The sequence below is a fragment of the Pseudomonas sp. GL93 genome (assembly GCF_003408955.1).
GTDB classification, from domain to species: domain Bacteria; phylum Pseudomonadota; class Gammaproteobacteria; order Pseudomonadales; family Pseudomonadaceae; genus Aquipseudomonas; species Aquipseudomonas paracarnis.
In genome coordinates this window covers 1-114,241 of the sequence record NZ_NKRF01000078.1, presented here as the reverse complement: position 1 = coordinate 114,241, position 114,241 = coordinate 1, and the positions used below count along the sequence as shown (strand labels likewise).

Here is a 114,241-nt window from a genome sequence, read left to right as displayed (position 1 = left end):
GCGGGGCGAAGGGTTCGTCGGTGGCCTGCACGCGGCTGATCGCATGGTCGACGGCAATCAACCCGCGCTCCAGATTGCTGGCGCTGGGTTGCAGGAACAGCCGCACCAGCGAGCGCCCCATCACGCGGATCGCCTGGCGCCACGGCTGGGATTCGGCATACGCCGGGTGCACCGGCAGGATCGCCTGCTCCTTGCGCAACTCGATGATTGCGTGGCCGACCTCCAGCACCACGAACATCCAGCGCAGCAAATCGCGTTGCACCTGCGGCTGGCCGGCCGCGAGGCCATACGCCTGGTGCAGCAGGTCGCGGGTGCGGCTTTCAAAGCTCGACGCCAGGCCCTTGAGCTTGCCGCTAATGGCATACACCACTTGCTCACGCAGGTCTTGCTCCAGGCGGCGCCACAACCAGCGGCTGTTGGGCGGCAGAATGATCGCCCCCGCCGCCGCGCACACCAGCATGCCGATGACCATGGCAATGTAGTCGTTGATAAAGGTGTAAGGGTTGTAGACCGTGAGATTATCCGGCACCGAGCCGGTGCTGAAGAAGATCAGCAGGCCCACACCCACACCGGCATATCGCGGGCGTGAAGACAGAAAGGCCCCGAAGATGATCACCGGTGCGAGCATCACGCACAGCAGCGGGAAACCGTCGATCCAGGGGAACACGAAGAACATTTCGACAAAGCCGACCAAGGCGCCGATCAAGGTGCCGCAGGCCATCTGGAACGCCATGCGCTTGGGGTTGGGTGTGGCGGCAGACAGGCCCACCGTGGCCGCCGCGATCAGGGTCATGGTGGCGCCGCTGGGCCAGGCTGTGGCCACCCAGTAACTGCCCAGCACAACCAGGATAAACGAGGCGCGCACACCGGCAGCGGCACAGGCCAACCAGTTGGTCTTTGGCGTGTAGGCTTCGTGCCAGTCTTCCCGCGCATGGCGGTGGTCGGCCAGGGATGCGTGGGTTTGCGCGTAGTTGTGCAGGTCGTCGACGAAGCGGTACAGCAGCTCGTAGGCGGTGTGGAAATCCAACTGCTCGGCGTCCGTCGGGTTGTCTTCCTGGAAGCTCGCCCGCAGGCTGCGCACCTTGGCGGGCAGGCCGTCCTTGTAGGCGCTCAGTTGGTTGACCAGGCGCGCGGCATCCGGGCTGGTGAGGGCGCGACCAGAGAAGCTGTCGAGCACTTCGGCCAGGTCTTGCAGGCCGGGCTTGATCGCTGCCACTACATGGTCGGCCTCATCGGCGCGCAAGCGTTCAAGCAATTGGTGCAAGGCGTTGAAGCGTGTGGTGATGCTCATGAATTCACTGTTGAGACGACTGAGCCGCCCGTTGCGCCGACGCATGTGCGGGTCTTCGAACACGGTGACGCTGCGCAAGCCTTCCAGGCCCACGGCTTCGGCAATAAAGCGCACGTTGCTGGCCTCGAAACCTTCCCGTTGGCTACGCCCGCGCAGACCATCGGTCACAAACAGCGCGAACACACCAAAGCGCTGGTACAGCGCGTTGCGCATGGCGGCGCTGGAGGTCTGCGGCAGGATGGCGGCGCTGACCAGTGTCGAGCACAGTCTCCCCAGGGAAATTCCCAGCCCTCGCCATACCGCCGCCATAAAGGCGCCGTCCGGGTGGGCCAGGGCCGGCAGGCCGACCATCGCCGCGGTGTAGCCGGCGAGCACGAACCCATAGGCGCGAAAGTTACGATTGCGCGTGGCGCCAGCGGTGCAAATGCCCACCCAGATCGCCAGCGCCCCCAGGAACAGTTCGGTGTTCTGCGCAAACAAAGCGATCAACAGCACCATCACCGCCGACCCTGCCAAGGTCCCGAGGAAGCGATAGAAACTCTTGGCGAACACCTGGCCGCTCTGGGGCTGCATCACGATAAATACGGTGATCATCGCCGTGCGCGGTTGCGGCAGTTCCAGGCGCATGGCCAGCCACAGCGTCAGGAATGCGGCGACCAGCACTTTGAAGATATACACCCAGGTCACGCCATCGCTGCGTGCCCAGTCGAAGAAGCCACGGCGCCACTCAAGGGAATGCAACCAGCGCAGCGGTGCAGGCAAGGGAGTCATGAAGGCCTACTCAGTGATCAAACACGGCGAGCACCGCCGCAGTCTTGCTTGGGAGTGTCTTGGCATCCGTGGGCACATCGTCGCCAGCGCCGAGGCCGCCGCCCAAGGCGGTCACCAGTTCGGCATGGGCGCTCAGGCGTGCCGCCTGCACCTGTTGTTCGATCTGCTGCTGACGAAACAACAAGGTTTGGGCGTTGAGCACGTTGAGGTAATCAGTGAGGCCACGTTGATAGGCGATCATGGCGATGTCGTAGGTTTTCTGCGCCGAGGCCACCGACTGCGCGGCGAAGGCCGATTGCTTGTCCATGGACTCGCGGCGGATCAACTGGTCGCTGATGCCCTTGAGCGCATTGATCAGGGTCTGGTTGTACTGGGCCACCGCGATGTCGTAGCCGGCACTGGCTTCACCCAGTTGCGCACGTAGACGGCCGCCGTCGAAGATCGGCAAGGTGATCGCCGGGCCGACGTTGTAGTTGAATTTCTTGCCGGCCAGAAACTCCAGCATGCCGCCGCCGGTGGCCATGTAGCCGAGGCTGCCGACCAGGTCGACGTTGGGGTAGAACCCGGCATGGGCTACATCGATGCCCCGTGCCTGGGCCGCAACCTGCCAGCGGCTGGCAACCACGTCCGGGCGTTGGCCGAGCAACTGCGCGGGCAGGCTGGAAGGCAACTTCAACGGCGCGGCAAGGGCCAGGGTCGGGCGCTGCAATTGCGCGCCCTCCCCCGGGCCCTTGCCGGCCAACGCCGCCAGTTGGTTACGGCTCAGGGCGATTTCCTCGTCCAGGGCATCCAGTTGGCGATGGGTCTCCGGCAGCGGGGTTTCGGCTTGGCTGACGTCAAAGTGAGTGCCGATCCCGGCGCTCAGGCGTTTGTTGGCCAGGTCCAGGATCTGCTGTTGCTGGGCCAGGGTGGCGGCCGCGATGTCGCGGTTGGCGTACTGCAACGACAGCTGGATATAGGCGCGCACCACGTTGTTTTGCAGTTCGAGCTGGGCCAGGCGCGCTTCGGCGGCACTCATGTGCGCCAGGTCGACCGCGCGTTCGGTCGTGTTGCTTTCCCGGCCCCACAGGTCGAGGGCGTAGCTCAGGCCCAGGGACGAATTGTTGTCCCAGGTGTTGGCGCCGCTCAATTGGCCGGGGCCGTAGAACTGATCCTTGGGCCAGTTGTGACGCTTGAGAGTGGTGTCGCTGTTGATCTGCAGCGACTCGGCCGACTCGGCCACCCCGGCCAGCGCCCGGGCTTGGCGTACGCGGGCGGCGGCCACGGCCAGGCTGGGGCTGTTGCGGGTGGCGAATTCGACCCAACGGTTGAGCTGCGGGTCGCCGTAGGCCTGCCACCATTGGGCGGTGGGCCAGTGGGCGTCGCGGGCGGCGCTCTGGATCGCGGCGTCGGTGGCCAGGGTATTGGCGTTGATCGCCTGGCCTTGCGGGGCGATTCCTCCGGTTCCGATGCAACCGCTGATGACTGACGTTAAAGCCCAAACACTGAGAGTCTTCAGCTCTCTGCTGATGCGACGCGGCACGGCAAGCGAATTCCTGAGAGGGTGTTGCGGGAGAGGTGGCGCAATTCTAGGCGGCGCCATGGAGGACGATAAGCTGGCATTCCTGTGAATCTTTGTTACCGTTCAGGCGATAATCCGTTGGTAGGGATCACTGAAAGCGTAACTTTCTGTCACAATTTGCTATCTCCCTTGAGAACACTCCATGGACACTTTGCAAAACATGCGCGCCTTCAGTTGTGTGGCCGAAGCCGGCAGCTTCACCGCCGCCGCCGTGCAACTGGACACCACCACGGCCAACGTCTCGCGCGCGGTCTCCAACCTTGAGGCCCACCTGCAAACCCGCTTGCTCAACCGCACCACCCGACGCATCGCGCTGACCGAAGCCGGCAAACGCTATTTGCTGCGCTGCGAGCAGATCCTCGCCTACGTCGAAGAGGCCGAGGCCGAGGCCAGCGACGCTCACGCGCGCCCCGCCGGGCAGTTGAAAGTGCACACCATGACCGGCATCGGTCAGCATTTCGTCATTGACGCCATTGCCCGCTACCGCCGCACCCATCCCGACGTGACCTTCGACCTGACCCTGGCCAACCGCGTACCGGACCTGCTCGACGAGGGCTACGACGTGTCCATCGTGCTGGCCAGCGAACTGCCGGACTCAGGTTTTGTGTCCCAGCGACTGGGCATCACCTACAGCATCGCCTGCGCCTCGCCGGACTACGTCAAGGCCAAGGGCTGCGCACAGCGGCCCCAGGACTTGCTCAACCATGCGTGCCTGCGCCTGGTCAGCCCGGTGGTCCAGCTGGACAAATGGACCTTCAACGGCCCTGAAGGCCAGGAAAGCGTGGCGATCAACAGCTCACCGTTCCTGGTGAACTCGGCCGACGCGATGAAAACCGCGATCACCAGCGGCATGGGCGTCGGCCTGCTGCCGGTGTACGCCGCCATCGAAGGGCTGCGCAACGGCACTCTGGTGCGGGTGATGCCGACCTACCGCTCCCAGGAGCTGAACCTGTACGCCATCTACCCCTCGCGCCAATACCTGGATGCAAAGATCAAGACCTGGGTGGAATACCTGCGCGGCTCGTTGCCGGAAATTCTGGCGGCGCACCAGGCGGAGTTGGTGGCGTATGAGTTGAGCGGTGGTGTGGGTGGCGTGCGGATGGCGAACTGATTTTGAAATGCTGCTTCCCAACCCCTATAAATTCATTGTGGGAGCTGGCTTGCCTGCGATGACGGTGGATCAGCCAACACAATAGTGGCTGACACACCGCCATCGCAGGCAAGCCAGCTCCCACATGTTGAGTGGAGTTCTGCCATGAAAAAGACTGTCCTGGCCTTCAGCCGTATCACCCCACCGATGATCGAACGCCTGCAACAGGATTTCGAGGTGATCGCGCCCAACCCCAAGCTGGGTGACATCAATGCTCAGTTCAATGAAGCCCTGCCCCATGCCCATGGCTTGATCGGCGTGGGCCGCAAGCTGGGCCGCGAGCAGCTTGAAAGCGCGAGCAAGCTGGAGGTGGTGTCCAGCGTGTCGGTGGGCTACGACAACTACGACGTGCCGTACTTCAACGAGCGCGGGATCCTGCTCACCAACACCCCCGATGTGCTCACCGAGAGCACTGCCGACCTGGCCTTTGCGTTGCTGATGAGCAGCGCCCGCCGCGTGGCCGAACTGGATGCCTGGACCAAGGCCGGCCAATGGAAAGCCAGCGTGGGCGCGCCTTTGTTTGGTTGCGATGTGCACGGCAAGACCCTGGGCATCGTCGGCATGGGCAATATCGGCGCAGCCGTGGCCCGGCGTGGGCGCCTGGGCTTCAATATGCCGATCCTTTACAGCGGCAATAGCCGCAAGACCGCGCTGGAGCAGGAACTGGGCGCGCAGTTTCGCAGCCTGGAGCAGTTGCTGGCCGAGGCGGATTTCGTCTGCCTGGTGGTGCCGTTGAGCGACAAGACCCGTCACCTGATCAGCATCCGGGAGCTGGGGTTGATGAAGTCCAGCGCGATCCTGATCAATATCTCCCGAGGGCCAGTGGTGGATGAGCCGGCGCTGGTCGAAGCCCTGCAAACCCAGCGCATTCGTGGTGCAGGGCTGGATGTGTATGAAAAGGAACCGCTGGCTGAATCGCCGTTGTTCCAGCTGAGCAATGCGGTGACCCTGCCGCATATTGGTTCGGCCACCGGTGAAACCCGCGAAGCCATGGCCAACCGCGCCGTGGACAACCTGCGCAGCGCCCTGCTGGGCCAACGCCCGCAGGATCTGGTGAACCCACAGGCCTGGAAGAGCTGATACCCCGCCCCACTGTAGGAGCGAGCTTGCTCGCGAAAAACGTCAACGATAACGCGCAGCATCTGTTTTAACGCGGCGCTTTCAAGTTCTTCGCGAGCAAGCTCGCTCCTACAGTTTTCGAGGCCAGGGTCGATAACGGTGTATAGATCGTCATCCCTGATCCACAGAAGGTTTTTATGTCCACCACCAAAGCCCGCGCAGACTCACTCTCGCTTCTGCTCTTTACCTTGCGCAGCGGCAAGCTGATGGCCATCAACCTGTTGAAAGTCAGTGAGATCACCCCCTGCCCGCCGTTGACCAAACTGCCGGAGTCCCACCCGCACGTCAAAGGCATCGCCACCTTGCGCGGCGCTTCGTTGTCGGTGATCGACTTGAGCCGCGCCCTGGGTGAAATGCCCTTGCAAGACCCGGACGGCGGCTGCCTGATCGTCACCGATGTCAGCCGTTCCAAGCAGGGCCTGCACGTGCAGGCGGTGAGCAAGATCGTGCACTGCCTGACCACCGATATCCGCCCGCCGCCCTACGGCTCCGGCGGCAATCGGGCGTTTATCACCGGGGTTACTCAAGTGGAAGGTGGCCTGGTGCAGGTGCTGGATATCGAGAAAGTCATCCACGGCATCGCCCCGGCACCGATTGAAGCGGCGCCGACCGACCTGACCATGGAAGAAGCCGAAGTGCTGGGCAACGCCCGCATCCTGGTGGTGGACGACAGCCAGGTGGCTTTGCAGCAATCGGTACACACCCTGCGCAACCTCGGCCTGACCTGCCACACCGCCCGCAGCGCCAAGGAAGCCATCGACGTGTTGCTGGAGCTGCAAGGCACGGTTGAACAGATCAACGTGGTGGTGTCGGACATCGAGATGTCTGAGATGGACGGCTACGCCCTCACCCGCACGCTGCGCGAAACCCCGGATTTCAAGGACCTCTACGTGCTGTTGCACACCTCCCTGGACAGCGCGATGAACAGCGAAAAAGCGCGCCTGGCCGGTGCCGACTCGGTACTCACCAAGTTCTCATCCCCAGAACTGACGAAATGCCTGGTGGTCGCCGCGCAAACCGTGGCGCAAAAGAGCCTGTAAGCCTTGGCCGAGTATTACCAGTTGCTGCGTCGCGACCTCACCGGTAGCCTGCCCGCCCCGCAGTGGCCAGCGGATACCCGGCTGGATCATTATCGCGATGAGCTGGCCCCGGCGATCCATGCCGTGCTGCGCATGACCCAGGACCAGGGCGGCGGCCGTGTCGGCCACCTGGAGGAGTGGCGCCAGCAGTTCGTCACCGATGCCGAGTACGACCCGACGCTGTGCCTGGTGGCCAGCAACCACGACGGTGTTCTCGCAGTGGCCCAATGCTGGACCAGCGCCTTTATCAAAAACCTGGCCGTACACCCCTGTGCCCAAGGCCAAGGGCTGGGCCGCGCCTTGCTGCTGCACAGCTTCCAGGTGTTCAAGCAGCGCGGCGAACCCTATGTGGACCTCAAGGTGCTGGAGAGCAACCTACGCGCCCGGCACCTGTATGAAAGTGCGGGCATGCGGTTTGTGCTTCGCGACATCGTACCCAAGGGCTGACCCTCACTGGCGCATAACTTGCTTCCAGAGCCCCTGAGCGGTAGATAGAGGTAAAAACCCGTCACCCCTCAAGCGTGCCCTCTGACCTTGCCTGGTGACAGATCCGCCATGAACACACACTTTTCCTGCGTCGGTTGCGGCAAATGCTGCAGCGACCATCACGTGCCCCTGACCCTCGAAGAAGCCCGCAGCTGGGCGGCGGACGGCGGCAACGTCATCGTTCTGGTCGAGGGCTTTCTCAGCAATGGCCTGGGCCTGCCCCTGCAACAACGGGAACACGCCGAGCGCCGCTCAGTGGTCGTGCCCAGCGGCAATACCGAGGCGTTTGTGGCAATTACCTTTGCCGCCTACAACGCCGGACGCTGCCGGAATCTTGACGAAGACAACCGCTGCCGCATCTACGAACGGCGCCCGCTGGTGTGCCGCATCTACCCGATGGAGATCAACCCGCATATCCCGCTGAACCCGAGCGCCAAGGACTGCCCGCCGGAATCCTGGGAGCAAGGCCCTGCGCTGATCGTCGGTGGCGAGTTGATGGATGCGCAACTGGCCGAACTGATTCGCCGTTCACGCCAGGCCGACCGTGATGACGTGCAGACCAAAGAAGCGGTGTGCGCGTTGCTCGGCATCCGCACGACCGCGCTCAAGGGCGACGGGTTTACCGCGTACTTGCCGGATATGCAGGCGTTTGCCCAGGCCATTGAACAGGCGGTTGAACAGCCGGCGGTGACCAATGAGTGGGTGTTTCATGTGTCCGGGATGGACATCGCCGAACAGGTGCTGGATGCCGGAGCGCAAATTGCCACTGAGGTGCCAGCCAATTATGCGTTTATCTCGTTGAGGGCGGCTTAGGCCGCTGCGGCCTCATGACGGTTTGGGTATCGACTCAACTTCAGCGCGACGCTGGACCTGTGGCGAGGGAGCTTGCTCCCGTGACGGCCTACCATTCGACGCCAATTTCCCCGACGCCCCTTGATGCCACATATGGATTGCGGGGTGTCAGGTAAACGTTCGTGGCTGTCATGCCGTCATCGCAGGCAAGCCAGCTCCCACATTTTGAGCTCTGCGCGTCAGGTAGATAGGCGCCGGCAGTCAGGCCATCACGGGAGCAGAGTTGCATTCCCACATTAGCGATCATGGACGGGCAGGCAATACATCGAGGCGATAGGGCTGGAGGATGCGTTGGTATTCGCCATTCTGCATCAGTTGCTCAAGCGCGTGATTTAGCTCATTACGCAACGCGGTATCGGTTTTTCGCACCGCAATCGCCACGCTATTACCCAACAGGCCAGACGACACAGGCGGCCCCATGAAACTGAAGTCCAGGCCTTGGGGCGTGTCTAGCAGGGCTTCACGGATCTCCACGGCACCTTGAAGGGACGCGTCAATATCGCCCGAAACCAGGCTCTGCACCAGTTGGTCGTTGAGCCAGAAACTCCTGATGATTACCCCTGCCGGCGCCCACTGCGACAGGGCAAAGGCTTCCCGATTACTGCGCACCAGCACCCCGACACGCTTGCCCCTGAGCGACCGTCGCTCAGGGCGCAGGCCCGAGGTTTTACGCGCCACCAGCCGAGTGGTGATCGGGTAGAGATCATGAGTAAAACTCACCCGTCGCCGCCGACTGCAGGTGGGCGCCATGCCCATGATCGCGTCGAACTGCCGGGCTTCAAGGGCCGGGAAATTTTCCATGACGACCTGGTCAACCCAGGTACAGCGCACGTTGAGTTGCTCGCACAGGGCATTGCCCAGTTCGATATTCAGACCCACCAATTGCCCTTGGGAATTGCGGCTTTGAAAAGGCGGAAAATGCGCAGCGACGGCGAAACGGATTTCACGCTGCGGTTGAGCGTCGGCGGCAACGACACTTGTCGAGAGCAAGAGGGCAAGCACCGCACAGAGGTGTATCAGGGCCACGGGAATGTCCTTTTCCGGAAAGCTGACTCACTACGCCCCGATGAGCGTCATCGGGACGAAGCAAACGCTGTGCAAGCTTTCAAGAATCGGTCGCGGACCTACAAGCAGAAATTTCTACGGGCAATGTAGGCAACAGCCTATAACGCACACACGGTTTTAATCTCAGCGTTTACCCATGGACCGGCGAGTGCCCGGAGGCGCCATGCCTGGCGTCTTGGTATGGCCGTTCTTGGCGCCGCCTTTGTACCAGGGCTGGCTGGCATGCTTGGCGCCAGCCAGCTCACCCGGTTTGAAGGGGAACTTGAACGCCGGAATCTCGGTTTTTTCAACGCCGTCGGCGGGGGCCGAATCGACGAGGTCAGCCGCGTCAACAGGGGGTTGGGTTGGGGAAGTCATAGGGGCTCCGGCGCAGCTATAGGTGTAAAAGCGCGAGTATACGGGGGCAAAGCGGCAAGCGGTAAGCCTCAAGCCACAAGTAAGAAGCGCTAGCTGTCGCGGCTGTCAGTTTGGCGTCACCGTGCTGACCGTATTACCGGGCTATAAAGCAGCTACCCAACCTTCAACTGGCAGCTTGCAGCTTAAAACGTGCAACTACGCCCCGGCCCCTCCCATGCAGATAAAACGAAACACGGCCCTGGTGGTGGGCGTCCTCTTGATACTGGCGGTGGCCGCCTGGGCCGTAACACGGCCTGCCAAGCCCCGGCTGGCTGCGCCCACGGCGATCCCGGTACGGGTGGTGAGCGTCGCGCAACAGGACGTTCCCAGGTTTGTCAGCGGCATCGGCTCAGTGCTGTCGTTGCATAGCGTGGTGATTCGCCCGCAGATCGACGGCATCCTCACCCAGCTGCTGGTCAAGGAAGGCCAATCGGTGAAGGCCGGCGACTTGCTGGCGACCATCGATGACCGTTCGATCCGCGCCAGCCTCGACCAGGCCAGGGCGCAATTGGGCGAAAGCCAGGCGCAGTTGCAAGTGGCGTTGGTCAATCTCAAGCGCTACAAAGCGCTGAGCATCGACGACGGCGTGTCCAAACAGACCTATGACCAGCAACAGGCGCTGGTCAACCAGCTCAAGGCCACCGCGCAGGGCAACCAGGCGGCCATTGATGCGGCTCAAGTACAACTTTCCTATACCCAGATTCGCTCACCTGTCAGCGGTCGCGTGGGCATCCGCAATGTGGACGAAGGCAACTTCCTGCGCATGAGCGATACCCAGGGGCTGTTCTCAGTCACCCAGCTCGACCCGATTGCCGTTGAGTTTTCCTTGCCGCAGCAGATGCTGCCGACCTTGCAGGGCCTGATCGCTGCCCCAACGCGGGCCACCGTCGACGCCTACCTGGGCGCCGACACCGACAGCCAGACCGGCGACCTGCTCGGCGAAGGCCACCTGAGCCTGATCGACAACCAGATCAGCTCCACCACCGGCACCCTGCGAGCCAAGGCCGAGTTCAGCAACCCGGCGCATAAGCTATGGCCGGGGCAACTGGTGACCATCAAGATCCAGACGGCCCTCGACAAGAACGCCCTGGTGGTACCGCCGACCGTGGTGCAGCGTGGGCTGGACTCACATTTCGTGTACCGCGTAAGCGCTGACAAAGTCGAGGTGGTGCCGGTGCAGGTCGCCTACCAGAACAGCGACATCAATATCATCAAAGGCGTGCAGGCCGGCGATGTGCTGGTCAGCGATGGGCAATCGCGGCTCAAGGCCGGTGCGCAGGTGGAGGTGCTCAAGGAGCCGCCGCAAGTGATCCACACCGCCAACGCCCAGGTGCAGCCATGAGCGCCAGCCGGTCGCCCTCGGCCTGGTGCGTTGATCACCCGGTCGCCACCCTGCTGTTGACCTTCGCATTGGTGTTGCTGGGGATTATTGCCTTCCCGAACCTGGCCGTCGCGCCGCTGCCGGAAGCGGAATTCCCGACCATCCAGGTCACCGCGCAACTACCCGGCGCCAGCCCGGACACTATGGCCTCATCGGTGGCCACGCCTCTTGAGGTGCAGTTCAGTGCCATCCCCGGCATGACCCAGATGACCTCCAGCAGCGCCTTGGGCTCCAGCCTCTTGACCCTGCAGTTCACCCTGGAAAAAAGCATCGACACCGCCGCCCAGGAGGTCCAGGCCGCGATCAACACTGCGTCCGGCAAGTTGCCCAGCGACATGCCGAGCTTGCCCACCTGGAGGAAGGTCAACCCGGCGGACAGCCCGGTGTTGATCCTCAGCGTCAGTTCCAGCAGCATGCCCAGCACCGAGCTGAGCGACTACGTGGAAACCCTGCTGGCGCGCCAGATCAGCCAGATCGACGGCGTCGGCCAGATCAACATCACCGGCCAGCAACGCCCGGCGATTCGCGTGCAGGCGTCCCCTGATAAGCTCGCGGCCATCGGCCTGACGCTCGCCGATATACGCCTGGCCATCCAGCAGTCGAGCCTCAACCTGGCCAAGGGCGCGATCTATGGCGAAAACAGCGTGTCCACCCTGTCGACCAACGACCAGCTGTTTCACCCGGAGGAATACGGCCAACTGACCGTTTCCTACAAGAACGGTGCGCCGGTTCAACTGCGCGATATCGCCAACGTCGTCAACGGCTCGGAAAACGCCTACGTACAAGCCTGGTCCGGCGATACCCCAGGGGTGAACCTGGTGATTTCGCGCCAGCCTGGCGCCAACATCGTCGACACCGTCGACCGCATCCAGGCCGAGTTGCCGCGCCTGCAAGGCATGTTGCCGGCCTCGGTGCAGGTCAGCGTGTTGACCGACCGTACCAAGACCATCCGCGCCTCGCTGCATGAAGTGGAAATGACCCTGCTGATCGCCATCCTGCTGGTGGTGGCGGTGATGGCGTTGTTCCTGCGTCAACTGTCGGCGACGCTGATTGTGTCTGCGGTGCTGGGTGTCTCGCTGGTGGCCAGTTTCGCCCTGATGTATGTGATGGGGTTCAGCCTGAACAGCCTGACCCTGGTGGCCATCGTGATCGCCGTGGGCTTTGTGGTGGACGATGCGATTGTGGTGGTGGAGAACATCCATCGGCACCTGGAGGCTGGCCTGGGCAAGCGCGAAGCGGCGATCAAGGGCTCCGGCGAAATTGGCTTTACCGTGGTGTCCATCAGCTTCTCGCTGGTAGCAGCGTTTATTCCGCTGTTGTTCATGGGCGGTGTGGTCGGGCGGTTGTTCAAGGAGTTTGCGTTGACGGCCACCGCGACCATTCTGATTTCAGTGGTGGTTTCGCTGACATTGGCACCGACGCTGGCCGCCTTGTTCATGCGTGCCCCTACCCACCCTGCCCACGCCAAACCCAGCTTCAGCGAACGCCTGCTGGCCGGCTATGCGCGCAACCTGCGCCGTGCCCTGGCGCACCAACGCAGCATGGTCGCGATCTTCGTGGTAACCCTGGCCCTGGCGGTGGTCGGCTATGTGTTTATCCCCAAGGGGTTCTTCCCGGTGCAGGACACCGGTTTTGTGCTCGGCACCAGCGAAGCAGCGGCCGACGTGTCGTACAAGGACATGGTCGCCAAACACAAGGCCCTGGCCGAGATCGTCAAGGCCGACCCGGCGGTGCAGGCGTTTTCCCATTCGGTCGGCGTCACCGGCAGCAACCAGACCATCGCCAACGGCCGCTTCTGGATCGCCTTGAAAGACCGCAGGGAGCGCGATGTGTCCGCCAGCCAGTTCATCGACCGCATCCGCCCCCAACTGGCGAAGGTGCCGGGCATCGTGCTGTACCTGCGCGCCGGCCAGGACATCAACTTGAGCTCCGGCCCCAGCCGCGCCCAGTATCAATATGTGCTCAAGAGCAACGACGGCCCGACGCTGAACACCTGGACCCAACGCCTCACCGAAAAACTGCGCGCCGACCCGGCGTTTCGCGACCTGTCCAACGACCTGCAACTGGGCGGCAGCATCACCCACATAAGCATCGACCGCCAGGCCGCCGCACGTTTCGGGCTGACCGCCACCGATGTCGACCAGGCGTTGTACGACGCCTTCGGCCAGCGCCAGATCAACGAGTTCCAGACCGAGATCAACCAGTACCAAGTGATACTTGAACTGGACAGCCAACAGCGCGGCAAGGCCGAAAGCCTCAACTATTTTTACCTGCGCTCGCCATTGACCAATGAAATGGTGCCGCTGTCGGCACTGGCCAAGGTCGACCCGCCCACGGTCGGGCCGTTGTCCATCAGCCATGACGGCATGTTCCCCGCCGCCAACCTGTCGTTCAACCTGGCGCCCGGCGTGGCCCTGGGCGACGCGGTGATTATGCTCGACCAGGCCAAGAACGAAATCGGGATGCCGAGCACAATCATCGGCAACTTCCAGGGTGCGGCCCAGGCGTTCCAGAGCTCGCTGGCCAGCCAACCCTGGCTGATCCTCGCGGCGCTGGTAGCGGTCTACATTATTCTGGGTGTGCTGTATGAGAGTTTTGTGCACCCGCTGACGATCATTTCCACCCTGCCCTCGGCGGGCCTCGGTGCGCTGATCATGCTGTGGCTGCTGGGCCAGGACTTTTCGATCATGGCCTTGATCGGCCTGGTACTGCTAATCGGCATCGTGAAGAAAAACGGTATCTTGATGATCGACTTCGCCCTGGAGGCGCAGCGGGTACGCGGGCTGCCGCCCGAAGATGCGATTTATGAAGCCTGCGTGACACGGTTCCGGCCGATCATCATGACCACCCTTGCCGCGTTGCTCGGCGCAGTGCCGTTGATGCTCGGCGCTGGCCCGGGGGCGGAGTTGCGCCAGCCGCTGGGCATCGCGGTGGTCGGTGGCTTGCTGGTGAGCCAGGCGCTGACGCTGTTCACCACGCCGGTCATATACTTGTACCTTGAACGTTTTTTCCACAGGCCCAAACCAGCGCTGACGCTGGCGACCACACACTGAGGCGGTCATGCGCGTCCTGATTATTGAAGATGAAGAAAAAACCGCGGACTACCTGCACCGCGGCCTGACAGAGCAAGGCTATACCGTCGATGTGGCCCGTGAAGGCATTGAGGGCCTGCACCTGGCGCTGGAAAACGATTACGCCGTGATCGTGCTCGACGTGATGCTGCCCGGCCTGGATGGCTTCGGTGTATTGCGCGCCTTACGCGCCCGCAAGCAGACGCCGGTGATCATGCTCACCGCGCGCGAACGCGTGGAAGACCGCATCCGCGGCCTGCGCGAAGGCGCCGACGATTATCTGGGCAAGCCGTTTTCGTTCCTGGAACTGGTGCCCCGCCTGCAAGCCCGGACCCGCCGCAGCGGCGGCCATGAACCGGTGCAGGTCACCGTCGCAGACCTGTGGATCGACCTGATCAGCCGCAAGGCCAGCCGCAACGGTGTACGCCTGGACCTGACCGCCAAGGAGTTCTCGCTGCTCAGCGTATTGGCGCGGCGCCAGGGCGAGATCCTGTCCAAGACGGCGATTGCCGAGATGGTCTGGGACATCAATTTCGACAGCGATGCCAACGTGGTGGAAGTGGCGATCAAGCGCCTGCGCGCCAAGCTCGACGGGCCGTTCGAACACAAGCTGCTGCACACCATTCGCGGCATGGGCTATGTGCTGGAGAACCGCATGCAGGAAAACCACAGTGGTCGCTAATTCCATCGCCCTGCGCCTGAGTGGCATGTTCACCCTGGTGGCGCTGCTGATCTTTCTGTTGATCGGCGGCGCGCTGTACCAGCAGGTCGACCGTGGCCTGGGGTTGTTGCCAGGTGCCGAGTTGGATGCGCGCTACAGCGTGCTGGAATCGTCGATCAATCGCTTCGGCACGCCGGAGCATTGGGTCAAGATCAGGTCCAAGCTCAAGCTGTTGGGGGAAGAAGACAAGCGCATCCGTTTCTGGGTGGTCAGCAGCGACCCGAGCTATGAATACGGTGAGCCGGACGCACAGGTTCGCGCCTTTGCCGAGGGCGCCACGGGTAAGCGCGACCTGCGCCTGCCGGGTCACGATTATCCCTTCAAGGTGCTGGTCAGCCAGTTTGCAGCCAAGGACCAACGCCCGGCGTTGCGCTTCATGATCGCTATCGACACGGAAAACTTCCGCGCCACCCAGCACCACTTGCTGGTGGCATTGGTCAGCCTCGCGCTGGTGGGTGTAATACTGGCGGCGCTGTTGGGGTTCTGGGTCGCGCGTATCGGCCTCAAGCCCCTGGGCAAACTCTCGGATGAGGCGCAAAAGCTTGCGCCGCCGAAACTCTCCGGGCGCCTGCATCTGTCGCCGCTGCCGCCGGAATTGAGCCAATTCGTCAACTCGTTCAACGCCACCCTCGACCGGGTTGAACAGGCGTATTCACGCCTGGAATCGTTCAACGCCGACGTTGCCCACGAACTGCGTTCGCCGCTCACCAACCTGATCGGCCAGACCCAGGTTGCCCTCACTCGCGGTCGGTCGGCAGAGCAATATTTCGAGGTACTGCAATCGAACCTGGAAGAGCTGGAACGCCTGCGCTCGATCATCAATGACATGCTGTTCCTCGCCAGCGCTGACCAAGGCAGCAAGGCCACCAAGCTGATCGAAAGCGCCCTGGCCGATGAAGTGGCAACCACCCTCGACTACCTGGACTTCATCCTCGAAGACGCCCAAGTCGAAGTGCGCGTGCACGGCGATGCCGTGGTGCAGATCGAAAAAGCCCACCTGCGTCGCGCACTGATCAATCTACTGAGCAATGCCGTGCAACACACCGCGCCGGGGCAAGTCATCGACGTGCACATTGAAGTGCAGGCACACCAGGTGACGATTGGCGTGACCAACCCCGGCGAGGCCATTGCCAGCGAACACTTGCCACGCCTGTTCGAACGCTTCTATCGGGTGGATGCCTCGCGCAGCAACAGCGGGGCCAATCACGGGCTGGGGCTGGCGATCGTCAAGGCGATTGCGTTGATGCATGGGGGGGATGTGTTTGTGCGCAGCGAGGGGGGTGGCAATACCTTTGGTATTACCCTTCCGGTCTAAACAACTCGGCCAAAAAAATGTGGGAGCTGGCTTGCCTGCGATAGCATCACCTCGGTGCACCTGGCATACCGAGCTGTCTGCATCGCAGGCAAGCCAGCTCCCACAGAAGATCCCATCGTCCTCACTGTTGCGATTTGGGCAATAGTTATTATCTTGTTACACTCTGTATTGCAGCGCTCGCCTGCGTTACTTTGACGCACCGATGAGCGCGACGGCAAAGACAGCTGACCCGCTTACCCGAATTTCCCTCGACTTATTTCCAGGGCTCTACACTGGGAATCTGTCTTAAAGCCGCTGACTTCAGCGGCTTTTTTTTGCCGTAAAAAAAGGCCGGGCACACCCTCACGACACTGGCCGTTATGGATTGACCAAAGGAGCTTTACCGGTGAAGAACTCGCTGACGTTCACCCCGTTATTCCTCGCGATTGCAGCAACGATCGCACCTCTCGCCCAGGCGGCAGACACTTCCTCCACAGACGGTTTCGTCGAAGGCTCCCACCTCACGATCAACACTCGCAACTACTACATGAACCGCGACCGTCGCGACATCCATCAAGATGACAGCAAGGAATGGGGCCAGGGCTTTATCGGCACCTTCGAATCCGGCTACACCCAGGGCACCGTCGGCTTCGGCCTGGACGTCAATGCCATGCTCGGCCTGAAGCTCGACGGCGGTGGCGGTACGGATGGTTCCAGCATCCTTCCGTATGGCAGCGGCAACGGCAAAGCGCCGGGTTCGTTCTCGACGGCCGGCGGCACCTTGAAAATGCGTGCCTTCGACACGGAACTGAAAGCCGGCGACCTGTTCCTCAACAACCCGGTGATCGCCGGCGGCATGACGCGCATGTTGCCGCAGACTTTCCGTGGCGTGAGCCTGACCAACCACAGCTTCGACGGCTGGATGATCGAAGGCGGCCAGGCCAGTTTCACCAAGCTCTACAACCAGAGCGGCCATCGGCGCATCGGCACCAGCTACGGCACGCTGCCCGCCAACACCGACAGCCAGCACCTGGACTGGGCTGGCGTGTCGTTCAGCGGGATTGATGGGTTGACCAGCAACCTGTACGCCTCCGAACTCAAGGACATCTGGCACCAGTATTATTACGACCTGGAATACACCTACGCCCTCAATGATCTGGTCAGCCTGACCCCCGGCCTGCACTACTACCATACCCAGGACACCGGCCAATCGCTGCTGGGGGATATCGACAACAACACCTACAGCCTGCATTTCACCGTGGGCGTGGGCAACCACAGCGTCACGGCGACTTATCAGCGGGTCAATGGCAATACGCCGTTCGACTACATCACCCAGGGCGACAGCGTGTACCTGGACAACTCCCAGCAGTACTCGGATTTCAACGGGCCCAACGAGCGCTCCTGGAAACTCAAGTACGCCTACGACTTCGCCGGCCTCGGCGTGCCCGGCCTGACGTCCGCCGTGTCGTACATCAGCGGCAAGACCGACCTGACCAAGGTCGACCCCAACAGTCGCGGCTACAGCAACTGGTACAGCGCCGATGGCAAGGATGCCAAGCACTGGGAGCGCGATATCGACCTCAAATATGTGGTGCAGGGCGGCAAGGCCAAGGACTTGGCCGTGCGCCTGCAATGGGCGACCAATCGCGGCAGCAATGGCTACTCGGCGGTGGACCGCGATGTGGATGAGTATCGCGTGATCGTGGATTACCCGATCAACGTGTTCTGAATACAGGTAGGAGCGAGCTTGCTCGCGAAAAACGTTAACGATAACGCGTGCTTCCTGAATAAGCGCGGCGTCTGTGAGTTTTTCGCGAGCAAGCTCGCTCCTACAGCCATATTCAAGAGTTGCTACTACGCTAAGGGCATTCTCAACGCAGAAGTATGCCCGATGAGTTCAAGCCCTACCCGCCCCAACCGCCGCCCGGAGCGCCTGCTGATCCTGGGCAGCACGCTCACGGTGTTGCTGATCTTGGGGGTCGTCACTGCGCTGCTGATTCGTGAACATGCCAACACCCTGCAGACGGCCAAGCGCACCGCCAACACCATCACTCAATTGATCGACGCTGACGTACTGCGCAATGTCGAACTTTACGACATGGCCCTCAAAGGCTTGATCAGCGCCACCGAGCGCACTGACCTGCAGGACGTCTCAGAGAGTATTCGCCACCTGGTGCTGTTTGATCGTTCCGCAGCGGCGCCCTACAAGGGCGATATCCTGCTGTTGGACCCGACCGGCGAGGTGATTGCCGATTCGTCCCTGCTCACGCCGAAGCTGGGTAACTTTGCCGACCGGGATTATTTTCAGGTACACCGCGCCAACCCCGACCTGGGCTTGTATATCAGTCGCCCGTTCATGGCGCGCTGCCAGTGTGCCGATCCTTGGCGCATCGCGTTCAGCCGTCGCGTTTCGTCACCGGATGGGCGCTTCCTGGGAGTGGCGGTCGCGTCCATGCGCCTGTCGTACTTTCATCAGTTGTTCAGCAGCTTGAACATCGGCAGCAACAGCACCATCAACCTGCTCAACCACCAAGGCATCCTGCTGGCGCAAGAGCCTCTGCTGGAAGTAGATATCATCGACAAGGACCTGAGCCAGCGCCCGAATGTGGCGCGCATGCTGCGCGAGCGGGACGGCAGCTTCCAAAGTATCTCCAGTGTCGATCGCCAGGCACGGCTCTACAGTTTTTCTAATGTGGGCAACTTGCCGCTGATCGTGGCAGTGGCCTTGTCCAGCAATGAAATGTTCGCACCCTGGCGGCGTGCGGCGTGGCTGGTCAGCATTGCCACGGGGGTGTTGTGCGTGGGCCTGTTGTGGCTGACCTGGGCACTGTGCATGGAGCTGCGCCGTCGCCATCGGGCTGAACAGGTGCTGTCAGAACTGGCAGCCACCGATGCCCTTACCGGCCTGGCCAACCGTCGCACGCTGGACGAACGCTTGCGGCTGGAATGGGACCGGGCACAACGCTCCACCGAGTCGTTGAGCGTGCTGATGATCGATGTTGACTACTTCAAGGCCTTCAACGACCGCCACGGTCACCAGGGCGGCGATGAGGCCTTGCGTGTAGTTGCGCATGTGATCGCCAGCCATATCCGCCGCCCTGCCGACCTGGCGGCGCGTTATGGTGGTGAAGAATTCGCGGTGGTGTTACCCAATACCGACGCCAAGGGGGCTTGGGTGATCGCCGAGCATATCCGCGAGGGTGTCCAGCACCTGCCGAGAGTGGCCGGGGATGAGCAGCCGATCACCGTAAGCATCGGCCTGAGTACCTGGCAGAAGCACAGCCGTATTTCCCTTGAAGACCTGCTGCTCAAGGCTGACCAGGCGTTGTATCAGGCCAAGCACAGCGGCCGAAACCGGACAATGGATGTTTCAAAGACCTCAAACTGATGAGGTCAATTGTGGGAGCTGGCTTGCCTGCGATCGCGGTGGGTCAGCTACCTATAAGCTAACTGGCAGGCCGCTATCGCAGGCAAGCCAGCTCCCACATTTGGATATTCGTCAGGCATAAAAAAAGGCCACCCGAAGGCAGCCTTTCAAAACTAAAGAAAGAGAGTTGTTACTTACACCGCCGCAACGGGACGCATGTAAGAGATCGGTGCGGTGCTGGCATCTTCGAAGGTCACGACTTCCCAAGCATCTGTCTGCTCAATCAACTTGCGCAGCAGCTGGTTGTTAAGGGCGTGGCCCGACTTGAAGCCTTTGAACTCGCCTATCAGGCTATTGCCCAGCAGGTAGAGGTCACCGATTGCATCGAGGATCTTGTGCTTCACGAATTCGTCTTCGTAGCGAAGGCCGTCTTCGTTCAGTACACCATCCGCGTCGACCACAATGGCGTTTTCCACGCTGCCGCCGAGTGCGAGGTTGTGCTTGCGCAGGTACTCGATGTCACTCATGAAACCAAAGGTACGGGCGCGGCTGACTTCTTTTACGAACGAAGTGCTGGAAAAATCCACGCTTGCACTTTGGGTGCGGTCACGGAATACCGGGTGATCGAAATCGATCTCAAAGCTCACTTTAAAGCCTTCGAACGGGACGAAGGTGGCGCGCTTGTCGCCGTCTTCTACTGTCACTTCCCGCAGAATGCGAATGAACTTCTTGGCTGCGTCCTGTTCTTCCAGGCCGGCAGATTGAATCAAGAATACGAAGGGTCCAGCGCTGCCATCCATGATCGGGACTTCGGACGCGGAGAGCTCGACGTAGGCGTTATCGATGCCCAGGCCAGCCATGGCCGAGAGCAAGTGCTCCACCGTGTCCACTTTGACGTCACCGTTGACCAGAGTGGTCGACATCGTGGTTTCGCCAACGTTTTCCGCGCGAGCAGGAATCTGCACCACAGGGTCCAGGTCGGCACGAACAAACACGATGCCGGTGTCGACAGGTGCGGGCTTGAGGGTCAGGTATACCTTCTCCCCGGAGTGCAGACCTACACCTGTGGCACGGATAATATTCTTCAGGGTGCGTTGTTTAATCATGGCTTGGACCGCTTCAGCGCAAATTGCGAACTGGTATCAACAAAGGCTGGCGATAATAACAGACCAGACCTTTGCTGAACACCAATCACCTTCATAGCCCTGATACATTCCATTAATCGGCCTGACGACGCAGGAATGCTGGGATGTCCAGATAGTCCAGGTCATCTTGCGGATTCGGGCTACGGGACGCCGCAGCACCGGCCTGAGCCTGGTTGCGCATCACGGTCGGACGATCCAGGTCACGGTAGTTGACCGACGGCAGCTCCTGGCGAGCAGGGGCTGGAGCGGCAGCTGCCTGGCTGGCCTGGCTAGTGTGCAGGGTGTTGTCGATGACCTTCACAGGCTTCTCGATTTTTGCACCCAGGCCGGTCGCAACCACGGTCACATGCAGTTCATCACGCATGTCCGGATCGATAACGGTACCCACCTTGACCATGGCGTGCTCGGACGCGAAGGCTTCGATGATGCTACCCACGTCGGAGTACTCACCCAGGGACAGGTCGGGACCTGCGGTGATGTTCACCAGGATGCCGCGTGCACCTTGCAGGTTCACGTCTTCAAGCAACGGGTTGCGGATGGCCGCTTCGGTGGCTTCGCGTGCACGGTTCGGACCGCTGGCGCAGCCAGTGCCCATCATCGCCATACCCATTTCGCTCATGACCGTACGTACGTCGGCAAAGTCGACGTTGATCATGCCTGGGCGCTTGATGATGTCGGAGATACCGCGAACGGCACCGGCCAGTACATCGTCAGCCTTGGCGAAGGCGGACAGCAGGCTGGCATCCTTGCCCAGGATGGTCAGCAGTTTCTCGTTGGGAATGGTGATCAACGAGTCGACGCTTTCAGACAGCAGACGGATACCTTCGTCGGCGATCTGCATACGCTTGCGGCCTTCGAACGGGAACGGACGCGTCACGACAGCAACGGTCAAAATCCCCATTTCCTTGGCCACTTCGGCAATGATCGGTGCAGCACCGGTACCGGTACCGCCGCCCATGCCGGTGGTGATGAACACCATGTTGGTGCCTTGCAGCACTTCGGCAATACGCTCGCGGTCTTCCAGGGCGGCTTGACGGCCGACTTCCGGATTGGCGCCAGCGCCGAGGCCCTTGGTCACCGCTGTGCCCAGTTGCAGGATGGTCCGCGCGCCGATGCTTTTGAGCGCCTGGGCATCAGTGTTGGCGCAGATGAACTCAACGCCTTCAATGTTGCTCTTGACCATGTGGTTGACAGCGTTGCCGCCGCCACCGCCGACACCGATTACTTTGATAACCGGGCTAGCGGGGATGTTGTCTACGAGTTCAAACATTTTCCCTCTCCTTTCGTTTTCTCTAGTTTTTTCGCCTACTGCTTACTGCGGGTGTTGCGGTGTCGCGGTAAATCTTTAGAAATTGCCTTTTACCCAAGCCTGCAGACGCTCGAACAACGGCGCTTTCGCCTCGTCGTCACTGCGGTAGCTGTCACGGATGCTCGGGCCCGACAGGGAGATGCCGTCGGTCTGCTTTTGCAGCCCGTACAACAGCAAGCCCACACCGGTGGAATAAATCGGGTTGCGCACCACGTCGCCCAGGCCTTTCACGCCATGGGGCACGCCCAGGCGCACCGGCATGTGGAAGATCTCTTCGGCCAACTCGACCGCGCCTTCCATCTTCGAGGTGCCACCGGTCAGCACGATGCCGGCCGGGATCAAATCTTCGTAGCCGCTGCGGCGCAGTTCAGCCTGGATCAGGGTGAACAGCTCGTCGTAGCGTGGCTCGACCACTTCGGCCAGGGCCTGGCGCGACAGCTCGCGGGGCGGACGATCACCGACGCTTGGCACCTTGATGGTCTCGCCGGCACCGGCCAGCTTGGCCAGGGCGCAGGCGTAGCGGATCTTGATTTCTTCGGCGTACTGGGTCGGTGTGCGCAGCGCCATGGCGATGTCGTTGGTGACCTGGTCGCCGGCAATCGGGATCACGGCGGTGTGACGGATCGCACCCTCGGTGAAGATCGCGATGTCGGTGGTGCCGCCGCCGATGTCCACCAGGCACACGCCCAGCTCTTTTTCGTCGTCGGTCAGTACCGAGTAGGCCGAGGCCAACTGCTCGAGAATGATGTCGTCGATTTCCAGGCCGCAGCGGCGCACGCATTTTTCAATGTTCTGTGCGGCGTTGACGGCGCAAGTCACCACGTGAACCTTGGCTTCCAGACGCACGCCCGACATGCCCAGGGGCTCGCGCACGCCTTCCTGGTTGTCGATCACGTAGTCCTGCGGCAGGGTGTGCAGCACGCGCTGGTCCGCCGGGATCGCCACGGCCTGGGCAGCGTCGAGGACGCGCTCAAGGTCGGCCGAGCTGACTTCACGGTCGCGGATCGCCACGATGCCGTGGGAGTTCAGGCTGCGGATGTGGTTGCCGGCCACGCCGACGAACGCCGAGTGAATCCGGCAACCGGCCATCAGCTGCGCTTCTTCGATGGCGCGCTGGATCGACTGCACGGTGGACTCGATGTTCACCACCACGCCCTTCTTCAGGCCCCGGGACGGATGCGTGCCAATACCGACGATTTCGATCGCGCCGTCTTCCCCGACCTCGCCCACCAGCGCCACCACCTTGGAGGTGCCGATATCGAGACCGACGATCATTTTGCCGCTTTGCACGTTTGCCATGGGTCCTGCCTCTTCTTAATTCTTCGCGACAGCGGGTTGTGCTGCCGTGGGCGCAGCCGGTGTACGCCAGCCGACGGCCAGGCGGTTGGCGTAACGCAGGTCGACGCTCGCAATGTTCGTAATCTGTTCTTTCAAGGTTTTTTCATAGATGGCAATAAAGCGGCGCATCTTTTCCACCAAGCGGTCGCGTCCCAGCAACAACTCGATGCCCGGGCCGGAACTGCCTGCCCCGGTCGTCAAAAACCAGCTGCCCCGCTCACGCAATTCCAGGCGTGCAATGGAGAAGCCCAGTGGCCGCAGCATCTGGCTCAAGGCCTGGTACTGCTGCATCACTTGCTGCTGCGCCCGCTGCGGCCCGAACAGCTGCGGCAGGTGTTCATAATTGGCCAGCTCACGCGGGGTGAACGCCTGGCCCTGGTTGTTCAACAGCGCTTCATCGCCCCAACGGGCCACGGGCAGTTGTTCTTCCAGGCGGATCGTGACTTGGTCCGGCCATACACGGCGAACTTCGGCGTGGGCGATCCACGGCATTTGTTCCAGCTCCGAGCGCATGCCAGCCAGGTCGATGGTAAAGAAGCTCGCCGCCAGGTATGGGCCGATGCGCTGCTGTACCGCTTGTTGGCTGATGTAGCTCAGGTCGCCCTGCACGCTGATCTTGGTGATCGGCCGGTCGGCATACGGCAACAGGCGCTGCGCGCCTTCGTACGTACCAAAGCCCAACACCACCAGCAGCACCGGCCAGAACAGCGCCTTGATAAAACCAAAGTTGGCTTTTGGCAGGCGCGAAGACATCGGCTCTTTAGCCACCATTCGGCTTGCACCCCGTGGCACCGGCTTGCGGCTCGGTGCTTGTGGGGGCTGATGACGAAGCGATGCGCCGTTCATGTGTTTAGCCTCTTGGCTCAATGCTGTCGGCCAGGATCGCCAGCACTAACTGCTGGAAATCCAGACCGGCGGCACGGGCTGCCATGGGAACCAGGCTGTGGTCGGTCATGCCCGGTGCGGTGTTGACTTCAAGGAACCAGAAATTCCCTTGGTCATCCTGCATCACGTCTGCCCGCGCCCAACCGGCGATACCCAGCGCCTCACAGGCTTTCGCCGTGAGGTCCATCAATTCTTGTTCCTTGGTTGCTTCGAGGCCGCATGGGATCCGGTACTGAGTATCGGAAGCCAGGTACTTGGCGTCGTAGTCATAAAAGGTGTGGGGCGTGCCCAAAGCGATGGGCGGCAATACCTGGCCACGCAGGGTGGCGATGGTGTACTCGGGACCGGAAATCCACTGTTCCACCAACACTTGCGAATCGTAGGTACTTGCCGCTTTCCATGCGTCGATCAATTCGGCGGCCGAGTTCACTTTGGCCATGCCGATACTGGAGCCTTCATGGGCTGGTTTGACGATCAAAGGCAGGCCCAGTTCCTTGGCTGCAGAAATACAATCGTCTTCACTGCACAGTACCGCGTGACGCGGGGTCGGAATGCCCAGGCTGTGCCACACCTGCTTGGTGCGCAACTTGTCCATCGCCAAGGCCGACGCGAGGATGCCGCTGCCGGTGTAAGGGATGCCGGCGCATTCGAGCAGGCCCTGCATGCTGCCGTCTTCACCGCCGCGGCCGTGAAGAATGAGAAAGGCGCGGTCGATCTTTTCGGCCTGCAGGCGGGCGAGGAAATCATCGCCCACATCGATACCGAAGGCATTCACGCCAGCACTTTGCAGCGCCTCAAGCACCGCATTGCCGGACTTGAGCGACACTTCGCGCTCGGCGCTCTTGCCGCCGAACAGCACGGCCACGCGACCGAAGTCGGCAGGCGCAAGGGTGGAAAACAGGGAGCCGTAGTCAGTGGTCATTTCGACTTCCCCTTGGCGGCGGCTGCAAACAGCGGGCTCGCCAGCAACTTGGGCGCAAGGCCACCGATATCACCGGCGCCCTGGCACAGCAGGATGTCACCGGCACGCAGCAGCGGCTTGACGATAGGCGCCAGGTCCACGCCACGCTCGATGTAGATCGGGTCCAACTGGCCGCGCTGGCGGATGCTGTTGCACAGCTTGCGGCTGTCAGCGCCCGGGATCGGTTCTTCACCGGCCGGGTAGACTTCCATCAGCAGCAGCACGTTGGCATCGGCCAGTACATTGACGAAATCGTCGTACAGGTCACGGGTGCGGCTGTAGCGGTGCGGCTGGTACCCCATCACCAGCCGGCGCTCCGGCCAGCCACCGCGCACGGCCTTGATCACGGCCGCCACTTCGGTCGGGTGGTGGCCGTAGTCGTCCACCAGCATCACGTCACCGCCTTCAACCGGCAGTTGGCCGTAGACCTGGAAGCGACGGCCCACACCGGCAAAGCGCGACAGGCCCTCGACGATGGCTTCATCGCTGACGCCTTCATCGGTGGCAATGCAGATGGTCGCCAGGGAGTTCAGCACGTTGTGGTTGCCCGGCATGTTCACCGACACGTCCAGCGGCTCGCGGTCGGGGCGCAGCACGGTAAAGAAGGTTTGCATGCCTTCCTGGCGCACATTGATTGCGCGCACGTCGGCATCTTCGCTGAAGCCGTAGGTCACGGTCGGGCGCTTGACCTGAGGCAGGATTTCACGCACCACCGGGTCGTCCAGGCACACCACCGCCAACCCGTAGAACGGCAGGTTGTGCAGGAAGTCGACGAAGGTTTTCTTCAATTTGTTGAAGTCACCGTCGTAGGTCGCCATGTGGTCTTCGTCGATGTTGGTGACGACGGCGACCAGCGGTTGCAGGTGCAGGAAGCTCGCGTCACTTTCATCGGCTTCGGCGATCAGGTAGCGGCTGGTGCCGAGCTGGGCATTGGTGCCAGCTGCATTCAGGCGGCCACCGATGACGAAGGTCGGGTCCAGGCCACCGGCGGCGAACACCGAGGCGATCAGGCTGGTGGTGGTGGTCTTGCCATGGGTACCGGCGACGGCGATGCCGTGGCGATAGCGCATCAGCTCGGCGAGCATCTCGGCACGCGGCACCACTGGAATACGGCGTTCAAGGGCAGTGGCCACTTCCGGGTTGGAGGTGTTCACGGCACTGGACACCACCAGCACGTCGGCCTCGGCAGCGTTCTCGGCACGGTGGCCGATAAAGATCTGCGCACCGAAGGACTTCAGGCGATCAGTGACCGGCGACTCTTTCAAGTCCGAGCCGGACACCTGGTAGCCCAGGTTCAGCAACACTTCGGCAATCCCGCACATGCCCACGCCACCGATACCGACGAAGTGAATACGGCGGATGCGGCGCATCTCGGGTTGCGGCATGGCTTTCTGATTCTCAACCATGGGCCACCTCCAGGCAGATATCGACCACGGTGCGGGTTGCGTCAGGTTTGGCCAGGCGGCTTGCGGTGCTCGCCATGCTGTTGAGTCGTTCCGGTTGCATCAAAACCTCGGTCAGGCGTGCGGCCAAATCGGCGGCGCCAGTCGTTCTTTGCGGCAGCAGGAAGGCAGCGCCCTCCCCGGCCAAATATTCGGCGTTGCGGGTCTGGTGATCGTCGATGGCGTGGGGCAAAGGCACCAGCAAGGACGGCAGACCGGCGGCCGCCAGTTCACTGACGGTCAGCGCACCAGCGCGGCAGACCACCAGGTCGGCCCAGCCATAGGCTTGGGCCATGTCTTTGATGAAGGGCTGTACATTGGCCTCTACACCGGCCTCGCGATAACGCGCGGCGGTGACTTCATCGTGGTTCTTGCCGGCCTGATGGAAGATCTCCGGGCGCACATCCTCAGGAAGTTGCGCAACGGCTTCAGGCAGCAATTTATTCAGTGGCTCGGCGCCCAGGCTTCCGCCCAGGATCAGCAGGTGAGCCTTGCGCCCCGCCAACGCGTCACGCGCAATGGCCATGAACAGTTCGGTACGTACCGGGTTACCGGTGGTGCGAAGCTTGTCGGAGGCGGCGAAGGTTTTCGGAAAGGCTTCACACACCCGCGCGGCCAATGGCACCAGCAGGCGGTTGGCGGTACCGGCGACGGCGTTCTGTTCGTGAACGATCACCGGCACGCCCGCGAGTTTCGCCGCAACGCCACCAGGGCCGGTCACATAACCGCCAAAGCCGAGCACACACACCGGCTTCAACTCGCGAATGATCTTGCGCGCCTGCATGACCGCCTTGAGCAACACGAACGGCGCCTTGAGCAATGACAACTTGCTCTTGCCACGCAAACCGGTGACGTTGATCAAATGCAGCGGCAAGCCGGCATTGGGCACCAATTCGTTTTCGATGCCACGGGGCGTACCCAGCCAGTGCACGGTGTAGCCACGGTTCTGGAATTCACGGGCGCAGGCCAGGGCCGGGAACACATGGCCCCCGGTACCGCCCGCCATGATCAGCACGTTAGCGCCCATGGGTCGGCTCCTCGGCGAAGTCGCTTTCGCTGAACTCCATCTCTTCGCTGCCCAGGTGGGTGCGACTCTCCCACTCGATACGCAGCAACAAGCCGAGACAGGCGCAGCAAATCACCAACGAACTGCCGCCGTAACTGAGGAACGGCAAGGTCAGGCCCTTGGTCGGCAGCAGGCCGACGTTCACCCCGATGTTGATCAGGAACTGGCCGATCCACAGGAAGGCCAACCCATAGGCAACGTAGGCGGCGAAGAACTGCTTGGCCTTCTCGGCCCACAAGCCGATGTACATGGCGCGCACGCAGACGAATACAAACAACGCAACGGTGCACAGCGAACCCACCACACCCAACTCCTCGGCCAATACCGAGAACACGAAGTCGGTGTGGGCTTCCGGCAGGTAGAACTGCTTCTGCACACTGTTGCCCAGGCCCACACCCAGCCACTCGCCGCGACCGAAAGCGATCAGCGCCTGGGTCAACTGGTAGCCGGAGCCGAACTGGTCGGACCAGGGGTCGGTAAAGGTGATCAGACGCGCCATCCGGTAGGGTTGCGCCTGTACCAGGATGGTCACGGCCGCCACCGCCAGCACCACCATCAAGGTGAAGCGGAACAGCCCGACCCCACCCAGGAACAGCATCGCGGCGGCGGCGCCCATCATCACCACCGTTGCCCCGAAGTCGGGCTCCATCAGCAGCAGGCCAGCCATGGGCAGCAGCACGATGAACGGCTTGAAGAAGCCCATCCAGCTTTCGCGCACTTCTTTCTGACGACGCACCAGGTAACCGGCGAGGTAGATCACCACGAACACCTTGGCGATTTCCGAAGGCTGCACGTTGAACGCGCCGAAGCCGATCCAGCGCATCGAACCGTTCACCTCGCGGCCAATGCCCGGCACGATCACCATGACCAGCAAGCCGAACGCACCGATCAGCATCAGCCAACCCAGGCGTTGCCAGGTGGCAATCGGGATCATCATGGTGACGATGCAGGCGCCCAGGCCGATCACCAGGTACACCAGGTGGCGGATCATCATGTACAGCGTGTTGCCCGACTGCACGGCAGCCACTTCGGAGGACGCCGAGGTGATCATCACCAGGCCCAGGCCGAGCAGTGCCAGGCAACCGGCGAGCATAGGAAAATCAAGGTCAATGCCGCGCCCGGTAATGATCGGCGACGGGTATGGCTTGATGATGTTTCTCAGGTTGAGGCTCATGCCAAAGCCTCCACGGCGCGGGCGAACAGCTGGCCGCGCTCTTCATAGTTCTTGAACATGTCGAAGCTGGCGCACGCGGGCGACAGCAACACCGCATCGCCAGGCTGGGCCAGGGCTTTGCACTGGGCAACGGCGTCGTCCAGGGAAGCTGCGCGTACTTGCGGCACAGCGTCACCGAGGGCGGCGGCGATCAGGTCCGAATCGCGGCCCATCAGCACCACGGCGCGGCAATGGGCGGCCACTGGAGCTTTAAGGTCCTTGAAGTCGGCACCCTTGCCATCACCACCGGCGATCAGCACCAGCTTGCCGTCGATATCGGCACCCAGGCCTTCGATGGCCGCCAGGGCTGCACCGACGTTGGTGGCTTTGGAGTCGTTGTAATAGCTGACGTCATTGAGGTCGCGCACCCACTGGCAGCGATGCTCAAGCCCGGCAAACGTGCGCAGGCTCGCGAGCATGGCGTCGAATGGCAGGCCAACCGCGTGACCGAGCGCCAAGGCCGCCAGGGCATTGGACTGGTTGTGTGCGCCACGGATTTTCAGTTCGCGTACCGGCATCAGGTTCTGGAATTCGAACGCCAGGTACTTCTCGCCGTTCTCTTCACGAATGCCAAAGCCTTTGAAGTCCGGTTTGCCCAGGCCGAAGGTCCAGCAGGGCATGCCCTCGCCTATCAGCGGACGGCTCAGGGCATCCTGGCGGTTGACTACAAATTGCTTGGCGCCACGGAAGATCCGGTGCTTGGCCCGGTGATAAGCCGGCAGGCCGCTGTAGCGGTCCATATGGTCTTCGCTGACGTTCAATACCGTCGCCACTTCAGCGCCCAGGTCGTGGGTGGTTTCCAGCTGGAAGCTCGACAATTCCATCACGTACAGCTCGACGTCGTCGCTGAGCAGGTCCAGCGCCGGCACGCCAAGATTGCCGCCGACGGCCACACGCTTGCCCGCCGCCGCGGCCATCTCGCCGACCAGGGTGGTGACGGTGCTTTTGGCGTTGGAACCGCTGATAGCTACGATCGGCGCCTTCGCGTTGCGTGCGAACAGGTCGATATCGCCAGACAGCTTCACGCCACGGGCCGCAGCCGCTTGCAGGGCCGGTGTCGCCAGGGCCAGGCCCGGGCTCACGTAGAGCTCGTCGGCACGGCACAGAAACTCGACATCCAGCTCGCCACAACGCACTTCCACGTGCGGGTAGTCACGGCGCAGCGTGACCAGCTCCGGTGGATTTTCCCGCGTATCGGCCACGGCAAACGACGTGCCCCGGTTCGCCAGGAAGCGAACCAGGGACATGCCGCTCTTGCCGAGGCCGACAACAATGCGGAAGTGGTCTGAAGCGATCAGGGACACTCGTTTCTACCTCAGTTTCAGGGTGGCAAGGCCGACCAGTACCAGAATCACGGTGATGATCCAGAAGCGGACAATCACGCGTGGCTCGGGCCAGCCCTTGAGTTCAAAGTGGTGGTGAATCGGCGCCATGCGGAACACGCGGCGCCCGGTCAACTTGAAGGACGCCACCTGGATGACCACCGACAGGGTTTCCATCACGAACACGCCGCCCATGATGAACAGTACGATTTCCTGACGAACGATCACCGCGATGGTGCCCAGAGCGGCGCCCAGCGCCAGTGCGCCGACGTCGCCCATGAAGACTTGTGCCGGGTAGGTGTTGAACCACAGGAACCCCAGGCCGGCACCGATCAGCGCGCCGCAGAACACGATCAGCTCACCGGCGCCCGGTACATAAGGGATCAGCAGGTATTCAGCGAATTTCACGTTACCGGAGAGGTAGCAGAAGATGCCGAGCGCGCCGCCCACCATCACCGTCGGCATGATCGCCAGGCCGTCGAGGCCATCTGTCAGGTTCACCGCGTTGCTGGAGCCGACAATCACGAAGTAGGTCAGCACCACAAAACCGACGCCCAGCGGGATGCTCACATCCTTGAGCATCGGGATGATCAAGGTGGTTTCCACGGCACTTGGCGCGGTGGTGTACAGGAAGATCGCGGCGGCCAGGCCGAACACCGACTGCCAGAAATACTTCCAGCGGCTTGGCAGCCCCTTGGAGTTTTTCTCGATCACTTTGCGGTAGTCATCCACCCAGCCGATGGCGCCGAACAGCAGGGTCACCAGCAGCACCACCCACACGTAGCGGTTATGCAGGTCGGCCCAGAGCAAGGTGCTGACGCCGATGGACGACAGGATCAGCGCGCCGCCCATGGTCGGAGTACCGGACTTGGACAGGTGCGACTGCGGGCCGTCATTACGAACCGATTGACCAATTTGCAGGTTCTGCAGGGTGCGGATCATCCACGGCCCTAAAAACAGCGACAAAGACAGCGCGGTCAGCACACCCAGGATCCCGCGCAGGGTCAGGTACTGGAAGACCGCGAAGCCTTTGTGGAACTGTTGCAGATACTCAGCCAGCAGCAGCAGCATTAATGTTTCTCCGTACTTGAGCCACACAAGGCTGCGACGACGTTTTCCATCACCGCGCTGCGCGATCCCTTGATCAAAATGGTTGTGTGTTTGTCATGCTCAGCCGCCGTCAACGCCTGGATCAATTCAGCTTGCGTCGAAAAATGCCGCGCACCGGGACCGAAGGCGCTCACGGCGTGAGTCATGTTCGGGCCGACCGCGTAGAGCGCGTCGGCCTTGCCGCTGGCGTAGGCACCCACTTCGCGATGGGACTGTTCGGCCCAGTCGCCCAGCTCGGCGATATCGCCCAGCACCAGTACTTTGCGGCCATCGAAACCCTTGAGCAGATCTATGGCGGCGCAGACCGAGGACTGGTTGGCGTTGTAGGTGTCATCAATCACGCGCATGCCGTTGGCAGCCAATTGCGCCACAGTGCGGCCCTTGACCGGCTGCACCGCGCCCAGGCCTGTAGCGATACCGAACAGCGACACGCCCAGGGCATGGGCGGCGGCGGCGGCGGCCAGGGCGTTGGCAACGTTATGGTTGCCCAGCAGGTTCAGCTGCACATGTTCGCTGCCTTGCGGGGTATGCAAGGTGAAGGACGGGCAACCGCGGGCGTCGACGGTGATATTTGAAGCATGGAAGTCGGCCGCAGCATTGAGCACCGCAAACGTCAGCACCTTGCGACCGGCGGCGCGTACACGCCAGGTCTCGAACGCCTTGTCATCCAGGTTCAGTACCGCAGTGCCCGAGGCGTCGAGCCCCTCAAGGATTTCACCCTTGGCTTCGACGATTTTTTCCGGACCACCGAACTCTCCGACATGGGCGGTCCCGGCGTTGTTGATGATCGCCACGTGAGGCTGGGTCAGCGCCACGGTGTAGGCGATTTCGCCGATGCGCGAAGCCCCCAGTTCAATCACTGCCGCCGTGTGTTCCGGGGCCAGTTCGAGCAGGGTCAGCGGTGCGCCGAAATCATTGTTGAGGTTGCCACGAGTCGCGAGCACCGGCCCGCGCGTACGCAGGACGCCAGCAAGCAGTTCCTTGACCGTGGTCTTGCCGCTGGAACCGGTAATGGCCGCCACCGGCTTATCAAAAGCGGCACGGTTAAGCGCACCCAGTTGGCCCAGGGCCAGGCGGGTATCGGCTACCAGCAATTGCGGCAAGGCAGAATCGGCCACTTCACGCTGCACCAGGGCACCGACGGCACCTTTGGCGGCAACGTCGTTGAGGTAGTCGTGACCATCGAAACGCGGGCCGGCCAGGGCGACAAACAGCTGCCCCGGCTGGATGTTACGGCTGTCGATACTGACGCCGTTGAATGTGCAGTCGTTCGACAGCACACGGGCCGACAGGGCCTGGGCCAGTTCGCTGAACGTCATCGCTTTAAGCATGGGCGACCTCCCAGGCGGTCAGGGCGTGATCCGCCTCGACCAGATCGGAGAAGGCATGGCGCTCACCGTTGATTTCCTGATAGTCCTCGTGGCCTTTACCCGCGAGCACCACTACGTCGTCCGCGCCGGCACTGGCGATCAGCTGGGCAATGGCGGCGCCGCGACCAGCCACAAACGTGACCTTGGAGGCGTCTTTGAAACCGACACGGATGTCGTCGAAAATCTGGCTCGGGTCTTCGCTGCGCGGGTTGTCGTCGGTGACGAGTACGCCATCGGCCAAGCGCTCGACAATTTCGGCCATCAATGGGCGCTTGCCGCGATCGCGATCACCGCCGCAACCGAACAGGCACAGCAGTTTGCCTTTGGCATGTGGGCGCAGGGCTTCGAGGACTTTTTCCAGGGCATCCGGTGTGTGGGCGTAATCGACCACCACCAACGGTTGCGTGCCGCCACCCAGGCGCTGCATGCGACCGGCCGGGCCTTCCAGCTTCGGCAGTACCCGCAGGATTTCATCCAGGGCGTAGTCCAGGCCCAGCAATGCACCGATAGCGGCGAGCACGTTGCTCAGGTTGAACCGCCCGAGCAAGGTGCTGCGCAAGTGGTGCTCGCCCTGCGGCGTCACCAATGTGGCACGCACGCCTTCATCATTGAATTGGGCTTCGCGGCAATACAGGTAGGCACTGGCATCTTGCAGGCTATAGCTGATCAGGCGCGCGTCGCTGTCTTCGCCCGCCAGTTGGCGGCCAAACGCGTCGTCGAGGTTGACCACCCGGCACTTCAGGTCATTCCAGGCAAACAGCTTGGCCTTGGCGGCGGCGTACGCCTCCATGGTGCCGTGGTAGTCTAGGTGATCGCGGGACAGGTTGGTCATCACCGCCACATCAAAGGCCAGAGCAGTGACACGCCCTTGGTCCAGACCGTGAGAAGACACTTCCATGGCAACCGCCTTGGCGCCGGCCTTTTTCAGGTCGGCCAGGGTCGCTTGCACGGCAATCGGGTTTGGCGTGGTGTGCAGGCCGCTTTGCAGCGCGCCATAGAAACCGGTGCCGAGGGTGCCGACGATGCCGCAGTGCTGACCCAGCAGGTCCAACGCCTGGGCGACCAATTGGGTCACGCTGGTCTTGCCATTGGTGCCAGTCACGCCCACCAGGTTGAGCTGGCGGCTCGGGTCACCGTAAAAACGCCCGGCGATGTCAGAAAGCTGCGCAGCCAGGCCCTTGACCGGAATCAACGGCACATCGGTGATCGGCAGCACGGTGGCGCCTTGCACTTCATAGGCAACCGCAGCCGCACCGCGTTGCAGGGCATCGGCGATATGCGCACGGCCATCGAGCTTGCCGCCGGGTACCGCCAGGAACAGGTCACCGGCACGCACATTGCGGCTGTCCAGGGTCAGCTCACGAATCAGCAGATCGTGGCCGGCATGGGCAAAAATCTTGTTCAGACTAAGAGACATCAGCCGCGCCCTCCATTGGCTTTGACAGCGGCAGCCGGTGGGCCGGCGTTGGCTTGTTGAGTCGGCGGCAGGTTGTCCGGCGTGATGTTCATCAGACGCAGGGTGCCGGACATCACTTTGCTGAACACCGGCGCCGAAACCAGGCCACCGAAGTAACCGGCTTTACTAGGCTCGTCGATCACCACGACGATGGCGTAGCGTGGATCGCTCATCGGGCCAAAGCCGGCGAACAGCGAACGGTAGGAGTTTTCGGCATAGCCCTTGGTGCCCACCGAGGTCTTACGGGCCGTACCGGACTTGCCTGCAACGTGGTACGCCGGCACCTGGGCGCGGAATACGCCACGCGGTGCTTCGATCACTTGTTGCAGCATTCCCTGGATGGTCTTGGCGACTTTTTCCGGAATGACCTGGTTGGCTTTCGGCGGTTCATCCACATGGATCAGGCTCAGCGGCACCATGCGACCGTTATTGGCCAACACCGAGAAAGCGTGGGCCAACTGGATGGCGGTCACCGACAGGCCATAGCCATAGGACAGCGTGGCAGTCTCGGCCTTTCTCCACTCGCGGTAGTTCGGCAGGTTGCCCACGCGCTCACCCGGGAAATCGAGGCCGGTGGGTTGCCCCAGACCGATTTTTTGCGCCAGGTGATAGATCGTTTCGCCGCCAATGTCGAAGGCAACCTTACTCATGCCCACGTTACTGGAATTGATCAGGATGCCTGTCAGATCCAGCACCGGACCTTCGCTGCGGGATACGTCACGAATGGTGTATTTGCCAAGTTGCAAGGTGCCTGGGTAAACCTCGACCTTGTCGGTAGGTTTCCAGCGCCCGGTTTCCAGGGCAGCGCTCATGGAGATGGCTTTCATGGTCGAACCGGGCTCGAACACGTCGATCATCGCGCGGTTACGCATCATCGCCGGCTGCAGGTTGCGACGGTTGTTGGGGTTGTAGGTCGGCTGGTTGACCATGGCGAGGATCTCGCCGGTCTTCACGTCCATGATTACCAGGCTGCCGGCCTTGGCGCCATTCTCGATGATCGCGTTACGCAGCTCGCGGTTGGCCAGGTATTGCAGACGCAGGTCAATCGACAACGCCAAGGGCTTGCCGGCCTTGGCGTTCTTGGTGACCTGGACGTCCTTGATCAGCCTGCCGCGCCGATCCTTGATGACCTGCCGCTTGCCCGGAACTCCGGCCAGCCATTCGTCGTAGGCCAGCTCAACGCCTTCGCGACCATGATCATCGATATCGGTAAAGCCGACCATGTGCGCGGTGGTTTCACCGGCCGGGTAGAAACGACGAAACTCCTCGATGCCGTAGACACCGGGGATTTTAAGGTCGAGCACCTGCTGGCCTTGCTCGGGTGTGAGCCCGCGAACCAGATAGATGAATTCCTTGTTGGCCTGGGCTTCGAGGCGATCGGTCAGGGCCTTGCGGTCCTGGCCAAGGGCGGCGGCCAGCTCGGGCCACTTGTCCTTGGCAACTTGCAGCTCTTTAGCGTTGGCCCACAGCGTCGTCACCGGGGTACTGACGGCCAGGGGCTCGCCGTTGCGGTCGGTGATCAGGCCGCGGTGTGCAGGAATTGGAATATGCCGCAGGCTGCGGGCGTCACCCTGGCCGATCAGGAAGTCGCGGTCGACGACCTGCAGGTCGAAGATACGCCAGACAATCGCGCCCACCATCAATGCCAGCAAGCCCAGCATCAGGCGGAAGCGCCATGGGTAGAGTGCCCCTTCGAGCTTCATCATGGCGCCACCATGCGGACTTCAGCCGCGCCAGGGATGTGCATCTTCAATTGTTCGGTGGCCAGCACTTCGATACGGCTGTGAGCCGTCCAGGTGCTTTGCTCGAGGATCAACCGGCCCCACTCTGCCTGGGCTTTATCACGCACGCTCAATTCCCCGTAAAGGGTATTGAGCAACTGACGGTTCCAGTGGGCGCTGTAGGACACCGCAATCGCGGATACCAGCACGCCGACAAACAGCAGCAACATAAAGAAGCTGCCGCCCGGGAGGGGCTTGGCGAAAAGCTTGCTCACCGCAATTTCTCCGCAACACGCATGACGGCGCTACGGGAACGTGGATTGGCCTTGAGTTCGGCTTCGGAAGCGAACTGCGCTTTGCCATGGATTTTGATTTTCGGCACGAAGGCTTCGAAACGCACCGGCAGGTTACGCGGCAGGTTATCGGATTCGCCCTTGACCAGACGACGCATGAACAGTTTGACGATGCGGTCTTCCAGGGAGTGGAAGCTGATCACCACCAGGCGGCCGCCCACTTCCAAAGCATCCAGAGCGGCTTCGAGGCCGGCTTCCAGATCGCCCAATTCGTTGTTGACGTGGATGCGCAGGCCCTGGAACGCGCGGGTAGCCGGGTTCTTGCCCTTTTCCCAGGCAGGGTTGGCGACCTTCAGCACTTCGGCCAGATCTGCGGTGCGTTCGAACGGCTGGATTTCGCGGCGCTCGACCACGGCACGTGCCATGCGACCGGCGAAGCGCTCTTCACCATATTCCTTGAACACACGGGCGATTTCTTCCACCGGCGCGGTGGCGATGAACTGTGCGGCACTGACCCCACGAGTGGGATCCATGCGCATGTCGAGGGGGCCATCGTTCATGAAACTGAAGCCGCGCTCCGGGTCATCGAGCTGTGGCGAAGACACGCCCAGGTCGAGCAGAACCCCGGCCACCTTGCCCGCCATGCCGCGCTCGGCAACTTCGGCACCCAGCTCGGCAAAGCTGCGCTGCACAACGACAAAGCGGCCGTCTTCGGCCGCTAGCGCTTGCCCGGTGGCAATCGCTTGAGGGTCTTTGTCGAACCCGAGGAGTTTGCCGTCGGACCCGAGCTGGCTGAGTATCAACCCGCTATGCCCGCCCCTGCCGAATGTGCCGTCGACATAGCAGCCATCCGCGCGTACGGCGAGAGCCTCGACGGCTTCGTCAAGCAGTACGGTGATGTGGTTAAAGCCGCTATCAATAGTCACAGGATCAAATCACGCAGTTCATCAGGCATGGCGCCCGGTTGTTGAATAGCAGCCAGGTCCGCTGCAGACACAGCATCCCAGGCATCTTCGTCCCACAATTGGAACTTGTTCAGTTGGCCTACCAGCATTGCGCGCTTGTCGAGCTTGGCGTACTCGCGCAGTCGCGGCGGCACCAGGAAACGACCGCTGCCATCGAGTTCAAGGTCGACGGCATTACCGATCAGCAAGCGCTGGAGGCGGCGGTTTTCTTCACGCAATGAAGGCAGCGCGCGCAACTTGGTTTCAATCAACTCCCACTCATCGAGGGGGTAAACACACAAACAAGGGTCAACGGCGTCAATCGTGATGATTAACTGCCCTGAACTTCGCGAAATGAGCTCGTCACGATACCGGCTCGGCATAGCGAGACGGCCTTTTGCATCGAGACTGATAGCGTTAGCTCCGCGAAACACAGATGCGTTTCTCCAAATTTTAGCGTTTTACGTTCAAAAAACCCACTTTGTGCCACTTTCCGCCACTTGCGCACACTATAGGAATGCGCCTACCACACCGTCAAGGCGCGGATTCAAGGAAAAGCCTTACAGAACGGAGATTTAGGAGGGTAAAAGGAGGAGAAACGAGAGTTTGGCGATGTTTTTGACTCAACAACAGCAAATAGCTCAAAGAGCTAGGGCCTAAAGTTAAAGTAATTTATTAAGAGTAAGATTTTTTTGGTATTACGAAGATGCATCTGCCAATGATTTGGCAGGGAGGGATTCTTGCGTTACTACCGGGTTTGCGCTCGAGAGTCGAACGCAAGGAAAAAAGGTGGAGAGTCGATCTGTAAGCCGGGTTCTGTCTTGAACAGTCATTCGTCTACGATGGCCATCACTGGACATCTTTAGCAACCTACCCGGTCCCAGCGCGGGCCACGCCTTGGGACCCTATTTGGTCTTGCTCCAAGTGGGGTTTACCTAGCCACGAACTGTTGCCAGTCGTGCGGTGCGCTCTTACCGCACCTTTTCACCCTTACCGGCACCGAAGTGCTTAGGCGGTTATTTTCTGTGGCACTTTCCGTAGGCTCACGCCTCCCAGGCATTACCTGGCACTTCGCCCTATGGAGCCCGGACTTTCCTCCCCCCCCTAATTTTCATAGAGGGCAGCGACTGTCCAATCGACTCTCCGCCGCGAAGGTTAACGGCACGACGGCTTGAGGACAAGTATTAAAAGTGCAGCATTGCCATCACGTTCAGACGAAATACAGATTTGCCCCTGGAACTATTCGGCCTTCTGTTTATCCAGCGCGACCTGATACAACACATTCTTACGCACGCCGGTAATTTCCGCAGCCAAGGCGGCGGCGCGCTTGAGCGGCATTTCCTTGAGCAACAAATCGAGGACACGCATGGCCTCGCTGCCCACTGCGTCTTCATTCTCCGGCGCGGTCCAGCCTGCTACCAGCACCACGCATTCGCCACGCTGTTGATTGCTGTCGCCCTCAACAAACGCTCGCAGCTCCTCCAGCGGCAATCCCTTGAGGGTTTCGAAAGTCTTGGTCAACTCCCGGGCCAACAAGGCCAGGCGCTCGCCGCCGAACACCAGCTCCATGTCTTGCAGGCATTCAAGGATGCGATGCGGGGCCTCATAGAAGATCAGGGTACGCGGCTCTTCTTTAAGTGCCTGCAGACGCGCCCGACGCCCTACGGCCTTGGCGGGCAGGAAACCTTCAAAGATAAAGCGGTCCGAGGGCAACCCGGCCGCCGATAATGCAGCAATCAGCGCGCAGGCTCCTGGAACAGGCACTACATTGATACCAGCGGCGCGCGCCTGGCGGACCAGGTGGTAACCAGGATCGGAAATCAGGGGCGTGCCCGCGTCGGAAATCAGCGCCACGTCATCACCCGCCAAGAGACGCGTGATAAAGCGACTTCCCTCTTCACGTTCGTTGTGTTCGTGGCAGGCCGCTAATGGCGTGCTGATACCAAAATGCTGCATCAACCGTTGGGAGTGCCGCGTGTCTTCTGCCGCGATCAATTTCACCTCGCGCAACACCTTCAGCGCCCGGGCACTGATGTCGTCCAGGTTGCCAATGGGCGTCGCCACCACAAAAAGCGAGCCAGCAGTGGAATTCAAAGGACCTGGAGCAGTCAAAGCGCACACCTCGATGGTTGGCAAAAGCCACATTGTAGCGCGTAGACGCCTTGAAAATATGCCATCACGGCCGATGCCGTTTCAGCCACCGTCAGCTATTGGCAACATTTGCACGACCTAAATCCACCGTTTAACGCCATGAACATCGCGCCTGGGCCAGTGCTTGGGTACACTTCCACGCTAATTTGATCGGTATCAGGAACACTTACATGATCGCTTGCCTGCGGCTGCTCTCCGCCCTCTGCCTCGTTGCCTTGCTGGCCGCTTGCGCCAGTTCGCCCTCCTCCAGTCTTGGCGAACTGCCACGCACGCCCGATGCCAGTATCGAGCAACTGCTCGAACAGGCGACGAACGCCAAGACGCCAGAAAAAGCCGCGTTGCTGCGCCTGAGCGCGGCGGACCTGGCCTACCAGCAGAACAATCCCGGCCGCTCCTCGCAGATCCTTGCGCAAGTGCCCCTGGATGCCCTGAAGCCAGCCGCGCAAGTATTTGCCAGCACCCTGGCCGCAGAACTGGCCATGGGGCGTAACCAGCCCAAGGCGGCCTTGGCAGCGCTGAACCACCCTAGCCTGCAAAACCTGAAGGAACTGCCGACCGACCAGCAGATCCGCACCGGCACCGTGCATGCTCGCGCCTATGAAGCCGACGGCCAGACCCTCGCCGCCGCTCGCGAGCGGGTGGCCATGGCGCCCCTGCTGACGGGTGAGGCTGCCAGCAACAACCACGAGGCCATCTGGGTATTGATTGCCGCGCTGCCAGCCGAACAGCTGCAAGCTACCGGCAACCCGACGCTCGATGGCTGGATCACTCTGGCCCAGGCGGTCAAGGGCGCCGGTACGCTGGAGCAACAACAAGCCGCCATCGACACCTGGCGCGCGCAGAACCCGGGCCACCCGGCGGCTGTGCAACTGCCAGCGCCGCTGACCAAACTCAAGGAACTGGCCAGCCAGCCCCTGAACAAGATCGCCCTGCTGCTGCCGCAGGAAGGCCCGCTGGCTGCTGTGGGCAAAGCGCTGCGCGAAGGCTTCATGGCGGCTCACTACCAGGCCGAACAAGCCGGGCAGAAGCCGCCAGTCATTGAGTTCTATGACAGCTCGCGTCTGACCTCCCTCGACGACTTCTACGCCAAGGCCCAGGCCGCCGGTGTACAACTGGTGGTCGGCCCGCTGGAAAAACCGCTGGTCAAGCAACTCAGCGCACGCCCGCAGTTACCGATCACCACCCTGGCCCTGAACTACAGCGAGACCGATCAAGGCCCGGCGCAGTTGTTCCAGTTCGGCCTGGCCGCTGAAGACGAAGCCCGCGAAGTGTCGCGCCGCGCCCGTGCCGATGGCCTGCACCGCGCAGCCGCCATGGTGCCCCGTGGCGAATGGGGTGAGCGTGTCTACAAAGCGTTTCGCCAGGATTGGGAAGCCAATGGCGGCACCGTCATGGGCGTTGAATATGTCGATCAGCCTGTGGCCCTGGCCCAGCAGATCGCCGATCTGTTCCAACTGCGCAAGAGCGAAGGCCGCGCCAAGAGCCTGCAGAGCACAGTCGGCACCGACGTAGCCGCCCAACCTTCGCGTCGCCAGGACATCGAGTTCATCTTCCTGGCCGTCACGCCGCAACTGGCCCAGCAGATCAAGCCGACCCTGAACTTCCAATACGCCGGCGATGTGCCGGTGTACGCAACCTCCCACGTGTTCAGTGCCAGCGGCGACCGCAACCAGTACCTGGACATGACCAACGTGATGTTCTGCGAAACCCCTTGGCTGCTTAATACCACCGACCCACTGCGTAACCAAGTGGCTGCGCAATGGCCGCAAGCCAATGGCAGCCTGGGCCGCCTCTACGCAATGGGCGTCGATGCCTACCGCCTGGCGCCACGCCTGGGCCAGCTCAAGGCACTGCCGGACACCCGTGTCGACGGCCTCTCGGGCAACCTGGGCATCAGCGCCAACCAGCGCGTCGATCGCCAGATGCCGTGGGCGAAGTTCGTCGGCGGCGACATTCAGCGCCTGCCCGATACCCCACGCTGATGCCCGAGCGGTCCAGCGCACAAAGCGGCAAGGATGCCGAACTGCATGCACTCAACTACCTGCAACAACAGGGTCTGCGCCTTCTGGCGCAGAACTGGTTATGTAAACGCGGCGAGCTTGATCTGGTCATGCTTGACGGCGATACAGTAGTATTCGTCGAAGTCCGCTACAGAAAACACGCACAATGGGGTGGCGCGCTCGCCAGTATCGACGGGCGCAAGCGTCAAAAGCTGATACTCGCTGCGCAGTTTTTTCTGCAAAAAGAGCATCGCTGGGCTGACTGCCCCTGCCGTTTCGATGTGGTTGCCATGGAAAGCACCCCGTCAGGCACAGTTGATCTAACATGGCTCAAAAATGCCTTCGACAGCTGATTCGCCGGGCACCTTCACCACTCACTTTTGCTCTTTGCTTTGCGGGCTGCACATTACCTGTGCCAAACAGCCGCGCTACTTAAGGTCACACAGATGGACATGCAATCCCGAATTCGCCAGCTTTTCCAGGCCAGCATCGACACCAAGCAACAGGCGATGGACGTACTTGCACCGCACATCGAGCAAGCCAGTCAGGTCATGGTCAATGCCTTACTCAACGAAGGCAAAATGCTTTCGTGCGGCAACGGTGGTTCGGCCGGCGATGCCCAGCATTTTTCCTCCGAGCTGCTCAACCGTTTCGAACGCGAGCGCCCGAGCCTGCCGGCCATTGCGTTGACCACCGACTCGTCGACGATCACCTCGATCGCCAATGACTACAGCTACAACGAAATCTTCTCCAAGCAGATCCGCGCCCTCGGCCAGCCGGGCGATGTATTGCTGGCGATTTCCACCAGCGGCAACTCGGCGAATATTATTCAAGCGATCCAGGCCGCACATGATCGCGAAATGATTGTCGTAGCCTTGACCGGTCGCGACGGCGGCGGCATGGCTTCGCTGCTGCTGCCAGAGGACGTGGAGATTCGCGTCCCGGCCAATGTCACTGCACGTATCCAAGAAGTTCATCTGCTGGCGATCCACTGCCTGTGCGATCTGATCGACAGCCAACTGTTCGGGAGTGAAGAATGACCGTTAATCGCCTCAGTCTTTTAGCCATTACGCTGTGCGTCGCCATCAGCGGCTGCAGCTCGGCTATCACCGCTACACGGGACACCCCTATCCAGGACGACCGGGGCACACGCACCTTCGGCAGCACCATCGATGATTCGCTGATCGAAACCAAGGTCAAGGTCAACGTCGCCAAGGCTGCTACCGACCTGGGCAACGGCGCCTCGCGCATCGTGGTGACCAGCTTCAACGGCGTGGTCCTGCTCGCAGGCCAAACGCCCCGAGCCGATCTCAAGGCCCAGGCCGAGCAAGCCGCCGCCGGTGTGCAACGCGTCAAGAAGGTCCACAACGAACTGCAGGTCATGGATCCGATCACCCTGCTGGCCATCAGCAACGATGCCTTGCTGACCACCAAGATCAAGGCCCAGATGCTCACCGACAGCGCCGTCCCAGGTTCACGGATCAAGATCGTCACCGATAACGGCATCGTCTACATGATGGGCCTGCTGACCCAGGCAGAGGCCACCCGCGCCGCCAACCTGGTGCAGGGCGTGTCGGGCGTACAGAAGATCGTGAAGGTGTTCGAATACATCGACTGATGTAGACACACAGCCACAAAAAAGGGCGCCGTGCATTGACTGCACGGCGCCCTTTTTTGTGCCTAGCGTTTACTGGTATTGCTGGTACGGATTGCCTTGGAACTGGTTGTTCTGCTGTGGCGCCTGCTGCTGACCAGGCTGGCCGTATTGCTGGCCAGGGATCGGGCCGAGGTTGACCTCGACACGACGGTTCTGGGCGCGGCCATTCACGTCGGCGTTGCTGGCAATCGGGTTATCCGGGCCGGCACCGCGCGCGCTCAGGTTGGCACCGTTGACACCTTGGGAGGTCAGGTAGTTGGCCACGCTCTGCGCACGGCGCTGGGACAGGTCCATGTTCAGTTGACGGCTACCGGTGCTGTCGGTGTAGCCAACGATCTGGATGGTGTTCTGGTTGAACTGCTTGAGGGAGTTGGCCAGGTTGTTCAGCGGCTGATAGAAGCTGCTGGAGATCGCGTCCGAGTTGGTGGCGAAGGTGATGTTGCCCGGCATGATCAGCTTGATCTGGTCACCCTGGCGCTGCACTTCCACACCGGTGTTGGCCATGCTTTCACGCAGCTTTTTCTCTTGCTGGTCGGCGTAGTAGCCATAGCCCGCCGCACCGGCACCCGCAACGACTGCGCCAATCAGCGCGCCCTTGCCACGGTTGTTATGGTCGATGGCCGCACCGGCCAATGCACCCGCCAGCGCACCGAGGCCGCCGTACTTGGCGGTTTTGCTCATGCCGCTTTCGGAACCATTGCTGGCCTGCCCCTGGCTGCCGTCATAAGGGTTAGGTGAAGCGCAGCCAGACAACAGGGCTACGGCGGTAGCGACAACAAGCAGACGACGCGGAGTGAACATGAAGGAAGCTCCTACTTTTGCATTCTGTGATGCAGAGGACATTGGCAATGGACCTGTGCCGAGTTTGGAACGCGACAAACGGCAAAAATTCCGTGGTGGGGTGCGTAAAGCATAGCTGTCTTTGGCTCGGCCCTGTGTCTGTGGCGAGGGAGCTTGCTCCCGCTGGGGCGCGAAGCGGCCCCGCTTTTTGTTTATGGGACTGCTGCGCAGTCCAGCGGGAGCAAGCTCCCTCGCCACAGTCCTGACTGAAAGGCCCGATCACGCACGCACGAACGGATTCTCGCGCATCTCATCCCCTAGACACGTATCCGGCCCATGCCCAGTGACCACCGTCGCGCCTTCGTCCAGCGTATACAAGCGCTGCTTGATCGACCGCACGATCGTCGCCTGGTCGCCTCCCCATAAGTCCGTGCGCCCCACGCCGCGACGAAACAAGGTATCGCCGGCGATCAACAGCTTCGCGTCAGCAAACCAGAAACTCATCGAGCCCGGCGTATGCCCTGGGGTGTGCAAGGCTACGCCACAGCCGCAGGCCAATTCTTCGTCATGCTCCAGCCAGCGATCCGGCGATGGCACCGGGACGTAGGGCACGCGAAACATCTGGCATTGCATTTCCAGGTTGTCCCATAGAAATTGATCATCTTTGTGCAGGTGCAGCGTGGCGCCGGTCTTTTCTTTCAATTGGCCGGAGGCCAGGAAATGATCGAGGTGAGCATGAGTGTGGATAATGCTCACCACCTTCAGGCCCAGCGCATCAAGGCGTGCCAGGATCAACTCGTGATTGCCGCCGGGGTCGACTACGATGGCCTTTTTAGTGATCGGGTCGCCAATGATGGTGCAGTTGCACTGCAACGGGCCGACGGGAAAGGTTTCGCGAATCAACGGTTGTTTTTCAATAGTCATGAGTGTCCTGCAAGCTCTCTGGCGCGTTCCAAGTGCAGTATGGTGTAGCTTGCCCCTGCTCTGGAAGGAGTCGATTGCGCGATCTATCCGCTGCTAAGCTACACAAGCGCCATTGAAATCCCCTGCTGCAGTCAGTCGCATTTGGAGCAACACCCATGGCGAATCAACAGATCATCTGCGAACACTGCGACTGCGTGTACGAGAAAGTCACGCTCGCCAAACATCAAAAAGCCCTGTGTGTGCGTTGCTCTGGCGTGCTGCAGCGCTACAACGGCCTGTCGGTGCAACAACGCCTCGCCCTGACGGTGACCGCTGCAGTGCTGTGGACCTTTGCCAACTTTTATCCAGTGATGAGCATCAGCCTGCAGGGCTTGAAAAACAGCGCGACCCTCTGGGATTCAGTCGTTGCACTGAGCCTGGGGCCGATCACGTTCATTGCCTTGGTAGCGGCGATTTCCATCATTATCGCGCCGGTGTTTCAACTGCTGTTGCTGATCTGGGTGCTGAGTTTCGCCCTGGCCGGCAGGCGCTCGCCGGCGTTCAAGCTGTGCATGCGCTGGCTCGAAGCGCTCAGGCCCTGGAGCATGCTGGAGGTGTGCCTGTTGGGCGCGATGGTCGCGGTGTTCAAGCTGGCCGGTATGCTGGATGTGATCCCTGGCACCGGCCTGTTTGCCTTGGCCGCCCTGAGCCTGTTGCTGATCCGTATTGCCGGGCGCGATGTGCGTGACCTGTGGGACACCGTATGAATTCACCGCCCACCGCCAGCGAGCTGAACCTGTGCCTGTGCCACACCTGCGGCCAGCCCTGCGACATGCGCCTTGAGCCCACCGAGTGCGATCGTTGTGGCGCCGCGCTGCATCGGCGCAAGGTGCAATCCCTGACCCGAACCTGGGCCTACATGCTCACTGCCCTCGCCTTTTATGTCCCGGCCAATTTATTGCCGGTGATGAACACCACCATGCTCGGCTCGGGCGCAGACAGCACCATCATGAGCGGCGTGCTGGAGTTCTGGCAGCATGGCGCCTGGGACATTGCGCTGATCATTTTCATCGCCAGCATTGCCGTGCCGGGCATCAAGTTCCTGTCGCTGGGGCTCCTGCTGGTCACCGTGCAGCGCAATAGCCAGTGGGCGCGCAAGGAGCGTTCGAAGCTGTTTCGGTTTATCGAACTGATCGGCTACTGGTCGATGCTCGATGTCATCGTGGTCGCCCTGGTGGCCGCGCTGGTGAAGTTTCAAGCCCTGGGCACGATCGAACCGCGCCTGGGCATTCTGTTTTTTGGCCTGGTAGTTGTGTTTACGATGCTCGCGGCCATGAGTTTTGATCCCCGGCTAATCTGGGAAAACCCACATAACGAGGAGACCTCGGATGAGCTCATCCAAGGCTGACACCCCTGCGGGGCAACCCGTGATCAAGACGCGTCGTTTCAGCGTTTCGCTGGTCTGGATCGTGCCGATTGTCGCCGTGCTGGTGGGGATCTCGCTGGTGATTCACAGCGTCATGCAACAAGGGCCGACCATCGTCCTCAACTTCAAGACCGGCAGCGGCCTGGTTGCCAACAAAACCGAGGTCAAATACCGCAACGTGGTGATCGGCCAAGTAACCGCCGTGGCTCTGAGTGATGACCAGAAAAGCGTCAATGCCACCGTCGAGCTGGTCAAACAGGCCGAAAGTTTCACCCGCGAAGATTCGAAATTCTGGGTGGTGCGCCCGCGCATCGGCGCAGGCGGCGTGTCGGGCATCGACACGTTGTTGTCCGGCGACTACATCGGCGCAGACATCGGCCAATCCGAGACCCGCGCCAAGCACTTCACCGGTTTGGAAAACCCGCCGCCCATCACCTACGGCGAGCCGGGCAAGCGCTTCACGCTGCACACCCAGGCCCTGGGCTCCCTGGACATCGGCTCCCCCGTCTATTACCGGAAGATCCCGGTGGGCCAGGTGGTGGCCTATGAGCTGGACAACGAGGGCAAGGGCGTGAATGTCGAAATCTTCGTGCATGCGCCCAATGATGCGTACATCACTGAGAACACGCGTTTCTGGAATGCCAGTGGCGTCGACTTGAGCGTTGGCGCCAACGGTTTCGCACTGAAAACCGAATCCTTGTCGTCCATGTTGATGGGCGGGATTGCCTTCCAGGCCCCGCCCTACAACCCCAATGACAAACCGGCCGAAGAAAGTCGCAGCTTTGAGTTGTTCGAAGACCAGCAAAGCGCCCTCGCCCCGCCCAACGGCAAGGGGCAATACATGGTCCTGCGCTTCGATCAGGCCCTGCGCGGGCTGAAAGTCGACGCACCGGTGGAGTTCCTCGGCGTCGAGTTCGGCAGGGTTGTATCGATCAACCTGGATTTCGATGCGAAGAAACGCACCTTCCCGGTCAACGTCGGCATCGTGATCTACCCGCAACTGCTCGGCGAGGCCCACACCAAGCTGCTCAAAGCCATGAACAATAACCCTGACGATGAGGCAGCCGGCGTACGCCTGATCGGCACCTTCATCGAAAACGGCCTGCGCGCCCAGGCCCGCAGTGGCAACTTGCTGACCGGCCAGCTCTACATCGCCCTGGACTTCTACCCCAAGGCGGAAAAAGTCGCGTTCGACCCGAACCAGCGCCCCGTGGGCATCCCCACGATCCCGGGCAACCTGGAACAACTGCAGGAGAAGTTCGAAGGCATCGTCAACAAGATCAGCCAACTGCCTGTCGAGCGCATTGCCGGCAACCTCGACGCCAGCCTGGTCGAACTGCGCAAAGGCCTGGCGCAATTCAACGCCAAGACGCTGCCGGGTGTGCAGACGACCTTGACCGACGTGAGCAAGACCCTGCAATCGGCCAGTTCCACCCTGGCCGAAGACTCGCCGCAGCGTGAGCAACTGACCCAGACCCTCGACGAGTTGGGGCGCATGTCGCGCTCCCTGCGCGAGCTTTCGGATTACCTGGGCCGGCATCCGGAGTCGCTGATTCGCGGCCGCCCCGATAACGCCGCACCGACGGACCTGCAAGGGCCACCCCGCAAATGACCATTGGAGCCGCCATGACATTGCCGCTGAAGATCACGTTGCTGAGCGCCCTGCTGCTGCTCGGTGCCTGTCGCAGTGAACCCATCGCTTTTCATACCCTGACCCCGGCGCACTGGAGCCCGAGCGCACGAGCAGATGCCGGCGGTGTGCGCATTGAGAGCATCAGCGTGCCGCCCCAGGTCGACCGCGCGCAGATAGTGATCCGCCAGGGCGACAGCGGCCTGGCGATTCTTGAAACCCAGTGGTGGGCCTCCACCCTCGCCGATGAGCTTAAGAGCGCCTTGGTGGATCAGTTGGCCAACAGCAATGCCCGGCAAGCCGTGGCTTTGCGCGTAGATGTGCAGCGTTTTGACTCGGTACCGGGGCAGTACGCGCTACTCGATGTGCGCTGGCGCCTGAGGCAAGTCAATGGTGATCGCCCCGCCTTGACCTGCCGCACCACCTTGCAATCACCCGCCGGGCTGAGCATCGACGAGTTGGTGGTGGCGCATCAGAACAACCTCAAGCGTTTTGCGGCGCTGATCAATCAAACCGTCGACACCTCGCTCAAAGGCTGCCCGACCACGCCATAAACCCTGGGCTCAGGCCAGCAAGCCCATGGACTTGGCCCGCGCCACCGCCTGGGTACGACGCTCCACGCCGAGCTTGCTGTTGATATGGCTGGCGTGGGTCTTCACCGTGTGCAGGGAGATGAACAGCTGGTTGCTGATTTCCTGGTTTGAACAGCCTTGGGCAATCAGTTGCAGCACCGCCAGCTCTCGGGTGCTGAGGGTTTCCTGTTGAGGTGTGGCTTCAACTGTGCTGGCTTGGGGCAGCAACGCCAGCAAGCTCTGGTTGAGCAGCCCATGGGGATCTTTGCCCAACTGCTCGCGCATCCACTGCGGGTAACCCTCCAACAACCGTTGAAACGGCTGCAACGCACCGCCCGAACCGGCTTCCAGGGCACGGGCGAATACCGGCCTGGCCTTGGCCTCCTGGCCGTTCTCTAGAAGCAACTGCACCTGCTGGACCAGCGCCATCAGGGCAATCATCTGGCGCCCACTGTCATGGGCCTGCTGGGCCAGCGCTTCCAGGCGTTGCAGCGCGCTGTCGGGCTGATGGCGCGTGGCATCGAGTGCGGCTTGTTGCAGCTCGATATGTTGCGGCAGGTGTGGATGAAACTCGGGGGCGGCCGCGGCGTGCTCGCCGTTGTAGGTCTGCCCCAGGCGGGCCAGCCAGGCGTCGGCCAGGTCAGTGCGCCCTTGGGCCAGCCAGAGCTCGCATTTGATCAGGGTGATCATCGCCAGGTAATAGATCGGCGGCACATCCCAGATGTGCATCAAGCGTTCGGCCTCGGCCAGTTCGGCAAAGGCATTGGCAAACTCCCCTCGCCGCCCTTCGAAGCTGGCGATGACACAGTGCCCGATCAGCACGCTGATATCGCGGCAGGCGCGGGCCTCGGCCAGGCCGGCGCGCAAACGCGCCAGGCCGGCTTCGGGCTGGTAACGCACCAGCAGCAGGTAGCCTTCGTAAAGCGACAGCCGTGCGCGCACGGCATACAGGCGCTGGGGCGCCAGCCCATGCAGGCGCTCAAGGCCCTGGCGGACTTCATCCAGGGAACGCAGGATCTCCCCCCGCGCCTGCAGCACCCGCGCCCGGTCGTAATGGGCCAAGGCTTCAAACAAGGGGTTACCAACGCGCTGCGCCAGTTCCAACGATTCGCGGTTCAGGCCACGGGCGCGCCACAGGTCGGCATCGACAATCGCCAGGTTGGACAGGGTCGAAAGGCACATCAGGCGCTGGCCGTAACGCTTTTGCGGCAAGCTTTCCAACGCTTCGTTGCAATAGCGCTGGGTCAGCTCACGGTCCCCGCGCCCACGGGCAATAATCCCGCTCAGCGCCAACCATTGGGCCAACATGGATTTTTGCGCGGTGGCCGATGGCGCCGGCAGGAAGCGGCTGAGGTAACTGGACAGCTCCTGCGCTGCATCCAATTGGCATGCCAGCCCAAGCGCCCAGCTGTACAGCACGATCAAACGCGGCGTGCTGATCAGCAGGCTGTCGGGCAGGTCCATCTTCCAGCGCAGCAGCATGCCGATGTTCTGCTCCGCCAACAGTTGCTCTTCGGACAGGTTCTGCACCAGGTTCGCCGCCACATCCAGATGCCCGGCCCGCAGCGCCTGCTCCACCGCCTCGTCGATCAAGCCCTGGGCGTTAAACCAGCGGCAGGCGCGCAGGTGCAAGCTGGCCGGCGGCAAGGTGGCGCTTTTCTCGCGGCGGGTGCGCAACAGGTCGGAGAACAAATGGTGATAGCGGTACCAGTGCCCTTGCTCATCCAACGGCACCAGGAACACTTGATGAGCCTGCAAATAGCGCAGGATTTCTACGCTGTCATGGGCCTCGCGGACGGCGTCGCATAGTTCGCTGCAAAAGCGCTCCTGTGGTGCGGTGTCGTACAAGAACGCTTGCACCTCCGCAGGCAGGCAGTCGATAACCTCTTCGAGCAGGTAATCGCGAATCAGCCCTTCGCCACCGTGCAGGCTTTGCGGCAAGGCGCCCTCACTGCCAGCTTCGGAGGCCGCCAACAGCCAGAAACGCAGGCCGGCGACCCAGCCCTCGCTACGGCGGATCAGGTTTTCCAACGCCTCACCGCGCAACGCATTGCTGTGCCCATCCAGCACCGCCAGAGCCTCGTCGTGGGTCAAGCGCAGGTCTTGCTCATGCAGTTCCAACAGGTGTCGCGACAGACGCAAACGTGCCAGGTGCCAGTCCGGGCGCTGCCGGCTGGTGACCAGCACCACCAGGCCATCAGGCAAATGATTGAGAAAAAACTGCAGGCAGCGATCCAGCACCGGGCCCTGGGCCAGGTGATAGTCATCCAGCACCAGCAATAACGGCGAGCGTGCAGACAGGTGCACTGCCAGTTCGTCGAGCAGGCCATCGAGCCATTCTTCGAAGGCAAAGGGTTGGTGACGCTGGCGCATTTTCAGCAAACCCAGGGATTGGGCGCCGAGTTGCGGGAAATACTGTTGCAAGCCGTCGAGCAGCCGCTCCAGGAAACGGCCGGGGTCGCTGTCCCGAGGGCTCAGGCCCAACCACAGGCTTTGCCACTGGGCTGGCAAGCCCTGGCAAAACTCCACCGCCAACGAACTCTTGCCGAACCCCGCGGGCGCGCTGACCAGCAACAGTCGCCCATCAAGGCCCGCATTCAGCCGTTCGCACAGGCGCGGGCGCAGCACGTAGCCGTCAGGCAGCGGGGGCCGGTAGAAGCGGCCTTCCAGGGGCGGCATCACCACACTGGCAGGCCCATGGGTTCGGGACAGATCAGTCATCGCCGGGCTCTTGTAGAAGGCTGTTGTCGGCATTGCAGATGTCCGCAGACTAGCGGTAAAAGCGGCGGGATTGTAGATCTTTGCAACAAATGGCTGAAAAAGAACTGCGACAAGAAATATCCCGTCCAGACTCCTGGAAAGAAGTAGGAGCGAGCTTGCTCGCGAAGCACTCAAAAAAAACGCGCCCATCCAGGATGGGCGCGTTCTCGTTGACGACCTTCGCGAGCAAGCTCGCTCCTACAGGTTAGCGAACACCGTCCTGGCGCAGGGCCGCGGGGGTGAAGTCGCTGGTGCTGGCGGTGAAGCCGAAGTCATAGGCCTGCTTCTCTTCGTTCTTCATGCCCAGGGCCAGGTAGCGGCCGGACTGCAGGTCGTAGAGGGTTTCCAGGGCGTACCACGGCACTTGCTTGTCGTAGTAGTTCTCGCCATGGGCCTCGGCGACGCGCCACAGTTGGCCGCGACCGTCGTAGTGGTCGATCACCGCTGCTTGCCAGGTGTCTTCGTCGATGTAGAAGTCACGCTTGGCGTAGATGTGGCGCTGGCCTTCCTTCAAGGTGGCGACCACATGCCAGACACGGCGCAGCTCGTAGCGAGCCAGGTCCTGGTTGATGTGGCCAGCCTTGATGATGTCGGCGTACTTGAGCTTGGGATCGTCGATCTTGTAGCTGTTGGAGGCAATATAGATTTCTTTCTTGCCTTCCAGCTTCCAGTCGTAGCGGTCCGGCGCACCGTTGTACATGTCGAGGTTGTCGGAGGTGCGCAGGCCATCGGCGGCAGTACCCGGCCCGTCATAGGACACTTGCGGCGCCCGACGCACACGGCGCTGCCCGGCGTTGTAGACCCAGGCCGAACGCGGCTCTTTGACCTGGTCCAGGGTTTCGTGCACCAGCAGTACACCACCGGCCAGGCGCGCTGGCGCAGTCACTTGCTGCTTGAAGTAGAACAGCACGTTGCCTGGGTTTTTCGGATCGAAGTCCTTCATCTTGTCGCGGAACACGAACTGGTCGCGGAAATACACCAGGCTGTAGGATCCGTTGGTTTGGGGGGTGGCCTGGGTGACCAGACGGGTCACGCTGCCGCCTCGATAACGGGTGATGTGGTTCCAGATAACCTCAACGCCGCTCTTGGGAATCGGGAACGGGATGGCGGTTTCGAAGTTTTCCAGGCCGTTGCCGCCGGACACCAGGTTGGTGGTGGTGGCGTTTTTCTTGATCGAGGCAAACACCTCAGCCGGCACGGTGGCGCCGCGATGGGTTGGGTACACCGGCATCTTGAAACTGTCGGGGTAACGCTTGAACATCGCGTATTGCCCGGGGGCCAGCTTGTCTTTGTACTGCTCGACGTTCTGCGCGGTGATGGTGAACTGCGGTTGCTCGCTGGCATACGGGTTGGCGAGGAAACCACGGGCGTCCACCGCGCCGGCGTTGGTCGGCAATGGCGACCATTTTGGAATGGTGCCGGCCGCGTTACCGGCCATCTCGGCGCCCATCGGGGTCAGGGTCGTGCCGAGCTTGGCGGCTTCATCTGCCGAGACTGCCGCCATGACGTTACTCGCCAGGATCGACAGCCCAAGCACACCCACGTGCAACAGACTTTTTGTTATTTTCATGCTCTGGTCTTCCTGAATACATGCCACTTGAAAAGAGTGTGCTTAGAAGTTGGCGCCGAAGCTCAAGGCGACAAAGTCGCGGTCATCCACGGTGCTGAACTTGCCACCAAAGAAGTTGGTGTACGCCAGGCTCGCGGTGTAGGTGTTCTGGTATTCGGCATCCAGGCCCAGGCTGACCGCCTTGCGACCCTCTTCAAAGTTGCCGCCAGGGCCTGGCGAGTAACCTTTGACGTCGTGGGACCAGGCCACGTTGGGCTTGAGGTTCACGCCCGCGAACACGTCCGGGTATTCCCAGATGGCACGGGCGCGGTAGCCCCATGACGTTGCGGTGGTATAGCCGTCGTTATTGCAATTGGTGTTCAAGCCAGCAGCGTTGGGCAAGCCGGCGCCGTTGGCGGTGGAGTTGTTGAGGGCGTTGCAGAACCCACCTGGCAGCGTGCCTGGGCCGAATACCGGGTCGCGGCCATAACGAGCCTGGGATTTGCTTTCCAGGCCACCCACGTGGGTCACGCCGATTTCACCGACGGTGGTGAGGCGGCTGGCGCCCATGACCTGGTCGAAGAAGTGCGTGAAGGTGGTCTGGAACTGGGTGACTTCCTTGCGGTTGTAACCGTGCAGGTCCTGGCCCGGCGTGCCCTTGAGCACGGACGCATTGCCAAAGCCCGGGATCGGCGTGACACCGGCGAACAGAATGTCAGTGGTGCTCAACTGCACCGGCGCATTCGGACGGTAGCTCAACTCACCGCTCCAGGCGGTGCCGGTAGGCAAGGTGGTGGAGAAGCTCAGGCCGTAGAGGCGAATATCTTCCGGGTACTCGACGAAGTAGTTCGGGCTGCCCGCCACGATCAACGGCCGCAAGGCCCCCAGTGGCCCCAGCGGACGCGTGTAGGCCGCCGATGGCGCGCCCTGCGCACTGAAGATCGGCGCACGGCTGTGGTAGTTCATGAAGTAGGCGCCGAATTCGGTATCCAGCGGTTCGAAGTTGTAGCGCATGGCCACGCCGAACTGGCCGCTGTCGCGGGCATCACGGTCCGGCCCACGGCGCACCAGCACGCCCTCGCTGTTCACGTCCACACCCAAGGCACCCAGAGTCGGCAGGGCGGCGGCAGGAATGGTGGAACGCTTGTTCAGTACCCGCAGGTTATTGCTGCAACCATCGGAGATCACGTCCGGCTGCGAGAAGAAGGTGCCGCAGTTATCGGTAACGGTTTGGTCCCACTCCAACTGGTAAAACGCCTCGGCCGACAGGTTGTCGGTGAGCGACTGGGACACGTAGAACATGTTCACCGGGATCAAGCCTTCCTTGATCTCGGCCCCCGGACGACGAAACGCCGACACGTCGATCGGGTTGATGGAGTTGATGCCGCCGCCGATGAAGGTACTTTCGCCCCAGCTCACGACCTGCTTACCAAAACGCACGGAACCCGGCGCATCGGCAATCGAGTAGTTGTGGTAGACGAATGCATCGAGAATCTGCCCGCCCGAAGACTTGGCGCCTTCCTTGCGGTTGTTGTCGCTGATGTCCTTGAACGGACGGCTTTCGTCCTTGAGTTCGAAGTCGTACCAGTATTTGCCCCGCACAAACACACCGGTGTCGCCGTACTTCAGTTCCAGGTCGTGGATGCCCTTGAAGATCTTCGAGAACGTCTCGCCGCGCTTGAAGTTCAGGTGGCCGTCATCGGAGGTCTGGGACAGGCCCTTGCCGCCGTTGTTGGCACCGATCAGGTCACGATTGGGTTTGGCCGTGGACCAGCTCGCCCCCACGGAAAGCGACGAGTCAAAGCTCCCTTCGATTTCACCAATGTTGAAACTGACGCCGAATGCCGGCCCGGCGAGCGTAGAAGCGAGGCTGACGGCCAGGGGCAGTCTTGCCCGGCGCCAGAACTGGTTTACTGAGGTCATCGACGCTACTCCATGTGCATATTTTATTGTTATGGCAGTGAGCCCTTTCTTCAGATGTAACGGCCGGGATACAACGATTCCAATGCCGAATCGCTACCGAGCCTCCATGGCTCGAAGCGCAACATCCGCGAAAAACTCTGAAAGGGACTATAGCCAGAGGGGGGCAGTGCTTGATCCCTCTAAAGTGTGATTTGCATCACCAACCTGTCTGCCACAACCCTTTCGCCACGCCGACGAAGGTCGACGTCGGAAGAATGGCTGAAATTCGGCAAATCACAAGTAAAGGCTTGATATAGAGCATTGCCGCGCCCGAACGGGCGCGGCGAAAGGGTTTAGAGCGTGGACAGGAACGTGCTGTTGTTGGCCTGCCACTCGATGATGTCGACGCGGATACGTTTCTTGTCGAGCTTGCCGACACTGGTCTTGGGAATTTCAGTAACAACGGCGATCTGGCTCGGGATCGCCCACTTGCTCAAATGGCCCAGCTCGACAAAAGGCTTGAGGTGTTCCTTGAGCTCTCGCGCATCGATCACATGCCCTTCACGCACCACCAACAAGGCGAAGGGGCGCTCGCCCCATTGCGGATCGGCAATGCCCACCACCGCCACCTCCCGCACCGCCGGGTGGCGGCTGACCAGGTCCTCGAGGGCCAGGGAAGAGATCCATTCGCCGCCGGTCTTGATCACATCCTTGATGCGGTCGCGGATATCAATCACGCCGAAGGCATCCAGCGTGGCCACATCACCGGTGTGCAACCAGCCACCGGCCCATAGCTCGGCGCCCTTGTGCGGCTCGTTGTAGTAACCCTCGGTCAGCCACGGCGCGCGCAGCACCAGTTCGCCCTGGGTTTCGCCATCGGCGGGTAAGAAACGACCGTCGGTGTCCATGATTGCCGCCTCGACCAACGGGCCCGGCACTCCGGCCTTGATGCGGTAGGTGGTGCGCTCGTCTTCGCTGCCGGCCATCAACTCATCATTAAGGTGAGCGCAGGACACCAGCGGCCCGGTCTCGGACATGCCATACGCGGCGGTCAGTTGAATGCCACGGGCCTTGGCGGCTTCGTACAGCGAACGATTGAGGGCGCTGCCGCCGATGACGATTTTCCAACCGCCGAAATCCACGCTCTGCGCAGCCTTGGCGTTGAGCACCATTTGCAGGATGGTCGGCACGCAGTGGGAGAACGTCACCTTCTCCTTGCGCCACAGTTCCACCAGGTATTCCGGGTCGTAGCGGCCGGGGTACACCTGCTTGAGCCCAAGCATAGTCGCCACATACGGCAAGCCCCAGGCGTGTACGTGGAACATCGGCGTGATCGGCATATACACATCGTTGGTGCCCAGCAGGCGCACACTGTCGACGCTGCCCATGATGGTCGCCACGCCAATGGTGTGCAGAACCAGTTGCCGATGGGTGAAGTACACGCCCTTGGGGTTACCGGTGGTGCCGGTGGTGTAGAAGGTGGTGGCGACCGAGTTTTCGTCGAAATCCTCGAAGTCATAGGTGAGGCTGGCGGCGGCCAGCAGGGTTTCATACTCACCCACCAGGTTGGGTAGCTCGGCGGTGTGGGTGTCACCATCGGTAATCAACAAGGTTTTGTCGACGGTGGTGAGCTGCCCGGCAATGGCCTGATAGAGCCCCACGAACTCACTGTTGACCAGCACAAAGCGGTCTTCGGCGTGGTTCATGGTGTACAGAATCTGTTCTGGCGACAGGCGCACGTTGATGGTGTGGATCACTGCGCCGATCATCGGGATGGCGAACATGCACTCCAGGTAGCGGTGGCTGTCCCAGTCCATCACCGCCACGGTATCACCAGCCTTGACCCCGGCTTCGGTCAGCACATTGGCCAGGCGCGCAACGCGCTCGATCAGCGTCGGGTAGCTGTAGCGCAGCTTGTCGCGGTAGATAATTTCCCGGGTTTTCTCGTAGCGAGTCCCGGACATCAGCAGACGCTTGATCAACAGTGGGTATTGGTACGCACCTTCGGCGGGCGGGATAACACGGGTCTGCAACATAAGAATCCCTTTAATGACTGCACGGTCTTGGCTTGAAGACCTGCACTGTAGAGCGCTTATGTTTCAGCCAAATCAGCCAAAGGAATGATTTGCAGGGACCCGCAAATGCTAGCGTTACGCCACTACCGCGAACCTACTGAGACCCAATGTGGGAGCGGGCTTGCTCGCGAATGCGGAGTGTCAGCCGGTATATCGTTGACTGAATCACCGCATTCGCGAGCAAGCCCGCTCCCACATTTGGACTGTGCTTACTTGAGAAAAATGATTATTTCATGCTGGTAAAGGCCAGCTTCACCCCGATGGCAATCAACACCGCCCCCATGGTCCGATCAAACCAGTGGCCCATCTTCGCAAACCCGGCACGCACGCGTTGCTGGCTGAACAACATGGCCACCAGGCAAAACCATAAGGCCGTGGCCACCGCCAGGTACACACCGTAACCAGCCTGTACCGCCAGCGGCGTGTGGGGGTTGATCACCACGGTGAACAGTGACAGGAAGAACAGCGTGGCCTTGGGGTTCAAGCCATTGGTCACAAAACCTGCGGTAAACGCGCCGCGTGGGGTGCGCTCGCCCGCTTCACGGTGCAGCTCGCCCTCGGCGGTGGGCTTGGCCGGCTGCGCACGCAGGGCCTTGAAGCCGATATATAGCAGGTACGCCGCGGCAGCCCATTTGAGCGCATTGAACAACACGATGGACTGGGACACGATCAAACCGATCCCCAACAGCGAATAACCCACATGCACGAAAATCGCCGTGCCGACGCCCAGTGCCGTCCATGTGCCGGCACGGCGGCCGTGGGTCACGCTTTCACGCACCACCACGGCGAAATCCGGGCCGGGGCTGGCCACCGCCAATAAGTGAATCAAGGCTACGGTCAAAAACTCGGCGACGTACATGCTCACTCCATTAAGTAACTGATTATTTCATCTGATAGGCTCGGCAGATTACGCCTTCGAACCTCGTCGCAAAAGGTACAGTTGATCATGAACAATCGCCGCGCCGTCTTCCTCGACCACCCTTCCCTGGACTTGGGCGACCTCGACCTCAGCGGTTTGCATGACTGCTTCAGCCCGTTGCAGTTGTTTGAACAGACCACGCCAGAAAATGTGCGGGAGCGCTTGCAGGGCGCCCAAGTCGCCATCAGCAATAAAATCCCGCTCACGGCCCAAACCCTGGCGGCCTGCCCCGAGCTCAAGCTGATCCTGGTATCGGCCACTGGCACCAACAATATCGACCTTGAAGCCGCCCGCGCCCAGGGGATTACCGTGAGCAACTGCCAGGGCTACGGCACGCCGTCGGTAGCACAACATACGATCATGCTGTTGCTCAACCTCGCCACGCGCTTGAAGGACTACCAACAGGATGTGGCCGCTGGCAAATGGCAGCAGGCCAAACAGTTTTGCCTGCTGGAGCATCCAATCGTCGAACTGGAAGGCAAAACCCTCGGCCTGCTCGGCCACGGTGAATTGGGCAGTGCCGTGGCACGCCTGGCCGAAGCGTTCGGCATGCGTGTGGTACTCGGCGCGATTCCTGGGCGCCCTGCCCGCGCCGACCGTGTGCCGCTGGACGAATTGCTGACCCAGGTCGATGCGCTGACCCTGCATTGCCCACTCAACGAGCACACCCGCGACCTTATCGGCGCCCGTGAACTGGCGCTGCTCAAGCCCGGCGCGTTTATCGTCAACACCGCACGCGGTGGTTTGATCAATGAACAGGCCTTGGCCGACGCACTGCGCAGTGGTCATCTTGGCGGCGCGGCGACTGATGTGCTGAGCATCGAGCCACCGGTCACTGGTAACCCGCTGCTGGCCGGCGATGTCCCCAGGCTGATCGTCACACCCCACAACGCCTGGGGCAGTCGCGAAGCACGCCAACGCATCGTTGGCCAACTCACGGAAAACGCCCTGGGCTTTTTCAACGGCGCCCCGCTGCGCGTCGTCAGTTGATAAACTGCGCCCCTTTTCAAGGAGCAGACTATGGATCCGCGCAGTGAAGTACTGCTTCGCCAGGCCGAACTTTTTCAAGGCAACCTGCTGCTCGTAGGTTTGCCTGCCGACGATTTGCTTGGGCGCCTGCCCAATGCCCACGGCTGGTGCTGGCATGCCGGTGACCAGGCGGCGCTCAATGCGCGCTTCGCAGAGCGCAGCCAGTTTGGCGTGACGGTGCCCGAGCGCGCCTTTGATACGGCGGTGATTTTTCTGCCCAAGTCCAAAGACCTCACCGACTACCTGCTCAACGCCGTCGCCGCGCGCCTGCCTGGCGCCGAGCTGTTTCTGGTGGGCGAGAAAAAGGGCGGTATCGAAAGCGCCGCCAAACAGATGGTTCCGTTCGGCAAACCGCGCAAGCTCGATAGCGCACGGCATTGCCAGCTGTGGCAGGTCACCGTCGCCAACGCGCCGCAAGCTGTGGAGCTTGAGAGCCTGGCGCAGGTCTTCGACGTACCGCTGGCCGAAGGCCCGCTGAAGGTGGTGAGCTTGCCCGGTGTGTTCAGCCACGGCCGCCTGGACCGCGGCACCGAACTGCTGTTGGAACATCTGGACAAACTGCCCAGCGGTCATTTGCTCGATTTCGGTTGCGGCGCCGGAGTGTTGGGGGCTGCGGTCAAACGCCGCTACCCGCATAACACGGTGACGATGCTGGATGTGGATGCCTTTGCTGCCGCCAGCAGTCGCCTGACGCTGGCAGCGAACGGCCTGGAAGCCGACGTGTTGACCGGTGACGGTATCGACGCGGCGCCCATGGGTTTGAACGCTATTTTGAGCAACCCGCCGTTCCATGTCGGCGTGCACACCGACTATTTCGCCACGGAGAACCTGCTGCGAAAAGCAGCGAAACACCTGGCAAAAGGTGGCGAACTTCGCTTGGTTGCCAATAGCTTCCTGAAGTACCAGCCACTGATCGAAGAGCATTTGGGCATCTGCGCGATCAAGGCCGAAGGCAACGGTTTTCGCATTTACCGCGCCAAACGCCCCTGACGGAGGTTTGAAAAAGAACGCTTGCCGAATGGGTTTTGCCTAGGCAGAATCCGCAGCGTCCTAGGGGAGTAGTCTCCCACGAGCCCATGCTCGTCCGGCATACGTCAACATACTTGGTCAGCAGACCATGGCGTATGCGACCCAGGAGTCCGCACAGACGGACCGGGGTTTGACAAGACCTATGACACGCACACCTTACCCGGGGCGGGAAGGCTGTACGTGTCATAGCCGTGTCGACCCGCCCCTGGAAACTACCTGATGCTGGATTCACTACTCGTTCCTACCGCAATCGTTGCCCTGGCCGAAATCGGCGACAAGACGCAACTGCTCGCACTCATCCTTGCTGCTCGCTTTCGCAAGCCCTGGCCGATCATCGCCGGCATCGTCGCCGCGACCCTGGCCAACCATGCGGCGGCCGGTGCCGTGGGCGCCTGGTTCGGGAGTTTCTTCTCGGATGCGGTGCTGCACTGGATCCTCGCCGCGAGCTTCTGCGCCACGGCGCTGTGGACCCTGGTGCCGGACAAACTCGATGATGACGAAGCCAGTACCACCCGTAAGTTCGGGCCCTTCCTGACCACCTTGATTGCGTTCTTCCTCGCCGAAATCGGTGACAAGACCCAGATCGCCACGGTGATGCTGGCCGCGCAATACCCGGAATTGTGGCTGGTGATTATCGGTACCACCCTGGGCATGTTGATTGCCAACGTACCGGTGGTGCTGGCAGGGAATTTTGCCGCGGAGAAACTGCCGCTGACCTTGATTCGTCGATTGGCGGCAACAGCGTTCTTCATCCTGGCGATTATTGCGGTGTACAAGGCCATGCAAAGCAGCGGCTGGCTGTAAACCGATCAGAACGAGAGGAGCGGGCTTGCCCTACATACGTGTAGGAGCGAGCTTGCTCGCGAAAAACTCAGCGGCGCCGCGTTTATTCAGGCAGCACGCGTTATCGTTGACGTTTTTCGCGAGCAAGCTCGCTCCTACAGGATCAGGACTTCTTGGCCTGCTGGTAGAGCGGCATCACCTTCGGAATCGCCGCCTGCAAGGACGCGATGCGGCTGTCGGAAGCCGGGTGCGTGCTCATGAATTCCGGCGGTGCGCCTTCCGAAGCCTTGGCCATCTTGTTCCACAACGTGATGGCCGCGTTCGGGTTGTAACCAGCGCGGGCGGCCAGTTCAAGGCCGATCAGGTCGGCTTCGTTTTCATTGCTGCGGCTGTTGGGCAAGGTCATGCCGTAGTTGGCCACGGTATCGGCCAGTGCCAGGCTGTCCTGGCCGAGACCGAATATTGCCCCGGCGCCCTGCTTGGCCATCTGGATACCGTAAGCCTTGGACATGGCTTCGCGGCCGTGCTCACGCAAGGCGTGGGCGATTTCATGGCCCATCACGGCGGCCAGTTCGTCATCGGTGAGCTTGAGGTTGTCGATCAAGCCGCTGTACACCAGGATCTTGCCGCCAGGCCCGCAGTTGGCGTTCATCTCATCGCTTTTGATCAGGTTCACGTCCCAGTTCCACTGGGCCGCATCCGCGCGGAAAGTCGGAGCCTGGGCGATCAGGCGCTTGGCAATGGCCTGCACGCGCTTGGCGTTGGCGCTGGTCTTGTCCAGCACCCCTTTGCTGCTGGCTTCACCCAGGGTCTGCTGATAAGACTGGGCATACATTTGGTCGACTTCCTGGCTCGACAGCATGCTGAACATGTACTGCTTGCGCTCCACCCCAACGGCGCCGCCGCTGGTGGTATTGACCGACTGACAACCCGCCAGCAGCATCGCTGCAACCAAACCGCTTACCACCAATGACTTCTTCATGAACACGCTCCCTGAAAACATGGCGCGTATCGTAGGCGGTCATTGGTATCTGCGCCAGATACACCAGACGTTTAACCGCTGAATTTCAGATACATCCGAACGCGACCGGACTGGCAAAGCTCACGCAGGGGTCAGGCACTCGGGCCCATTGAGCTTCGGATCGTTGACCATATTGGCCAGCACCCGCTCGCGCAGCACGGCAGGCTCAGCCGCCAGCAGGCCCTGCAATACATGCAGCGGTGTCTCGGGGTCGAGCCAGGCGGCCTGCCCTGCCGCGTCCAGAATCAACGGCCGGCGCTGGCTTTGCGCCGCTTGGGTAACCACCGCCGTGCTCAGCCATACCTGCTCCTGCACCGGATACGCTTCCCACACTGCGGCAAAGAACAACGTGGAGCCCTCCCCCGGTGTGAGCCAGTACGGGCGCTTGCGCTGGGTGCCGCGCCACTCATAAAAGCCATTGGCGGGCAGCAGGCATCGGCGCTGGCGGAATGCTTCGCGAAACATCGGTTGTTCGGCCAGGGTTTCGGCGCGGGCGTGGGCCGGGGTGCGCGACAGGTCTGTCAGCCAGGGCGGCGTCAGGCCCCAGCGGGCACGCGCCAGGGTGAGTTGGCCCTCGCTCAAGCGCTGGATCAGCACCGAATCATTGGGGGAGATGTTCCACTGGGCCTGCTGGTCGGCGGGGAAGCCGGGCAAGGCAGCAAAGGCAGGGTTCCAGCGAAACAGGGCATAACGTCCACACATGGGGCAACACGACTCTTGGGTAAACCGACGGACAGCCTAACAGACCAATACGTCGGGGAAGCTGTCGGGTTCGTCGCCGGGCAACGGTTGGGCGCCGATATAGGCGGTGATCAGCTCGCGGGCACAGGCGGCCTGGTCGTTGTCGACCTCCAGCCCCAGCAAGCCAAATATCGGCAACTCGCCCGTGCCGCCGAGCAAATGGCGCCCCACCAGATGCGCCTCGATGCCTTCACTGGCAAGCATCTGCTGCAGCAACTCGCCCTCCATGAGGTTTTCCGGTTCGTAGATTCGCTGCATGGGCGTACCTGTTATTCATTTTCGCTACGGGTTTCAAGCATCCACTCATCACCATGGACTTGCAGGTCGAACGTGATCGGCCGGCAACACACTTGGCAGTCTTCTATATAGGTCTGGTCACCACCGGACAAATCCACCGTTGTCTCGACCGCTTCGCCACAATAAGGACAATCGTACAGCGCACTTTCGAGCATCGCAGTCTCCCAGGTGACTTGTGCGTATAATCGCCGGTCTATTTACAGGGCTATTCTTGGCCGGCCCCTTATTCGGACCGCACCCTGGCATTTCCTTTTACTTACCCTAGCCGTTTCTAACAAGAGAGCATGATGGGCGAATTCGATACCATCCGACCTTACAACGACAGCGAAGTCCCGGCAGTGCTGGCGCGCCTGTTCAGTGACAAGGCCTTTCTGGACATCCTGACCCACTTCCGCTTCCCGCGCTTTGCCGGCGCCTTGGGCTGGCTGCTCAAGCCGATGATCGCGCGCAAACTGCGCCGTGAGTTCGCCGGCGTCACCACCGTGGCGACGCTGCAAGACAAAGTCGAGTACTACGTCGACCACACCATTGACCGGGCGACCGACGGCGTGACCTATCCCGGCGTCGAACAATTGAAACCCGGCACCGCCTATCTGTTCCTGGCCAACCACCGCGACATCGTGATGGACCCGGCCTTCGTCAACTACGCCGTGTACCACGCCGGCCTGCCGACGCCGCGCATCGCCATCGGTGACAACCTGCTGCAAAAGCCGTTTGTCAGCGACCTGATGCGCCTGAACAAGAGCTTCATCGTGCACCGTTCGATCACCGGGCGAAAGGAGAAGATGGCCGCTTACAACCTGCTGTCGGCCTACATCAACCATTCGATCCGCAACGACTGCCAGTCGATCTGGATCGCCCAGGCTGAAGGCCGGGCCAAAGATGGCGATGACCGTACCGAATCGGCGATCCTCAAGATGTTCCACGTCAGCCGCAAGGACGAGCCGTTTGCCGAGGTCATCCAGTCATTGAACCTGACGCCGGTGTCCATCAGCTACGAGTACGACCCCTGCGATGCCGCCAAGGCCCGCGAGCTGTATATCCGCGCCACCACCGGCACCTACACCAAGGCACCGGGCGAGGATGATGTGAGCATTGCCCTGGGCATCACCGGCTATAAAGGCCGGGTGCACGTGAACTTTGCGCCGCCGATCACCGAGCGTTTTGAAGACACCAAGCTGCTGGCAGTGGAAATGGATCGGCAGATCCTCGGTGGTTACCGCTTGTTTCCGGTGCATTACCTGGCGTACGCGCAGTGGAGTGATGCCGACCCACAACTGCAGGTGCCCAAGGCGGCGGACGTATTCCCTGCAGATGAGCTGGCCAAGGCCAAGGCGGAATGGGAACGGCGCTTGAATGAGTGCCCGGCGGAGCACCGGCCTTATCTGGTGGTGCAGTATGCGACGCCGGTACGCAACCAATACCGAGTCAAGGCTGGGATCCCTCTATAAACACCCAACCCAAATATGTGAGCCCACAGGGGATATGGGGCACGCGCTGATTCTGTGGGCAGTACATGGCCAGTGTGGGAGCTGGCTTGCCTGCGATAGCGGTGGTTCAGTTAACGATTCAGTGGCTGATACACCGCCTTCGCGGGCAAGCCCGCTCCCACATTTGGTGTTGCAGTGGAATTAGAAATGGGTGCTGAGCCAGGAGATGGCCAGGGCCAGGCCAAGGCAGGCGAACCCGACGCGGTACGCCAGGCGATGCGCCCGTTCGGTGCGTGTATCCAGAAACAACATCGGCTGGTCGATAGCGCGTTCTTCGCTGCGCAGGGCCAGGTCGGCCATCGCACGTTGCGCATGCAGGCGGGTGATGAACAACACCCAGGCGCCCGAGCAGGCAACCAACAGGGCAACAATATTGATGAGCAGTGCGGGCAGCGCCATCGCAAACCTCGGTGAACCAGTCTTCGGGTATCAGTCCAGATACATACCTGAACGACAGTCGCCTCCTGCGCCTTAGATGCTCCTTCCCCATTGACGGCTAATGTATCCAGTAATTTACGCCGTCACCTGAACGTCACCTTAACAAGCCACTCTGTTGCCCTTCGACGCTTGAGGAGCTTGTCATGTTGCATGCGCAAAACCAGGATCGGCTGTATCTGATCGCCCAGAGCGAGGAGCAGGAGGCGCTGATCGGCAGCCTCGCGTTCAACGTTCAGGACCGCCATTGGCTGGTGTATTGCGCCCTCGGCGGACACCAGCACGCCGACCTGCCGGAGCTGGATCTGCTTACCGGTGTGAGCATGCTGGATTTTTATGTCGATACAGCGGCATGACAAAACCACAGGCACAAAAAAACCGGGCTCAGCGATGAGCCCGGTTTTTTGTGAGCGGCTTATTGCGCGCTGAGCAGTTGACCGATGCTTGGGTCCTTGAACAGACGGGTCAAGGCATCGCTGAGCACGTCGCTGACCAGCTTGGTGTTGGTTTCCTGGTTGGGCGACATGCCGAAACGCTGGTTGAGCGAGGCGGCGTAGCGGCCACTGTAACGGCGGGTACCGGCGCTGACGTCAGACTTGAAGGTCGCGCCGATGGAAGCCTCGGTCACATACAGGCCGTCTTTGGGCGACTGGTATTTAAGCTCGGCCAGGGTCACGGTCAGTTGTGGCACGCCTGGGGAGTTGGTCGGCGTAAAGCCCAACAAACGCACGGCGGCTTCAGCCTGGGCCTGCAACTTGGGCAGCACATCCTGGCCGGTCACCGAAATCAGTGCGGTCTCCGGATACAGGCCGCCACGCGAGCCCAGGGTCGGCGACGGACGACCGTCAACCACGCGTACCGAGACCGGCTGGCCGTGGCCTACCGCAGCCAACGGCGCAGTGACTTTAGGTTGCGGGCTGAGTTGTTGCGGGCTGTTGGCGCAGCCGACAAGGGTCAAACTGGTCACAGTGATCAAACCGAACAACAGGCGTTGCAACATACGCATTTCTCCAGGACTAGGTGCAGACAGGTCGCCAGTATAACGGTGCACGCGCGCCACTCACCAGCGATCCTGAACGGTGGCTGAAGCCCCGGTGCAAATTACAAATTCGCATAAATTCGTCACCCCAGTGTCATGCCACACTGGCAACCTTCAAGCATGTAACACACCAGGTACACAGCCATGCGCCTTCTCAAGACCCTGTTCATGTCACACGCCCGCCATCGCCACTTTGCCTTGCTCGATGCCAAAGGCCATTGCCAGGCATTCAAGCAGTGCAGCCTGCCGCCCGTCGGTGAAGGCTGGGTGGAAGTGACAGAGACTCACCTGGGCTGGATGCACCGCCCACTGCCGGCCAGCGCCCGCGTCAGCCCGCAGGTTTTTCGCGCACAACACCGGCAAGCGTTGGCCTCCTGACCGGGGCCCTAATAAAAGTCATAAAACACGCCCATTTCCCTGACGTTCTTCGCTACAATCTCCCCCCGATTATAAGGACGTCTCCTGATCGGGCCTCGCAGCATCGTTAATGCCCAGGCATTAGCCCCCAAAATCGCCCACAGAGAGCCGCCCACACAGATCGAGTGAAGCTGGCGTGCTTGCTGTTTCCTTTGCAAACCACCCCGTCTTTTATCGAATCTGCCAGAGCTGCCATTGCGCTCGGCCACTTGAGTTGTTTGCCCGTTTTGTCGCATGTCGGCAGAGGTTTGCGGGCCAGGTGCCAGGCTGGGGCAGCCCTTTTTTGAGGTTCACGTCTTCAAAAGAGCGTGAAAAAAACGGGTTTTCACAACTTCACAAGAGTGTGGCGAGCAAATGAATAGTTTGGCGTTTGTACAAGCACCATCAGCGTCTGGGTCAGCCCAATTACACAGGATCGAGCCTTCCTCAAAAACCGGAGCTTGAGCCTGTCCGCTACGGATTGGTTGCACGAATCGCACGCTTTGACCATAAGTCGAATTGCCACAGGCGCCCATGAATGCGTTCATAGGCAGATTAGCCCGGCAGGAAGCGTGTGCTGAAGTTGCAAAGAATTGCGAATCGGACATGGCGATCCTGGCCATGGGTAACCTGGGGCAACACGTGAACCGCCCCGTCACTCCTGGCAGCCATGCCGACAATTTGGTGCTGCAGATTTTGGAGACGCGTTAAATGGCGCATAACGAAGCAGTCGACGTAGTACTGGTAGGGGCCGGCATCATGAGTGCCACCCTGGCCGTACTCCTCAAAGAGCTCGACCCCGGCCTCACGCTGGAAGTCGTTGAGCTGATGGACTCGGGTGCCGCGGAGAGTTCCAACCCGTGGAACAACGCCGGTACCGGCCACGCGGGGCTGTGCGAGCTGAACTACACGCCGCAGGCCGCCGATGGTTCCATCGACATCAAGAAAGCCGTGCACATCAACACCCAGTTCGAGGTGTCGAAGCAGTTCTGGGCTTACCTGACCAAGAAGGGCACCTTTGGCTCGTCCAAGTCGTTCATCAGCCCGGTGCCGCACCTGAGCTTCGTGCAGGGCGACAAAGGCGTGGCCTTCCTCAAGAAGCGCTTTGAGACCCTCAGCCAGCACCACGCGTTTTCGGACATGCACTACACCGAAGACCGCAGCGAAATGGCCGAGTGGATGCCGTTGATGATGCCGGGCCGCCCGCTCGACGAAAAAATCGCCGCCACCCGCGTGATGAACGGCACCGACGTCAACTTTGGCGCGCTGACCAATCAGTTGCTCAGCCACCTGACCAGCTCGCCGGACGCCCAGGTCAAGTACTGCAAACGCGTGACCGGCCTCAAGCGCAACGGCGCAGGCTGGACCGTGAGCATCAAGGACGTCAACAGCGGTAACAGCCGCGACGTGGATGCCAAGTTCGTATTCCTCGGCGCTGGCGGTGCGGCGCTGCCGTTACTGCAGGCTTCGGGCATCGAAGAGAGCAAAGGCTTCGGCGGCTTCCCGGTGAGCGGCCAGTGGTTGCGCTGCGACAACCCGGAAGTGGTCAAGCAGCACCAGGCCAAGGTCTACAGCCAGGCTGCCGTGGGTTCGCCGCCGATGTCCGTGCCGCACTTGGACACCCGAGTGGTGGATGGCAAGAAATCCCTGCTGTTCGGGCCATACGCCGGTTTCACCACCAAGTTCCTCAAGCACGGCTCGTTCCTTGCCCTGCCGATGTCGATTCGCGCCGGCAACATCGGCCCGATGCTGGCCGTGGCCCGCGACAACATGGACCTGACCAAGTACCTGGTCAGCGAAGTGCGCCAGTCCATGGAACAGCGCCTGGAATCCCTGCGTCGCTTCTACCCTGAGGCGAAAGCCGAGGACTGGCGCCTGGAAGTGGCCGGCCAGCGCGTGCAGATCATCAAGAAAGACCCGAAGAAAGGCGGCGTGCTGCAGTTCGGTACCGAACTGGTTGCTGCCAAGGACGGTTCGCTTGCGGCGCTGCTGGGCGCGTCTCCAGGCGCTTCGGTCACCGTGTCGATCATGCTCGAGCTGATTGAACGCTGCTTCCCGCAGAAGGCTGCCGGTGAATGGGCGAGCAAGCTGCACGAGATCTTCCCGGCGCGGGAAAAGGTCCTGGAGACCGATGCCGAGCTGTATCGCCAGATCAACACGCAGAACAACATCAGCCTTGAGCTGGTGGAACCTGTAGGAGCGAGCTCGCTCGCGAAAAACGTCAACGATAACGCAGCGCAAGTGGATTAACGCAGCGCTCTCAGGTTCTTCGCGAGCAAGCTCGCTCCTACCGTTAAAAGCCAAACGCCCCGGACTCTTGTGAGGCCGGGGCGTTTTTTTTGTGGCTCGGATAATCAGCCGCGGGCGTTGTCGATCAGCTCGATGTACTCGGCAGCGTTGCGCTGGTCCTTGATCAGGTCAACGAAGGTCTGGCCATGCTCGTCCTTGCCATCCAGGTCCAGGCCTGCTTCTTTGAAAAAGCCCAGGAAACGCTCGAAGTCGTCGATACGCAGGCCGCGATAGGCCTTGATCAGTTTGTGCAGGGACGGCGACGTCGCATCAACTGGCTCGAAGTCCAGGAACAACTTGATCTGGTCGTCACCGATCTCGTCGCCAATCACCTGTTTCTTATCTTTACGCATTACCGACTCCAGCCTGCAGACATTTACACGGGGCTTGAAGTCTACCTGCGCGACGCCGGATGTGGGAGGGGGCTTGCCCTAATACCTGTAGGAGCGAGCTTGCTCGCGAAAAGCTCAAAGGCGCCGCGTTTATGCAGGAAGCACGCGTTATCGTTGATGTTTTTCGCGAGCAAGCTCGCTCCTACAGACGCCACCTCCCACATTTGGATGTCAGTGTTCAGTCGAACTGGGCGAGCATCCAGCGATGATACTCAGCCATACCCGCCTCACCTTCGCGGGGTGCCCAGTCGGCCAGCTCACCCTCACCCACAGCGCGGTAAGGGCCAGCCTTGCACTCAAACATCACGCTGTCCGGTTCAAGCACTACCAGGCCATGGAACACGCCGGGCGACAGGTCGACACCCTGGCATTCTCCGCCCGCTTCCAACACACGCGTGCTCAACACTTCGCCCGTCTCGCTGAAAATCAGGATTCCCAGGCGCCCTTTGAGCACCAGCAAAGTCTCAGCCTTATCGGCGCTCAGGTGACGGTGAGGCTGTACATAGGTGCTGGGCTGCAAACCGACGGCCATGCGATGACAAGGCTCTTGCATCTCATGGAAGTTAACGTTTTGACGGCCACGAGGATTGGCGGCCGCTTTCTCGGCCAACTCGGCAAACAGCGTCTGATCAAGAAAGCGGGCCATCGATTACATTCCTTTAACGGCGTAGATGCCATTGGCGTTACGCCAGTAGCCCTTGTAGTCCATGCCATACCCGAAGATATAGCGGTCGACGCACGGCAGCCCAACAAAATCGGCCTTGAGTTCAGGGCGGGCTTTGCGGTCGTGGTCTTTATCGATCAACACAGCGGTATGCACTTTGCGCGCGCCGGCATGTTTGCAGAAATCGATGATAGCGCCCAGGGTGTGACCTTCATCGAGAATGTCATCGATGATCAACACGTCACGGTCGATGAACGACACTTCCGGCTTGGCCTTCCAGAACAAGTCGCCGCCGCTGGTCTCATTGCGATAGCGGGTGGCGTGCAGGTAAGAGGCTTCCAACGGGAACTGCAGGTGAGTCAGCAACTTACCGGCGAAGATCAGGCCACCGTTCATCACACAAAAGACCACCGGGTTGGTGTCGGCCATTTCGCGGGTGATGTGCGCGCCAACCTTGGCGATCGCTGCTTCGACTTGCGCTTCGGTGTACAGGCAGTCAGCCTCGTGCATGATTTGACGGATATGCTCGAGATCAGCAGACATGGCGCTCTCCAAGGGGGTGCTGTGGCAAGAAAAGCGGGCGAAGGTACGCTTCTCGTGCGCTCCAATCAAGCCTTTATGGACTAACGTACTTGATGTCTATAGGACAACACCCTCGGATAGATTAATCTAGGCCGGTTTTTTTGCCCGCCGCCGGAGCCTTTCCTATGCCCACTCGCGAGATCCGCCACCCGCTGATCCGACACAAACTCGGCCTTATGCGCCGTGCCGACATTAGCACGAAGAACTTCCGTGAGCTTGCTCAGGAAGTCGGAGCGTTGCTCACTTACGAAGCCACCAAGGATTTGCCTCTGGAAACCTACGAGATCCCCGGTTGGGCCGGTCCCGTACAAGTGGAGAAAATCGCCGGTAAGAAAATTACCGTGGTGCCGATCCTGCGCGCCGGTATCGGCATGCTCGAAGGTGTACTCAGCCTGATTCCGGGCGCCAAGGTCAGCGCCGTGGGCGTGGCCCGCAATGAAGAAACACTGCAGGCCCACACCTACCTGGAAAAACTCGTCCCGGAAATCAACGAACGCCTGGCCATGATCATCGACCCGATGCTCGCCACCGGCAGTTCCATGGTCGCCACCATCGACTTGCTGAAAAAGGCCGGCTGCAAGGACATCCGCGCCATGGTGCTGGTGGCCGCGCCCGAAGGCATCGCCGCCGTCGAGAAAGCCCACCCGGACGTGCAGATCTACACCGCGTCCATCGATGAGCGGCTGAACGAACACGGCTACATCATCCCGGGCCTTGGCGATGCGGGCGACAAGATCTTCGGCACCAAGCAGAAGGACGCGTGAGCATGCAGGATGAATTCAACGACCCGCTTTGGCGCCAGATCCTGTCTGGCGCACAAATGCTCTTCGTAGCATTTGGCGCGCTGGTGTTGATGCCGCTGATCACAGGTCTTGATCCAAACGTCGCGCTGTTTACCGCAGGCCTGGGCACGTTGTTGTTCCAGGTGGTGACAGGGCGGCAGGTGCCGGTATTTTTGGCATCGAGCTTCGCGTTCATCACCCCGATCATTCTCGCCAAAGGCCAGTTCGGCCTGGCGGCGACCATGGGCGGGGTGATGGCAGCAGGTTTCGTCTATACGTTCCTGGGCCTGGCCGTGAAGGTCAAGGGCACCGGCTTTATCGATCGGCTGCTGCCGCCCGTGGTGATCGGCCCAGTGATCATCTCGATCGGCCTGGCCATGGCGCCGATTGCCGCCAATATGGCCATGGGCAAGTCCGGCGACGGCGCCGAGTTGATCCATTACCAGACGGCGATGCTGATCTCGATGCCCGCACTGCTGACCACCTTGATCGTGGCGGTGTTCGGCAAGGGCATTTTCCGCCTGGTGCCGATCATTTCCGGCGTGCTGGTGGGTTTTGCCATGTCGTTCTACTTTGGTGTGGTCGACACGGCGAAGATCGCCGCCGCACCCTGGTTCGCCCTGCCCCACTTCACCGCACCGGAGTTCAACTGGCAGGCGATCCTGTTTATCGTCCCGGTAGCACTGGCCCCGGCGATCGAGCATATCGGTGGTGTGATTGCGGTAGGCAGCGTGACCGGCCGCGATTACCTGAAAAAACCTGGCCTGCATCGCACGCTGCTGGGTGACGGTATCGCCACCACGGCTGCCGGCATGTTTGGCGGCCCACCGAACACCACCTACGCCGAAGTGACCGGCGCCGTGATGCTGACCAAGAACTACAACCCGAAAATCATGACTTGGGCAGCAGTGTTTGCCATCAGCCTGGCGTTCATCGGCAAGTTCGGCGCGCTGCTGCAGAGCATCCCGGTACCGGTGATGGGCGGGATTCTGTGCCTGCTGTTCGGCTCGATTGCTGCGGTGGGGATGAACACGCTGATTCGCCACAAGATCGACCTGGGCGAGGCGCGCAACCTGGTGATTGTGTCGGTAACGCTGGTGTTCGGGATTGGCGGTGTGCTGGTCGGCACCGGCACCGGCCCGGATGATTTCGGCCTCAAGGGCATCGCCCTGTGTGCGGTGGTGGCAATTGGTTTGAACTTGCTGCTGCCGGGCAATGATGGCTGGAAGAACAAGAAGCCGGATGAGCCGTTGATCTAAGCCTTCCAGTTTTCTGGTGTAGCTGATGGCCTCATCGCGGGCAAGCCCGGCTCCCACAGGGAAATGCGTTTTCCTGTGGGAGCCGGGCTTGCCCGCGATGAGGCCCTTACAGCCTGTACAGAATTAGAGCTCGCCGAGCCCGTCGATCAGCGCCTGGTTCTGCTCCGGCGTCCCGATGCTGATCCGCAGGAACTGGGCAATCCGCTCCTGCTTGAAGTGCCGCACAATCACCCCTTGCTCCCGCAACTTGGCGGCCAACCCTGCAGCGTCATGCCGCGGGTGACGCGCGAAGATGAAGTTCGCCGCCGACGGCAACACCTCAAACCCCTTGCCCTGCAATTGCGCGACGACCTGGTTGCGACTGTCGATCACCCGCAGGCAGGTCTTCTCAAAGTATTCGCGGTCGTCAAACGCGGCCGCCGCACCAACAATCGCCATCCGATCCAGCGGGTAGGAGTTGAAGCTGTTCTTGACCCGCTCCAGCGCTTCGATCAGGTCTGGGTGGCCCACGGCCAGGCCCACACGCAAACCGGCCAGTGAGCGCGATTTGGACAGGGTCTGGGTCACCAGCAGGTTCGGGTAACGGTCGACCAGGCTGATGGCAGTTTCGCCGCCGAAGTCGATATAGGCTTCATCGACCACCACCACCGAATCCGGGCTGGCCTTGAGGATCTGCTCCACCGCGTCCAGCGCCAGTACGCAACCGGTGGGCGCGTTAGGGTTGGGGAAGATGATCCCGCCGTTGGGCCTGGCATAGTCAGCGGCCCGAATCTGGAACTGCTCGTCCAATGCCACCGCATCGAACGTGATGCCGTACAGGCCGCAGTACACCGGGTAGAAGCTGTAGCTGATATCCGGGAACAGCAGCGGCAGATCGTGCTGGAATAGGCCATGGAAGATGTGCGCCAAGACTTCGTCGGAACCGTTGCCGAGGAACACCTTGCCGGCATCGATCCCGTAATACTTGGCCACGGCCTGCTTGAGCAGGTCGCTGTTGGGGTCCGGGTACAGGCGCAAGTTGTCGTTCAACTCGGCCTGCATTGCCGCCAGCGCCTTGGGCGATGGGCCGTAGGGGTTTTCGTTGGTGTTGAGCTTGACCAGCTTGGTCAGCTTCGGTTGCTCACCGGGTACGTAAGGCACCAGGTCCTTGACGAAAGGGCTCCAGAATTTGCTCATGCCTCACTCTCCCTTGACGATGCGGTATTCAGCGCTACGGGCGTGAGCGCTGAGGGATTCACCACGGGCCAGCACCGAGGCGGTCTTGCCCAGCTCGGAAGCGCCTTGTGGCGAGCAGAAGATAATCGACGAGCGCTTCTGGAAGTCGTACACCCCCAGCGGCGACGAGAAACGCGCAGTGCCGGAGGTTGGCAACACGTGGTTGGGGCCGGCGCAGTAGTCGCCCAGGGCTTCACTGGTGTGACGGCCCATGAAGATCGCCCCTGCGTGACGGATCGACGGCAACCAGGCCTGTGGGTCCGCTACGGACAGCTCCAGGTGCTCCGGTGCGATGCGGTTGGCCACCTCAATGGCTTGCTCCATGTCACGCACCAAAATCAGCGCACCACGGCCGTTGATCGACTTCTCGATGATCTCGGCACGCTCCATGGTCGGCAGCAGCTTATTGATACTGGCGGCGACCTTGTCGAGGAACTCGGCATCGGGGCTGACCAGGATCGCCTGGGCATCTTCGTCGTGCTCCGCCTGGGAGAACAGGTCCATGGCGATCCAGTCCGGGTCGGTCTGGCCGTCACACACCACCAGGATTTCCGAGGGCCCGGCAATCATGTCGATACCGACCTGGCCGAACACGTGGCGCTTGGCGGTGGCGACGTAGATGTTGCCTGGGCCGACCACCTTGTCGACCTTCGGCACGCTTTCAGTGCCGTAGGCCAGCGCTGCGACGGCCTGGGCGCCACCGATGGTGAACACACGGTCGACACCGGCGATGCAGGCGGCAGCCAGCACCAACTCGTTGATTTCGCCACGGGGGGTCGGCACCACCATGACCACTTCGGTCACGCCCGCGACTTTGGCCGGGATCGCATTCATCAGCACCGACGATGGATACGACGCCTTACCGCCCGGCACGTACAGACCGGCGCGGTCCAGTGGCGTGACCTTCTGACCCAGCACCGTGCCATCGGCCTCGGTGTAGCTCCAGGAGTCCTGCTTTTGTTTTTCGGGATAGCTGCGCACCCGCGCCGCAGCGACTTCCAGGGCTTCGCGCTGTGGCGCGGTGATGCGCGTGAGGGCCAGCTCCAGGCGTTCACGCGGCAGGATCAGATCGGCCATGGACTGCACGTCCAAGCCGTCGAACTGGCGGGTGAAGTCCACCAGCGCCGCATCACCGCGCTCGCGCACGGCCTTGATAATGTCGAGCACCCGCTGGTTGACCGAGTCGTCGGACACGCTTTCCCAGCTCAGCAGATGATCCAGATGATGGGCGAAATCCGGGTCGGCAGCGTTGAGTCGGGCAATTGCAGTGGACGTGGTCATAGCGAGGGCCTCAATAGAATTGGCAAAAACTCAGGCGCCCTAAACTAGCAGTCGTTTCCGCTTGGGCACCTGAGAATTCTGGCTATGAGGCGGATAGACGGGCGTAGCTCTTCAGCTACGCGGGTGAGTCAACCGCGGTGTCGAGACTCCACTGCCTTGCGCAGGGTGTCGATCAACGCCTGGATACGGGCGTGCTGCATCTTCATCGAAGCTTTGTTGACGATCAGGCGGGAGCTGATGTCGGCGATGAAATCCTGGGGTTCCAAACCGTTGGCGCGCAGGGTGTTACCGGTGTCGACCACGTCGATGATCTTGTCGGCCAGGCCAATCAGCGGCGCCAGCTCCATGGAGCCGTAGAGCTTGATGATATCGACCTGACGGCCTTGTTCGGCGTAATAGCGCTTGGCGACGTTGACGAATTTGGTGGCGACCCGCAGGCGGCCTTTGGGTTCGACATCACCGACGCGGCCAGCGGTCATCAGTTTGCACAGGGCGATGCGCAGGTCCAATGGCTCGTACAGCCCCTGGCCGCCGTATTCCATCAGCACGTCCTTGCCGGCAACACCCAGGTCGGCAGCGCCATGTTCAACGTAGGTCGGCACGTCGGTAGCCCGCACGATCAGCAGGCGCACGTCGTCCTGGGTCGTGGGGATGATCAGCTTGCGGCTCTTGTCCGGATTCTCGGTCGGCACGATGCCCGCTTCAGCCAGAAGCGGCAACGTGTCGTCAAGGATGCGGCCCTTGGACAGTGCGATGGTCAACATGGGAAATGTCAGTCCTTCATCAGGCTATTGCTGTCCGGTCGCAAACGGCGCCAGACACAGATCGAGGCCATGACAGTCTCGATTTGAAACAAACCAGTTAACAACAAACTGTGGCGAGGGAGCTTGCTCCCGCTGGGACGCGAAGCGGCCCCCGAAGAGCGGGACTGCTACGCAGTCCAGCGGGAGCAAGCTCCCTCGCCACAAACAGGGGGTTAGCCCGGTACGCGGCGGATTTTTGCGCCGAGCATCTGCAGTTTCTCTTCGATGCACTCATAACCACGGTCTATGTGGTAGATGCGGTCGATCAGGGTGTCGCCTTCGGCGCACAGCGCCGAGATCACCAGGCTGGCAGAGGCACGCAGGTCGGTCGCCATCACTGGCGCGCCCTTGAGTTTGTCGATGCCAGTGACGATGGCAGTGTTGCCCTCGACCTGGATCTTGGCGCCCATGCGGTGCAGTTCATACACGTGCATGAAACGGTTTTCGAAGATGGTCTCGATCACGGCACCGGTGCCTTCGGCAATCGCGTTCAAGGAGATGAACTGCGCTTGCATGTCGGTCGGGAACGCCGGATACGGAGCAGTACGCACGTTGACAGCTTTTGGCCGCTTGCCGTGCATGTTCAGCTCGATCCAGTCTTCGCCGGTGGTGATCTCTGCGCCGGCTTCCTTGAGTTTTTCCAGGACGGCTTCAAGGATAGTCGGATCGGTGTCCTTGACCTTCACACGGCCACCGGTCACGGCAGCGGCAACCAGGTAGGTGCCGGTCTCGATGCGGTCAGGCATGACTTTGTAAGTGGCGGTGTGCAGACGCTCTACACCGTCAATAGTGATGGTGTCGGTGCCAGCGCCGGAAACTTTGGCGCCCATGGCGTTGAGGAAGTTGGCCAGGTCGACCACCTCCGGCTCACGCGCGGCGTTTTGCAGCACGCTGCGGCCTTTGGCCAGGGCAGCGGCCATCATAATGTTCTCGGTACCGGTGACGCTGACGGTATCGAAGAAGAAGTTCGCGCCACGCAGGCCGCCTTCCGGCGCCTTGGCCTTGATGTAGCCGCCTTCGACGTCGATGACTGCGCCCATGGCCTCAAGGCCACGGATGTGCAGGTCGACCGGACGCGAACCAATGGCGCAACCGCCAGGCAAAGCCACTTCGGCTTCGCCGAAACGGGCAACCATCGGGCCCAGCACCAGGATCGACGCACGCATGGTTTTCACCAGTTCGTACGGGGCGATCAAGGTCTTGATGGTGCGTGGGTCGATTTCGACCGCCAGCTTCTCGTCGATCACCGGCTCAATGCCCATGCGACCGAACAGTTCGATCATGGTGGTGATGTCGTGCAGGTGCGGCAGGTTGGCCACAGTCACCGGGCCATCGCACAGCAGGGTCGCTGCCAGGATCGGCAAGGCGGAGTTTTTCGCACCGGAAATGCGGATCTCGCCATCAAGGCGGGCACCGCCGGTAATAATCAATTTATCCATAAGAATCTCGACGCCTTGGGGGCTCAGGTGCGCTCGGCCCAGGCCGCGCGGCTGAAAAATTTCATAGTGACCGCATGGATGCTGCCATCGGTGATCCATGGGTTCAAATGGGCATAGATCTGCTGCTGACGCTTGACCGGGCTCAATGCCGCCAGTTCATCGCTAATCACGTTCAGCTGGAAATTGCAGCCTTCGCCTTCAACTTCTACAGTCGTTTCAGGCAGCTTTCCTTCAAGGAAGCTCTTAACTTCTAGGGCCTGCATGCTCAACCTCTATCGGCGCCCAGTGCGCACGGGTCGCACATCATACAAAAAAGCCCCGCGCCTGCGAACCCCGCATAGCAGGACTCTGACGGGGGGCTTCTTTAATAATGTGTATTAAGGATGCGCCAACAGCTCGGTCAAACCGGAAACTTCGGCAATTTCGCGCATGTCTTCTGGCAACGCACGGATGCTGACCGGTTTTTTCGCCGCCTCGGCATCACGCATGAAGCACAGCAACAACGACAGGCCAACACTGCTGGACTTGGTCACTGCCGAGCAATCGAGCACCAGCTCTGGCGCCTTGCTGGCCTTGATCAGCGCCTGGCCCCGCTTGCGCAGGTCAGGCCCGGTGCGGTAATCCAGCACGCCGCTGAGGAACAGCTCGCCGGCATCGCCGATACGAACAGCCGACTCGGTCATTGCGCAGGCTTCCCGGCAGCTTTGTCGGTTTCTTCCTTGGCCTTGGCCACTTCACCGGCCCAACCATTGATGGTCTTGTCCAGGTCGTTGCCATTGCGCTGCATTGCGTCGGCGAACTGATCACGGAACAGCTTGCCGATATTGATACCGTTGATGATCACGTTGCGCAGTTTCCACTCGCCGTTGATCTTCGTCAGGGTGTAGGACACTGGGTACACGGCGCCATTGCTGCCGGAGACTTTCATCCCGACTTCGGCACGGTCGCCCGACTCGTCCTTGGGCGCGTCAACGATAATGCCCTGGTTGTTGTATTCCAGCAGAGCGTTACCGTAGAACTGGAACAGGCCCTTCTTGAAGTTTTCCTGGAACGTCTGCATCTGCGCAGGCGTAGCCTTGCGCGAATACTTGACCGTCATGATGCTTTTGGAAATACCTTCAGCGTCGACCACAGGACCAACGATCGTGTTGAGCGCGTTGTAGAACTTGGAAGGGTCTTGCTTGTACTGTTCTTTATTAGCCTTGAGGTCAGCCAGCATTTTGCTGGTGGTGTCCTGCACCAAATCGTGGGCAGAACCTGCCGCGTTGGCCATCATCGGCAATGCTGCAAGCAGTACCAGCAGGCCACGTCGCAAGGTAGAGATCATGAACAGATTCCTCATTTGGCGTCTTTATTGACCGTATTGAGCAAAAACTTCCCGATCAGGTCTTCAAGCACCAGCGACGACTGCGTGTCGTGGATGGTCGAACCATCCTTGAGCAGGGCTGTTTCCCCGCCTACGCTGACACCGATGTACTTCTCGCCCAGCAAACCCGCAGTGAGGATAGATGCCGTGGAGTCAGTTGGCAGATTATCTACCTTCTTGTCCAGTTGCATCGTCACCCGACCGGTGAAGCTGTCGCGATCCAGATCGATTGCCGTGACTTTGCCGATGGTGACACCGGCCATGGTCACTTTGGATCTGACCGTCAAACCGGCGATATTGTCGAAGTACGCGTAAAGTTTATAAGTATCGGCGGTAGGGCTGGCCGACAGGCCGCTGACTCGCAGGGCCAACAACAGTAAAGCCAGGATGCCAGCCAGCAAGAAAAGGCCGACACCGATTTCCACAGTGCGGTTTTGCATCAGAAATCTCCAAACATCAAGGCGGTCAAAATGAAGTCAAGGCCCAGTACCGCCAGCGAGGCGTACACAACGGTCTTGGTGGTGGCACGGCTGATCCCCTCTGAAGTGGGCTCACAGTCATAGCCTTGGAATACGGCAATCCAGGTCACCACAAAGGCAAAGACAATGCTCTTTATGATGCCGTTGAGCACGTCACCGGTGAAGGTCACGCTGTTTTGCATGTTGGCCCAGTAGGAGCCGTCGTAGACCCCCAGCCAGTCAACCGCCACCCACGAACCACCCCAGATACCTACCACGCTGAAGATCATTGCCAGCAGTGGCAGGGAAATGAAGCCGGCCCACAGGCGCGGGGCAACAATGTACTTGAGCGGGTCCACGCCGATCATTTCCAGGCTGGACAGCTGCTCGGTGGACTTCATATTGCCGATTTCAGCGGTCAGCGCCGAGCCCGCACGCCCTGCGAACAACAAGGCTGTGACCACCGGGCCAAGCTCACGCAACAGGGTCAGGGCCACCATCTGCCCTACCGCCTGCTCCGAGCCGTAGCTGGACAGGATATTGAAACCCTGCAGGGCCAGCACCATGCCGATGAACACGCCGGAGACCACAATGATCACCAGGGACATCACCCCCACCGAGTGCAGCTGCTTGACCAGCAGGCCAAAGCCGCCGCCGATGCCGCCGCGCCCCAGCAAGGCGTGGAACAGGAAAATGGTCGAACGCCCCAGCACTTCGACGATGTCGATGCCCGAGCGACCGAAAAGGCGAACCTTCTCGATTAAAGATGTCTTGCGCATCAGCGCTTCCCCAGAAGATCTGAGCGGTAGTCCGCTGCCGGAAAGTGAAAAGGCACCGGGCCATCGGGGTTGCCGGTCATGAATTGGCGAATGCGCGGGTTATCGGCGTTCATCAACTCTTCAGGCGTACCCTGCCCCAGCACCTGACCATCACCCACTACATATAGGTAGTCGGCAATGCTCGCGGTTTCGGCCAGGTCGTGGGACACCACGATGCTGGTGATCCCCAATGCGTCGTTGAGCAGGCGGATCAGGCGCACCAACACGCCCATGGCGATCGGGTCCTGACCCACGAATGGCTCGTCATACATGAGGATCTGTGGGTCGAGGGCAATGGCCCGCGCCAGGGCGACACGGCGCTTCATGCCGCCGGACAACTCGTCCGGCATCAGGTCAATGGCGCCGCGAAGGCCCACGGCCTGCAGCTTCAGCAACACAATGTCACGAATCATTTCATCGGACAGCTGGGTGTGCACCCGCAGCGGGAAGGCCACGTTTTCGAACACATCGAGGTCGGTAAACAGCGCGCCGCTCTGGAATAGCACGCCCATATGCTTGCGCGCATCGAACAGATCGCTGCGCGACAGCGTCGGCAGGTTCTGGCCGTTGACCCACACTTCCCCGGCACTGGGGCGCAATTGCATGCCCATCAGGCGCAACAGGGTGGTCTTGCCGCAACCGGAAGGCCCCATGATGCCCGTGACCTTGCCGCGAGGAATGCGAATATCGACGTTATTGAAGATGCTGCGCGTCCCGCGCTTGAAGGTAAGCCCCTTCAGCTCGACCGCGTAGGCGTTATCGGCACTCATCTAATCTCCTTGGGGATGCAGCCTTTCACTCAGACACCATGTGTGCGACTTTGGTTTTCAACAGATGCGCAATAGTAAGGCACATGGGTTGGCCGGACCGAACTGGCGGCGAACTATATCACCGCTGGTACAGAGCGCCCAAGGCCGGAACAGCGCTGGTTCAGATTTGAGACAGGGAAAAAAGGTTGCTTGCTGTGTTGCCGACGGTGTTTTTCAGTTATCCCGCGCACAAAGCCTGACGAACTTGCGTGAGGGAATCGATCATTACCGCTATAATCGCCGACTTTTCGTCAGGCTATACGATTTCAGACATGAGCCAATCCAGCGACCTTATTCAATCCGCACAACGCACCATACGCCTTGAGCTTGAAGCCGTAGAAGGCTTGCTGGCCCATATCGACGCGGATTTCGTGCGCGCCTGCGAGATGATTCTGGCCAGCAAGGGCCGCGTTGTGGTGGTCGGCATGGGCAAGTCCGGCCACATTGGCAACAAGATCGCGGCGACCTTGGCGAGCACCGGCACCACTGCGTTTTTCGTGCACCCGGCCGAAGCCAGCCACGGCGACATGGGAATGATCACCAAGGATGACGTGATTTTGGCGCTGTCCAACTCCGGCACCACCAACGAAATCGTGACCCTGTTGCCGCTGATCAAGCGCCTGGGCATCCAGATGATCAGCCTCACGGGCAACCCTGAGTCAACGCTGGCCAAGGCCGCCGACGTCAACCTGAACGTGCACGTGGCCCACGAGGCCTGCCCGCTGAACCTGGCGCCCACCTCCTCCACCACCGCCGCACTGGTAATGGGCGATGCACTGGCAGTGGCGCTGCTGGAGGCTCGCGGGTTTACCGCTGAAGACTTCGCATTTTCCCATCCCGGTGGTGCGCTGGGCCGTCGCCTGCTGCTGAAAGTGGAAAACGTCATGCACAGCGGCGCCGAACTGCCGAGCGTTCCACGCGGCACCCTGCTTCGGGATGCGCTGATGGAAATGACCCGCAAGGGCTTGGGCATGACCGCCATCGTCGAAACCGATGGCCGGCTGGCCGGGATATTCACCGACGGTGACCTGCGCCGAACCCTGGACCGCACCATTGATATCCATACCGCCACCATCGACGCCGTGATGACCCCTCACGGCAAGACCGCCCGCGCCGAAATGCTCGCGGCTGAAGCGTTGAAAATCATGGAAGACCACCGGATAGGCGCACTGATCGTGGTCGACCACGATGATCGGCCGATCGGGGCCCTAAACCTTGGCGACTTGCTGCGCGCAGGAGTGATGTAAATGACCAGCGACCTGATGCAACGCGGTAAAAACATCAAACTGGCGATTTTCGACGTTGACGGCGTGCTGACGGATGGCCGCTTGTACTTCCTCGAAGACGGCAGCGAATTCAAGACCTTCAACACCCTTGACGGCCAAGGCATCAAGATGCTGATGGCGGCGGGCGTGCAAACCGCAATTATCAGCGGTCGAAAAACACCGGTTGTGGAACGCCGCGCACAAAACCTCGGTATTCCTCACCTGTATCAGGGCCGCGAGGATAAACTGGTGGTGCTGGACGAGCTTCTTGGCCAACTCAACCTAAGCTATGAACAGGTCGCCTATCTGGGCGACGACCTGCCAGACCTGCCGGTAATCCGCCGAGTGGGCCTGGGCATGGCCGTCGCGAATGCCGCGGCGTTTGTGCGCGAACACGCCCATGGCATCACCACCGCCCGTGGCGGCGAAGGTGCCGCCCGCGAGTTCTGCGAGTTGATCCTGCGTGCCCAGGGCAGTCTTGAAGCGGCCCACGCCGCCTACCTATAGAGCGTTATATGCTGAGCAAAAAGATTCGCAACTTCCTGTTATTCGGGGTCATCGCCGCGCTGTTACTGGCGGTGGGCTACTGGAATATCAGCCCGGAGCGCTTTCTCGACAAGCCTGTTGCGCAGGTTGACGAAGGCCTTATCGACTATTACGCCACCAATGCCTACAGCATTCAGTACCTGCCCGATGGCAAGGTGCAGTATGAGATGACATCGGACAAGGTCGAGCACTTGAAGGCTTCCGAAGTCAGCCTGCTGACCAATCCGGACCTGAACCTGTATCGCGGCACTGAATTTCCCTGGCACGTCACCAGCAAGCGTGGCGAGGTCAACCCCGACGGCACCGAAGTTGAACTGATCGACTCGGTTCGCGTCGCACGTACAGACGCGCAGAACCGTGACACCATCATTACCAGCAGTCGTATGACCGTATTCCCACAGAAGCAATATGCGCAGACCGAGCAAGACGTTAGAATCGACGGCGCTGGCGGTGTATCGACTGGCAAGGGAATGAAAGCGTATTTGAAAGAAAGCAGGATACACCTGCTATCGAACGTAAGAGGACAGTATGAGGCTCGTTAAAACCCTCCCTATTTTGCTCGGTCTGGGCGCAGCACTGGGAAGCGTGAGCGCCTGGGCTCTGCCGAACGATAGCCAGCAACCGATCCATATTTCGGCTGATGATGCACAGCTCGATGACAAGAAAGGTGTTGCTACCTACACCGGTGGCGTAATCATCACCCAGGGCTCGATGAAGATCACCGGCAACACGGTGACCCTGACGCGTACCCCCGCAGGCGACATTGACGTGGTGACGTCGGTGGGCAACCTGGCTTACTTCGAACAGCAGCAGTCGGCGACCGATACCGGCAAGATGAAGGGCTACGGCAAGACCATCCAGTATCACGCCCTGCAGAACCGCATTGTCCTGATCGATCAGGCCAAGGTGCTCAGCCCCGATGGCAACTCCACGGAAGGTGAGAAAATCACCTACGACACCGTGAAACAGATCGCTAATGCCGGTCGCGCCAATGGCAATAAGGTCACCTCGCCACGCCCGCGCATCGACATGGTTATCCAGCCGAAGAAGAAGGCCGAGTAATGGCAACCCTGAAAGCCCAGCATCTGGCAAAGGCCTATAAAAGCCGCCAGGTGGTACGCGACGTCAGCCTGTCGATCGACAGCGGCCAGATCGTCGGTTTGCTCGGCCCCAACGGTGCCGGCAAAACCACTTGCTTCTATATGATCGTCGGGCTGGTCCAGGCAGACCAGGGTCGTGTATTGATTGACGACCTGGATGTCAGCCATCAACCCATGCACGGTCGTGCGCGGGCAGGTATCGGCTATCTTCCCCAGGAAGCGTCGATCTTCCGCAAACTGTCGGTAGCCGACAACATCATGGCGATCCTCGAGACCCGCAAGGAACTCGATCGCGATGGCCGCCGCCAGGAGCTGGAAAGCCTGCTGCAGGAATTCCACATCAACCATATTCGCGACAACCTCGGCATGAGCCTGTCCGGTGGTGAGCGGCGCCGCGTGGAAATCGCTCGCGCCCTGGCGACCGCGCCGAAATTCATCCTGCTGGATGAACCCTTTGCGGGTGTCGACCCGATTTCGGTGGGCGACATCAAGCAGATCATCCATCACCTCAAGGCGAAGGGCATTGGCGTGCTGATCACCGACCACAACGTGCGCGAAACCCTCGATATCTGCGAGACCGCTTATATCGTCAACGATGGCCAGCTGATTGCCGAAGGCGATGCCGAGACTATCCTGGCTAACGAGCTGGTGAAGGAAGTGTACCTGGGTCACGAGTTCCGCCTGTAAACACAGGGGTATCGCGCTTTTCCCTGGAGCGCGCGGGAGTCAATAGAAACCTCGGTTTTTTTATTGTTACCGCGCTCTAGGCAAAGGCCCCGAGATCAGGCATATAATTTGCTTATGTTTGGCGCTCACGCGCCCTGTCGTGGATGGCGCATTGCGCCGGCGAATAAGGTGTTAAGCCCCTGCCATGAAACCATCGCTAGTCCTGAGAATGGGCCAGCAGCTGACGATGACACCGCAGCTGCAACAGGCCATCCGCCTGCTCCAATTGTCGACCCTGGACCTGCAACAGGAAATCCAGGAGGCCCTGGAGTCCAATCCGATGCTCGAACGCCAGGAAGAAGGCGACGACTTCGACAACGCAGATCCTCTGGCCGACAACATCGAGCAAAAACCCAATCCCGACGTGCAGGAACCCTCCTACCAGGAAACCGCCCCGACGGTGGACAACCTGGAGGAAGGCGACTGGAACGAACGCATTCCCAACGAGCTTCCCGTGGACACCGCGTGGGAAGACGTCTACCAAACCAGCGCCAGCAGCCTGCCGAGCAACGATGATGACGAGTGGGACTTCACTACCCGCACGTCGGCGGGCGAGAGCCTGCAGAGCCACTTGTTGTGGCAACTGAACCTGGCGCCGATGTCCGATACCGATCGTCTGATCGCGGTCACCCTGATCGACTGCATCAACAACCAGGGCTATCTGGACGAAACCCTCGACGAGATCCTCGAGGCCTTCGACCCGGAACTGGATATCGAACTGGACGAAATCGAAGCCGTCCTGCACCGCATCCAGCAATTCGAGCCCGCCGGCATTGGCGCCCGCACACTCAGCGAGTGCCTGCTGCTGCAACTGCGCCAATTGCCGGCCAAGACGCCATGGCTCACCGAAGCGCAACGCCTGGTCAGCGACTACATCGACCTGCTGGGCAGTCGCGACTACAGCCAACTGATGCGCCGCATGAAGCTCAAGGAAGATGACTTGCGCCAGGTCATCGAACTGGTGCAGAGCCTCAACCCGCGCCCAGGCTCGCAGATCGAATCCAGCGAAGCCGAATACGTAGTGCCTGACGTCATCGTGCGCAAGGACAACGAACGCTGGCTGGTAGAGCTGAACCAGGAGTCGGTACCGCGCCTGCGGGTCAACCCGCAATACGCAGGTTTTGTGCGCCGCGCTGACACCAGCGCCGACAATACCTTCATGCGCAACCAGTTGCAGGAAGCCCGGTGGTTCATCAAGAGCCTGCAAAGCCGCAACGAGACCCTGATGAAAGTCGCGACGCAAATCGTCGAACACCAACGCGGTTTCCTGGAATACGGCGACGAGGCCATGAAGCCTCTGGTGCTGCACGACATCGCCGAAGCCGTCGGCATGCACGAATCGACGATTTCCCGGGTCACCACGCAGAAATTCATGCATACCCCACGGGGTATTTATGAGCTGAAATACTTTTTCTCCAGCCACGTCAGCACCTCCGAAGGCGGCGAATGCTCGTCCACGGCGATCCGCGCGATCATCAAAAAACTGGTTGCTGCGGAAAATCAGAAAAAGCCGTTGAGTGACAGCAAGATCGCTGGTTTACTGGAGGCACAAGGCATTCAGGTCGCCCGTCGAACCGTCGCCAAGTACCGCGAGTCCCTAGGGATCGCGCCTTCCAGCGAGCGTAAGCGTTTGATGTGACGGGCGGGCCACAGCGTTCCAGTGGTGGGTATTCCTGCCCACCGCTTTATGCACTGGCAACGAAGGAGAAGCTGTATGCAAGTCAACATCAGTGGACACCAGCTGGAAGTCACCAAGCCCCTGCGTGAATACACCGAGAGCAAGCTGAACAAACTTGCGGGGCATTTTGACAAGATCACTAACGTGCAGGTCATCATGGAGGTCGATAAGCTCAAGCAGAAAATCGAGGCCACCCTGCACGTACCGAATGCCAAGCTCGTCGCCAATGCGGAACATGAAGACATGTACGCGGCGATCGACTCGCTCTACGACAAGCTCGACCGCCAACTCATAAAGCATAAGGAAAAGAATCTGCACCTGATGCAAGGTACAGGTCGTTAACTCTCCCCCCATGACCCGACTTGAAACCATCCTGACCCCCGGCCGTTCCCTCGTGAACGTGCCGGGCGGCAGTAAGAAAAAAGCCCTCGAACAAATTGCCAACCTGATCGCACATCAAGTGCCAGATCTGGAGATGCAGGATGTCTTCGAAGCGTTGATTGCCCGTGAAAAACTCGGTTCCACCGGTTTTGGCAACGGCATCGCCATTCCGCACTGCCGCCTCAAAGGCTGTGAAACACCTGTGAGCGCCTTGCTGCACTTGGATCACCCCATTGATTTCGACGCCATCGACGGCGCCCCGGTCGACCTGCTCTTCGTGCTGCTGGTCCCGGAAGCCGCCACCGATGCGCACCTGGAACTGCTCCGGCAGATCGCCAGCATGCTCGACCGCAAGGATGTACGCGACAAACTGCGCAGCGCCTCCAGCAATGAAGCGTTGTACCAAGTTGTGCTGGATGAGCAAAACGGGCAGTAATCATGCGTTTGATCATCGTCAGCGGTCGCTCCGGCTCGGGTAAGAGCACCGCCCTCAATGTGCTTGAGGACAACGGCTTCTATTGCATCGATAACCTGCCCGCCGGCCTGCTGCCAGAGCTGGCGGAACGTGCACTGATCCATACCGAATTGGCGCAGCCGTTGGTGGCGGTCTCGATTGATGCGCGTAACCTGCCCAGCCACCTCTCGCGGTTCCCGGAACTGTTGGAGGAAGTGCGCGCCAAGCACATTCATTGCGATGTGCTGTACCTCGATGCCGACGAAGAGACCTTGCTCAAGCGGTTCTCCGAAACCCGTCGACGTCACCCCCTCAGCAGCGCCAACCGCTCCCTGGCTGAAGCCATCGAGGACGAGACCAAGCTGCTCGGGCCGATCATTGACCTGGCCGACCTGAAGATCAACACCACCAACCTGAACCTGTATCAGTTGCGCGACGCGATCAAGCTGCGCCTGCTGAACCAGCCTGAACCGGGGACGGCGTTTCTGGTCGAGTCGTTTGGCTTCAAGCGTGGCATGCCGGTAGATGCCGACCTGGTGTTCGATGTGCGCTGCCTGCCCAACCCTTACTGGAAGCCGGAATTGCGCGATCAGTCGGGGCTGGATCAGCCTGTCGCCGACTACCTCGCCGCGCAGCCGGATGTGGAAGAGATGTTCCAGGACATCTCCAGCTACCTGCTTAAATGGTTGCCGCGTTTTGCCGCCAGCAATCGGGCCTATGTCACCATTGCCATTGGCTGCACCGGCGGCCACCACCGCTCGGTCTATTTAACCGAACGGCTGGGCCAGGTGCTGCAACAAACCCTCAAGAACGTCCAGGTTCGCCACCGCGACCTTAGCTGAAAGGAACACCACTGCGATGCCGGCTCGGGAAATTGAAATCATCAACAAGCTGGGCCTGCACGCCCGGGCGTCGGCTAAATTCGTCGGCGTGGCCGGGCAATTCCCCTGCCAGATTCGTGCTGGGCGTACGCCAGAGTCCATGGTCGATGGCAAAAGTATCATGGCGATGATGATGTTGGCGGCCGGCAAGGGCACCAAGATCCATCTGAGCACCGAAGGCGAGAAAGAAGACGAAGCAATGGCCGCACTGGTCAAGTTGATCAACAACTACTTCGACGAAGGCGAATAACCCCTACTGTAGGAGCGAGCTTGCTCGCAAAAAACGTCAACGATAACGCGGGCATCCTGATTTAAAACGCGGTGCTCTTGCGTTCTTCGCGAGCAAGCTCGCTCCTACAGGGAGCCACCCTCAGCCCAACGCTGTATCCATCACCATCATCAGGCAAAACCCGAGGCACAGCCCAAGGCTGGCGAGCTTCTCATGGCCATTGCGGCGCGACTCGGGGATGACTTCATGAGTCACTACCAGCAGCATTGCCCCGGCGGCCAGCGCCAAACCCAACGGCAATAGCACTTCGGCAAGGCTCACCAGCCATGCGCAGAGCACCGCAAATACCGGTTCAACCAAGCCTGATGCAGCGCCAATCAAAAAGGCTTTGATCCGCGACATTCCCGCCCCAGCCAATACCAACGCAATCACCAGCCCTTCAGGTACATCCTGCAAGGCAATGCCCATGGCGAGACTGTCGGCATCCGCCATGCCTCCGCCCGCAGAAACGCCCACAGCCATGCCTTCCGGGATGTTGTGCGCGATGATGGCAAACACGAATAACCAAATACGCGGCGGGATAACCGGTTTATCCGGTGTACCCACCAGCATTTCCGGGCTGGCGCCAGAAACCTTGCGATCTACGAGGTACAGGCCGAACGCCCCGAGCATGATGCCGAAGCTGATCAAGCCACCGGCGCCCCAAGGTGAAAGTCCCAGGCTTTCGGCGGCGGCAATACCCGGCACGACCAGGGAAAACGCTGTCGCCGCCAGCATCACACCGGCACCAAAGCCCAGCAGGGTGTCGCTCAGCGCCATCGGCATGCGCCGAATCACCAACACCGGCACCGCGCCCAGCGCCGTGCCGAGCGCGCAGATTGCTCCACCCTGCAAAGCGCGCAGGATGCGCGGCTCCAGGTTCAACCAGGCCAGCCCATGGGCCACCAATAACGCAGTACCTGCCAACAGCAGCAGCGTGCCAAACGCATAACGAAACATTCGTACGCTACCGATCGCCAGTGTTTGAGTGCCCATAGTCGGCCTTAGATCTTGTTATGGAGTGAGTGTCAGGCCAAGGCCGCCTGATAGCGCGCGGCAACTTCCGGCCAGTTGATGACGCTGTAAAAGGCATTGATGTACTCGGGTCGTCGGTTTTGATATTGCAGGTAGTAAGCGTGCTCCCAAACATCCAGGCCGAGGACCGGTGTGTTGCCGCTCATCAGCGGGCTGTCCTGGTTGCCGCTGCTTTCCACCACCAGCGTTTTCTGTGGGGTAACGCTCAACCAGGCCCAGCCGCTGCCGAAACGCGTCAATGCCGCCTTGGTAAACGCGTCCTTGAAGCTGTCGAAGCCGCCAAGTTGCTCGTCGATGGCCTTGCCCAGCGCGCCCTCGGGTTTGCCTCCCCCTGTAGGTGACATGACCGCCCAGAACAACGAGTGGTTCGCATGCCCACCTCCTTGGTTGACCACGGCAGCGCGCAGTTTCTCCGGCAATGTTTGGACGCTGGACACCAACTTCTCCACCGGCCAGCCAGCGAACTCAGTGCCCTCGACCGCGGCATTGAGGTTATTGATGTAGGTCTGGTGGTGCTTGGTGTAGTGAATTTCCATGGTTTGCGCGTCGATATGCGGCTCGAGGGCGTCGTAGGCGTAAGGCAAGGCCGGCAAGGTATAGGTCATATCAATGTGCTCCATAGTGGGACGTGGACGTTGGCGTCGCAGCACTGCCCAGCAGCCGATGAGTGCGTGGGTATTCGCCGTGATCGCTGATGAAATTCAGCAGTTCGACGTAGGTCTTGCTGCTCTGGCGCAACGCGGCCTCGCGCAATGACGGACTGAGGCGTGGGTCCTGCATGGTCTGTAAGAGGCGCTGATGGATAGCGCAGAGGTATTCCGCGCTTTCCTCTGGCTGGTTCAGGCGCAAGTGCAGGTCCGCCAGGTTGTGATGGGAAATGACACAGGCCGCCACTGCTTCGTCGGCATCCGCCCAGCGTTCGAACAACACTTGGGCCAGGGCCAGGGCTTGCAGATAGGCCTCGCGAGCGTCAACCAGCTCACCTGCCATAAAGCAGCGATTGGCCCGTTCGATCGTGCGTTTCCAGTGCTCCATGGTGCGCCTCCAAAGCAGGGTCGTTGATTACACGCCGCCGGCGGTGAGCTTTTCCGGGTCCAGCAGGACTTCCAGTTGGCTGCGAGGCAGGTCGGTGTGTTCGAGGGCGACATCGATCACCGGGCGGCCTTGCTGATACGCCTTCTTGGCGATTTCAGCGGCTTTCTGGTAGCCGATGATCGGGTTAAGTGCGGTGACCAGGATCGGATTGCGCGACAGCGCTTCCTTGAGCTTGGGCTCGTTGACCTTGAAGCTGGCAATGGCCTTGTCCGCCAGCAACCGGCTGGAGTTGGCCAGCAACTCAAGGCTGCTGAGCAGGTTTTGGGCAATGATCGGCAACATCACATTCAGTTCGAAATTGCCCGATTGACCGGCCACCGTGATCACTGTGTCATTGCCGATGACCTGGGCGGCCACCATGGCTGTCGCCTCCGGGATTACCGGGTTGACCTTGCCCGGCATAATCGACGAGCCCGGCTGCAGCGCTTCCAGTTCGATTTCCCCCAGGCCAGCCAATGGGCCGGAGTTCATCCAGCGCAGGTCATTGGCGATCTTCATCAGCGACACCGCCGTGGCTTTCAACTGGCCAGAGACTGCAACGGCGGTGTCCTGGGAGCCAATCAGCGCAAACAGGTTCTTGCCGGGCGTGAATTTCACACCGGTCAAAAGGCTCAGTTGCTGGCTGAAGCGCCCGGCAAACTCGGGGTGTGCGTTGATCCCGGTACCGACCGCCGTGCCGCCCTGAGCCAATGCTTGCAGCGCCGGCATCAGGTCCTGCAAGTGGCCGATATTGGCCTTGAGCTGCTGCGCCCAGCCGTTCAGCACCTGGCTCATGCGCACCGGCATGGCGTCCATCAAATGCGTGCGGCCGGTCTTGATGAACGGGTGAACCGCCTCGGCTTTTTGCTCGATGACCTGCACCAGATGCAGCAGGGCCGGCAGCGTTTGCTCATGCAGCACCAACGCGGCACTGACGTGGATGGTGGTGGGGATGATGTCGTTGCTGCTCTGGCCGCAATTCACATGATCGTTGGGGTTAACCGCCTCGCCCAGCAAACGGCTGGCAAGCGTCGCGATCACTTCGTTGGCGTTCATGTTGGAGCTGGTGCCGGAGCCGGTCTGGAAGATATCCACCGGGAAGTGCTGCATGTAGTCGCCTTCCAGCAAACCTTGGGCGGCATCGACAATGGCCTTGCCCTGCCCTTCGCTGATTTGCTTGAGGTCGACGTTGACCTTCGCGGCGGCGGTCTTGGCCAGGATCAGGGCGCGGATGAATTGCGCCGGCATGGGTTGATGACTGATCGGAAAGTTGTTCACCGCACGCTGTGTTTGTGCGCCATACAAAGCTTCTTGCGGCACATGCAGTTCGCCCATGCTGTCGCGTTCGATACGGGTGTTACTCATCATTAGATCCTTGCACCAAGTCAGAAACGGAAATCGAAGGCAGTAATTCGCAGCTCGCCAATTGCCAGGCAAAGGTCTGCCAGCGCTTGAGGCGGCAGGCACAGTGGGAGAGTTTTTCCAGGTCGCGCAGTGGCCGCCAGGCCTGGTCCAGGCACAGGGAGCGCCAATGCCAGGGCAAGGCGACATCAGCGGCGGTGTCGATCAACAAGCGGAATGAGGTTTCGGCGATCGTCCACGGATGGGTTGCGGTGCAACACGCCAGGTACCGACCTTCGTTCAGGTAATGCTCAATCAGGCGGGGTTCATTGGGATCCAGGCCACAGCGAATCTGGCGGCTCATCCAACGCCAGCTTTCCAGATAGGGATCCTCATGCAGGACAGAACTCATGAGCCACACTCATTCGGTAATGATATTTATTATTAAATGATATTGAGAATCAAAACAAGAGCAGCCCATTAATCCTGCCAAAAGAGGCGCAATAAAAAAGGCGCGCCATCTTTGCGATGGCGCGCCTTTCAGGACGTGCGGGAGGGATTAGCTGCCAGCGACCGTCATGCGTTCGATAAGCACCGAACCCGTGCGGATATTGCTGCGCAGTTCAAGGTCGTTACCCACGGCAACGATCTGCTTGAACATATCGCGCATATTGCCGGCGATGGTCACTTCCTGGACGGCGAACTGAATCTCGCCATTCTCCACCCAGAAGCCCGCCGCACCACGCGAGTAGTCACCAGTAACCATGTTCAGGCCATGGCCCATCAATTCAGTCACCAGCAACCCACGCCCCATCCGCCGCAACAACGCCGCCTGGTCTTCATCACCGTGGGTCACGAACAGGTTATGCACGCCGCCCGCGTTAGCGGTGCTTGGCAAGCCCAGCTTGCGACCGGCATAAGTGCCCAGCACATAGGATACCAGCTCACCCTTCTCGACAAACGGCTTGGCATAGGTCGCCAGGCCATCGCCGTCGAACGACGAACTGCCCATCGCGCGCATCAGATGCGGGCGCTCGTCGATGGTCAGCCACTCAGGGAACAGCTTCTGGCCGATGGCGCCCTCAAGGAACGAAGATTTGCGATACAGGTTGCCACCGGAAATCGCCCCCAGGAAGCTGCCGAATAAACCACCGGCCAGCTCTGCGGAAAACAGCACAGGCACTTCGCAGGTCGGCACCGGGCGCGCGCCCAGGCGGCTCGCAGCCCGTTGCGCCGCACGCAGGCCAATGCTTGCAGGGTCGGCCAGTAAATCGCCTTGGCGGTTTACGTCGTACCAGTAATCACGCTGCATCTGCCCGTTGGCTTCGGCAATCATCACGCAACTGAGGCTGTGACGCGTGGAGGCATAACCACCGATAAAGCCATGGCTGTTGCCGTAGACGCGGCAACCCTGATGGGTGCTCAAGGTGGTGCCGTCCGCATTCTTGATGCGGGCATCGGCATCGAAGGCTGCCGCTTCGCAGGTCAGCGCCAGCTCGATGGCTTGCTCAGGGGTGATATCCCAGGCATGGAACAGGTCAAAATCCTGCACCTCCTTGGCCATCAGCGCCTTGTCGGCCAGGCCCGAGCTTTCATCCTCGGACGTGTGCTTGGCAATCGCCAGTGCTGCGGCGACGGTCTCGCGAATCGCCTCAGGGCCACTGGCGGAAGTGCTGGCCGAGCCTTTGCGCTGGCCCGCATACAAAGTAATGCCAAACCCTTGGTCGCGATTGAATTCAACCGTTTCCACTTCCCGCTGGCGCACCGAAGTCGACAACCCTTGCTCCAGCGACACCGCCACTTCACAGGCGCTGGCCCCCTGGCGCTTGGCCTCGGCAAGGATCTGCTCGACTTGTTCCTGCAGTGCCGGTAACGCTTGTGGACCGACGCTTTGGGCTGCACTCATGGTTTTCTCCACTCAAATTCTGCTTTCGGTAATGGCCATCGAGCGACCGGGCCGGACAAGCGGCCCCCGACTGGTTATCATGGCGGCGTTTCTTTGCGGACTGCCACCATGGTTGATTCTTACGACGACTCCCTCGATGGGGAGAAAAGCAAAACCCAGGTCAAACGTGAGCTGCATGCTCTGGTTGACCTTGGCGAGCGCCTTACAACGCTCAAAAAGGATTTGGTTGCCAAACTGCCACTGACCGACGAAATGCGTCGGGCCCTGGCCGATGCGCCCAAGCACACCGCGAATATCGCGCGTAAACGGCACATCTCGTTTATCGGCAAACTGATGCGCGACCAAGACATTGACGCCATTCTGACTTTGCTCGATCAAACCGATGCCTCCACTCGCCAGTACAACGAACGCTTCCACAACCTGGAACGTTGGCGTGACCGCCTGATCTCGGGCGATGACGCGGTGCTGGAGAAATTCGTACTGGACTACCCGGACGCGGACCGCCAGCAATTGCGCTCCCTGATCCGTCAGGCCCAGCACGAGATGGCGCATAACAAGGCGCCGGCCACCAGCCGTAAAATCTTCAAGTACATCCGTGAGCTGGACGAGACTCAACGCGGTCTGCGCTGATCCTCTTCCCCGGGTGGCGGTCTTCGCCACCCGAAGCTCCGGTTCCTACGATCCCGTGCCACCCACGGTAATCGCATCAATTTTCAAGGTTGGCTGGCCGACACCTACCGGCACCGACTGCCCATCCTTGCCGCACGTGCCCACGCCGCTGTCCAGCGACAGGTCGTTACCGACCATCGACACTTTGCTCATGGCTTCCGGCCCGTTACCAATCAACGTCGCCCCTTTGACCGGCGCGGTAATCTTGCCGTCTTCGATCAGGTACGCCTCGCTGGTGGAGAACACGAACTTGCCGCTGGTGATGTCCACCTGGCCGCCGCCGAGGTTGGCGCAGTAGATACCGCGTTTTACCGAGGCAATGATTTCTGCCGGATCGCTTTGGCCACCGAGCATGTAAGTGTTGGTCATGCGCGGCATTGGCAGATGCGCATAGGATTCACGACGGCCGTTACCGGTGCGCGCCACGCCCATCAAGCGCGCGTTGAGCTTGTCTTGCATGTAGCCCTTGAGCACGCCGTTCTCGATCAGGGTAGTGCATTCGGTCGGCGTACCTTCGTCATCGACACTCAGCGAACCACGGCGGCCGGCCAGGGTGCCGTCATCGACAATGGTGCACAGCTTAGACGCAACCATTTCGCCCATGCGCCCGCTATAGGCGGAACTGCCCTTGCGGTTGAAATCGCCTTCCAGGCCATGGCCCACGGCTTCGTGGAGCAACACGCCAGACCAACCCGAGCCCAGCACCACCGGCAAGGTGCCGGCTGGTGCCGGAATCGCTTCCAGGTTGACCAATGCCTGGCGCAGCGCCTCACGGGCATAGCCCATGGCACGGTCGTCAGCGAGGAAATAACGGTAGTCGGTGCGCCCGCCGCCGCCATGACCACCGCGCTCGCGGCGCCCGTTCTGTTCGACGATCACGCTCACATTGAAACGCACCAGCGGCCGTACATCCGCCGCCAGCCCACCGTCGGTGGACGCCACGAGGATGCGCTCCCACACGCCCGCCATGCTCACGGTCACTTGCTGGATACGCGGGTCCAAGGCACGGGTGGCTGCGTCGACTCGCTTGAGCAGCTCGACCTTTTCCGCACGGCTGATCACTTCCAAGGGGTTATCCGGCGCATACAACTGCGCCACGTCCTGGGTACTGAACGCCTGCACCGTGCCATTTTGGCCGGCACGGGAAATCGAACGGGCGGCACGCGCCGCCAGGCCCAAGGCCTCCAGGGTGATCGCATTGCTGTAGGCAAAGCCGGTCTTCTCACCCGATTGCGCGCGAACACCTACGCCCTGGTCAAGATTGAAACTGCCTTCCTTGACGATCCCATCTTCCAGCGCCCAGGACTCGGAAATCTGCCCCTGGAAATACAGGTCAGCCGCATCGATACCCGGCCCGGCCAGATCGCCCAGCACGGTTTGCAGGCTTTCGATGGTCACGCCACCGGGTGCCAGGAGATGATCACTGACTGAGGACAACAACTCGCTCATAGGTTTGGCCTTAAATTCATCGTTCTGAAGCAGGCCGCTGCGCGCCCTGCGAGAAAAAGCGCCGGTGATTGGCCACCGGCATGCGCGCCCGTATCGACGCCTGTTCACTGCTATCGCGTTCGGCCAGTAACACCGCTTCGCCTTGATCCTGTTGCGCCAGCACTCGGCCCCAAGGGTCCACAATCGCCGCGTGGCCAAAAGTTTCCCGTGGGCCTGGGTGCATACCGCCCTGGGCGGCTGCCAGCAGGTAGCACTGGGTTTCGATGGCACGTGCGCGAATCAGTACATCCCAATGCGCAGCCCCGGTCACTGCCGTGAAGGCCGAGGGCGCGGTAATCAGTTCAGCCCCCGCCGCACGTAACTCGCTGTACAGCTCGGGGAAACGCAGGTCGTAACACACCGTCAACCCCACACGGCCCACCGGCGTATCTGCCACCACCACCTGGTTACCGAAAGCATAGTCGTCAGATTCGCGATAACGACCGCGAGCATCCGCCACGTCCACATCAAACAGATGGAGTTTGTCGTAGCGAGCGACGATTTCACCCTGATCGTTGATCAGCAGCGAGCAAGCATTGGGCTTGGCGTGGGGCTGGTCCTTGGGCGGCATCGGCAATGTACCGGCCACTATCCATAAGGTGAGGTCGCGGGCGGCCTGTTTCAACCAGGGCAACACAGGCCCTTGGCCCAACGCCTCGGCACGGCCGATGTCGGCCAGGTCGCGGCGGCCCATGGCCGCGAAATTCTCTGGCAGCACCGCGAGTTTCGCGCCATCGGCCGCCGCCTGCTCCAGCAGGCGGCGGGCCTGGGCGAGATTGGCCAGCACATCACTCTGGCTGACCATTTGAATTACCGCAAAGGACATGGGCCGACACTCCATACAGGGCATGGGGCCATGCTACTCCACAGGCTCTCAGTTTGGCTTTTCAAATGGCTTGTCGAAGGTGATTTTTGGATCCTTCCAGGGACCTTGTACCTTGTATTGCACACTGGCGAAGCGCGAAACCCGGTCACCGATCAGCTTGTCGATCAAAAACAGCGCACCACCAATGGCCGGCGCACCGACAATCAGCGCCGCAATCGGCAGGTTGTTGGTCACAGGCAAGGTGACCAGCAATTTGGCGTCGACGCGATCGGCAACCAGATCCAGGGTGCCGTTAAGCTCCAGATTGGTGGAAGGCCCGGTCATGGTGATGGGCTCGCGGGTCACGAACACGCCATTACTGGCGGCCAACAAGCCTTTGACCCGGTCGTAGCTCAAGCCCTTGCCGAACAAGTCGGAAAAGTCCAAACGCAAACGCCGGCCAATGGAGTTGAAGTTAAGCAGGCCAAACACTCGCAATGCCTGGGCACCGCCCTCCACTTCGACGAACTGACCTTTACGGAACGCGGCATCCAGGCTGCCGGAAAAGCGCTTGGGCCCGACCCAGGCCGGCGAACCCGGCCAGCGGCCATCCACGTCCAGATGAAAGTCTTCGCTGGTCACCGTAGGCGCAAACCCCCACCCCTTGAGCACGTCGGCAATGTTGCGGCCATCGAGGCGGCCCTTGTACCAACTGCTGCTGGCGCCTGGCGCACCTTCCCAACCCCCGGCGCCCTTGAGCAGCATGCCCTTGAGGCCCAGGTCGAGGTTATTGAAGGCCAGGCCCTTGGCGGTGGGGCGGATCCTCAGCGACCAGGCCCCGATCAGGTCCGAGCCCTGGAACAACTGGTCGACGGCAATATCCAGCGCCGGAATGCTCTTGGGGTCGATATCGGCCAACGGGTCCGGCGCGTTTTCGTCCGCCTGCGCAGTCGGGTCTGCCGCAGGCAATTTCACATATTTGAGGTTGACCGCAATCGGCGCGCCTTTGGCGTCCGGCAGGTTCACCGCACCCTTGGCTTGCTGGCTATCGAGTTGCAGGCCCCAGGCTGCTGGCTTGCGATCGAGCTGCAAGCTGACCTGGTCAAACTGGGTACCAAACCCGGTCAGTTTGCCCACCTTGAAGTCCGCGCCGCTGAGCAGTTGCTTGGCATTGCCACCTGGATCATTCCCCGCGTAACGATCCACAAGTTTCTTCCAGGGATCGATATCCAGTTCCGACAGCACGCCACGAATGCGCAGGCCCTTGGCACCGGGCAGCACGGCATCACCATCGCCGAGGAACAGTTCGCCGCGGCCATCATTGAACTTGTCGGGTGGCGCAGCAAAGGTGAAATTCGCCAGCTCGCCGTAATCAAACCAGTAACGGCGTTCAGCGCCCTGCAAGGTCATACGAAAAGTGCTGTCACGCCCCTGGCTGGCGGGCATGCCAAACGGCGCCGGCAGGTCCACCGCGACACCTTTAAGGCTGGAGTTGACCATCAACTGGCTGTCTGCGCCGTCGAGGATCACTTGCAACTGGTAAGGAATATCGCCGGAGACCGGCAACGGCTGGCTGATTTTCAACCAGTCCGTGAGGCGCTTGACGGTGACCTGGCCATTGGCAGTCACCCGCGTGCTGATATTGCCCGGCTTGCCTTCGGCAAAGATCTGCGCCGTGATGGGGCGGTCGAACGCCTGGGCCGAGATCTTCTGCCCGCTCAGGCCCTTGGCGCTGTCGAAGCGAAAATCACCCTTGAGCTGGGTCAGGTCCAGCGGCGGTTCCGCCAATTGCAGGCGCGCCTTGTCGGTCTTGAAGTCCACCACGATCTTGGGCTCAGTGCCTTTGGCCAGCGGTACGTCCAAGTCCAGGCTACCTTGCAGGTCGCCCTCGCCTTTCCAGCCGGCGAACGTAGACGCCGTGCCGATAGGGGCTTCTTGAAGTATCTTCAGGCCGTCGCCCAAACCGCCGGAGAACCCGCCCGTGAGCAGCAGATGACTGTCCCCGCCCGCGGGTGCGTGGGGGATATTGACGTAGACATCCTTGACCTGGGTGTCGAGCAACTGGCCCTTGCTCGCCAGGATGCGTACGCCGCTTTCCTCGACGAACACTTCCCCATTGACCTTGCTCACATGAGGCCAGCCCGGCTGGAAGGCCAGTTCGGCATCATGCACCTTGAAGAACAGGCTGATATTGCGCGACGCGGGCAGCGCATTGTGGCTGAGCGAACCTTGGTACTGGAAGAAGCCTTCGTCCACCGCACCCTTGAGGATCGCCGTGCGCAACCATTCATCCAGCGCCGGGCTCAATACGTCCGGTAGGTACTTGGGGGTGAAACGGCCATCGCCATCGACCATGCCAACCCGCAGGTCCATGTAGTCTTCCTGGCTATGGTCGAAATGCAGGCGAATCAGGAAGTCCGCCGCCACCTTGCCTTCCTCGCCCAGTACCTTGATATACGGGGCGATCAGGGTGAAGCCTTGCTTGTCCAGCTTCCAGGTCAGGCGTGCATTGGCCTGGATGTACTGCCACGGCTTGGCGAAGATCGGATACAGATGCAAGGAAAAGTCCTTGCTGTCCATGCGCAACTCGCCCTGGCCCAGATCACCACTGATGCTGCCGGACACATTGCGTGCGGCCGGCGCGCCAAAGTAGGCATCGAAGCCGACACGCTCCAGGTTGGCGGCAAAACTGAGTTTGCGGTCGGTGGTGTCTTGCGGTCGGAAGTCCACCAGCACGTTGCGTAACAGGCCAGTGGCTTTGAGGTGTTCGACGGCCTTGGCGAAACCTTCGGGCAGCGGCGCCAAAGCGTTGAGCAGCGGGGTAATGGGGGTCAGGTCGAGACGATCGGCCTGCAACTTCCACACTTCCTGTTCTTTGTCGGTCGCCAGGCTTTGCTGCAATTGCAGGCGCGACTCCCAGCGAGTTTCGCCAATGTTCATCGCCAGGGAATCAAACAGCACCTTGAGGCCAGTGTCACTACGCTGCAGATAGGCAGTCAGGGCCAGGTTTTCGAGGTGCACCGGCTTACGGTCGGCGTAGCTGCCCTTCACTTGGGGCGAATTGAGGCGTACCGCCGCGCTTTGCACCGTGCCTTTGGCCCAACTGAGCCAAAACTCGCCGCCGGCCTTCAGTTGCGTCAGCTTCCATTGCTGGGTCAGCCTGGCGGGAATCCACTTGGCCCAGTCGCTTTGCGGCAGGCTCAGGTAGGCATCGACCTCAGCATCTTGCCACTGGCTGGCGCGAATGCGGCTACGCAGGCTAACCGCCAACGGTTGGCCATCGGGCAATGTCAGGCGAGCGTCCAGACGCTGCTGGCTCATGCCGGTATGCAGGCTCAGGCCCACATAAGTCACGGTCACGGGTGCCTGATCGAAGGGTTGCAAGGTTACCTGGCTGTCCAGCACCGACACGCGCTTGACCATCTGCATACGCTTCAACAGCTGTTGTGGGTCCAACGGCTGGTCGTCCTGCACCGGCAAGCCTTGCAGCGTCCAGCGGCCGTCCTGGTCTTCCTTGACGCTCAGCTGTAAGCCACTGACTTGCAGATGGGCGATGCGCACTTCGCGGGCCATCAGGCTGGCCCACATATCCGGCACCACTTCCACCTGGTCCAGGCGCAACGCACTGCTGCCCTCGCCGACCATGACGTCGTGGGCCAGCAATACCGGGGCAAACCCGCTCCAACGGCCTTCAAGACTACCGATATGCAACGGCGTATCCAGCGCAGCCTGGGCCTTGGCCTCGACTTCGGCGCGGTATTCGGCCACCAGCGGGGTGAGTTCGCGCCCCAGGCTCACGTACACCGCCGCCAATACCAGCAACAACGCACACAGGCCCAGGCCCCAACGGGTCAAAGCGGCAAAAAAGCGTATCAGACGCTCCATGTCAGGCGACCCTCAAAAAACAGTTAGCGGACGGCAGATCAAGGTCTGCCGGTCTCGAAGAAAGTGCACAGTTGGGGATCAGAGCAACACCACGTCGTATTGTTCCTGGGAATACATGGTTTCGACCTGGAAGCGGATCGTGCGACCGATAAAACTTTCCAGTTCGGCGACGTTACCGGACTCTTCGTCCAGCAGGCGATCCACCACCTTCTGATTGGCAAGCACTCTATAACCTTCGGCCTGGTAGGCGCGTGCCTCCCGCAAGATCTCGCGGAAAATCTCGTAGCAAACCGTTTCCGGGGTCTTCAGTTTGCCGCGTCCTTGGCAACTGCTGCACGGCTCGCACAGTACCTGTTCCAGGCTTTCGCGCGTGCGCTTGCGAGTCATCTGCACCAGGCCCAACTCGGTGATGCCGATGATGTTGGTCTTGGCGTGATCGCGTTCCAGTTGCTTCTCAAGCGTACGCAGCACCTGGCGCTGGTGCTCTTCATCTTCCATATCGATGAAGTCGATGATGATGATGCCGCCCAGGTTACGCAGGCGCAGTTGACGAGCGATGGCCGTGGCCGCTTCGAGGTTGGTCTTGAAGATGGTCTCTTCAAGGTTGCGATGGCCCACGAAGGCACCGGTGTTGACGTCGATGGTGGTCATGGCTTCTGCCGGGTCCACCACCAGGTAGCCGCCGGACTTGAGTGGCACCTTGCGTTCCAGGGCTTTCTGGATTTCGTCTTCGACGCCATACAAGTCGAATATCGGCCGCTCGCCGGGGTAGTGTTCCAGGCGATCGGCGATTTCTGGCATCAACTCAGCGACAAATTGCGTGGTGCGCTGGAAGGTTTCCCGCGAGTCGATGCGAATTTTCTCGATCTTCGGGCTGACCAGGTCGCGCAGCGTACGCAACGCGAGGCCAAGGTCTTCATAAATGACGCTGGGCGCGCCGATGGTCTTGATCTGTGCGTCGATCTGATCCCACAGGCGCCGCAGGTAGCGAATATCCATGAGGATCTCGTCAGCGCCAGCGCCTTCTGCGGCAGTACGCAGGATAAACCCGCCCGCTTCCTTGATGCCCTCGGCGGCGACGCAGTCGCTGACCACCTTCTTCAGGCGCTCGCGCTCGGCTTCATCTTCGATCTTCAAGGAAATGCCCACATGGGCAGTGCGCGGCATGTACACCAGGTAGCGCGAGGGAATCGACAGCTGGGTGGTCAAGCGGGCGCCCTTAGAACCGATAGGGTCCTTGGTGACTTGCACCACCAGGCTCTGGCCCTCGTGCACCAGAGCGCTGATGCTTTCCACCGCAGGGCCTTCGCGCAGGGAAATTTCCGAGGCATGGATAAACGCAGCGCGGTCCAGGCCGATGTCGACGAATGCCGCCTGCATGCCCGGCAATACGCGCACCACCTTGCCTTTGTAGATATTGCCGACGATCCCGCGCTTCTGGGTGCGTTCGACATGCACTTCTTGCAGAACACCGTTCTCTACCACCGCCACGCGCGATTCCATCGGCGTGATATTGATCAGAATCTCTTCACTCATGGCTGGGTCTCGTTCAGGCGTTTTCACAATAGTGACCGTTCGCTTAAGGCTTGGCGCTGGAATACGGCGTTCAGCACACGGTAAGGTTTTGCCAACAGGGTATGCCGAATTGGGCGAGCAGTTGCGCGGTTTCGCAGACTGGCAGGCCCACCACGGCGGAATAACTGCCATTAAGCGCGGCCACAAACACCGAGCCCAGCCCTTGGATAGCATAGCCGCCGGCCTTGTCCTGCGGTTCGCCACTGTGCCAGTAGGTGGTAGCCTCCTGCACAGAAACCTCGCGGAACCGTACACGGCTGCTGACACATAGGGTTTCACATTGCTGGCCGTCGGTCAGGGCGATGGCGGTGAGCACTTCATGCTCGCGGCCGGAAAGGGCCATCAGCATGGCCAGTGCATCAGCCTGGTCCACCGGCTTGCCCAGGATCCGCCCGTCGACAATCACCGCCGTGTCGGCCCCCAGTACGCAGGTGCCCGAGGGGTGGCCAAGCGCGACAAAACCCGCCGTCGCCTTGCCCCGCGCAAGGCGCTCGACATAGGCAACGGCAGGTTCGTTGTTAAGGGGCGTTTCATCAATAGCGGCGCTGACCAGGGTAAAGGGCACACCGATCTGGACCAGCAGTTCACGTCGCCGCGGGGAGCCCGAGGCCAGATAAAGCGAATTCATTGCAGACTCTCCCTGTGGGGTTCGATAACCAGGCAGAGCCTCGCAATCCATTCAATTGATTTTATAGCGACGACGCAGCCCACGCAGGCCAAAACTGATCCAGGGCCATAACAAGGCGCTGACCAGTGCCGGCAGAACCAAGGCCAGGGTCGGCTGGCGGTTACCGGTCAACGCGCTGAGCCACAGTTGCACCAACTGCGCCAGGCCGAAGATCACCAGGATCACCAGGCACTGCTGCCACATCGGGAACATGCGCAAGCGCTGCTGCAGCGACAACACCAGGAAGGTAATCAGGGTCAGGATTAATGCGTTCTGGCCCAGCAAGGTGCCATACAGCACATCTTCGGCCAACCCCAGGCACATGGCCGTGACCATGCCCACCTTGTGCGGCAGGTTCAATGACCAGAACGCCAGCAACAAAGCCAGCCAGAGCGGGCGCAGGATTTCCATGAACTGCGGCAGCGGCGAAACGCTGAGCAGCAAGCCGATAGCGAAGGTCAGCCAGACGATCCAGCCATTGCGTGAATGAGTACCGGCCATTATTGCTCCCTCTGCCGTGTGGTGGTCGGAGCGGTGCTCGGCGCAGTAGCCGGGGGTTTGGCTACAGGCGGCTTAGCCGGGCGCGCAGTGTGCGCTGCCGGTTGAGCAGGCGTTGCCACCGGTGCCGGTGCAGTTGTCGCCGCAGGTGCAGGCGGACCGACGAAAGCCGGTTTCGGCACCGTGGCCGGCACGATAGACGTGGTGCCATTCTGCTGGTCCTCCGCTTCCTGGGCCTGGGCGGCGTCGTTGGCGCGCTCTTCCGGGGTGCGGTTGTCGCTGAACACCAGCAGCAGGTAACGGCTGCGGTTCAGTGCGGCCGTCGGTACCGCCCGAACGATAGCGAACGGCTGGCCGGAATCGTGGATCACTTCCTTGACCGTCGCCACCGGGTAACCCGCCGGGAAGCGCTGGCCCAGGCCAGAGCTGACCAACAGGTCACCTTCCTTGATGTCAGCGGTGTCGGCCACATGGCGCAGTTCCAGACGCTCCGGGTTACCGGTGCCGCTGGCAATCGCGCGCAAGCCGTTACGGTTGACCTGTACCGGGATGCTATGGGTAGTGTCCGTCAGCAACAGCACCCGCGAGGTGTAGGGCATCAACTCGACCACCTGTCCCATCAGGCCACGGGCGTCGAGCACCGGCTGTCCAAGCACCACACCGTCGCGCTCACCCTTGTTGATGATGATGCGGTGGGTAAAGGGGTTGGGGTCCATGCCGATCAGTTCGGCCACTTCGACCTTTTCGTTGACCAGCGCGGAAGAATTGAGCAACTCGCGCAGCCGAACGTTCTGCTCGGTGAGGGCCGCCAGCTTTTGCATGCGCCCCTGCAACAGCAGGTTTTCAGTCTTGAGTTTTTCGTTCTCGGCGACCAGTTCGGTGCGGCTGCCAAATTGGCTGGACACGCCCTGGAAGAGACGTTGCGGCAGGTCGGTGATCCAGTAGGTCTGCATCAACACCAGCGACATCTGGCTACGCACCGGCTTGAGCAGTGCAAAGCGGGCATCGACCACCATCAGCGCGACCGAAAGCACGGTCAGCACCAATAAGCGCACACCCAATGAGGGGCCTTTGGCGAAAAGCGGTTTAATAAGCCGCTCCTCCCAGGCAAATATTCTCTTTATTCATACGGCATCAAACCGGCCTGGATGCAGATTGAAGAAGATAAACGCCAACAGGCAGCACTGCAAAGTGCTGCCTGCCGACCAAGCATGAACCATCCAGGCAATCTTATTCGCTGGAGAGCAGGTCCATGGTGTGTTTATCCATCATTTCCAGCGCACGACCACCACCACGGGCCACACAGGTCAGCGGGTCTTCGGCGACGATCACCGGCAAGCCGGTTTCCTGGGCCAGCAACTTGTCGAGGTCGCGCAGCAAGGCGCCACCACCGGTCAGTACCAGGCCACGCTCGGCGATATCGGAAGCCAGCTCCGGCGGCGATTGCTCCAGGGCGCTTTTCACGGCCTGAACGATGGTGGCCAGGGACTCTTGCAGAGCCTCCAGCACTTCATTGGAGTTCAGGGTGAAGGCACGTGGAACGCCTTCGGCCAGGTTGCGGCCGCGCACATCGACTTCGCGCACTTCGCCGCCTGGGTAAGCGGTGCCGATTTCCTGCTTGATGCGCTCGGCGGTGGATTCGCCGATCAGGCTGCCGTAGTTACGACGCACATAAGTGATGATCGCTTCGTCGAAGCGGTCGCCGCCCACGCGCACGGATTCGGCATACACCACACCGTTCAGGGAAATCAGGGCGATTTCGGTAGTACCACCACCGATATCCACCACCATCGAACCGCGCGCTTCTTCCACCGGCAGGCCGGCACCGATCGCAGCCGCCATCGGCTCTTCGATCAGGAATACTTCACGGGCACCGGCGCCAAGGGCCGATTCACGGATGGCGCGACGCTCCACCTGGGTGGACTTGCACGGAACGCAGATCAGCACACGAGGGCTGGGCTGCAGGAAACTGTTTTCGTGAACCTTGTTGATGAAGTACTGCAGCATCTTTTCGCAGACGCTGAAATCGGCGATCACGCCATCCTTCATCGGACGAATGGCAGCAATATTGCCTGGTGTACGGCCGAGCATGCGCTTGGCCTCGGTGCCAACGGCAACGACACTTTTCTGATTACCATGGGTCCGAATGGCCACAACCGATGGCTCATTCAGAACGATACCGCGCTCGCGCACGTAAATAAGGGTGTTGGCAGTGCCCAGGTCAATGGAGAGATCGCTGGAAAACATGCCACGCAGTTTCTTGAACATGGGGAAAGGACCCTAGGCAACGCGTGGGTAAAAAAGTGCGGCAAACTCTAACAACGACAGGGATTTTGGGCAAGGCGCCAATGTGCTAAATTGGCCGACTTTCTGTGCACCAACCCCCACAATCGCGGCCTTATGACCGTAGAAATGCGGTAGTGTTCCGACAATCTAACACACGGACGCCCTCCGTTCTGTTTTCCACTGGAGAATCCCATGGCGCTTGAACGCTCCGACGTGGAAAAAATCGCACATTTGGCCTCGCTTGGCCTTAATGATGCCGATCTTCCACAGACCACCGCAGCCCTGAACAGCATTCTCGGGCTGGTCGACCAAATGCAGGCCGTGAATACCGACGGCATCGAGCCCCTGGCTCACCCACTGGAAGCCAGCCAGCGCCTGCGCGCAGACGTCGTGACCGAACGCAATAATCGCGAGGCCTACCAGTCCATCGCGCCAGCGGTCGAAAACGGCCTGTACCTGGTTCCGAAAGTCATCGACTAAAGGGAAAGAGCCTTTCATGCATCACATGACTCTGGCCGAGATCGCCCGCGGTCTCGCCGACAAATCGTTTTCTTCCGAAGAGCTGACCCAGACCTTGCTGGCGCGTATCGCCGCGCTCGATCCGAAGGTCAACAGCTTCATCAGCCTCACCGAGGAGCTGGCCCTGAGCCAGGCCAAGGCCGCCGACGCCCGTCGCGCCAACGGTGAGAACGGCGCGCTGCTCGGCGCACCGATCGCCCACAAGGACCTGTTCTGCACCCAGGGCATTCGCACCAGCTGCGGCTCGAAGATGCTCGACAACTTCAAGGCGCCCTACGACGCCACTGTGGTCGCCAAGCTGGCCGCTGCCGGTGCCGTGACCCTGGGCAAGACCAACATGGACGAATTCGCCATGGGGTCGGCCAACGAGTCGAGCTACTACGGCGCGGTGAAAAACCCGTGGAACCTGGAACACGTACCGGGTGGTTCGTCCGGTGGTTCCGCTGCGGCCGTGGCCGCGCGCTTCCTGCCGGCCGCTACCGCCACCGACACCGGCGGTTCGATCCGCCAGCCAGCCGCCTTCACCAACCTCACCGGCCTGAAGCCGACCTACGGTCGCGTTTCCCGCTGGGGCATGATCGCCTACGCCTCAAGTCTCGATCAGGGCGGCCCTCTGGCACGCACCGCTGAAGACTGCGCAATATTGTTACAAGGCATGGCAGGCTTCGATAAACAGGACTCCACCAGCATCGACGAGCCAGTGCCGGACTACAGCGCCAGCCTGAACACCTCGATCAAGGGCCTGCGCATCGGCGTGCCGAAGGAATACTTCAGCGCCGGCCTCGACCCGCGTATCGCCGAACTGGTGCAAAACAGCATCAAAGAGCTGGAAAAGCTCGGCGCCGTGATCAAGGAAATCAGCCTGCCGAACAACCAGCACGCGATTCCCGCCTACTACGTGATCGCGCCGGCAGAGGCGTCTTCCAACCTGTCGCGTTTCGACGGCGTGCGCTTCGGCTATCGCTGCGAGAACCCGAAAGACCTCACCGACCTGTACAAACGCTCCCGTGGCGAAGGCTTCGGCAGTGAAGTGCAGCGCCGGATCATGGTCGGCGCTTATGCCCTGTCCGCCGGCTACTACGACGCGTACTACCTCAAGGCGCAAAAAATCCGTCGCCTGATCAAGAACGACTTCATGGCTGCCTTCGAAGAAGTCGACGTGATCCTCGGCCCGACCACGCCTAACCCGGCCTGGAAGATCGGCGCCAAGACCGGCGACCCGATCGCCGAGTACCTGGAAGACCTCTACACCATCACCGCCAACCTCGCGGGCTTGCCGGGCTTGTCCATGCCAGCAGGCTTCGTCGATGGCCTGCCGGTGGGCGTGCAATTGCTCGCCCCGTATTTCCAGGAAGGCCGCCTGCTCAATGTGGCGCACCAGTACCAGTTGAACACCGACTGGCACACCCGCACCCCTACCGGCTTCTGAGGAGAACACTATGCAATGGGAAGTTGTGATCGGGCTGGAGATTCATACCCAGCTCGCCACCCAATCGAAGATTTTCTCCGGTAGCGCCACCACGTTCGGCTCTGAGCCCAATACCCAGGCCAGCCTGGTAGACCTGGGCATGCCCGGCGTGCTGCCGGTGCTGAACCAGGAAGCGGTGCGCATGGCGGTGATGTTCGGCCTGGCGATTGACGCCGAAATCGGCCAGCACAACGTGTTCGCGCGCAAGAACTACTTCTACCCGGACCTGCCCAAGGGCTACCAGATCAGCCAGATGGAACTGCCGATTGTCGGCAAGGGCCACCTGGACATTCCCCTGGAAGACGGCACCATCAAGCGCGTCGGCGTCACCCGTGCACACCTGGAGGAAGACGCCGGCAAAAGCCTGCACGAAGAATTCCCGGGCGCTACCGGTATCGACCTGAACCGTGCCGGCACGCCGCTGCTGGAAATCGTGTCCGAGCCGGACATGCGCAGCGCCAAGGAAGCCGTGGCCTACGTCAAGACCATCCACGCGCTGGTGCGCTACCTGGGCATCTGCGACGGCAACATGGCCGAAGGCTCGCTGCGTTGCGACTGCAACGTGTCGATCCGACCAAAGGGCCAGGTTGAGTTCGGCACCCGCTGCGAGATCAAGAACGTCAACTCGTTCCGCTTCATCGAGAAGGCGATCAACAGCGAAGTGCGTCGCCAGATCGAGCTGATCGAAGACGGCGGCAAGGTGATCCAGCAAACGCGCCTGTACGATCCGAACAAAGACGAAACCCGCGCCATGCGCAGCAAAGAGGAAGCCAACGACTACCGCTACTTCCCCGACCCGGACCTGTTGCCGGTGGTGCTGGAGGATTCCTTCCTCAATGACATCCGCGCCACCCTGCCGGAACTGCCGCAGCAAAAACGCGAACGCTTCCAGGAACAGTTCGGCCTGTCGGTCTACGATGCCAGCGTATTGGCTTCCAGCCGCGAACAAGCCAACTACTTCGAAAAAGTCGTGAGCATTGCCGGCGACGCCAAGCTGGCGGCCAACTGGGTGATGGTCGAGCTGGGCAGCCTGTTGAACAAACAGGGCCTGGAAATCGACGAAGCGCCGGTCACCGCCGAACAACTGGGTGGCATGCTGCTGCGCATCAAGGACAACACCATCTCCGGCAAAATTGCCAAGACCGTGTTCGAAGCAATGGCCGCCGGTGAAGGCAATGCCGACGAGATCATCGAGAAGCGCGGCCTCAAGCAAGTCACCGACAGCGGCGCCATCTCGGCCGTACTCGATGAAATGCTCGCGGCCAATGCCGAGCAGGTCGAGCAATACCGTGCGGCAGACGAAGCCAAGCGCGGCAAAATGTTCGGCTTCTTTGTCGGCCAGGCGATGAAAGCCTCCAAGGGCAAAGCCAACCCGCAACAGGTGAACGAACTGCTCAAAAGCAAGCTCGAAGGCTGATTGCAGTGAAATGGTTGGAGCAGAATCCAAATTCTGGCTCTAACTCCTGTGGGAGCGGGCTTGCTCGCGAAAGCGGACTGACAGCCAACATATATGTTGAATGTTCTACCGTATTCGCGAGCAAGCCCGCTCCCACATTTGTTACCGGGGCATATCTGAAATGAACCGTCTACTCGGCCTCCTGGCCCTGTCCTCCCTGCTGGCCGGTTGCGCCAGCGGCCTCATCGACCCCAACGGCTATGACGAAACCGGCACCGCGTCCTATTACGGCGCCAAGCACCATGGCAAGAAAACCGCCAGCGGTGAACCTTTCAACCAGAACGCCTTGACCGCCGCCCATCGGCGCCTGCCCTTCGGCACGCAGGTCAGGGTGACCAACCTCGACAACAACCGTTCTGTCGTGGTGCGTATCAATGATCGCGGCCCGCACACCCGTGGCCGCCTGATCGACCTTTCACGCAAGGCTGCCGAGCAGTTGCGCATGCTGCGCAGCGGTACCGCACGGGTACGCGTGCAAGCCCTGAACAACTGATCGAGGCAGCCTTGAGCATTTTCGGATTGAACGCCCTCTCACCCTGGAGCCTGCTCGAACTGGTGGGCGGCCTGATCTTGCTGATCATCGGCGCTGAAATCCTTGTACGCGCCGCGGTACGCCTGGCGGCGAGCCTCAAGGTGCGGCCACTGATCATCGGCTTGAGCATCGTCGCCTTCGGCAGCAGTGCGCCGCAGATGACCGTCAGTCTGCAGGCCACGCTGGCCGGCAACACGGACATTGCCGTGGGCAGCGTCATTGGCAGCAGCATCTTCAATATCCTCGTGACCCTGGGCTTGTCCGCGCTGATCATTCCGCTGCGGGTCTCGCGGCAGCTGGTGCGCGTGGATATCCCGGTGATGATCGTCGCCGGCCTGCTGGTGTTTATCCTCGCAGCCAATGAAATGCTGACGCCCTTCGATGGCGCCGTGCTGCTGGTGGCGCTGGTGGCCTACCTGGGCGTATTGCACTACCAGACACGTCATTCCCGCCGCCCGCGCACCTTGGACACCGTGGCGAAGGCGCCGTGGCTGAGCAGTGTGCTGCTGATGCTCGGCGGTTTGCTGGTGCTGGTGCTGGCCGGGCATTTGTTGCTCGGCGCAGCGGTGGAGGTAGCGAGCGACCTGGGCCTGTCGGAGCGCGTCATCGGCCTGACGCTGATCGGCGTCGGTACTTCGCTGCCGTGCCTGGCCACTTCGCTGATCGCCGCGTTGCGCGGCGAACGGGAGATCGCCGTGGGCAACGTGATCGGCAGCAACCTGTTCAACCTGCTCGGCGTGCTGGGTTTTACCGCACTGGTGGCGCCGACGCCGCTGTCAGTCTCGCCCAACGCCCTGGACTTCGATTTACCGGTGATGCTCGGCGCCATCATCCTGTGTCTGCCGGTGTTCTATACCGGCTATCGGGTAACGCGCATCGAGGGGCTGGTGTTGCTGGGGCTATACCTGGCCTACGGCCTGCATGTGATGGCCTTCACCACGGGCATGCCCCTGGCCAACAAGCTTGAGCAATTGATGCTGTACTACGTCCTGCCGGCGTTAGGTGTTTTGCTGTTGTTCACCTCGCTGCGCGCCTGGCACCGCCAACACAAGAGGGAATCGCAATGACCGATCAGAAAAAGCCCGGGGTTGAAGTGCGTCGCCAAGTCATGGGCGATGCGTTCGTCGACCGCGCCCTGGGCAATGCCACGGCGTTCACCCAGCCATTGCAGGATTTTGTCAACGAACACGCGTGGGGCAGCGTCTGGAACCGCGAGGGTTTGCCGCTCAAAACCCGCAGCCTGATCACCCTCGCCGCCCTCACCGCCCTCAAGTGCCCGCAGGAACTCAAAGGCCATGTGCGCGGCGCACTGAATAATGGCTGTACGGTCGAGGAGATTCGCGAAGCGCTGCTGCATTGCGCGGTGTATGCCGGGGTGCCGGCGGCGATTGATGCATTTCGGGCGGCACAGGAAGTGATTGAGGCGTATCAGGCCGATCAGCAGTGACTGCCCGATCGCCTTCGCGAGCAAGCCCGCTCCCACATTTGTCCGAGTTTCAGCATGAGAATGCGGTCGAATGTGGGAGCGGGCTTGCTCGCGAATGGCCCTGAAGACCGCGCAAAACTTAGATCCAACCCCCCGCCTGCAACACAAAAATCCCGATATTCGTGGTCACCGCCGCCATCAGCGTGGTGATCACGATAATCGCGGCCGCCAACTCATGATTACCCTGCGCCGCCCGAGCCATCACAAAGCTTGCGGCGGCCGTCGGCGCGCCGAAATACAGGAACAGAATCCCCAACTCCGGCCCTCGGAACCCCAGCAACCACGCGCCTAGGGTGGCGATCACCGGCAGCCAGATCATCTTCATCAGGCTCGCGCTCAACGCCACGTTGCCGCTCTTGCGCAGCGCGGCCATGGACAAGGTGCCACCGATGCAAATCAACGCCAACGGCAGCGTGGTGTCAGACAGGTACTGCAAGGATTTCTCAAGCCAGCCGGGCACGCCGATCTGGAAGTACGCGAACGGCGTGGCGACGATCACGCTGATAATCAGCGGGTTGGCCAATACGCTTTTGAAGATGCTCCACGGGTCGGACTTGATCACCGGGCTATAGACCGCCAGCACAATGGTCGACAGCGTGTTGTAAAAGAGGATCACCAGCGCGGCGAGGATCGCGCCCAGCGATATACCGTAGTCGCCGTACATACTGGCCGCCAGCGCCAGGCCGATGACCCCGTTATTGCCACGAAACGCGCCTTGGGCGTAGATGCCTCGGTCTTCGCGCTTGCAGCGAAAGATCGCCCAACCCCAGGCCACGGCAAAGCTCACCAGGGTGGCAACGCAGAAGTAGATGAGCAGGCCCGGCTTGAGCGCCGAGTGCAGGTCGGCATGCAGAATGCCAAGGAACAGCAGCGCCGGCATGGCCACGTTGAACACCAGGGACGACGCGGTGTGGATAAAGTTGTCATTGATCCAGTTGATGCGTTTTAGAAACACGCCCAGGAACAGCATGGCAAACACCGGCGCGGTGATGGTGAGGGTAGTGAGGAAGATTGCCAGCATGCCGGGGAGAACCTTGGTGGGCGTCGTTAGTTGGCTAATGATAAGCCAGTACGAGCGGGTTCGTGTGGGCAACGCCATTCAAATGTGGGAGCAAGCTTCCCGATGTAGGAGCGAGCTTGCTCGCGAGAAACTCCCAGGCGCCGCGTTCATTCAGTTAACACGCGTTATCGTTGGCGTCTTTCGCGAGCAAGCTCGCTCCTACAGGGTTAGCACCTGGTCTCAGGTAATCGGCGCCGGGTTGAACAGCGTGATGTCGTTATGCAGCTTATGCCGCTCTGCCCAGGTCTGCTTCTTGCCGCTGGCCACATCCAGATAGAAGTGGAACAACTCCCAACCCAGTTCCTCGATGCTCGCCCGCCCCGTGGCAATGCGCCCGGCGTCGATATCGATCAGGTCCGGCCAACGCTGGGCCAGTTCGGTGCGAGTCGAAACCTTCACCACCGGCGCCATCGCCAGCCCGTACGGCGTGCCGCGCCCAGTGGTGAACACATGCAGGTTCATACCCGCTGCCAGTTGCAAGGTGCCGCAGACAAAATCACTGGCCGGTGTGGCGCAAAAGATCAGGCCCTTTTCCTTGAAGCGCTCGCCAGGGCCAAGTACGCCGTTGATGGCACTGCTGCCGGATTTGACGATGGAGCCCAACGACTTCTCGACAATATTCGACAGCCCGCCCTTCTTATTACCCGGCGTGGTATTGGCGCTGCGGTCTGCCTCGCCCTTGGCCAGGTAACGGTCATACCAGTCCATTTCCCTGACCAGCTCGCGGGCGACGTCCTGGTTCTGCGCGCGTGAGGTCAGCAGGTAAATCGCGTCACGCACTTCTGTCACTTCGGAAAACATCACCGTCGCGCCGGCGCGCAGTAACAGATCCGAGGCATACCCCAGCGCCGGGTTGGCGGTGATGCCGGAAAACGCATCGCTGCCGCCGCACTGCATGCCCAGGATCAACTCGGAGGCCGGCACGGTTTCGCGGCGACGCTGGTCGAGTTTTTTCAAGCGCACGTCGGCCAGGGCCATGATCTGCTCGATCATTTCGGTAAAGCCGTGGCTGGAATCCTGCAAGCGATACAGCCATGGCTCGCTCAGGTCCACGGAGCTGTCGTTGTCGTGCATCACCTGGCCGGCCTGGAGCTTTTCACAGCCCAGGCTGATCACCAAGGCTTCGCCGCCCAGGTTGGGGTTGCGCGCCAGGTTGCGCACGGTGCGGATGGGGATATAGGCATCCGTCGCCGTAATCGCCACGCCGCAGCCGTAGCTGTGGGTCAGCGCCACCACGTCATCGACATGCGGGTAGTGGGGCAGCAACTCGTCCTTGATGCGCTTGACCGCATGGTCCAGCACGCCCGTGACGCATTGCACAGTGGTAGTAATGCCGAGGATATTGCGCGTGCCCACGGTGCCGTCCGCATTGCGATAGCCCTCGAAGGTAAACCCCTCCAGAGGCGCCTGGGTTTCAGGCACCTCGGTGGACAGAGGCAAACTGTCCAGCGGCGGTGCGGTGGGCATGCGCAACTGGTCCTCCTGCACCCAACTGCCGCGAGGAATGGGCGCCAGGGCATAACCGATGGTCTGGCCATAGCGAATAATTTGGCCGCCCTCGGGGATGTCTTCCAGGGTCACCTTGTGGCTCTGCGGGATGAAATCCACGGTGACCAGGCCGTCGGGAAACTCGGTACCGGCGGGTACCCCTTGATCGTTCACCACGATCACTACATTGTCGCGCTCGTGCAAACGGATCGAGCGCGGTGAGTCGGCATGTTCAATCAACTGCATCACACGAACCTCAGGAATGCGCTTGAGAAAGGTTGGTCAACTCAGGGCCCTTGGCAGGTGGATCCTTGAGCACCACACGCTTGATCGGGCCGACAATCACCAGGTAACTGAACACCGCCACCAGCGCGTTGGCACCGACGAACACCAGCGCCCATTTGAACGAGCCGGTGGTGCTGATGATGTAGCCAATCACAATCGGCGTGGTGATCGACGCCAGGTTACCGAAGGTGTTGAACAAGCCGCCACTGAGCCCGGCGATTTGTTTCGGTGAGGTGTCGGACACCACCGCCCAACCCAGCGCGCCAACGCCTTTGCCGAAGAAGGCCAAGGCCATGAAGCCCACCACCATCCATTCGATGTCCACGTAATTGCACGCCACGATGCTGCTGGAAATCAGCAGACCACCGATGATCGGCGCCTTGCGCGCGAAGGTCAGCGAATGGCCTTTGCGCAGCAGGTAGTCGGAAATCACCCCGCCGAGCACCCCGCCGATAAAGCCGCAGATCGCCGGTAACGAGGCAATGAAGCCGGCCTTGAGGATGGTCATGCCACGCTCCTGCACCAGGTACACCGGAAACCAGGTCAGGAAGAAGTAGGTGATGCCGTTGATGCAGTACTGGCCCAGGTAGACGCCGAGCATCATGCGGTTGGTCAGGAGCTGGCGGATGTAATCCCACTTCGGCCCGTCGGTTTTCTTACCCTTGCCCTTGTCCTGATCCATATCGACCATCGCGCCATTGGCGGCGATGTGATTGAACTCGGCCTCGTTGATCATCGGATGCTGGCGCGGGCTGTGGATAACTTTCAGCCAGATCAGCGAGAAAACAATGCCGATCACGCCCATCACGATAAACACGTGCTGCCAGCCGAAGCGATAGACGATCCAACCCATCAACGGCGCGAACAACACCGTGGCGAAGTACTGGGCCGAGTTGAAGATCGCCGACGCAGTGCCGCGTTCAGCCGTAGGAAACCACGCCGCCACAATACGGGCATTTCCCGGAAACGACGGCGCCTCGGCCAAGCCCACCATGAAGCGCAGCATAAACAGCGCGACCACCGCAGTGGAGACGCCAAACTCACCGACATAGCCTTGCAGCACGGTGAACAGCGACCAGGTGAAGATGCTCAGGGCATAGACTTTTTTCGAGCCGAAACGGTCGAGCAGCCAGCCACCGGGAATTTGCCCGGCCACGTAGGCCCAACCGAATGCAGAGAAGATATAACCGAGGGTGACCGCGTCGATACCGAGGTCTTTTTGCAGGCTGGAGCCGGCGATAGCGATGGTGGCCCGGTCGGCGTAGTTGATCGTGGTCACCAGGAACAGCATGAGCAGGATCAAATAGCGGACGTGGGTCGGCTTGGTCGCTTGCATGTAGAAGTACTCCCACTAATTATTTTTTTTGCGGGTAATGGTTATGTATTGCTTGGTTGCGCGCCCCTGTAGGAGCGAGCTTGCTCGCGAAAGACGTCAACAATTACGCGGGCATTCAGGACGCACGCGGTGAATTTGAGTTTTTCGCGAGCAAGCTCGCTCC

At 60.9% G+C, this 114,241-nt stretch carries 109 protein-coding genes, 1 other RNA gene and 1 riboswitch (1 of these 111 cut by a window edge); of the genes, 45 read left to right on the top strand and 65 right to left on the bottom strand.

The features are described from left to right. Positions 1-2,062: the 5' portion of an FUSC family protein gene (locus CER19_RS16745; RefSeq protein ID WP_116667196.1), read on the bottom strand. It extends 116 nt beyond the left edge of the window; 2,062 of the gene's 2,178 nt are visible here — the first part of the coding sequence; it begins with the start codon at positions 2,060-2,062; the stop codon falls past the left edge of the window. 10 nt (positions 2,063-2,072) lie between these two features. Beyond that, on the bottom strand, positions 2,073-3,584 hold the full coding sequence (locus tag CER19_RS16740) for an efflux transporter outer membrane subunit (RefSeq protein WP_116667195.1): 1,512 nt from the start codon (positions 3,582-3,584) through the stop codon (positions 2,073-2,075). Between the two features lie 181 nt (positions 3,585-3,765). Between CER19_RS16740 and CER19_RS16735 the strand changes: the two genes are divergently transcribed. The 5 genes from CER19_RS16735 to CER19_RS16715 all read left to right on the top strand — a co-directional run bounded on the left by CER19_RS16735 (position 3,766) and on the right by CER19_RS16715 (position 8,270). Further along, positions 3,766-4,734, top strand: a complete 969-nt coding sequence (locus CER19_RS16735) for a LysR family transcriptional regulator (protein WP_038448973.1) — start codon at positions 3,766-3,768, stop codon at positions 4,732-4,734. A 144-nt stretch (positions 4,735-4,878) separates the two neighbouring features. Then, the gene (locus CER19_RS16730; protein ID WP_116667194.1) at positions 4,879-5,853 is read left to right on the top strand and encodes a D-glycerate dehydrogenase; all 975 of its coding nucleotides are present in this window, start codon (positions 4,879-4,881) and stop codon (positions 5,851-5,853) included. A gap of 176 nt (positions 5,854-6,029) precedes the next feature. After that, the gene (locus CER19_RS16725; RefSeq protein ID WP_116667193.1) at positions 6,030-6,932 is read left to right on the top strand and encodes a chemotaxis protein CheV; all 903 of its coding nucleotides are present in this window, start codon (positions 6,030-6,032) and stop codon (positions 6,930-6,932) included. Positions 6,933-6,935: 3 nt separating this feature from the next. After that, a complete protein-coding gene (locus CER19_RS16720) occupies positions 6,936-7,418 on the top strand; it encodes an N-acetyltransferase (protein ID WP_116667192.1) in 483 nt (160 codons plus the stop codon). Positions 7,419-7,526: 108 nt separating this feature from the next. Then, a complete protein-coding gene (locus CER19_RS16715; protein WP_116667191.1) occupies positions 7,527-8,270 on the top strand; it encodes a YkgJ family cysteine cluster protein in 744 nt (247 codons plus the stop codon). Positions 8,271-8,552: 282 nt separating this feature from the next. Here the strand turns inward: CER19_RS16715 and CER19_RS16710 are convergent, their stop codons facing one another. Together CER19_RS16710 and CER19_RS16705 are read right to left on the bottom strand one after the other, a co-directional pair. Continuing rightward, positions 8,553-9,335: a transporter substrate-binding domain-containing protein gene (locus CER19_RS16710; RefSeq protein ID WP_116667190.1), complete on the bottom strand. Its 783-nt coding sequence runs from the start codon at positions 9,333-9,335 to the stop codon at positions 8,553-8,555. Between the two features lie 162 nt (positions 9,336-9,497). Then, entirely contained in the window at positions 9,498-9,731 is a 234-nt protein-coding gene (locus tag CER19_RS16705; protein ID WP_116667189.1) for a hypothetical protein, read from the bottom strand. Positions 9,732-9,945: 214 nt separating this feature from the next. On the opposite strand from CER19_RS16705, the gene CER19_RS16700 reads away from it, so the two are divergent. The 6 genes from CER19_RS16700 (at position 9,946) to CER19_RS16675 (ending at position 19,625) form a co-directional block, all read left to right on the top strand. Continuing rightward, positions 9,946-11,112, top strand: a complete 1,167-nt coding sequence (locus tag CER19_RS16700; protein ID WP_116667188.1) for an efflux RND transporter periplasmic adaptor subunit — start codon at positions 9,946-9,948, stop codon at positions 11,110-11,112. Then, entirely contained in the window at positions 11,109-14,204 is a 3,096-nt protein-coding gene (locus CER19_RS16695) for a multidrug efflux RND transporter permease subunit (protein ID WP_116667187.1), read from the top strand. Before CER19_RS16700 ends, CER19_RS16695 begins: the two co-directional genes overlap by 4 nt. 7 nt (positions 14,205-14,211) lie before the next feature. Continuing rightward, positions 14,212-14,904, top strand: coding sequence for a heavy metal response regulator transcription factor (locus tag CER19_RS16690; RefSeq protein ID WP_116667186.1), 693 nt, complete (start codon positions 14,212-14,214; stop codon positions 14,902-14,904). Beyond that, positions 14,894-16,258: a heavy metal sensor histidine kinase gene (locus tag CER19_RS16685; protein WP_116667185.1), complete on the top strand. Its 1,365-nt coding sequence runs from the start codon at positions 14,894-14,896 to the stop codon at positions 16,256-16,258. Before CER19_RS16690 ends, CER19_RS16685 begins: the two co-directional genes overlap by 11 nt. 385 nt (positions 16,259-16,643) lie before the next feature. Continuing rightward, positions 16,644-17,966, top strand: a complete 1,323-nt coding sequence (locus tag CER19_RS16680; protein WP_116667184.1) for an OprD family porin — start codon at positions 16,644-16,646, stop codon at positions 17,964-17,966. A gap of 162 nt (positions 17,967-18,128) precedes the next feature. Then, a complete protein-coding gene (locus tag CER19_RS16675; RefSeq protein ID WP_116667183.1) occupies positions 18,129-19,625 on the top strand; it encodes a diguanylate cyclase in 1,497 nt (498 codons plus the stop codon). Between the two features lie 173 nt (positions 19,626-19,798). Here CER19_RS16675 and lpxC read toward each other — a convergent pair whose 3' ends face one another. The 18 genes from lpxC to rsmI all read right to left on the bottom strand — a co-directional run bounded on the left by lpxC (position 19,799) and on the right by rsmI (position 39,324). Further along, positions 19,799-20,710 (bottom strand): UDP-3-O-acyl-N-acetylglucosamine deacetylase, encoded by a 912-nt coding sequence (gene lpxC / locus CER19_RS16670; protein ID WP_003171886.1) that lies wholly within the window; start codon positions 20,708-20,710, stop codon positions 19,799-19,801. 112 nt (positions 20,711-20,822) lie between these two features. After that, complete coding sequence (gene ftsZ / locus CER19_RS16665) at positions 20,823-22,019, bottom strand: cell division protein FtsZ (protein ID WP_003188685.1); 1,197 nt, start codon at positions 22,017-22,019, stop codon at positions 20,823-20,825. Between the two features lie 75 nt (positions 22,020-22,094). After that, on the bottom strand, positions 22,095-23,357 hold the full coding sequence (gene ftsA, locus CER19_RS16660) for a cell division protein FtsA (RefSeq protein ID WP_003188682.1): 1,263 nt from the start codon (positions 23,355-23,357) through the stop codon (positions 22,095-22,097). 15 nt (positions 23,358-23,372) lie between these two features. Beyond that, the gene (locus CER19_RS16655; RefSeq protein ID WP_116667182.1) at positions 23,373-24,242 is read right to left on the bottom strand and encodes a cell division protein FtsQ/DivIB; all 870 of its coding nucleotides are present in this window, start codon (positions 24,240-24,242) and stop codon (positions 23,373-23,375) included. A gap of 4 nt (positions 24,243-24,246) precedes the next feature. Then, positions 24,247-25,203: a D-alanine--D-alanine ligase gene (locus tag CER19_RS16650; protein WP_014716974.1), complete on the bottom strand. Its 957-nt coding sequence runs from the start codon at positions 25,201-25,203 to the stop codon at positions 24,247-24,249. Further along, the gene (murC, locus tag CER19_RS16645; RefSeq protein WP_116667181.1) at positions 25,200-26,648 is read right to left on the bottom strand and encodes a UDP-N-acetylmuramate--L-alanine ligase; all 1,449 of its coding nucleotides are present in this window, start codon (positions 26,646-26,648) and stop codon (positions 25,200-25,202) included. Before murC ends, CER19_RS16650 begins: the two co-directional genes overlap by 4 nt. Continuing rightward, positions 26,641-27,711, bottom strand: coding sequence for an undecaprenyldiphospho-muramoylpentapeptide beta-N-acetylglucosaminyltransferase (gene murG / locus CER19_RS16640; protein ID WP_003188675.1), 1,071 nt, complete (start codon positions 27,709-27,711; stop codon positions 26,641-26,643). Before murG ends, murC begins: the two co-directional genes overlap by 8 nt. Then, complete coding sequence (gene ftsW / locus CER19_RS16635) at positions 27,701-28,924, bottom strand: putative lipid II flippase FtsW (RefSeq protein ID WP_003188673.1); 1,224 nt, start codon at positions 28,922-28,924, stop codon at positions 27,701-27,703. Before ftsW ends, murG begins: the two co-directional genes overlap by 11 nt. After that, complete coding sequence (gene murD, locus CER19_RS16630) at positions 28,921-30,267, bottom strand: UDP-N-acetylmuramoyl-L-alanine--D-glutamate ligase (protein WP_116667180.1); 1,347 nt, start codon at positions 30,265-30,267, stop codon at positions 28,921-28,923. Before murD ends, ftsW begins: the two co-directional genes overlap by 4 nt. A 6-nt stretch (positions 30,268-30,273) precedes the next feature. Next, positions 30,274-31,356 (bottom strand): phospho-N-acetylmuramoyl-pentapeptide-transferase, encoded by a 1,083-nt coding sequence (gene mraY / locus CER19_RS16625; RefSeq protein ID WP_003188670.1) that lies wholly within the window; start codon positions 31,354-31,356, stop codon positions 30,274-30,276. Then, on the bottom strand, positions 31,356-32,726 hold the full coding sequence (gene murF, locus CER19_RS16620) for a UDP-N-acetylmuramoyl-tripeptide--D-alanyl-D-alanine ligase (protein ID WP_116667179.1): 1,371 nt from the start codon (positions 32,724-32,726) through the stop codon (positions 31,356-31,358). The genes mraY and murF overlap by 1 nt, the downstream gene beginning before the upstream one ends. Then, entirely contained in the window at positions 32,719-34,182 is a 1,464-nt protein-coding gene (locus tag CER19_RS16615) for a UDP-N-acetylmuramoyl-L-alanyl-D-glutamate--2,6-diaminopimelate ligase (RefSeq protein WP_116667178.1), read from the bottom strand. Before CER19_RS16615 ends, murF begins: the two co-directional genes overlap by 8 nt. Continuing rightward, on the bottom strand, positions 34,182-35,924 hold the full coding sequence (locus CER19_RS16610) for a penicillin-binding protein 2 (protein WP_164699553.1): 1,743 nt from the start codon (positions 35,922-35,924) through the stop codon (positions 34,182-34,184). Before CER19_RS16610 ends, CER19_RS16615 begins: the two co-directional genes overlap by 1 nt. Then, positions 35,924-36,217 carry a cell division protein FtsL gene (ftsL, locus tag CER19_RS16605; protein WP_003188663.1) on the bottom strand — a complete coding sequence of 98 codons (294 nt, stop codon included), beginning with the start codon at positions 36,215-36,217 and terminating at the stop codon, positions 35,924-35,926. The genes CER19_RS16610 and ftsL overlap by 1 nt, the downstream gene beginning before the upstream one ends. Beyond that, positions 36,214-37,161 (bottom strand): 16S rRNA (cytosine(1402)-N(4))-methyltransferase RsmH, encoded by a 948-nt coding sequence (rsmH, locus tag CER19_RS16600; RefSeq protein ID WP_165861640.1) that lies wholly within the window; start codon positions 37,159-37,161, stop codon positions 36,214-36,216. Before rsmH ends, ftsL begins: the two co-directional genes overlap by 4 nt. Further along, complete coding sequence (mraZ, locus tag CER19_RS16595) at positions 37,158-37,613, bottom strand: division/cell wall cluster transcriptional repressor MraZ (RefSeq protein ID WP_003171868.1); 456 nt, start codon at positions 37,611-37,613, stop codon at positions 37,158-37,160. Before mraZ ends, rsmH begins: the two co-directional genes overlap by 4 nt. Positions 37,614-37,968: 355 nt before the next feature. Continuing rightward, an RNA gene (gene rnpB, locus CER19_RS16590) (RNase P RNA component class A) lies at positions 37,969-38,322 on the bottom strand. Between the two features lie 96 nt (positions 38,323-38,418). Next, complete coding sequence (gene rsmI / locus CER19_RS16585; RefSeq protein WP_020301255.1) at positions 38,419-39,324, bottom strand: 16S rRNA (cytidine(1402)-2'-O)-methyltransferase; 906 nt, start codon at positions 39,322-39,324, stop codon at positions 38,419-38,421. Between the two features lie 176 nt (positions 39,325-39,500). Here rsmI and CER19_RS16580 point away from each other — a divergent pair, with 176 nt between their 5' ends. From CER19_RS16580 to CER19_RS16565, 4 genes are all read left to right on the top strand, one after another. After that, complete coding sequence (locus tag CER19_RS16580; RefSeq protein WP_116667177.1) at positions 39,501-41,312, top strand: penicillin-binding protein activator; 1,812 nt, start codon at positions 39,501-39,503, stop codon at positions 41,310-41,312. After that, positions 41,312-41,683 carry a YraN family protein gene (locus CER19_RS16575; RefSeq protein WP_116667176.1) on the top strand — a complete coding sequence of 124 codons (372 nt, stop codon included), beginning with the start codon at positions 41,312-41,314 and terminating at the stop codon, positions 41,681-41,683. The genes CER19_RS16580 and CER19_RS16575 overlap by 1 nt, the downstream gene beginning before the upstream one ends. Positions 41,684-41,776: 93 nt before the next feature. Further along, on the top strand, positions 41,777-42,370 hold the full coding sequence (locus CER19_RS16570) for a phosphoheptose isomerase (protein ID WP_007904374.1): 594 nt from the start codon (positions 41,777-41,779) through the stop codon (positions 42,368-42,370). Beyond that, positions 42,367-42,948: a BON domain-containing protein gene (locus CER19_RS16565; protein ID WP_003188655.1), complete on the top strand. Its 582-nt coding sequence runs from the start codon at positions 42,367-42,369 to the stop codon at positions 42,946-42,948. Before CER19_RS16570 ends, CER19_RS16565 begins: the two co-directional genes overlap by 4 nt. A gap of 69 nt (positions 42,949-43,017) precedes the next feature. Here the strand turns inward: CER19_RS16565 and CER19_RS16560 are convergent, their stop codons facing one another. Continuing rightward, on the bottom strand, positions 43,018-43,788 hold the full coding sequence (locus CER19_RS16560) for an OmpA family lipoprotein (RefSeq protein ID WP_019816951.1): 771 nt from the start codon (positions 43,786-43,788) through the stop codon (positions 43,018-43,020). A gap of 258 nt (positions 43,789-44,046) precedes the next feature. Next, a complete protein-coding gene (locus CER19_RS16555; RefSeq protein ID WP_116667175.1) occupies positions 44,047-44,691 on the bottom strand; it encodes an MBL fold metallo-hydrolase in 645 nt (214 codons plus the stop codon). 155 nt (positions 44,692-44,846) lie between these two features. On the opposite strand from CER19_RS16555, the gene CER19_RS16550 reads away from it, so the two are divergent. From CER19_RS16550 to CER19_RS16535, 4 genes are read left to right on the top strand one after another with little or no spacing between them, the layout of a single operon-like run. Beyond that, positions 44,847-45,437: a paraquat-inducible protein A gene (locus CER19_RS16550; RefSeq protein ID WP_014716964.1), complete on the top strand. Its 591-nt coding sequence runs from the start codon at positions 44,847-44,849 to the stop codon at positions 45,435-45,437. Further along, on the top strand, positions 45,434-46,078 hold the full coding sequence (locus CER19_RS16545; RefSeq protein WP_116667174.1) for a paraquat-inducible protein A: 645 nt from the start codon (positions 45,434-45,436) through the stop codon (positions 46,076-46,078). The genes CER19_RS16550 and CER19_RS16545 overlap by 4 nt, the downstream gene beginning before the upstream one ends. Next, positions 46,059-47,708: an intermembrane transport protein PqiB gene (locus CER19_RS16540; protein ID WP_116667173.1), complete on the top strand. Its 1,650-nt coding sequence runs from the start codon at positions 46,059-46,061 to the stop codon at positions 47,706-47,708. Before CER19_RS16545 ends, CER19_RS16540 begins: the two co-directional genes overlap by 20 nt. A 14-nt stretch (positions 47,709-47,722) precedes the next feature. Further along, positions 47,723-48,280, top strand: coding sequence for a membrane integrity-associated transporter subunit PqiC (locus tag CER19_RS16535; RefSeq protein ID WP_116667172.1), 558 nt, complete (start codon positions 47,723-47,725; stop codon positions 48,278-48,280). A 9-nt stretch (positions 48,281-48,289) separates the two neighbouring features. Here CER19_RS16535 and CER19_RS16530 read toward each other — a convergent pair whose 3' ends face one another. The 5 genes from CER19_RS16530 to CER19_RS16510 all read right to left on the bottom strand — a co-directional run bounded on the left by CER19_RS16530 (position 48,290) and on the right by CER19_RS16510 (position 57,443). After that, complete coding sequence (locus CER19_RS16530) at positions 48,290-51,019, bottom strand: LuxR C-terminal-related transcriptional regulator (protein ID WP_116667171.1); 2,730 nt, start codon at positions 51,017-51,019, stop codon at positions 48,290-48,292. 244 nt (positions 51,020-51,263) lie between these two features. Continuing rightward, positions 51,264-52,628, bottom strand: a complete 1,365-nt coding sequence (locus CER19_RS16525) for a DUF1329 domain-containing protein (RefSeq protein ID WP_116667170.1) — start codon at positions 52,626-52,628, stop codon at positions 51,264-51,266. 42 nt (positions 52,629-52,670) lie between these two features. After that, complete coding sequence (locus CER19_RS16520) at positions 52,671-54,530, bottom strand: DUF1302 domain-containing protein (protein ID WP_116667169.1); 1,860 nt, start codon at positions 54,528-54,530, stop codon at positions 52,671-52,673. Positions 54,531-54,862: 332 nt separating this feature from the next. Continuing rightward, on the bottom strand, positions 54,863-56,545 hold the full coding sequence (locus tag CER19_RS16515) for a fatty acid--CoA ligase (RefSeq protein WP_116667168.1): 1,683 nt from the start codon (positions 56,543-56,545) through the stop codon (positions 54,863-54,865). 265 nt (positions 56,546-56,810) lie between these two features. Beyond that, on the bottom strand, positions 56,811-57,443 hold the full coding sequence (locus CER19_RS16510) for a LysE family translocator (protein ID WP_057701570.1): 633 nt from the start codon (positions 57,441-57,443) through the stop codon (positions 56,811-56,813). 84 nt (positions 57,444-57,527) lie between these two features. Between CER19_RS16510 and CER19_RS16505 the strand changes: the two genes are divergently transcribed. The 3 genes from CER19_RS16505 (at position 57,528) to CER19_RS16495 (ending at position 60,365) form a co-directional block, all read left to right on the top strand. Further along, positions 57,528-58,493 (top strand): 2-hydroxyacid dehydrogenase, encoded by a 966-nt coding sequence (locus CER19_RS16505; RefSeq protein WP_116667288.1) that lies wholly within the window; start codon positions 57,528-57,530, stop codon positions 58,491-58,493. Positions 58,494-58,523: 30 nt separating this feature from the next. Beyond that, on the top strand, positions 58,524-59,522 hold the full coding sequence (locus tag CER19_RS16500) for a class I SAM-dependent methyltransferase (protein ID WP_116667167.1): 999 nt from the start codon (positions 58,524-58,526) through the stop codon (positions 59,520-59,522). 51 nt (positions 59,523-59,573) lie between these two features. Further along, a riboswitch (yybP-ykoY riboswitch) is annotated at positions 59,574-59,692 on the top strand. Positions 59,693-59,780: 88 nt separating this feature from the next. Beyond that, the gene (locus CER19_RS16495; protein ID WP_073843267.1) at positions 59,781-60,365 is read left to right on the top strand and encodes a TMEM165/GDT1 family protein; all 585 of its coding nucleotides are present in this window, start codon (positions 59,781-59,783) and stop codon (positions 60,363-60,365) included. Positions 60,366-60,507: 142 nt separating this feature from the next. On the opposite strand, the gene CER19_RS16490 is transcribed toward CER19_RS16495, so the two are convergent. From CER19_RS16490 to CER19_RS16475, 4 genes are all read right to left on the bottom strand, one after another. Next, entirely contained in the window at positions 60,508-61,326 is an 819-nt protein-coding gene (locus tag CER19_RS16490) for a M48 family metallopeptidase (protein WP_014716953.1), read from the bottom strand. A 120-nt stretch (positions 61,327-61,446) separates the two neighbouring features. Then, positions 61,447-62,067, bottom strand: a complete 621-nt coding sequence (locus CER19_RS16485) for an SOS response-associated peptidase (protein WP_116667166.1) — start codon at positions 62,065-62,067, stop codon at positions 61,447-61,449. A 36-nt stretch (positions 62,068-62,103) separates the two neighbouring features. Then, positions 62,104-62,364, bottom strand: coding sequence for a putative signal transducing protein (locus CER19_RS16480; protein ID WP_032893538.1), 261 nt, complete (start codon positions 62,362-62,364; stop codon positions 62,104-62,106). An 11-nt stretch (positions 62,365-62,375) separates the two neighbouring features. Next, positions 62,376-62,558: a CPXCG motif-containing cysteine-rich protein gene (locus tag CER19_RS16475; RefSeq protein WP_116667165.1), complete on the bottom strand. Its 183-nt coding sequence runs from the start codon at positions 62,556-62,558 to the stop codon at positions 62,376-62,378. A gap of 132 nt (positions 62,559-62,690) precedes the next feature. On the opposite strand from CER19_RS16475, the gene CER19_RS16470 reads away from it, so the two are divergent. Continuing rightward, complete coding sequence (locus tag CER19_RS16470) at positions 62,691-63,854, top strand: 1-acyl-sn-glycerol-3-phosphate acyltransferase (RefSeq protein WP_178088112.1); 1,164 nt, start codon at positions 62,691-62,693, stop codon at positions 63,852-63,854. Between the two features lie 180 nt (positions 63,855-64,034). Here the strand turns inward: CER19_RS16470 and CER19_RS16465 are convergent, their stop codons facing one another. Continuing rightward, positions 64,035-64,292 (bottom strand): hypothetical protein, encoded by a 258-nt coding sequence (locus CER19_RS16465; protein WP_014716948.1) that lies wholly within the window; start codon positions 64,290-64,292, stop codon positions 64,035-64,037. Positions 64,293-64,474: 182 nt separating this feature from the next. Between CER19_RS16465 and CER19_RS16460 the strand changes: the two genes are divergently transcribed. Continuing rightward, the gene (locus tag CER19_RS16460) at positions 64,475-64,684 is read left to right on the top strand and encodes a hypothetical protein (RefSeq protein ID WP_003188620.1); all 210 of its coding nucleotides are present in this window, start codon (positions 64,475-64,477) and stop codon (positions 64,682-64,684) included. Positions 64,685-64,743: 59 nt separating this feature from the next. Here CER19_RS16460 and CER19_RS16455 read toward each other — a convergent pair whose 3' ends face one another. Then, entirely contained in the window at positions 64,744-65,328 is a 585-nt protein-coding gene (locus tag CER19_RS16455; protein WP_014716946.1) for a YajG family lipoprotein, read from the bottom strand. Positions 65,329-65,511: 183 nt separating this feature from the next. Between CER19_RS16455 and CER19_RS16450 the strand changes: the two genes are divergently transcribed. Together CER19_RS16450 and mqo are read left to right on the top strand one after the other, a co-directional pair. Then, positions 65,512-65,745, top strand: coding sequence for a hypothetical protein (locus CER19_RS16450; protein WP_116667163.1), 234 nt, complete (start codon positions 65,512-65,514; stop codon positions 65,743-65,745). 729 nt (positions 65,746-66,474) lie between these two features. Next, the gene (gene mqo / locus CER19_RS16445) at positions 66,475-68,013 is read left to right on the top strand and encodes a malate dehydrogenase (quinone) (RefSeq protein WP_116667162.1); all 1,539 of its coding nucleotides are present in this window, start codon (positions 66,475-66,477) and stop codon (positions 68,011-68,013) included. 104 nt (positions 68,014-68,117) lie between these two features. Here mqo and CER19_RS16440 read toward each other — a convergent pair whose 3' ends face one another. The 3 genes from CER19_RS16440 to CER19_RS16430 form a co-directional block, all read right to left on the bottom strand. Next, a complete protein-coding gene (locus CER19_RS16440) occupies positions 68,118-68,405 on the bottom strand; it encodes a PA4642 family protein (RefSeq protein ID WP_003188614.1) in 288 nt (95 codons plus the stop codon). A gap of 217 nt (positions 68,406-68,622) precedes the next feature. Continuing rightward, complete coding sequence (locus tag CER19_RS16435; protein ID WP_020301262.1) at positions 68,623-69,090, bottom strand: WbuC family cupin fold metalloprotein; 468 nt, start codon at positions 69,088-69,090, stop codon at positions 68,623-68,625. Between the two features lie 3 nt (positions 69,091-69,093). Next, positions 69,094-69,651 carry a hypoxanthine-guanine phosphoribosyltransferase gene (locus CER19_RS16430; protein WP_003188610.1) on the bottom strand — a complete coding sequence of 186 codons (558 nt, stop codon included), beginning with the start codon at positions 69,649-69,651 and terminating at the stop codon, positions 69,094-69,096. 164 nt (positions 69,652-69,815) lie between these two features. Here CER19_RS16430 and upp point away from each other — a divergent pair, with 164 nt between their 5' ends. Both upp and CER19_RS16420 read left to right on the top strand, forming a co-directional pair. Continuing rightward, entirely contained in the window at positions 69,816-70,454 is a 639-nt protein-coding gene (upp, locus tag CER19_RS16425) for a uracil phosphoribosyltransferase (protein WP_017138223.1), read from the top strand. A gap of 2 nt (positions 70,455-70,456) precedes the next feature. Then, positions 70,457-71,731: a uracil-xanthine permease family protein gene (locus tag CER19_RS16420; RefSeq protein ID WP_057701581.1), complete on the top strand. Its 1,275-nt coding sequence runs from the start codon at positions 70,457-70,459 to the stop codon at positions 71,729-71,731. 123 nt (positions 71,732-71,854) lie between these two features. On the opposite strand, the gene hisC is transcribed toward CER19_RS16420, so the two are convergent. From hisC to CER19_RS16370, 10 genes are all read right to left on the bottom strand, one after another. Beyond that, on the bottom strand, positions 71,855-72,907 hold the full coding sequence (gene hisC / locus CER19_RS16415) for a histidinol-phosphate transaminase (protein WP_116667161.1): 1,053 nt from the start codon (positions 72,905-72,907) through the stop codon (positions 71,855-71,857). 3 nt (positions 72,908-72,910) lie between these two features. After that, on the bottom strand, positions 72,911-74,227 hold the full coding sequence (gene hisD, locus CER19_RS16410) for a histidinol dehydrogenase (RefSeq protein ID WP_116667160.1): 1,317 nt from the start codon (positions 74,225-74,227) through the stop codon (positions 72,911-72,913). A 128-nt stretch (positions 74,228-74,355) separates the two neighbouring features. After that, complete coding sequence (gene hisG, locus CER19_RS16405) at positions 74,356-74,991, bottom strand: ATP phosphoribosyltransferase (RefSeq protein ID WP_003188599.1); 636 nt, start codon at positions 74,989-74,991, stop codon at positions 74,356-74,358. A 212-nt stretch (positions 74,992-75,203) separates the two neighbouring features. Continuing rightward, positions 75,204-76,469: a UDP-N-acetylglucosamine 1-carboxyvinyltransferase gene (gene murA / locus CER19_RS16400; RefSeq protein ID WP_005784861.1), complete on the bottom strand. Its 1,266-nt coding sequence runs from the start codon at positions 76,467-76,469 to the stop codon at positions 75,204-75,206. Positions 76,470-76,492: 23 nt separating this feature from the next. After that, positions 76,493-76,732 (bottom strand): BolA family protein, encoded by a 240-nt coding sequence (locus CER19_RS16395; RefSeq protein ID WP_003188597.1) that lies wholly within the window; start codon positions 76,730-76,732, stop codon positions 76,493-76,495. Between the two features lie 114 nt (positions 76,733-76,846). After that, the gene (locus CER19_RS16390) at positions 76,847-77,152 is read right to left on the bottom strand and encodes a lipid asymmetry maintenance protein MlaB (RefSeq protein ID WP_116667159.1); all 306 of its coding nucleotides are present in this window, start codon (positions 77,150-77,152) and stop codon (positions 76,847-76,849) included. Then, positions 77,149-77,796 (bottom strand): phospholipid-binding protein MlaC, encoded by a 648-nt coding sequence (locus CER19_RS16385; protein WP_014716940.1) that lies wholly within the window; start codon positions 77,794-77,796, stop codon positions 77,149-77,151. The genes CER19_RS16390 and CER19_RS16385 overlap by 4 nt, the downstream gene beginning before the upstream one ends. An 11-nt stretch (positions 77,797-77,807) precedes the next feature. Beyond that, a complete protein-coding gene (gene mlaD / locus CER19_RS16380) occupies positions 77,808-78,275 on the bottom strand; it encodes an outer membrane lipid asymmetry maintenance protein MlaD (RefSeq protein WP_003188593.1) in 468 nt (155 codons plus the stop codon). Next, complete coding sequence (gene mlaE, locus CER19_RS16375; protein WP_003188592.1) at positions 78,275-79,072, bottom strand: lipid asymmetry maintenance ABC transporter permease subunit MlaE; 798 nt, start codon at positions 79,070-79,072, stop codon at positions 78,275-78,277. Before mlaE ends, mlaD begins: the two co-directional genes overlap by 1 nt. Further along, a complete protein-coding gene (locus CER19_RS16370; protein WP_003188590.1) occupies positions 79,072-79,881 on the bottom strand; it encodes an ATP-binding cassette domain-containing protein in 810 nt (269 codons plus the stop codon). Before CER19_RS16370 ends, mlaE begins: the two co-directional genes overlap by 1 nt. Positions 79,882-80,192: 311 nt before the next feature. Here CER19_RS16370 and CER19_RS16365 point away from each other — a divergent pair, with 311 nt between their 5' ends. The 10 genes from CER19_RS16365 (at position 80,193) to CER19_RS16320 (ending at position 87,201) form a co-directional block, all read left to right on the top strand. Then, positions 80,193-81,167, top strand: a complete 975-nt coding sequence (locus CER19_RS16365; protein WP_032893550.1) for a KpsF/GutQ family sugar-phosphate isomerase — start codon at positions 80,193-80,195, stop codon at positions 81,165-81,167. Further along, a complete protein-coding gene (locus tag CER19_RS16360; RefSeq protein WP_003188588.1) occupies positions 81,168-81,692 on the top strand; it encodes an HAD family hydrolase in 525 nt (174 codons plus the stop codon). Between the two features lie 8 nt (positions 81,693-81,700). Continuing rightward, a complete protein-coding gene (gene lptC, locus CER19_RS16355) occupies positions 81,701-82,273 on the top strand; it encodes an LPS export ABC transporter periplasmic protein LptC (protein ID WP_014716937.1) in 573 nt (190 codons plus the stop codon). Further along, positions 82,260-82,793 (top strand): lipopolysaccharide transport periplasmic protein LptA, encoded by a 534-nt coding sequence (gene lptA / locus CER19_RS16350; protein ID WP_116667158.1) that lies wholly within the window; start codon positions 82,260-82,262, stop codon positions 82,791-82,793. Before lptC ends, lptA begins: the two co-directional genes overlap by 14 nt. Beyond that, entirely contained in the window at positions 82,793-83,518 is a 726-nt protein-coding gene (lptB, locus tag CER19_RS16345) for an LPS export ABC transporter ATP-binding protein (RefSeq protein WP_003188582.1), read from the top strand. The genes lptA and lptB overlap by 1 nt, the downstream gene beginning before the upstream one ends. A 184-nt stretch (positions 83,519-83,702) precedes the next feature. Further along, complete coding sequence (locus tag CER19_RS16340; protein WP_116667157.1) at positions 83,703-85,196, top strand: RNA polymerase factor sigma-54; 1,494 nt, start codon at positions 83,703-83,705, stop codon at positions 85,194-85,196. 75 nt (positions 85,197-85,271) lie between these two features. After that, positions 85,272-85,577, top strand: coding sequence for a ribosome hibernation-promoting factor, HPF/YfiA family (gene hpf / locus CER19_RS16335; protein ID WP_003171804.1), 306 nt, complete (start codon positions 85,272-85,274; stop codon positions 85,575-85,577). A 10-nt stretch (positions 85,578-85,587) separates the two neighbouring features. Further along, the gene (ptsN, locus tag CER19_RS16330) at positions 85,588-86,052 is read left to right on the top strand and encodes a PTS IIA-like nitrogen regulatory protein PtsN (RefSeq protein WP_116667156.1); all 465 of its coding nucleotides are present in this window, start codon (positions 85,588-85,590) and stop codon (positions 86,050-86,052) included. Between the two features lie 2 nt (positions 86,053-86,054). Beyond that, positions 86,055-86,912, top strand: coding sequence for an RNase adapter RapZ (gene rapZ / locus CER19_RS16325; RefSeq protein ID WP_043050756.1), 858 nt, complete (start codon positions 86,055-86,057; stop codon positions 86,910-86,912). 16 nt (positions 86,913-86,928) lie between these two features. Next, entirely contained in the window at positions 86,929-87,201 is a 273-nt protein-coding gene (locus CER19_RS16320; protein WP_116667155.1) for an HPr family phosphocarrier protein, read from the top strand. A gap of 120 nt (positions 87,202-87,321) precedes the next feature. Here CER19_RS16320 and CER19_RS16315 read toward each other — a convergent pair whose 3' ends face one another. The 6 genes from CER19_RS16315 to pmbA form a co-directional block, all read right to left on the bottom strand. Next, on the bottom strand, positions 87,322-88,215 hold the full coding sequence (locus CER19_RS16315; RefSeq protein WP_116667154.1) for a ZIP family metal transporter: 894 nt from the start codon (positions 88,213-88,215) through the stop codon (positions 87,322-87,324). A gap of 32 nt (positions 88,216-88,247) precedes the next feature. Further along, positions 88,248-88,859 carry a superoxide dismutase gene (locus tag CER19_RS16310; protein ID WP_116667153.1) on the bottom strand — a complete coding sequence of 204 codons (612 nt, stop codon included), beginning with the start codon at positions 88,857-88,859 and terminating at the stop codon, positions 88,248-88,250. Between the two features lies 1 nt (position 88,860). Continuing rightward, positions 88,861-89,289 (bottom strand): hypothetical protein, encoded by a 429-nt coding sequence (locus tag CER19_RS16305; protein ID WP_003188573.1) that lies wholly within the window; start codon positions 89,287-89,289, stop codon positions 88,861-88,863. 27 nt (positions 89,290-89,316) lie between these two features. Next, positions 89,317-90,693 carry a lyase family protein gene (locus CER19_RS16300; protein WP_116667152.1) on the bottom strand — a complete coding sequence of 459 codons (1,377 nt, stop codon included), beginning with the start codon at positions 90,691-90,693 and terminating at the stop codon, positions 89,317-89,319. Next, a complete protein-coding gene (locus CER19_RS16295; protein ID WP_003188570.1) occupies positions 90,686-91,081 on the bottom strand; it encodes a hypothetical protein in 396 nt (131 codons plus the stop codon). Before CER19_RS16295 ends, CER19_RS16300 begins: the two co-directional genes overlap by 8 nt. 147 nt (positions 91,082-91,228) lie before the next feature. After that, positions 91,229-92,575, bottom strand: a complete 1,347-nt coding sequence (gene pmbA, locus CER19_RS16290) for a metalloprotease PmbA (RefSeq protein WP_116667151.1) — start codon at positions 92,573-92,575, stop codon at positions 91,229-91,231. Positions 92,576-92,683: 108 nt separating this feature from the next. Here pmbA and yjgA point away from each other — a divergent pair, with 108 nt between their 5' ends. Then, positions 92,684-93,205 (top strand): ribosome biogenesis factor YjgA, encoded by a 522-nt coding sequence (gene yjgA, locus CER19_RS16285; RefSeq protein WP_116667150.1) that lies wholly within the window; start codon positions 92,684-92,686, stop codon positions 93,203-93,205. Positions 93,206-93,250: 45 nt separating this feature from the next. Here the strand turns inward: yjgA and tldD are convergent, their stop codons facing one another. The 8 genes from tldD to mreB form a co-directional block, all read right to left on the bottom strand. Next, positions 93,251-94,693, bottom strand: coding sequence for a metalloprotease TldD (tldD, locus tag CER19_RS16280; protein ID WP_116667149.1), 1,443 nt, complete (start codon positions 94,691-94,693; stop codon positions 93,251-93,253). A gap of 16 nt (positions 94,694-94,709) precedes the next feature. Further along, complete coding sequence (locus CER19_RS16275; RefSeq protein WP_116667148.1) at positions 94,710-95,558, bottom strand: carbon-nitrogen hydrolase family protein; 849 nt, start codon at positions 95,556-95,558, stop codon at positions 94,710-94,712. A gap of 48 nt (positions 95,559-95,606) precedes the next feature. Continuing rightward, positions 95,607-99,422, bottom strand: coding sequence for a YhdP family protein (locus CER19_RS16270; RefSeq protein ID WP_116667147.1), 3,816 nt, complete (start codon positions 99,420-99,422; stop codon positions 95,607-95,609). Positions 99,423-99,500: 78 nt separating this feature from the next. Beyond that, positions 99,501-100,958 carry a ribonuclease G gene (gene rng, locus CER19_RS16265; protein ID WP_003188562.1) on the bottom strand — a complete coding sequence of 486 codons (1,458 nt, stop codon included), beginning with the start codon at positions 100,956-100,958 and terminating at the stop codon, positions 99,501-99,503. A 70-nt stretch (positions 100,959-101,028) separates the two neighbouring features. Next, complete coding sequence (locus tag CER19_RS16260) at positions 101,029-101,625, bottom strand: nucleoside triphosphate pyrophosphatase (protein WP_116667146.1); 597 nt, start codon at positions 101,623-101,625, stop codon at positions 101,029-101,031. A 51-nt stretch (positions 101,626-101,676) separates the two neighbouring features. Then, on the bottom strand, positions 101,677-102,165 hold the full coding sequence (gene mreD / locus CER19_RS16255; protein ID WP_003188558.1) for a rod shape-determining protein MreD: 489 nt from the start codon (positions 102,163-102,165) through the stop codon (positions 101,677-101,679). After that, entirely contained in the window at positions 102,165-103,253 is a 1,089-nt protein-coding gene (gene mreC / locus CER19_RS16250; protein WP_116667145.1) for a rod shape-determining protein MreC, read from the bottom strand. Before mreC ends, mreD begins: the two co-directional genes overlap by 1 nt. Positions 103,254-103,392: 139 nt before the next feature. Beyond that, complete coding sequence (gene mreB, locus CER19_RS16245) at positions 103,393-104,430, bottom strand: rod shape-determining protein MreB (RefSeq protein WP_002555108.1); 1,038 nt, start codon at positions 104,428-104,430, stop codon at positions 103,393-103,395. 210 nt (positions 104,431-104,640) lie between these two features. Here mreB and gatC point away from each other — a divergent pair, with 210 nt between their 5' ends. The 6 genes from gatC to CER19_RS16215 all read left to right on the top strand — a co-directional run bounded on the left by gatC (position 104,641) and on the right by CER19_RS16215 (position 109,870). Further along, on the top strand, positions 104,641-104,928 hold the full coding sequence (gene gatC / locus CER19_RS16240) for an Asp-tRNA(Asn)/Glu-tRNA(Gln) amidotransferase subunit GatC (RefSeq protein ID WP_003188556.1): 288 nt from the start codon (positions 104,641-104,643) through the stop codon (positions 104,926-104,928). A gap of 16 nt (positions 104,929-104,944) precedes the next feature. Beyond that, positions 104,945-106,396 carry an Asp-tRNA(Asn)/Glu-tRNA(Gln) amidotransferase subunit GatA gene (gene gatA, locus CER19_RS16235; RefSeq protein ID WP_116667144.1) on the top strand — a complete coding sequence of 484 codons (1,452 nt, stop codon included), beginning with the start codon at positions 104,945-104,947 and terminating at the stop codon, positions 106,394-106,396. Positions 106,397-106,406: 10 nt separating this feature from the next. After that, the gene (gatB, locus tag CER19_RS16230) at positions 106,407-107,852 is read left to right on the top strand and encodes an Asp-tRNA(Asn)/Glu-tRNA(Gln) amidotransferase subunit GatB (protein WP_005784800.1); all 1,446 of its coding nucleotides are present in this window, start codon (positions 106,407-106,409) and stop codon (positions 107,850-107,852) included. Between the two features lie 160 nt (positions 107,853-108,012). After that, positions 108,013-108,384: a septal ring lytic transglycosylase RlpA family protein gene (locus CER19_RS16225; RefSeq protein ID WP_116667143.1), complete on the top strand. Its 372-nt coding sequence runs from the start codon at positions 108,013-108,015 to the stop codon at positions 108,382-108,384. 26 nt (positions 108,385-108,410) lie between these two features. Further along, entirely contained in the window at positions 108,411-109,490 is a 1,080-nt protein-coding gene (locus CER19_RS16220) for a calcium/sodium antiporter (protein WP_116667142.1), read from the top strand. Then, positions 109,487-109,870 carry a carboxymuconolactone decarboxylase family protein gene (locus CER19_RS16215; protein WP_014716917.1) on the top strand — a complete coding sequence of 128 codons (384 nt, stop codon included), beginning with the start codon at positions 109,487-109,489 and terminating at the stop codon, positions 109,868-109,870. The genes CER19_RS16220 and CER19_RS16215 overlap by 4 nt, the downstream gene beginning before the upstream one ends. A gap of 118 nt (positions 109,871-109,988) precedes the next feature. Here CER19_RS16215 and CER19_RS16210 read toward each other — a convergent pair whose 3' ends face one another. From CER19_RS16210 to CER19_RS16200, 3 genes are all read right to left on the bottom strand, one after another. Further along, positions 109,989-110,930 (bottom strand): AEC family transporter, encoded by a 942-nt coding sequence (locus CER19_RS16210; protein WP_116667141.1) that lies wholly within the window; start codon positions 110,928-110,930, stop codon positions 109,989-109,991. 219 nt (positions 110,931-111,149) lie between these two features. Then, a complete protein-coding gene (gene garD / locus CER19_RS16205) occupies positions 111,150-112,703 on the bottom strand; it encodes a galactarate dehydratase (protein WP_116667140.1) in 1,554 nt (517 codons plus the stop codon). A 10-nt stretch (positions 112,704-112,713) separates the two neighbouring features. Beyond that, complete coding sequence (locus CER19_RS16200) at positions 112,714-114,078, bottom strand: MFS transporter (protein ID WP_116667139.1); 1,365 nt, start codon at positions 114,076-114,078, stop codon at positions 112,714-112,716. Positions 114,079-114,241: the final 163 nt, after the last annotated feature.

Bases quoted from the DNA above. Each gene is read 5' to 3' on its own strand.
- CER19_RS16735 (WP_038448973.1), top strand. From the start codon at position 3,766: ATGGACACTTTGCAAAACATGCGCGCCTTCAGTTGTGTGGCCGAAGCC.
- CER19_RS16730 (WP_116667194.1), top strand. From the start codon at position 4,879: ATGAAAAAGACTGTCCTGGCCTTCAGCCGTATCACCCCACCGATGATC.
- CER19_RS16725 (WP_116667193.1), top strand. From the start codon at position 6,030: ATGTCCACCACCAAAGCCCGCGCAGACTCACTCTCGCTTCTGCTCTTT.
- CER19_RS16715 (WP_116667191.1), top strand. From the start codon at position 7,527: ATGAACACACACTTTTCCTGCGTCGGTTGCGGCAAATGCTGCAGCGAC.
- CER19_RS16705 (WP_116667189.1), bottom strand. From the start codon at position 9,731: ATGACTTCCCCAACCCAACCCCCTGTTGACGCGGCTGACCTCGTCGAT.
- CER19_RS16700 (WP_116667188.1), top strand. From the start codon at position 9,946: ATGCAGATAAAACGAAACACGGCCCTGGTGGTGGGCGTCCTCTTGATA.
- CER19_RS16695 (WP_116667187.1), top strand. From the start codon at position 11,109: ATGAGCGCCAGCCGGTCGCCCTCGGCCTGGTGCGTTGATCACCCGGTC.
- CER19_RS16690 (WP_116667186.1), top strand. From the start codon at position 14,212: ATGCGCGTCCTGATTATTGAAGATGAAGAAAAAACCGCGGACTACCTG.
- CER19_RS16675 (WP_116667183.1), top strand. From the start codon at position 18,129: ATGAGTTCAAGCCCTACCCGCCCCAACCGCCGCCCGGAGCGCCTGCTG.
- lpxC (WP_003171886.1), bottom strand. From the start codon at position 20,710: ATGATTAAACAACGCACCCTGAAGAATATTATCCGTGCCACAGGTGTA.
- ftsZ (WP_003188685.1), bottom strand. From the start codon at position 22,019: ATGTTTGAACTCGTAGACAACATCCCCGCTAGCCCGGTTATCAAAGTA.
- ftsA (WP_003188682.1), bottom strand. From the start codon at position 23,357: ATGGCAAACGTGCAAAGCGGCAAAATGATCGTCGGTCTCGATATCGGC.
- CER19_RS16655 (WP_116667182.1), bottom strand. From the start codon at position 24,242: ATGAACGGCGCATCGCTTCGTCATCAGCCCCCACAAGCACCGAGCCGC.
- CER19_RS16650 (WP_014716974.1), bottom strand. From the start codon at position 25,203: ATGACCACTGACTACGGCTCCCTGTTTTCCACCCTTGCGCCTGCCGAC.
- murC (WP_116667181.1), bottom strand. From the start codon at position 26,648: ATGGTTGAGAATCAGAAAGCCATGCCGCAACCCGAGATGCGCCGCATC.
- murG (WP_003188675.1), bottom strand. From the start codon at position 27,711: ATGGGCGCTAACGTGCTGATCATGGCGGGCGGTACCGGGGGCCATGTG.
- ftsW (WP_003188673.1), bottom strand. From the start codon at position 28,924: ATGAGCCTCAACCTGAGAAACATCATCAAGCCATACCCGTCGCCGATC.
- mraY (WP_003188670.1), bottom strand. From the start codon at position 31,356: ATGCTGCTGCTGCTGGCTGAGTATCTGCAACAGTTCCACAAAGGCTTC.
- murF (WP_116667179.1), bottom strand. From the start codon at position 32,726: ATGCTTAAAGCGATGACGTTCAGCGAACTGGCCCAGGCCCTGTCGGCC.
- CER19_RS16615 (WP_116667178.1), bottom strand. From the start codon at position 34,182: ATGTCTCTTAGTCTGAACAAGATTTTTGCCCATGCCGGCCACGATCTG.
- CER19_RS16610 (WP_164699553.1), bottom strand. From the start codon at position 35,924: ATGAAGCTCGAAGGGGCACTCTACCCATGGCGCTTCCGCCTGATGCTG.
- rsmI (WP_020301255.1), bottom strand. From the start codon at position 39,324: ATGTGGCTTTTGCCAACCATCGAGGTGTGCGCTTTGACTGCTCCAGGT.
- CER19_RS16580 (WP_116667177.1), top strand. From the start codon at position 39,501: ATGATCGCTTGCCTGCGGCTGCTCTCCGCCCTCTGCCTCGTTGCCTTG.
- CER19_RS16575 (WP_116667176.1), top strand. From the start codon at position 41,312: ATGCCCGAGCGGTCCAGCGCACAAAGCGGCAAGGATGCCGAACTGCAT.
- CER19_RS16570 (WP_007904374.1), top strand. From the start codon at position 41,777: ATGGACATGCAATCCCGAATTCGCCAGCTTTTCCAGGCCAGCATCGAC.
- CER19_RS16565 (WP_003188655.1), top strand. From the start codon at position 42,367: ATGACCGTTAATCGCCTCAGTCTTTTAGCCATTACGCTGTGCGTCGCC.
- CER19_RS16560 (WP_019816951.1), bottom strand. From the start codon at position 43,788: ATGTTCACTCCGCGTCGTCTGCTTGTTGTCGCTACCGCCGTAGCCCTG.
- CER19_RS16555 (WP_116667175.1), bottom strand. From the start codon at position 44,691: ATGACTATTGAAAAACAACCGTTGATTCGCGAAACCTTTCCCGTCGGC.
- CER19_RS16550 (WP_014716964.1), top strand. From the start codon at position 44,847: ATGGCGAATCAACAGATCATCTGCGAACACTGCGACTGCGTGTACGAG.
- CER19_RS16545 (WP_116667174.1), top strand. From the start codon at position 45,434: ATGAATTCACCGCCCACCGCCAGCGAGCTGAACCTGTGCCTGTGCCAC.
- CER19_RS16540 (WP_116667173.1), top strand. From the start codon at position 46,059: ATGAGCTCATCCAAGGCTGACACCCCTGCGGGGCAACCCGTGATCAAG.
- CER19_RS16535 (WP_116667172.1), top strand. From the start codon at position 47,723: ATGACATTGCCGCTGAAGATCACGTTGCTGAGCGCCCTGCTGCTGCTC.
- CER19_RS16530 (WP_116667171.1), bottom strand. From the start codon at position 51,019: ATGACTGATCTGTCCCGAACCCATGGGCCTGCCAGTGTGGTGATGCCG.
- CER19_RS16525 (WP_116667170.1), bottom strand. From the start codon at position 52,628: ATGAAAATAACAAAAAGTCTGTTGCACGTGGGTGTGCTTGGGCTGTCG.
- CER19_RS16520 (WP_116667169.1), bottom strand. From the start codon at position 54,530: ATGACCTCAGTAAACCAGTTCTGGCGCCGGGCAAGACTGCCCCTGGCC.
- CER19_RS16515 (WP_116667168.1), bottom strand. From the start codon at position 56,545: ATGTTGCAGACCCGTGTTATCCCGCCCGCCGAAGGTGCGTACCAATAC.
- CER19_RS16510 (WP_057701570.1), bottom strand. From the start codon at position 57,443: ATGTACGTCGCCGAGTTTTTGACCGTAGCCTTGATTCACTTATTGGCG.
- CER19_RS16500 (WP_116667167.1), top strand. From the start codon at position 58,524: ATGGATCCGCGCAGTGAAGTACTGCTTCGCCAGGCCGAACTTTTTCAA.
- CER19_RS16495 (WP_073843267.1), top strand. From the start codon at position 59,781: ATGCTGGATTCACTACTCGTTCCTACCGCAATCGTTGCCCTGGCCGAA.
- CER19_RS16490 (WP_014716953.1), bottom strand. From the start codon at position 61,326: ATGAAGAAGTCATTGGTGGTAAGCGGTTTGGTTGCAGCGATGCTGCTG.
- CER19_RS16485 (WP_116667166.1), bottom strand. From the start codon at position 62,067: ATGTGTGGACGTTATGCCCTGTTTCGCTGGAACCCTGCCTTTGCTGCC.
- CER19_RS16480 (WP_032893538.1), bottom strand. From the start codon at position 62,364: ATGCAGCGAATCTACGAACCGGAAAACCTCATGGAGGGCGAGTTGCTG.
- CER19_RS16475 (WP_116667165.1), bottom strand. From the start codon at position 62,558: ATGCTCGAAAGTGCGCTGTACGATTGTCCTTATTGTGGCGAAGCGGTC.
- CER19_RS16470 (WP_178088112.1), top strand. From the start codon at position 62,691: ATGGGCGAATTCGATACCATCCGACCTTACAACGACAGCGAAGTCCCG.
- CER19_RS16465 (WP_014716948.1), bottom strand. From the start codon at position 64,292: ATGGCGCTGCCCGCACTGCTCATCAATATTGTTGCCCTGTTGGTTGCC.
- CER19_RS16460 (WP_003188620.1), top strand. From the start codon at position 64,475: ATGTTGCATGCGCAAAACCAGGATCGGCTGTATCTGATCGCCCAGAGC.
- CER19_RS16455 (WP_014716946.1), bottom strand. From the start codon at position 65,328: ATGTTGCAACGCCTGTTGTTCGGTTTGATCACTGTGACCAGTTTGACC.
- CER19_RS16450 (WP_116667163.1), top strand. From the start codon at position 65,512: ATGCGCCTTCTCAAGACCCTGTTCATGTCACACGCCCGCCATCGCCAC.
- mqo (WP_116667162.1), top strand. From the start codon at position 66,475: ATGGCGCATAACGAAGCAGTCGACGTAGTACTGGTAGGGGCCGGCATC.
- CER19_RS16440 (WP_003188614.1), bottom strand. From the start codon at position 68,405: ATGCGTAAAGATAAGAAACAGGTGATTGGCGACGAGATCGGTGACGAC.
- CER19_RS16435 (WP_020301262.1), bottom strand. From the start codon at position 69,090: ATGGCCCGCTTTCTTGATCAGACGCTGTTTGCCGAGTTGGCCGAGAAA.
- CER19_RS16430 (WP_003188610.1), bottom strand. From the start codon at position 69,651: ATGTCTGCTGATCTCGAGCATATCCGTCAAATCATGCACGAGGCTGAC.
- upp (WP_017138223.1), top strand. From the start codon at position 69,816: ATGCCCACTCGCGAGATCCGCCACCCGCTGATCCGACACAAACTCGGC.
- CER19_RS16420 (WP_057701581.1), top strand. From the start codon at position 70,457: ATGCAGGATGAATTCAACGACCCGCTTTGGCGCCAGATCCTGTCTGGC.
- hisC (WP_116667161.1), bottom strand. From the start codon at position 72,907: ATGAGCAAATTCTGGAGCCCTTTCGTCAAGGACCTGGTGCCTTACGTA.
- hisD (WP_116667160.1), bottom strand. From the start codon at position 74,227: ATGACCACGTCCACTGCAATTGCCCGACTCAACGCTGCCGACCCGGAT.
- hisG (WP_003188599.1), bottom strand. From the start codon at position 74,991: ATGTTGACCATCGCACTGTCCAAGGGCCGCATCCTTGACGACACGTTG.
- murA (WP_005784861.1), bottom strand. From the start codon at position 76,469: ATGGATAAATTGATTATTACCGGCGGTGCCCGCCTTGATGGCGAGATC.
- CER19_RS16395 (WP_003188597.1), bottom strand. From the start codon at position 76,732: ATGCAGGCCCTAGAAGTTAAGAGCTTCCTTGAAGGAAAGCTGCCTGAA.
- CER19_RS16390 (WP_116667159.1), bottom strand. From the start codon at position 77,152: ATGACCGAGTCGGCTGTTCGTATCGGCGATGCCGGCGAGCTGTTCCTC.
- CER19_RS16385 (WP_014716940.1), bottom strand. From the start codon at position 77,796: ATGATCTCTACCTTGCGACGTGGCCTGCTGGTACTGCTTGCAGCATTG.
- mlaD (WP_003188593.1), bottom strand. From the start codon at position 78,275: ATGCAAAACCGCACTGTGGAAATCGGTGTCGGCCTTTTCTTGCTGGCT.
- mlaE (WP_003188592.1), bottom strand. From the start codon at position 79,072: ATGCGCAAGACATCTTTAATCGAGAAGGTTCGCCTTTTCGGTCGCTCG.
- CER19_RS16370 (WP_003188590.1), bottom strand. From the start codon at position 79,881: ATGAGTGCCGATAACGCCTACGCGGTCGAGCTGAAGGGGCTTACCTTC.
- CER19_RS16365 (WP_032893550.1), top strand. From the start codon at position 80,193: ATGAGCCAATCCAGCGACCTTATTCAATCCGCACAACGCACCATACGC.
- CER19_RS16360 (WP_003188588.1), top strand. From the start codon at position 81,168: ATGACCAGCGACCTGATGCAACGCGGTAAAAACATCAAACTGGCGATT.
- lptC (WP_014716937.1), top strand. From the start codon at position 81,701: ATGCTGAGCAAAAAGATTCGCAACTTCCTGTTATTCGGGGTCATCGCC.
- lptA (WP_116667158.1), top strand. From the start codon at position 82,260: ATGAGGCTCGTTAAAACCCTCCCTATTTTGCTCGGTCTGGGCGCAGCA.
- lptB (WP_003188582.1), top strand. From the start codon at position 82,793: ATGGCAACCCTGAAAGCCCAGCATCTGGCAAAGGCCTATAAAAGCCGC.
- CER19_RS16340 (WP_116667157.1), top strand. From the start codon at position 83,703: ATGAAACCATCGCTAGTCCTGAGAATGGGCCAGCAGCTGACGATGACA.
- hpf (WP_003171804.1), top strand. From the start codon at position 85,272: ATGCAAGTCAACATCAGTGGACACCAGCTGGAAGTCACCAAGCCCCTG.
- ptsN (WP_116667156.1), top strand. From the start codon at position 85,588: ATGACCCGACTTGAAACCATCCTGACCCCCGGCCGTTCCCTCGTGAAC.
- rapZ (WP_043050756.1), top strand. From the start codon at position 86,055: ATGCGTTTGATCATCGTCAGCGGTCGCTCCGGCTCGGGTAAGAGCACC.
- CER19_RS16320 (WP_116667155.1), top strand. From the start codon at position 86,929: ATGCCGGCTCGGGAAATTGAAATCATCAACAAGCTGGGCCTGCACGCC.
- CER19_RS16315 (WP_116667154.1), bottom strand. From the start codon at position 88,215: ATGGGCACTCAAACACTGGCGATCGGTAGCGTACGAATGTTTCGTTAT.
- CER19_RS16310 (WP_116667153.1), bottom strand. From the start codon at position 88,859: ATGACCTATACCTTGCCGGCCTTGCCTTACGCCTACGACGCCCTCGAG.
- CER19_RS16305 (WP_003188573.1), bottom strand. From the start codon at position 89,289: ATGGAGCACTGGAAACGCACGATCGAACGGGCCAATCGCTGCTTTATG.
- CER19_RS16300 (WP_116667152.1), bottom strand. From the start codon at position 90,693: ATGAGTAACACCCGTATCGAACGCGACAGCATGGGCGAACTGCATGTG.
- CER19_RS16295 (WP_003188570.1), bottom strand. From the start codon at position 91,081: ATGAGTTCTGTCCTGCATGAGGATCCCTATCTGGAAAGCTGGCGTTGG.
- pmbA (WP_116667151.1), bottom strand. From the start codon at position 92,575: ATGAGTGCAGCCCAAAGCGTCGGTCCACAAGCGTTACCGGCACTGCAG.
- yjgA (WP_116667150.1), top strand. From the start codon at position 92,684: ATGGTTGATTCTTACGACGACTCCCTCGATGGGGAGAAAAGCAAAACC.
- tldD (WP_116667149.1), bottom strand. From the start codon at position 94,693: ATGAGCGAGTTGTTGTCCTCAGTCAGTGATCATCTCCTGGCACCCGGT.
- CER19_RS16275 (WP_116667148.1), bottom strand. From the start codon at position 95,558: ATGTCCTTTGCGGTAATTCAAATGGTCAGCCAGAGTGATGTGCTGGCC.
- CER19_RS16270 (WP_116667147.1), bottom strand. From the start codon at position 99,422: ATGGAGCGTCTGATACGCTTTTTTGCCGCTTTGACCCGTTGGGGCCTG.
- rng (WP_003188562.1), bottom strand. From the start codon at position 100,958: ATGAGTGAAGAGATTCTGATCAATATCACGCCGATGGAATCGCGCGTG.
- CER19_RS16260 (WP_116667146.1), bottom strand. From the start codon at position 101,625: ATGAATTCGCTTTATCTGGCCTCGGGCTCCCCGCGGCGACGTGAACTG.
- mreD (WP_003188558.1), bottom strand. From the start codon at position 102,165: ATGGCCGGTACTCATTCACGCAATGGCTGGATCGTCTGGCTGACCTTC.
- mreB (WP_002555108.1), bottom strand. From the start codon at position 104,430: ATGTTCAAGAAACTGCGTGGCATGTTTTCCAGCGATCTCTCCATTGAC.
- gatC (WP_003188556.1), top strand. From the start codon at position 104,641: ATGGCGCTTGAACGCTCCGACGTGGAAAAAATCGCACATTTGGCCTCG.
- gatA (WP_116667144.1), top strand. From the start codon at position 104,945: ATGCATCACATGACTCTGGCCGAGATCGCCCGCGGTCTCGCCGACAAA.
- gatB (WP_005784800.1), top strand. From the start codon at position 106,407: ATGCAATGGGAAGTTGTGATCGGGCTGGAGATTCATACCCAGCTCGCC.
- CER19_RS16225 (WP_116667143.1), top strand. From the start codon at position 108,013: ATGAACCGTCTACTCGGCCTCCTGGCCCTGTCCTCCCTGCTGGCCGGT.
- CER19_RS16215 (WP_014716917.1), top strand. From the start codon at position 109,487: ATGACCGATCAGAAAAAGCCCGGGGTTGAAGTGCGTCGCCAAGTCATG.
- CER19_RS16210 (WP_116667141.1), bottom strand. From the start codon at position 110,930: ATGCTGGCAATCTTCCTCACTACCCTCACCATCACCGCGCCGGTGTTT.
- garD (WP_116667140.1), bottom strand. From the start codon at position 112,703: ATGCAGTTGATTGAACATGCCGACTCACCGCGCTCGATCCGTTTGCAC.
- CER19_RS16200 (WP_116667139.1), bottom strand. From the start codon at position 114,078: ATGCAAGCGACCAAGCCGACCCACGTCCGCTATTTGATCCTGCTCATG.